This window comes from Shinella sp. 20P9.1.1 (assembly GCF_057798995.1).
Map to the genome: position 1 here is coordinate 170,318 of NZ_JBYOLC010000001.1, position 113,051 is coordinate 283,368.

Below are 113,051 nucleotides of genomic sequence, written 5' to 3' on the forward strand. Positions count from 1 at the left end.
CTTGCGCTCGCCGACCAGCAGACCGTCTATATGAACATGTTCCTCGGCCGCGAGCCGGTGAACCGCTTCGGCCTGCTCGACCGGCGCACTATGATTTCCGAGACGGAAAAGCTGGTGAAGGAACTCGACGTGCGCATCCCCTCGGCCCATGCGACGATCCGCGACCTCTCCGGCGGCCAGCGGCAGGGCGTGGCGATTGCGCGCGCGACGCGCTGGGCGAGCAAGCTCATCCTGCTCGACGAGCCGACGGCGGCGCTTGGCGTTGCCGAGACGGCCAAGGTGGAGGCGATCGTCCAGTCGCTGAAGTCGCGCAATATCGGCGTGCTGATCATCAGCCACAGCCTCGATCAGGTGTTCAAGCTGTCGGATCGCATCTGCGTCCTGCGCCGCGGCAAGCAGATCGGCATCCGCAACACAGCAGAGACGAACAAGAACGAGATCGTCTCGATGATCACAGGCCTGAACTGAGGCCCGTTTGCCGCCTGCTGCCACTTTCTGGCGGCAGGCCTCTTCTATAGACTGGCGTCATGTCCCGATCCGAGCGCCTTTTCGATCTCCTGCAAGCCCTGCGCCTCCATCGCCGGCCGGTCAGCGGCAAAGCGCTGGCGGAGGAGACGGGGGTGAGCCTGCGCACGCTCTACCGCGATATTGCCAGCCTTCAGGCGCAGGGCGCCGATATCGAGGGCGAACCGGGTGTGGGGTATGTGCTGAAGCCCGGCTTCCTCCTGCCGCCGCTGATGTTTTCCGCCGAGGAGATCGAGGCGTTGGTGCTCGGCACCCGCTGGGTTGCCGACCGGGCGGACAGCCATCTGAGCGGTGCCGCGCGCAATGCGCTGGCAAGGATCGCCGCCGTGCTGCCGGCCGACCTGCGCAACGAACTGGATACGTCGCCGCTTCTGGTCGGACCGGGCGCTAAACTGCCCGCCGACAGCATCGATGCCGCGCTGCTGCGCAAGGCGATCCGCATGGAGCGCAAACTTGCTATCACCTATCGCAGTGGTTCCGGCGAAGCCTCGGCCCGCACCATCTGGCCCTTCGCACTCTCCTTCTTCGATCATGCGCGCGTGGTCATCGGCTGGTGCGAATTGCGCGAGAGTTTCCGCCATTTCCGCACCGACCGGATCGAAACGGCCGACGTGCTGGATATCCGCTATCCGAGGCGGCGGCAGGCCATGCTGCGGGCATGGCGCGAAGCCGAGGGAATTCCGCTGCGTGGTGCATGATGCTGCCAGAAACTGACAGCATGCGGTGTTAGCTTTCTCCTATCCAACCAAGACAGGAGAACAGCATGTCCAACAGCATTCTTCTTTACGTAAAGGACGCGGCTGAGAGCGGCCGCTATTACGAACGCATCCTCGGCCAGAAGCCGGTCGAGGCGAGCCCGACCTTCGTCATCTTCGTCCTGAAGTCCGGTCTCGGCCTCGGCTTGTGGGGGCGCGATGGCGTCGAGCCGGCGCCGTCGGTGCCGGGCGGCGGATCGGAGATCGGCTTCAAGGTCGACAGCGCCGCTGAGGTCGATCGATGGCATGCCGAATGGCGCGCCAACGGCGCGACCATCCTGATGCCGCCGACCGAGCTGGATTTCGGCCGCAGCTTCGTCGCCACCGATCCCGACGGGCATCGCCTGCGCGTCTACACCGTCACGGATGGAGGCTGAGCCATTTCGCGCGCCTGGATTGCCGTCGCTTCGGCCGAACATGTGCGCATCGGGCGTGCGCAGGGCTTCATGCAGGTCTGTCACGGCAAAAGCGGTCCGCTGCGGCGGACCGCCGCCGGCGATACCGTCATCTATTATTCGCCCGCGGAAACCATGCGCGGCAAGGATCGATTGCAAGCCTTCACGGCGATCGGCACCATTGCCGACCACGTGCCCTATCAATCGGAAATGGCGCCCGGCTTCCTGCCCTGGCGGCGGGATGTCGACTGGTGGCCGGCGGCGGAGACGCCAATCCGCCCGCTTCTCGACCAGCTCGCCTTCACGCGGGCCGGCAATTGGGGCTACCAGCTGCGGTTCGGTCTGTTGGCTATCGAACCGGACGATGCAGCGCGGATCGCCGCTGCTATGCGGAGCGGCCTGTGATGGCGTGGTTTCGATAGTTGTTTTCTATCAAGCCATACGAACCATCCCCTTGATACGCCGCACCGGATGGCAAATACAGGCGGCATGAACACACCTTTTATCGGAAAGAAGTCCTCTGCGGCCGGCGGCTGGGGGGCGTTGAAGAGTTGTGGCAAGCAGCTTCTGCAAAGCGGCATGCCGATCTCCGGCGCGCGCACTTTGCTCAAGGCCAACCAGCCCGACGGCTTCGATTGCCCCGGCTGCGCCTGGGGCGATCCGGAACACGGCTCCTCCTTCGAATTCTGCGAGAACGGCGTGAAGGCCGTCGCCTGGGAGGCGACGGAAAAGCGTGCCTCGCCGGCCTTCTTCGCTGCACACACCGTGTCGGACCTGCGCAAGCTGACGGATTATGAGCTGGAGCTGCACGGCCGCCTCACCCATCCGATGCGCTACGATGCGGCGAGCGACAGATACCTGCCGGTCGCCTGGGCGGACGCCTTCGCCGAAATCGGCGGCATCCTCAAGGGCCTCGACACCCCTGATCGTGCCGAGTTCTACACCTCCGGCCGCGCCAGCAACGAGGCGGCCTATCTCTACCAGCTCTTTGTGCGGCTCTACGGCACCAACAATTTCCCGGATTGCTCGAACATGTGCCACGAGGCGAGCGGCGTCGGCCTGCGCCAGTCGGTCGGTACCGGCAAGGGCACCGTGCTGCTGGAGGATTTCGAGGTGGCGGACGCGATCTTCGTGATCGGCCAGAACCCCGGAACGAACCATCCGCGCATGCTGGGCGACCTGCGCCGGGCGGCCCTGCGCGGCGCGCGCATCGTCGTGTTCAATCCCATCCGCGAGCGCGGGCTGGAGCGCTTTTCCGACCCGCAGGACAAGCTCGAAATGCTGCGCGGCGGCGCGACGGATATTGCCAGCCATTATTTCCAGCCGCAGCTCGGCGGCGACATGGCGGCGGTGCGCGGCATGGCAAAGGCGGTGTTCGCCGCCGAGGAGGCCGCCGTCGCGATGGGCCTGCCGCCGGTGCTCGACCATGCCTTCCTCGCCGAACATTGCGTCGGTCTGGACGACTACCGCGCCGCCGTCGCGGCGACCGACTGGGCCGCCATCGAGGATCAGTCCGGCCTGACCCGCGCCGAGATCGAGCGGGCGGCTGATGTCTATAGGACCGCGGAGCGCGTCATCTGCACCTGGGCAATGGGCGTCACCCAGCATCTGCATTCCGTGGCGACGATCCGCGAAATCACCAATTTCATGCTGCTGCGCGGCAATATCGGCAGGCCGGGCGCCGGCCTCTGCCCGGTGCGCGGCCATTCCAACGTGCAGGGCGACCGCACCGTCGGCATCAACGAGAAGCCGCCGGCCGATTTTCTCGATGCGCTGGAAGCGCATTTCGGGACCGCCATGCCGCGCAAGGACGGGCACAATGTGCTTGCCGCAATTGGCGCGATGTTGGATGGCTCGGCTAACGCCTTCATCGGTCTCGGCGGCAATTTCGCCCGCGCGACGCCGGATAGCGTGCTGGTCGAACAGGCGCTGCGCCGGCTGAAGCTGACGGTGAACATTGCCACCAAGCCGAACCATTCGCATCTGATGCCGGGCGAGGTCTCCTTCATCCTGCCCTGCCTAGGGCGCACCGAGATGGACCTGAATTCGGCCGGCAACTCGCAGCTCATCAGCGTCGAGGATTCCATGAGCATGGTGCACGGCTCTGCCGGCATCAACCGCCCGGCCTCGCCGCATCTTCTCTCGGAAGTCGCCATCATCGCCGGCATCGCGGCGGCGACCGTTGGCAACGGCACGGTCGACTGGGCGGCGCTGGCCGACGACTACGATCGCATCCGCGACCATATTGAGGCGACCATTCCGGGCTTCGGGGATTTCAACAAGCGCCTGCGCAAGCCGCGCGGCTTCCATCTGCGCAACAGCGCGGCAAACCGGGAATGGGATACGCCGGAGGGCAAGGCCTCCTTCTTCTCCGGCCCGCTTCCGCAGGAAACGGTGCATCAGCGCGCCAAGCGCGGTGGCGGGCGCTTCGCGCTCCAGACGTTCCGCTCGCACGACCAGTACAACACCACCGTCTACGGCCTCGACGACCGCTATCGCGGCGTCTATGGCGAGCGGCAGGTCGTCTTCATCCATCCCGAGGATCTGAAGGCGCTGGGCGCGGCTGCGGGTGAGCGGATCGATATCGTCGGCGATCATGACGATGGCATCGAGCGTATCGCCCCCGATTTCCGCTTCGTGCCCTACGATATTCCGCGCGGCAGCATCGCCGGTTACTATCCCGAACTCAACGTGCTGGTGCCGCTCGGCAGCGCCGGCGAGGAGAGCGATACGCCGACCTCCAAGTCGATCATGGTGACGTTCCGCAAGCGCGAGGCCGCGTGAGCGGCGAGTTGCCTGAGGTCGAGCGCTTCATGGCGCTCGTCGCACGGCTTCAGGCGGACGATCTGCTTCTGACGCCGATCCAGGCGGGACTGGTCGTGGCCGCCGGTCTCGGCATTGCCGGCGACAGCCGCACCTTTGCCCGTCTGCTCGGCCTTGCCCATGCGCTGGTGTTGCGGGAACTCATTTGCCTTGTTACCCGCGATCTCCTGCGCGTGACGAAGCGCGACGGGCGCACGATGCGCAGCCATTTCGTGCCGGGCGACGCGGTCGCCCGGTATGCCTCTCTTTTCCAGTCTGACGACACGATCTGATCGTCGATCGTTTCCGGCCGCGCATTCGTCGCAAAAACTATTTGACTAACCATTCAGTTTGTTTTCTTCTGCCGCCAGCGCTTTCCTTGGGAGGGGAATGCGGAACCGTCGGTCGGGGAGAGGAGCCCGGACCGCGGACGCCATGACGTCGATGATCGTTTCGGCCGGTGCGGTGCTGCCGCGCCGATGAGGACGGCTGTCCTGACGGCAGGCCTCCCGAACCGTTCAACAGAGGGAGTCTTTCATGCGCCTGCTTTTGACTGCCACCGTGTCGATCCTCGCGCTTCTGCCGCTTGCGCAGGCCGAGGCCGCCGGGGTTCTGAATATCTACAACTGGGGCGAATACACCAATCCGGAGCTCGTCAAGAAGTTCGAGAAGACCTACGACGTCAAGGTGACGCTCACCGACTTCGATTCCAACGACACGGCGATCGCCAAAGCCCGGCAAGGCGGTAGTGAATTCGACATCGTCGTGCCGTCCTCGACCTTCGTGAAGATCTGGATCGACGAGGGGCTGCTTCTGGAATCGCGCCCCGACCAGATGGAGAATTTCAAGAATATCGACCCGCGCTGGGTGAACGTCGATTTCGATCCCGGCCGGCGCTACACCGTGCCGTGGCAATGGGGCACGACCGGCGTGATGGTCGACAAATCGGTCTATTCCGGTGACCCCAACACGTCTTCGATCTTCCTCGATCCGCCGCCGGAGCTAGTCGGCAAGATCAATGTCATCCCGGAAATGGGCGATATCCTGTCGCTTGCCATCTACCATGAAGGTGGCGGGGCCTGCACGGCGGATAAGGCGATCCTGCGCAAGGTGCGCGACCGGCTGGCGGCAGCGCGCGACAAATGGATCGCGTTCGATTATCCCAGCATCGAGAAATACACGTCCGGCGATTATGCTGCGGGTGTCAGCTGGGGCGGAGCGGCGATGCGCGTGCGGCTGAAGAGCGACCGGTTCGTCTACGGCTATCCGAAGGAAGGCTATCCTATCTGGATGGACAATGTCGCGGTGCTGAAGACGGCGCCGAATGTCGAGAATGCAAAACTGTTCCAGAACTTCATCATGGACCCGGAGAATGCCGCGCTGATCTCCGCCTATGCGCGCTATGCCAACGGCATCAAGGGCTCTGAAAAGTTCATGCCGGAGGACATGCGCAACGCACCGGAAATCGACGTGCCGGAAGAATTCCTGGCCAAGGGCGTTTTCTCGCCGGCCTGCCCCAAGGAGGTCAACGACCTCTACACGAAGATCTGGACCGAGGTGCTGAAGTGATGCGCCCGGCCGACAAAGCCCACTCCCCGGAGCCATCGATGAACGATCTCGACCTGTGTTACCTCAGTGCCCATGAGGCCATCAGCCTCTTCAAGAGCGGCGAGCTCTCCCCCGTGGAATTGATGGAGGCAACGATCCGCCGGGCCGAGGCGCTGAAGGGTTCGGTCAATGCGCTGACCTACACGCATTTCGACGAGGCGATGGATCTCGCCCGCAAGGCGGAGGCGAAATATGCCAAGGGCGCCCGCACCGGCGTTCTCGAAGGCCTGCCTGTTGGCATCAAGGATGAAAGCGAGATCAAGGGCAAGCCGACCTCGATCGGGTCGCTGATCCACAAGGATCATATCGCGGAGCGCACCTCGACGATGAATGCCCGCGTCATGGCGGCCGGCGGCATCGTGCATGCGCGCACCGCCACGCCGGAATATTGCTGTGCCGGCACCACCTGGTCGCGGCTGTGGGGCGTCACGCGCAATCCGTGGAACCCGGACTTCACCTGCGGAGGGTCGTCCGGCGGGGCCGGTGCATCGCTCGCCTCCGGCACCTCGACGCTGGCGACGGGCTCGGATATCGGCGGCTCGATCCGCATTCCGGCCTCCGCCTGCGGCGTCGTCGGCTACAAGCCGCCCTATGGCCGCAACCCCGACGACACGCCCTTCAATCTCGATTTCTTCTGCCATACCGGCCCGATGGCCCGCACGGTCAAGGATGCGATCCTGCTGCAGAACGTGATGTGTGGTCCGAGCCCCGACGATATCGTCTCGCTCCGCCCGAAGCTGCGCCTGCCCATGGACTACAAGCCGATCAAGGGCTGGAAGATCGCCTTTTCCATGGATCTCGGCGTCTTCGAAGTCGATCCGGAGGTACAGAAGAACACGCAGGCCGCCCTCGACGTCTTCCGCTCGCTCGGCGCGACGGTGGAGGAGGTCGATCTCGGCTGGCCGCCGCATATCCTCAAGGCAGGCATGGGCTATCTCGAACACATTTTCGGCGCCTATCTCTCGACGCTGCTCGACGAGCACGGCGACAAGATGACTACCTATGCCCGCCAGTTCGCCGAGTTCGGCCGCGCCTCGAAATCCACGGATTTCGTCGCAAGCCTGGAGGTCGTCGGCGAGATGTACAAGACGCTCGGCCCGATCCTCGAGCGCTACGACGTGCTCGTCTGCCCGACCAATGCGCTGCCCGCCGTGCCGGCCGATTTCGACCATTCCATGGATACCGTCGAGATCAATGGCAAGGTGGTCAATCCCTCGCTCGGCTGGGTCATGACGACGCCGTTCAACATGATGAGCCGCTGCCCGGTGCTTTCGGTGCCGACGGGTCATGCCGCCAATGGCGTGCCGACCGGCCTGCAGATTGTCGGCCGCACCTATCGCGATGCCGACGTCTTCCGCGCCGGCCTCGCCTTCGAGGAGGCGGTCGGCGGCTGGTACGGCAATGCGGCGAACCGTCCGCGCCTCTGAGGAGCCGTTGACCGGCACGGTCCACCGTCCGATAAGGGCGGTGGACCTGCCCGATAGTCTGGAATGATGCGTTGAAGACACCCAAGGCCGCCTCTGTAATCGCGCCCGATGAGGCCGGCGAGACATCGACGCCGATGACCAAGACCGGCCGCAAGGACGGCCGGCACCTGCGCGGGCAGGCGAGCGTGCAGCGCATCATCGACACGACCATCCGCCTGATCGCCGAGGAGGGGATCTCCGGGGTCACCATGCAGCGCATCGCCCGCGAGATCGGCTCGTCCAATGCGCTCGTCGTCTTCCACTTCGGCTCGAAGGAAAAGCTTTTTCGCGCCGTGCTGGAATATCTCAACGACCAGTTCGACAGTCTCTGGCAGAAGACCGTTTGGAAGCCCGGTCTTTCGGCGGCGGAGCGCGTGGTGGCCTCCATCGACTGCGCCCGGCATTTTCGCATCCAGCATCCAGACTGGGTCACCGTCTGGGTGCTGTTCGGCGGTGACCGTCAGACCACACAGCTCGATCGCATCATCAGCCTGCCGAGCGACCAGGCCTATCTCGCCCAGTCCCGCGCCTTCCTCACCGAAGTGGTGCGCGAGGGCGGTTACGAAGGCGTGGATATCGATACGCTGGCCGAAGGGCTGAATTATCTCGTGCACGGCGCCTGGTACTGGGACACGTTCAATCCCGATACGGTCCGTTCCGACGCTCTGCACACGACGGCGCTGGCACTGCTGCGCCAGGCGTTTCCGAAAAGTTTCTGAGCGGGCAAAAAAAGAGCCCCGCACGAAGCGGGGCAGCAAGCGCCACGGTTTGGCTCCCAATGACGCGGGGAAGCTCGCGGGTTGCGCGAGTGATCTCCACCTAGGCCCTTGCCTCTCGCCAGGGAAGGTCTGATTCGGCGATTCCGGTACGCCTGTGCAAATAAACTGCAAATGCAGCGGTTTTGACCGCCCGCATGCCTAGGAAGCGTCCACCTGCGGTTCCCTGCGCATGTCATCGGCCGAGTGGCGCACGACCTCGGCGATCTGGCGGAGCTGTTTGGCGAGCGGTGTCGAGTTGCGCCAGATCATGCCGATCGTGCGCGAGGGGCGAGGCGAGGGAAAGCGGGCGATGGAGACCTGCGCCGAGCGTGTTTCCACCGGCACGGCCATTTCCGGGATGAGGGTGACGCCGATGCCGGCGCCGACCATCTGCACCAGCGTCGAGAGCGAGCTGCCTTCCATGATCTCGCGCGGCTTGGCCGTTCCGATCCGGCAGAAGGACAGCGCCTGGTCGCGAAAACAATGGCCTTCCTCCAGCAGCAGCAGCCGCATTTCGCGCAGCGCGTCGCGCTCGGGCACCGGCTTGCCCTCGTCCTCGCGCCGGCGCACCAGCACGAAATCCTCGTCGAACAGCTTCATTTCGGTCAGCGACGGCTCGGAGACCGGCAGGGCGACGATAGCGATATCCAGCTCGCCCTGCGTCAGTTCCTGGATGAGCCTGGCCGTCTGCGTTTCGCGCACATCGATCTGAATCCCGTCGAAGGCGCGGTTGAGATCGTTTATGATGACCGGCAGCAGATAGGGTGCGACGGTCGGGATGATGCCGATGCGCAGGCGCGCGAGGAAGGGATTGCGCGCCGCGCGGGCAAGCTCGCCCAGTTCGTCGACGGCTTGCAGGATATCGCGCACCCGATGCGCAAAGGTTTCGCCGAAGGCGGTGAGCTTCACGTCGCGGGCGCTGCGTTCGAAGAGATTGTTGCCGAGCTCCTCTTCCAGTTCCTTTATCTGCATGGAGAGTGCGGGCTGGGAGATGGAGCAGGCATCGGCGGCGAGACGGAAGCGGCCATGCCGCGTCAGCGCCTCGAAATAACGCAGCTGTTTCAAGGTCAGGTTTGTCATAATAAAAACTTATCGAAGCAATCAGAAAATCCAACTTAAATTTATCATGCGCTTCCGCTATGGAGAAGGCAAGGAAGGAAAACGCGCACATTTGCGACCCCGCAAGGCGGTGATCGCCGCAATGTGCTTGCCTTCGAAGAGACAACGAACACAACAGGAGAAAACCATGGACCAGAAAACTGACACCGCGGGCAAGTGTCCCGTCGCCCATTCGGTCACCAAGGGTCGCTCGAACCGCGACTGGTGGCCGGACCAGCTGGACGTCCAGGTCCTGCATGGCCACTCCAGTCTCTCCGACCCGATGGGCAAGGATTTCGACTATGCCGAGGCCTTCAAGTCGCTCGATCTCGATGCGGTGAAGAAGGACCTTCACGCGCTGATGACCGACAGCCAGGAATGGTGGCCGGCCGACTTCGGTCACTACGGCGGCCTCTTCATCCGCATGGCCTGGCACTCGGCCGGTACCTATCGCATCACCGACGGCCGTGGCGGCGCCGGTCAGGGCCAGCAGCGTTTCGCGCCGCTCAATTCGTGGCCCGACAACGTCAACCTCGACAAGGCCCGCCGCCTGCTGTGGCCGATCAAGCAGAAATACGGCAACAAGATCTCCTGGGCCGACCTGCTCATCCTCACCGGCAACGTCGCGCTGGAATCCATGGGCTTCAAGACCTTCGGTTTCGCCGGCGGCCGCGCCGACGTCTGGGAGCCGGAAGAGCTCTACTGGGGACCGGAAGGCACCTGGCTCGGTGACGAGCGCTACAGCGGCGAGCGCCAGCTGGCCGAACCGCTCGGCGCGGTGCAGATGGGTCTCATCTATGTCAACCCGGAAGGCCCGAACGGCAATCCGGACCCGCTGGCGTCCGCCCGTGACATCCGCGAAACCTTCGCCCGCATGGCGATGAACGACGAAGAGACCGTCGCGCTGATCGCCGGCGGCCACACCTTCGGCAAGACGCATGGCGCGGGCGACGCGTCCTTCGTCGGTATCGACCCGGAAGGCGGCGAACTTGAAGCGCAGGGTCTCGGCTGGGCGAGCAAGTTCAATTCGGGCGTCGGCAAGGACGCGATCGGCAGCGGTCTCGAAGTCACCTGGACCTCGACGCCGACCAAGTGGAGCAACAATTTCTTCTGGAACCTGTTCGGCTACGAATGGGAACTGGAAAAGAGCCCGGCCGGCGCGCACCAGTGGGTCGCCAAGGGCGCAGGCGCGACCATTCCGGATGCCTTCGATTCCACGAAGAAGCACCTGCCGCGCATGCTCACCTCCGACCTCGCGCTGCGGTTCGACCCGGCCTACGAGGCGATCTCGCGCCGCTTCCTCGAAAACCCCGACCAGTTCGCCGACGCCTTCGCCCGCGCCTGGTTCAAGCTGACGCACCGCGACATGGGCCCGAAGGCCCGCTATCTCGGTTCGGAAGTCCCGGCCGAAGACCTGATCTGGCAGGACGTCATCCCGGCTGTCGATCACCCGCTGGTCGATGACAAGGATATCGCCGACCTCAAGGCCAAGGTTCTCGCCTCCGGTCTCACGGTGCAGGAACTCGTGTCCACCGCCTGGGCCTCGGCCTCGACCTTCCGCGGTTCCGACAAGCGCGGCGGCGCCAATGGCGCGCGCATCCGCCTTGCCCCGCAGAAGGACTGGGAAGCCAACCAGCCGGCGCAGCTTGCCAAGGTTCTCGGTGTGCTCGAAGGCATCCAGGCGGACTTCAACGCGGCCCAGACTGGGGCCAAGAAAATCTCGCTCGCCGACCTGATCGTGCTCGCCGGTGCCGCCGGCGTCGAAAAGGCGGCGAAGGCCGGTGGCCACGACGTCACCGTTGCCGTCACGCCGGGCCGTGCGGATGCCTCCGAAGCACAGACCGACGCTCAATCCTTCGCTGCGCTCGAGCCGCGCGCCGATGGCTTCCGCAACTATGTGAACGCCAATCGCCATCAGTTCCTGAAGGCAGAGGAAGCCCTCATCGACCGCGCCCAGCTCCTGACGCTCACCGCGCCGGAACTGACGGTTCTCGTCGGCGGCCTGCGCGTGCTGAACGCCGGTGCGCCCGAACACGGCGTTCTCACCAACCGTCCCGAGGCCCTGACGAACGACTTCTTCGTCAACCTGCTCGACATGGGCACGGTCTGGTCGCCGGTTGCCGACAAGAAGGGCGTCTATGAGGGCCGCGACCGCAAGACGGGCGAAGCCAAGTGGACCGGCACCCGCGTCGACCTGATCTTCGGCTCGCACGCCCAGCTGCGCGCGCTTGCCGAAGTCTATGGTGCGTCGGATGCCGGCCAGAAGTTCGTCAGGGATTTCGTTGCGGCCTGGAACAAGGTCATGAACGCCGACCGTTTCGATCTCGTCTGATCGATCCGCTCACCACGATGGAAATGGCCGGCCTTTGCCGGCCATTTTTGTTCAAGCCTTTGAAAACAAAAGCCCCAGGCCGTTTTTGCATGAGGTTTTGCCCAAATTGAATTGGCAAGCTCCGGCAAGTCGCACCAATGTTCCGCGCCAGTGACAACCAATGCGCAATGAGGAACGGATGGGCAGGATCGTTTATGTGCACGGTGATTTCGTGCCGGAGGAGGAGGCCCGCATCGGGCTTTTCGATCGCGGCTTCCTGTTCGGCGATGCCGTCTATGAGGTGACGGCCGTCATTGCCGGGCGCATGATCGACAACGACCTGCATCTCGCCCGCCTCGAACGCTCGCTTGGCGAACTCGGCATCGCCCTGCCGCTGCCCCGGCTGGACATCGAGGCCCTGCAATCGGAACTGATCAGCCGCAATCGGCTTACGGACGGCACTGTCTATCTGCACGTCTCGCGCGGCGAGGCGGACCGCGATTTCCTCTATCCGCAAGGCATGGCGCCGAAACTCGTCGGCTTCACCCAAACGAAGACGCTGACTGGCACCAAGGCGCAGCGTGAGGGCATCGCCGTCGACCTGACCGACGATCCGCGCTGGCATCGGCGCGATATCAAGACGGCGATGCTGCTCGGGCAGGTCATGGCCAAGCAGGCGGCGCGGGCGCGCGGCTTCGACGATGTCTGGTTGGTCGAGGCGGGGCTGGTGACGGAGGGGGCATCCTCGACGGCGCATGTCATCACCGCCGACGGGCGCATCCTCACCCGCGCCGCCTCGAAGGCGACGCTGCCGGGCTGTACGCAGCGGGCGCTGGCCCGGCTGTGCGAAGCCGAGGGGCTACGCATCGAGGAGCGCGCCTTTTCTCCCGAGGAGGCGCAGCATGCGGCGGAGGCGTTCCAGACTTCGGCCTCCAGCCTCGTCATGCCGGTCGTGAAGATCGGCGGGCGGATGATCGGCGATGGCCGGCCCGGCCCTATGACGCGTCGATTGCAGTCGCTCTATCTGGAAGCGGCCGGCGTTCCGGCTTAGAGCAATTCCAGCAAAAGTGCGAAGCGGTTTTGCGTCCGGAATTGCGTGAAGACAAAAGGATAGAGCGTCTTCGCGTTTCGAAGAAAAGCGGAAATGCTCTAGGGAAGATCGGGACATCGGGGAGCAGATATGAAGACGGCGCGGGAATGGGGTTTGATGCCGGAAAGCCGGCTGGCGGTGGGGCCTGACAATGCCATCACCGACGTCTCGGGCGTGGCCGTCGGGCATCGCTCGCTGCGCGGCGACGGTATTTTTACAGGCGTTACAGCCATCGTTCCGCATCCGGGCGATCTGTTCCGGGTAAAACCGCGCGCGGCGGTCGAGGTGATCAATGGCTTCGGCAAGTCGGCGGGCCTGATGCAGGTGGCCGAGCTCGGCACCATCGAGACGCCGATCCTGCTCACCAACACTTTCGGCGTCGCAGCCTGCACGGAGGCGCTGATCCGCCGGGCGATTGCCGCCAATCCCGCGATCGGGCGGAAAACCTCGACGGTCAATCCGTTGGCCTGCGAATGCAACGACGGCAGCATCAACGATATCCAGGCGCTGGCGGTGACACCGGACGATGCGATGGCCGCGCTCGATGCCGCCCGGCCGGGGCCGGTCGAACAGGGGGCGGTCGGTGCCGGCTCCGGCATGACGGCCTTCGGCTTCAAGGCGGGCATCGGCACGGCCTCGCGCGTCATGCGCATCGCCAAACGCGATTTTACGCTCGGCACGCTGGTGCTGGCGAATTTCGGCGCGGCCGGCGATCTCGTGTTGCCGGATGGCCGTCGTCCCGATCCGCGCGTGCCAGCTAGTCCCGAGCGCGGTTCGGTCATCGTCATCATGGCGACGGACCTGCCGCTCGGCGACCGGCAATTGCAGCGCGTCGCCCGGCGCGGCGGGGCGGGACTTGCCCGGCTCGGCGCCTTCTGGGGTCATGGCAGCGGCGATGTCGTGCTGTGCTTCACGACGGCGGATCCCGTCGAGCACGATCCATCCGAGCCGATCACCAGCCAGCAACGGCTTTCCGATGACCATATCGACCTTGCCTTCCGCGCCGCCACTGAGGCCACGCAGGAGGCGGTACTGAATGCGCTCTGCATGGCGTCCGCCACCCCGGCCCGCAATGGCCGCGTCTATCCCGCCCTGGCCGACTGGCTGAAGGAGAACCAGAACCCATGAAAGTCTTCATTTCCGCCGATATCGAGGGAACCGCCGGCATTGCCCAATGGGATGAGGCCGACCGCAGCCATCCGGACTGGAATGAGTTCCGCGCGCTGATGACTGCCGAAGTGGTCGCCGCCTGCGAGGGTGCGCGGGCCGCCGGTGCGACGGAGGTCGTGATCAAGGACGCGCACAGCAGCGGCCGCAACCTGATCCTCGACCGGCTTCCCGATTATGCGCGCATCGTGCGCGGCTGGTCCGGCCATCCGGACGAGATGATGTACGGCATCGACGCCGGCTTCGCCGCGGCGATCTATACCGGTTATCACTCCAAGGCCGGCACGGAGGTCAATCCGCTCGCCCACACCTCCAACATGCGCATTTCGCGCCTGTTGCTGAATGGCGAGGTCGCCTCCGAATTCACCTTCAACGCGCTTTGTGCTGCGGGCTATGGCGTGCCGTCGGTCTTCCTCGCCGGTGATGAAGGCATCTGTGCCGAGGCGCGGGCCATGGTGCCGGGCCTTGCGGCGGTGGAGACGCTGGACGGCCGGGGCCATGCGACGATATCGATCTCGCCCGCCTGGTCGCGGCGCCTCATTCGCGAGGGCGTGGCCGCTGCCCTTTCAGGTGATTTCGCGCAGGCGCTACCCGCCAAGGCCGAGCACTACGAAGTGATCATCGAGTTCAACACGCCGGGCGAGGCCTATCGCGCCAGCTGGTATCCCGGTGCCCGCACGCATGGCCTTCGCGCCATCGCGTTCGAGCACAAGGATTTTTCCGAAATCCTGCGCGCGCTGCTTTTCCTCAAGGTCTGATCAGGCCACCGCGCGCTCCAGCAGCAGCTTTGCCGTACGCCACAGGTCTTCGACCTTGCGGCTGCGGCTTGCTGCATGTCGGTAGAGCCGGATTTCAAGATCGAGGTTCCAGCCGGCATCGGCGGAGGCGGGCACGAGGCGTCCGCTTTCGATCTCGTCGCGCGCCAGGCTCTCCGGCAGCCAGCAGATGCCCGCTCCCGTCACCGCCATGTTCATCAGTCCGGCGCTGATCGTGTTTTCATGCGTCGTGCGGCGGCGGAAGGGCGGACGGCGCAGCATGAGGCGCGATAGCGCCACACCGAAGAACGAGTTGAAGCCGTAGCTGAGATAGGGGATGGCGAGCCGCGGCTGCGCGACGGCACGGTCGAGGATATGCAGCCCCGGCTGCGCGCCGCCGGGCATGGATATGCTAGCCGCCGCAAGCGGGATCAGCCGGTCATGCGCGACCGTCAGCGACGAGAATTGCCCGCGGTCGAGATGGAACGGCACTTCCGGATGGGCGTAGGTCAGGAAGAAATCCGCCTCGTCGCCGACAAGCGCGTCGAGATTGGCTTCGATGCCGCCGCGGTCTGCGATCAGCGAGGTGCTGAAGGCGCCACCGGCTTTTTCGAGCGCCTGCAGCCAGCGCGGAAAGAAGGTCACCGTCAACGTATGGAGGGCGGCGAAGCGCACCAGACCGGGTTCATGAGAGGGGCGCAACGCTTCGCGCGCCGCATAGAAGGTGCGGATCGCCTCCTGCGCGACCGGCAGGAAATTGCGGCCCGCCGGCGTCAGTTCCGCCGGCATGGTGGCGCGGCTGATCAGCGTTGCGCCAAGCCAGCTTTCCAATTGTTTGATGCGGCGGCTGAAGGCCGGCTGCGTGACATTGCGCATTTCAGCCGCGCGGGAAAAACTCGACGTGTCCGCGAGCGTCACGAAATCCTCCAGCCACTTGATCTCCACGCCCGTTCCCTCTCGATCGTGTCCGCCCATAGAGTGGATCATAAGTCATTCAATCGAAATGGGTATGCCGTTTCGGCATGGGCTGGTGCCAAAAGCGAATTGGCCAAGCCGGCCGCAACCTTTCACGTTGCGTCAGGAGGAGCGGAGCACCGGGTCGGTTGCTCCGACAAGGGAGTTGTGAATGTCCGTTGCAATCGAAGCCGATACCATCCTGCACAATGGCCGTATCTGGTGCGGCCGGGAGGAGGGCATCAGCGAGGCCGTCGCCGTCTGGCAGGGCAAGGTGCTGGCCACCGGCAGCAGTGCCGACATGCTGAGTCTGAAGGGCGCGCGCACCGAGGTCATCGACCTCGAAGGCCGCTTCGCCAGCCCCGGCCTCATCGACAATCACCTGCATCTCATCTCGACCGGCATCACCATGGGCTGGGTCGATGCAACACCCGCCGCAGCGCCGACACTTTCGGCGTTGATGACAGCCCTTGCCGACCGCGCTTCGACCACTGCCAAGGGCGGCTGGGTGCGTGCCCGCGGCTATGACCAGGTCAAGCTCGATACCGGCCGGCATCCGACACGCGAAGATCTCGACCGGGCGGTGCCGAATCATCCCGTGCTGCTGACCCGCGCCTGCGGCCACATCGCCATCGCCAATTCGCGAGCGCTGGAGCTGGCGGGCGTGAGCGAGGCGACGCCGGTGCCGGATGGCGGCGTGATCGGCGTCACCGACGGCCGTCTCAACGGTCTTTTGGCCGAAAACGCCATCAACCTCGTCAAGGCCGCCATGCCCGAGGTGACGACGGAGGAACTGATCGACGGCATCGAGCGGGGCGGGCGGTATCTGCTGTCGCTTGGCATCACCAGTTGCATGGATGCGGCGGTCGGGCAGCTCTCCGGCTTTGCTGAAATCCAGGCCTATGAAATGGCGAAGCTTTCCGGCCGCCTGCCGGTGCGCGTCTGGTTGACGCTGCTCGGCGATCCCGGCATCTCCATCGTCGAGGATTGCTGGCGGGCCGGCCTGATTTCCGGCGCCGGCGACGACATGCTGCGCGTCGGGGCGGTCAAAATTTTCCTCGACGGTTCGGCCGGCGGACGTACCGCCTGGATGACGAAACCCTATCAGGGCGAGCCCGACAATATCGGCGTGCAGATGCTGCCGACCCCGGAGGTCGAGGCGCTGGTCAAATCCTTCCACGACCGCGGCTACCAGATGGCCTGCCATGCCATCGGCGACGGCGCGATCGAGCAGCTGATCACCGCCTATGAAAAGGCGCTGGCCGCCACGCCCGATCCGGACCGCCGCCACCGTGTCGAGCATTGCGGCTTCTCGACGGCCGAACAGGACGCACGCATGAAGGAGGCGGGCATCCTGCCGGCGCCGCAGATGGCCTTCATCCACGATTTCGGCGACAGTTATATTTCCGTGCTGGGCGAAGAGCGCGGCAAGGGCTCCTACCAGATCGGCACCTGGATGCGCATGGGCCTGAAGCCCTCGACCGGTTCAGATGCGCCGGTCTGCTCGCCCGATCCCTTCCCCAACCTGCACGCCATGATCACGCGCAAGACCGGCAAGGGCACGATCATGGACGAGACCGAGACGCTGAGCCGCGTGGAGGCGCTGCAGGCCTATACGGAATTCGGTGCGTATTCGCAGAAGGCCGAAGGCGTGAAGGGCCGGCTGGTGCCCGGCCAGTGGGCCGATATCGCCGTCTTCGACAACGACCTGCTGGAGGTCCCGGCCGACACCATTCTCTCAGGCACGCGCTGCCTGCTGACCCTGCTTGCAGGCCGCGTCGTGCATGACGCTCGGTAGGGGCCTGTCAGACTGAATTATCGAAACGATGCCGAAAACGGCACGAGAGGGAGGACGAAATGCTGAAAAAACTGACACTCGCCGCCATGCTGAGCCTTTCCGCCGCAACCGGGGCGCTGGCCGCCGGCGAACGTTCCGGCGGAACGCTCGTCTTCACCGCGCCCTATGGCTCGAGCTTCGCCACGCTCGACGTCCAGGCAAGCCCGAACACGCAGGAAGAGTTCATCACGCAGGCCATCCACCGCGGTCTCTACAGCTGGAACTCCATCGAGAACAAGCCGGTGCTGGAACTGGCCGATTCCGAGGAGGTCTCCGAGGACGGCACGACCCATACCTATCACCTGCGCAAGAACGCGGTGTTCCACAACGGCAAGCCGCTGACGGCTGACGATATCATCTACAGCTACAAGCGTATCGCCAATCCGAAGAACGCCTTTCCGGGCGCCAGCTTCATCGCCGTCATCAAGGGCGCGGAAGAGTTCATCGCCGGCAAGGCGGACGAGATTTCCGGCCTGAAGAAGATCGACGACAACACGCTGGAGATCACCTATACCGGCCCGATCAATCCCGGTTTCCCGCTGATGCAGAACACGACGGTCATCTACCCGTCGAACGTCGAGGACGAGTCGAGCTTCGCCAAGAACCCGGTCGGCCTCGGTGCCTTCGTCTTCAAGGAGCATGTGCCGGGCTCGCAGGTCGTCGTCGAGAAGTTCGACAAGTATTACGAGGAGGGCAAGCCCTATCTCGACCGCATCAACATCGTGCTGATGGCCGAAGACGCCGCCCGCGACGTCGCCTTCCGCAACAAGGAAATCGACGTTTCGATCCTCGGCCCGACCCAGTACCAGGCCTATCAGGGCGAGGAGGGCCTGAAGGATCACCTGCTCGAAGTCGCTGAGGTCTATACCCGCAATATCGGCTTCAACCCGGCCTTCGAGCCCTTCAAGGACAAGCGCGTCCGCCAGGCGATCAACCATGCGATCAATGCGCCGCTGATCATCGAGCGCCTCGTCAAGAACAAGGCCTATCCGGCGTCAGGCTGGCTGCCGCTCTCCTCGCCGGCCTTCGACAAGGACAAGGCCGCCTATGCCTTCGATCCGGAAAAGGCGAAGGCCCTGCTGGCGGAAGCCGGTTATGCCGACGGCTTCGAATTCGAGGTGACGGCGAGCCCGAACGAGAGCTGGGGCGTGCCGATCGTCGAGGCCATCCTGCCGATGCTGAAGAAGGTCGGCATTACCGTCAAGCCGAAGCCGGTCGAAAGCTCGGCGCTCGGCGATGCCGTGACGTCGAACAACTTCCAGGCCTTCATCTGGTCGAACCTCTCCGGCCCCGACCCGCTGAACGCGCTGCGCTGCTACTATTCCAAGACGGCGCAGTCGGCCTGCAACTATACGAGCTATGCGAGCCCGGATTTCGACAAGCTCTATGAGGCCGCCCAGCAGGAGCGTGACCCGGCTAAGCAGAACGACCTGCTGCGTCAGGCCAACAACATCGTGCAGGACGACGCGCCGGTCTGGTTCTTCAACTACAACAAGGCGGTCATGGCCTACCAGCCGTGGATCCACGGCCTCGTACCGAACGCTACGGAACTGGCGGTCCAGCCCTATGACGAAATCTGGATCGACGAGACCGCGCCCGACGCGCGCAAATAAGCCTTGAGGGGTTCGGGGGCGGTCTCAGCCGCCCCCGCATCGATTTTCACGCCCGCAAGGGCGGCAAAACGGAACCGTCAATGCTTCGTTTCACCCTGCGCCGCATCCTGCAGGTCATCCCGACGGTTGTCGTGGTGGCGCTGCTGATCTTTGTCATCTTTTCGGTGGTGCCTGGCACCTTTGCCGCGAGCCTCTTCGCCGATGGCAAGCGCGCCGCCGACCCGCAGATGATCGCCCGCCTCAACGAGGAGTTCGGGCTCAACAAGCCGTTGATGGAGCGCTTCGTGACCTATGTCACGGATCTTGCCCAGTTCGATCTCGGCACCAGTTTCCGCACCCGCCAGCCGGTGATCGATCTCATCGGCGACCGCATGGGCGCCTCGCTGCAACTGGCGATCGCCGCCATGGTCTTCGCGCTGGTCGTCGGCGTTCCCCTTGGCTTTCTGGCCGCGCTCAGGCCGGGCTCCATCCTCGATACGGTGACGATGATCGGTGCGGTCTCGGGCCTCTCGATGCCGCAGTTCTGGCTGGGCCTCTTGATGATGTATCTGTTCGCGTTGCAGCTGAACTGGCTGCCGAGTTTCGGCTACGGGGACGGTTCGTTCCGCAATCTCATATTGCCTGCCGTCACACTTGGCGTCACACCGCTCGCGCTTCTGGCGCGCACAACGCGGGCGGGCGTGCTCGATGTGCTGAACGCCGATTTCATCCGAACCGCTCATTCCAAGGGCATGAGCGAGATGAAGGTCGTGCGCTGGCATGTGGCGCGCAATGCGCTGGTGCTGATCGTCACCACGGTCGGCCTGCAATTCGGCTCGCTGATCGGCCAGGCCGTCGTCATCGAAAAGCTCTTCGCCTGGCCTGGCATCGGCTCGCTCTTGGTCGACAGCGTGGCGATCCGCGACATTCCCGTGGTCCAAGGCACGATCCTCGTCATCGTGCTGTGGTTCCTCGTCATCAACACCGCCGTCGATCTGATCTATGCCGCGATCGATCCGCGCATCAAGCAGGAGTGACGGGGATGCGCTTCGGTTTCAATTTTTGGCTCGGTGCCGGGCTGACGGCGCTGGTGATCCTCGCCGGTATCCTGGCTCCGTGGATCGCGCCCTTCGACCCGGTGCTCGACGCGGACCTGATGAGCTCGGAGCTGCCGCCCGACGCCACCTTCTGGTTCGGCACGGATGCGCAGGGGCGCGACGTCTATACGCGCATCCTCTACGGCGCGCAGATTTCGCTGACGGTCGGCATCGTCTCGCAGGTGATCAATTCGATGATCGGCATCACGCTCGGCATGACCGCCGGCTATTGGGGCGGCTGGTGGGACGATCTCGTCAACGGCCTGACCAATGTCATGCTCGCCATCCCCTCGCTGATCTTCGCGCTCGCCGTCATGGCCGTGCTCGGCCCCGGCCTGCCGTCGCTGCTCATCGCGCTCGGCCTCACCAACTGGAGCTGGACCTGCCGCATCGCGCGCTCCTCGACGCTCTCGCTGAAATCGCAGGGTTACGTGCAGGCGGCGCAGACACTGGGCTATGGCGACCTGCGCATCATGTTCACGCAGATCCTGCCCAACATGATGGGGCCGATCCTCGTCATGGCGACGCTCGGCATGGGCTCCGCGGTGTTGTCGGAAGCAGCCCTTTCCTTCCTCGGCCTCGGCATCCAGCCGCCGTTCCCGAGCTGGGGTTCGATGCTGACGGATGCGCGCCAGCTCATTCAGTTGGCACCCTGGGTCGCGATCTTCCCTGGCCTTGCCATTTTCCTCTCGGTACTCGGCTTCAACCTTCTCGGCGATGGCCTGCGTGACAGCCTCGACCCGCACATGAGGACGCGCAAGCCATGACCGCGCCGCTGCTCGACATTAAAGACCTGCGCCTCGGCGTTGCTGTCAATCGCTCCACCGTCCATCCGCTCCTCAAGGGCGTCTCGTTCCAGATCATGCCGGGCGAAGCCTATGGTCTCGTCGGCGAATCCGGCTCGGGCAAGTCGGTGACGTCGCTCGCCATCATGGGGCTTCTGAAGAAGCCGCTCACGGTCTCCGGCGGCGAAATCCTGTTCAAGGGGCAGAACCTGCTCGCCCTGCCGAAGCGCGAGATGCGGCGGCTGCGCGGCAACCGTATCGCCATGATTTTCCAGGAGCCGATGACGGCGCTTAACCCACTGTCGACGGTCGGCCGGCAGATCGCCGAAATGTTCGTGCTGCATCAGGGCAAGAGCTGGGGCGAGGCGGAAAAGCTCGCTGTCGAGGCGCTCGGGAACGTGCGCGTGCCCAATCCCGACCGGCGTGCAAAAAACTACCCGCACCAGATGTCGGGCGGCCTGCGCCAGCGCGTGATGATCGCCATGGCGCTCGCCTGCGACCCGGACCTGCTGATCGCCGACGAGCCGACCACGGCGCTCGACGTCACCGTTCAAGCCGAGGTTTTGCGGCTGATCAAGGAGCTCTGCGCCGCAAGGGGCACCGCGGTGCTGTTCATCAGCCACGATCTCGGCGTCATCGCCAGCATCTGCCAGCGCGTTGGGGTGATGTATTCCGGCTTCCTCGTCGAGGAAAACGAGACGCGGGCGCTCTTCGACAAGCCGCGCCACGAATACACGCGCGGCCTGCTCGGCGCCCTGCCGCGCCTCGGCAGCCGCAGCGAACATGGCCGTCAGCGGCTCGTCGATATCGACAGCATTATCGCCGATCGCTCGAAACTCACCGAGACCCGCTTCATCGCCCCGCGCGGACCGGAAGGGAGCCAGCCATGACCGCCCCCCTGCTGCAGGTGAACGATCTCCACGTCCGTTTCCCGATTTCCGGCGGCGGCCTGCTCGGCACGGGCAAGCGCATGCTGCATGCCGTCAACGGCATCAGTTTCGAGCTTGCCAAGGGCGAGTGCTTGTCGATCGTCGGTGAATCCGGTTGCGGCAAGTCGACGACGGCGCTGTCCATCCTCGGCCTCCAGGAGCCGACCGAAGGCATGATCCGCTATCGCGGCCAGTCGCTCGTGGGTGCCGGCGCACCGGGGCGCATGCAGCGCGCGAAGGCGGTGCAGATGGTGTTCCAGGACCCCTATGCCTCGCTCAACCCGCGCCAGTCGGTGCGCACCTCGCTGGCCGCTCCGCTCCGCCTGCACGGCATCACCGCCGCCTCGGAGATCGAGGGCCGCATCGAGGCGATGCTGAAGAATGTCGGCCTGACGCCAGAACAGGCGGGCCGTTATCCGCATGAATTCTCCGGCGGCCAGCGCCAGCGCATCGGCATCGCCCGCGCGCTGATCCTCGAACCGGAAATCGTGCTGCTCGACGAGCCGGTCTCCGCGCTCGACGTTTCGATCCGCGCGCAGATCATCAATCTGCTGCTCGACCTCCAGGAGAAACTCGGCCTCTCCTACCTGATGATCAGCCACGATCTCAGCGTGGTCGAGCATATGAGCGACCGGGTGCTGGTGATGTATTTCGGCGAGGTCGTGGAGGAGGGCGGCTGGCGCGAGATTTTCGAAGCGCCCGCCCATCCCTATACACGTCGGTTGATCGCCGCCATTCCCGATCCGGCCGCCGCGCTCGATCCGGCGGCAAAGCAGGACCGTTTCGCCGATCTGCCGAAACTTACCGGCCGCCGTTTCGTGTCCGATGGCAGCACGTCGCCGGATGTTTTCACCGCGCCGCCTTCGTCCGAACTGGTCGAGATCGCGCCGCAGCATCGGGTGCGGCTGGCGGCCGCCTGAACGAAAACGCCGCGGAGGATATCCGCGGCGTCGATCTTCGATATTCGGGTTCAGCGCGCCGGCGGCGAATACATCAGGCCGCCGTCGTTCCACAGGCGGTTGAGGCCGCGGTCGATCTTGAGCGGGCTGTCCTTGCCGAGATGACGCTCGAAAATCTGGCCGTAATTGCCGACGGCCGAGATCGCCTGATAGGCCCATTTCGGATCGAGCCCCATCGCCTTGCCGGCTTCGTTTTCGATGCCGAGGAAACGTTTTTGCGCGACCGTGCCGCTGTCGACGAGCGAGGCCGCGTTTTCCTTGGTGATGCCCATCTCCTCGGCTTCGATCAGCGCAAACAGCGTCCAGCGCACGATCTTGAACCACTGGTCGTCGCCCTGGCGCACGGCCGGGCCGAGCGGTTCCTTGGAGATGACTTCCGGCAGAACCTCGAAACGTTCAGGGTTGTTCAGCGTCAGGCGCTGAGCGTAGAGCGCGGACGCATCCGTCGAATAGACGTCGCAGCGGCCGGTGTTGAAGGCCTGGATCGTCTGGTCCGGCTTTTCGAAGGCGATGACCTGGTATTCGATCTTGTTGGCGCTGAAATAGTCGGCCATGTTCTGCTCGGTCGTCGTGCCGGTTTCCGTGCAGACGGAGGCGCCGGAGATCTCCTTGACGCTCTTCACGCCAACCTCCTTGTTCACCATGAAGGCCTGGCCGTCATAGTAGTTGACGCCGACGAAGCTCATGCCGAGATCGGTGTCGCGCGACAGGGTCCAGGTCGTCTGGCGCGAGAGAAGATCGACTTCGCCCGATTGCAGCGCCGTGAAGCGGTCCTTGGTGGAAAGCGGCACATAGGCCACCTTGTCCGGATTGCCGAGGGTGGCGGCGGCGACCGCCCGGCAGAAATCGACGTCGAAACCGCCCCAGACGCCGTTCTTGTCCGGCACGGAAAAGCCGAGCACGCCCTGGCTGACGCCGCAGCGCACCTCGCCGCGCTCCTTGATGACATCTAACGTGCCCGCATGGGCCGTGCCGGCGGCAAAAGCTGCGGCCGCGAGGGCCAGGATTGTCGTCTTCATGGTGTTCTCCTCCTTGATTGATTTTTTGGCATGCGTCTTCCCGGCCGGGGGAAAGCGCCCCCGGCTGACAGGTTTGAAACTGTGGTGTTTCAGGACTTAGCCGAGCGTCTTTTCGACGTCGGCGAAGGTTTCCTCAAGCACGGCGATGAGATGATCGGCGTCGCGTTTCGAGAAGATCATCGGCGGGCGCATCTTCAGAACGTTGTCATGCGGGCCTTCGGTGCCCATCAAGACGCCGCGGCGGCGCGCGCCGTTGGAGACGGCGCGGGCGAATTCGGTGGCGGGCGCCTTGGTCTTGCGGTCCGTGACGAGTTCGATGCCGAGGAAGAGGCCAAGGCCGCGCACGTCGCCGATCGCCTGGTAACGCGTCTGCATGTCGCGGAAGGCGTCCATCAGGTAATTGCCGACAGTGAGCGCATTGCCGCGCAGGTCCTGGCCCTCGATGACGTCGAGCACGGCAAGGCCGACGGCGCAGGAGACCGGGTTGCCGCCGAAGGTGTTGAAATACTCCATGCCGTTGTTGAAGCTGTCGGTCACTTCGCGGGTGGTGACGACGGCGGCGAGCGGATGGCCGTCGCCGATCGGCTTGCCCATGGTGACGATGTCGGGCACGACGCCCTGCGTCTCGAAGGCCCACCAATGGCCGCCGACGCGGCCGAAGCCGACCTGCACCTCGTCGGCGATGCAGACGCCGCCCGCTTCACGCACCAGCCGATAGACCTCCTTGAGATAGCCCTCCGGCAGGAAAACTTGCCCGGCGACGCTCGGAATGGATTCGGCGATGAAGAAGCCCGGACCTTCGCCCTTGGCCTTCATGACGGCGATCTGCTCGGCGACGCTTTCGGCAAACCGCTTGCCATGCTCCTCGATCGGCCAGTCCGCCGGGGCATGGTAGCTGTCCGGCACGGCGGCGATATGGATATGCGGCTTCGGCCCCTTGCCGCCCTTGCGGCGGAACTTGTAGGGGCTGATGTCGATCAGCTCCTGCGTCGTGCCGTGATAGGACCAGTCGAGCGTGATGGCGTTTTCGCGGCCGGTATGGGCGCGCATCATGCGCAGCGCCAGACTGTTGGCCTCCGAGCCGCTGTTGACGAAGCCGGCGACGGTGAGTTCTTTCGGCAGCGTCGCCGTCAGGCGCTCGGCATAGGCGACGATGTTGTCGTGCAGGTAGCGTGTGTTGGTGTTGAGCGTCGCGGCCTGCCTGGCCATCGCTTCCACGACGGCCGGATGGGCATGGCCGATGTGGCAGACATTGTTGAAGCAGTCGAGATAGGCCCGGCCGCTATCGTCGATCAGCCAGACGCCTTCGCCGCGCACGAATTTGATCGGCTTTTCGTAAGAGATCGAGAGGTTCGGCAGGAGCAGCTCGCGCCGCATTTTCACGATTTCCTCGTGCGAGCGGCCCTGACGCTCGAAGAATTCCTTCGCGATGCCGGCGAAGGTGCGGGCATCGGGGAAGAGTTCGGCCCAGACATCGAGATAGCGCGGCTCGCCGACGCCGAGGATTTCGGTGGCCGAGAGCGTCGTGTCGGTGGAGATCTGCAGGTGGAGATGCGGCGCCCAGCCGCCGTTTTCCTTCGGCGCGCCCATTTCGCCGACCAGCGCGCCGGCTTCAAGCCGGTCGCCGGCCTTCAGGCGGTTGACGGCCTCATGGGCGAGATGGCCCCAGAGGGAGATGAAGGGCGGGCAGCCCTCGGGCGCGTGGTGAAGCGCGATCAGGCAGCCATAACCGAGCGGGTCCTTTTCGACCTCGACGCTGACGACGGTGGCGGCAAGCGGCGTGAAGACCTTGGTGCCGGCCGCCTGGAAAAGGTCGAAGCCGAGATGGTGCGTGCGGCGCGCGCCCTGGATGAAGCGCGAGACGAACATCTCGCCGGCATAGACAGTGCGTTCCTCGGCGAAGGGACCGATGCCGAGCTCGACTCCGGTGTCGCGGCAATAGGCGTCCCAGATCGCCTGCGCTTCGTCCGGCTGTTCTGCGGCGGAGGCGACGGTCATCGGATGGGTCGGATCGCCATAGGGCACGAGGGCGGCCGGGTAAGTGGCGGCCGGCTTTTCGAGCAGCGGGGCGAGCGATTTGCGGTTCTTTTCGATCCAGTCGATCACCCCGCGCGCACCGGGCACGGCCTCGAAGCCGCAGGCCTTGCGCAGGATGGCGGTGGCGAAGCGCGGGTTCATGCGGTCGAGCTTGCGCAGCAGCGTCCAGGCCGGGCGCTCGCTGATCGCGAGATACGGATTGTCCTCGGTGTGGACGCGGCGCGAGGCCGACATGGTGACGGAGGTGACGAGCCTTGCGGCGATCAGGTCAAAGAGCAGGTCGACTTCCTCTTCGAGCAGCGGATATTCCGCATGGAAGCCGCGCGCGATGGCGGCGGCCGCGCCGATCGGGTCGGCGTGGTCGAGCCCGGCATAGGCGGCGGCGATCGCCACTTCCGCGATCACAGGCGTGTGCAGCGCATCGCCGAAATCGATCAGGCCGGAAATCTGGTCATGGTTCGCGGCATCGACCAGCACGTTCCAGTCATTGGCGTCATTGTGGATGACGGCGGCGCGCAGCGTCGCAAGGCGCGGCGCAATGGTGGCGAAGCGCTTGAGGAAGCGTTCGACGAGGGCGCGGTCTTCGGCATCTGCGATATGCGAAAGGCGGCCCGCCGAACGGCCGGCGGCACGGATATCCCAGTCTAGATCGCGCAGCGCGCCGGGATGCATGAAGCCCTTCAGCGCGGCATCGAAGTGGCCGAGCATGCGGCCAAGGGATTCGAGTGCGGCTTCGCTGCGGCCCGTTTCGGCGAGCGGCTCGCCCTCGACCCAGCTGACGAGGCGGACGCGGTGCGCAGTACCGTGGGGGCGCGTCGTGGCGGCCAGGCTTTCTCCGGAAAGGGTGGGGCGGATATGCGGCACCGGCAGATCGCCGGCATGGACGCCAAGATGGGCGAGCAGCGCGGTCTGGAAATCGCTCTCCACGGCCGGCTCGGCGGCGTTGACGATCTTCAGGATGAAGGTCCCCTCAGGCGCTTCCACCTTGAAGTTCTGGTCGCGCTCGCTGGCGAGCGGCGAGAGCTTGCCGGCAAGCCCGTAATGCTCCTTGAGCAGGGCGGCGGCGGCGTCGATGGAAAAGTCCGGGGTCGTCTTCAGCATGTCGTTCATGGCAATCCTCTTTTCGATGCGAAGATTTGCATGGACGGCGTTTCGGTGCATCCGGCATTATGCCGGTTGTGCCGGCACTCTGTCTGTAATAACCGTCATCTTGTCGGCGCAGCGGAGAGAGGCATCATGCAGGGCACGGATACCATCGACCGGACGATCCTCAGCATCCTCACCAGGGAAGCGCGCATCCCGATGAAGTCGCTTGCCGGGCGCATCGGGCTTTCCCGAAGTGCAACGACGGAGCGCGTCACGCGGCTGGAAAAGGCCGGCATCATCAGGGGCTATCGCGCCGATATCGGCCAGCTCGACGACGGCCAGATCCAGGCCTTCCTGCTGGTGACGCTGAAGCGCACGCCGTCGATCGGCGTGCTCGACCGCCTTGCCGGCTTTTCGGCCGTGCGCAAGGTCTCCTCGGTCAGCGGCCAGCTCGACCTTGTGGTCGAGGTCGAGGTCGGCTCGATCAACGCGCTGAACGAATTGCGCGACGAGGTCGCGACGATGGACAATGTGGAGGACCTGACGACCTCCATCGTGCTTCGCCGCGACATCGAACGGGTGTGATTTCCAGAGCATTTCCGGTTCACCGGAAATGCTCTCGGTTTTTTGTTTTACCGCATTGTCCGACGCCGAAGCGAGGTCGCTCCGGCTGGAAATGCTCTATCGCCAGCCCAGCGCCGGCGCGACGTGCTTCAGGATCGCCTCGATGACATGGGCGTTGTATTCGACGCCGAGCTGGTTGGGCACGGTGAGCAGCAGCGTGTCGGCCTCCTGGATCGCCTCGTCGGCGGCCAGCTGCGCGATCAGCCGGTCCGGCTCGTCGGCGTATGACCGACCGAAGATCGCGCGTGTCTTGTCGTCGATGAAGCCGATCGAATCCTCTTCCTTGCCGCCCCGGCCGAAATAGGCACGGTCGCGATCGTCGACCAGGGCGAAGATGCTGCGGCTCACCGAGACGCGGGGCGTGCGGCTATGGCCGGCTTCCTTCCAGGCCTCGCGATAGGCGCGGATCTGTGCGGCCTGCTGGACATGGAAGGGCTCGCCCGTCTCGTCGTCCTTGAGGGTGGAGCTTTGCAGGTTCATGCCGCGCTGGGCCGCCCAGATGGCTGTCGCGTTCGAGCCGGCACCCCACCAGATACGCTCGCGCAGACCTTCGGAATGCGGCTCGAGACGCAGCAGGCCCGGCGGGTTCGGGAACATCGGCCGCGGGTTCGGCTGGGCGAAGCCTTCGCCCTTCAGGACGTCGAGAAAGACCTCCGCATGGCGGCGGCCCATATCGGCGTCGCTCATGCCCTCCTGCGGCTCGTAGCCGAAATAGCTCCAGCCATCGATGACCTGCTCGGGCGAGCCGCGGCTGATGCCGAGCTGGAGACGACCGCCGGCGATGAGGTCGGCCGAACCGGCATCCTCGGCCATATAGAGCGGGTTTTCATAGCGCATGTCGATGACGGCGGTGCCGATCTCGATCTTCTTGGTCCGTGCGCCGACGGCGGCGAGCAGCGGGAAGGGCGAGGCGAGCTGCCGGGCGAAGTGATGGACGCGGAAATAGGCGCCGTCGGCGCCCAGCTCTTCGGCCGCGACGGCAAGGTCGATCGACTGGAGGAGCGTATCGCCCGCCGAGCGCGTCTGGGATTGTGAAGAGGGTGTCCAGTGGCCGAAGGAGAGAAAGCCGATTTTCTTCATGATGTCCGCCTCGACGCTCAGCGTCCGTTGCACGATGTGTTGGGCGGAACATGGTGCATCGCGTGAGGCTTGAAAAGGCATGCGATGAGAACGCATTGTTCACAAAACGGCACTTGTGAACGGGGTGGTGGTCACACACCGCCCCGCTGCATTGACAATCAGACCGGCACGACATGCACGCTGCGCGGCAGCGCGGAGAGGATTTCCGGTCCGTCCGCGCGCAGGATCACGATATCCTCCAGGCGGATGCCGAAGCGGCCGGGCAGATAGATGCCGGGCTCGATGGAGAACACCATGCCCTCTTCCAGCACGGTTTCCGAGGTGGCGGTGATATAGGGCGGCTCGTGGCCGTCGATGCCCATGCCGTGGCCGGTGCGGTGCACGAAATAGTCGCCATAGCCGGCGTCGGTGATGACCTTGCGGGCAGCCGCATCGACTTCGCGGGCGAGAACGCCTGGTTTCGCCGCCTTCAGCGCCGCCTGAACGGCCTTTTCGACGATGGTGTGGATTTCGCCGTAACCCTCCGGTGCGATGCCGATGACGGCCATGCGGGTGATGTCGGAGGGGAAACCCTCCTTGCGGCCGCCGATATCGATGACGACGGCATCGCCTTCCTGCACGATCTTTTCACTCGCCGAATGATGCGGAAAGGCGCCGTTGCCGCCCGCGCCGACGATCCAGAATTGCGGCGAGGCGCCCTCGGAGGAGAAATGCGCACGGATGGCGGCGGCGACCTCTTTTTCCGTCATGCCGGGGCGGATGGCGGCGAAGGCGGTCTGCATGGCGCGGTCGGCAATGCCGGCATTCATCTTCAGCTTGGCATATTCCGCAGCGTCCTTGCGCATACGCAGGCCGCCGAGCGTGGCGGGCGTGAAGTCGCGGCGCGTCTCGGCCGGCAGCGCGTCGAGCAGGAGCAGCGCGAAATCGGCACGCATGGTTTCGTCCAGCGCGACGAGGCCCGGCACTTGCGCATCGATATCGGCGAGGGCTGCGGCAAGGGCCGCGACCGGGCCGACCTCATCCGCCCAAGTGTGGAAGGCGATATCGGTGAATTCGCGTGTACCCTCTGCATTCAGCACCGGCATCAGGAAGGCTTCCTTTTCCGGGCCGATCAAAAGCAGGCAGGGCCGCTCGTCGGGATGCGGATGGAAGCCCAGCACCCAATCCATATGGGAGCCGGGCGCGATGGCGACGAGGCCGGTGCCGGTTTCGGCCATGCGCTGGCGCAGCGCCTTCAGGCGCGTGGCGGTCTGTTCGGTCATGATCTGTCCTTGCAATTACGGAGTGTCGGAGAAGGGGGATTTGCGTTTGACGACGAAGCTTGCCGGTGTCCGGCCCGCCGCTTCGGCGGCACCGAAGACGTCCATGGTGCAGGTATGGAAGATCATCGTCGGCGTGCTCGTGTGGTTCCAGGTGGTGTGCGTCAGCGTCGAGAGGAAATGCGCGGAATCACCCGCTTCCAGAACGGTGTGCTCGCCGTCGATCTCGATGGTCAATGCGCCCTCGACGATGAAATAGATCTCCTCGCCTTCATGCGACATGGGCTCGCTGTGAAAGCCGGGCGGCGCATGGATGAGCGTCGAGCACAAGACGCTGCCGGGGAAGGAGGCGGAGAGGCGCTCATAGGTGATGGCGCTGTCCGGCGTGCCGCCGAGGCCATAGACGGCGCGTCCGTCACGCCGGGTGATCGGCGTTTCCACGCGCGGCGGCTGGAAGAACGAGCCGACATCGGTATTGAGCGCCCGGCAGACGGCGACGAGCGATGTCAGCGAGGGAACGGTGATACCGCGCTCGATCTGCGAGATGAAGCCGACCGAAAAGCCGGCAGTATCCGCCACTTCCTGCAAGGTCATCTTCAGGGCGCGCCGACAGGCGCGCAGACGCGCGCCCACGGCCTGCGTGTCGGCTGCCGGTTGCTTTGCAGTGCTCGCCATTGTGCTCGCCGAAGTTTTTAGTATTACTTCAATAATGCGATGGGCGGCGGCATTGTCAAACCGTTTTTTAGTCTGACTAAAAAACTATGGAGTTGCGTCAGGTTGCGAGCAGCGCCTTGGCGTGGATCGCCATCATGCGCTCCTCGTTGGCAGCAATGACCAGCGTGCGGAAGGGCTGGAGGAAGGCGAGCCGGGACAGGATGGCCTCGCGCACGGGGGCGGCGTTCTCGCCGATGCCGCCGGTGAAGACGAAGGCATCGATGCCGCCCATAGAGGTCGCCATCATGGCGGCATATTGCGCGACCTTCAGCGCGAAATAGTCGAGCGTGAAGGCGGCGCGCGGGTCGTTGCTTTCGAGCAGGGTTTTGACGTCATTGCTGATGCCGGAGAGGCCCTTGAGGCCGGAGCGTTCGTAGAGCATCCGCTCGACCTCCTCCACGGAGAGGTCGAAGCTGCGCATCATATAAGTGACCGCTCCGGCATCGATGGCGCCGCTGCGGCTGCCCATGGGCAGGCCGTCGAGCGCCGTCATGCCCATGGTCGTGTCGATGCTCTTGCCGCCGATCATGGCGCAGAGGCTCGCGCCATTGCCGAGATGGCCGGCGACGACCCGGCCTTTCGCCACGTCTGGATAGTCACGGGCAAGCACACGGGCAATCCAATCATAGGAGAGCCCGTGGAAGCCATAGCGGCGGATACCTTTTTCACGCAGCGCCTCCTCGACGGCAAAGGTCTTGAACACCGGCGCCTGGCCGGCATGGAAGGCGGTGTCGAAGCAGGCGATGTCGGGGGCATCGGCCAACCGGTCCGAGGCCGCGATGCCGGCGAGATTGTAGGGCTGGTGCAGCGGCGCGAGCGGCACGAGCGTTTCGAGTTCCGTGAGGACGTCTGGTGTAACGACCACCGGCGCGACGAAGTTTTCCCCGCCATGCACGATGCGATGGACGGTCGCGACCATGCGCCAGCCGTCGTCGTAGCGATCGATCAGCGTGATCACCGCGCGCATGGCCGTCTCGTGATCGTCAGCGGCAAGCGGCTCGCCGATGACGGCGCCGGTCTCCTCGATGGTTGCATCAAGCCGGGCTCTGCTGCCGATGCCGGTCACTTTGCCTTTGGCGAGCCTGTCGAGCTTGTCGTAAGCGAAAACCTCGAATTTCAGGCTGGACGAGCCGGTGTTGAGGACGAGCAGGACATCGATCACAGGATGCGGCCCTTTGTACGGGCATCGGCCAGCAGCACGGCAAGCGCGCAGGAAAGCAGACGCGTGCGTTCATTGTCGGCGCGGCTGGTGAGGATTACGGGGACGCGCGCGCCGAGCACGATGCCGGCCGCCTCCGCTCCACCGAGGAATGTCAGCTGCTTGGCCAGCATGTTGCCGGCCTCGATGTCGGGAACCAGCAGGATATCAGCATGGCCGGCGACCTCGGATACGATGCCCTTTTCCCGCGCCGCCTCGGCGCTGATCGCATTGTCGAAGGCAAGCGGTCCGTCGATCAAGCAATCGGTGATCTGACGGCGGTCCGCCATCTTGCAGAGCGCTCCGGCATCGAGCGTCGCCTGCATTTTCGGATTGACGGTCTCGACGGCAGCGAGCACGGCCACCTTGGGTTTATGATCGCCGAAGACGACCCGCCACAGGTCGACGGCGTTCTGCACGATATCGGCCTTGACCGGCAGCTCCGGCAGGATGTTGACGGCAGCATCCGTGATGATGAAGGGTTTCGGATAGGTCGCGATGTCCATGAGGTAGCAATGCGAAATGCGCCGCTCGGTGCGCAGGCCCGCATCGGCCTTCACAATGGCGCTCAGGAGCTCGTCCGTGTGCAGCGACCCTTTCATGATCGCATCGACATGATGGCCGGCGGCGAGTTCCGCTGCCTTGGCGGCCGCGGCATGGCTGTGCTCGGTATCGACGATCTCCCAGCCGCTGATATCGACGGCAGCCTCCTGCGCCGCCTGCGTGATCTTCGCTGCGGGGCCGACTAGCACGGGCACGATCAGCTTTTCCCGTACGGCCTCGGCCGCCGCTTCCACCACGTTTGCTTTGACCGGATGCACGATCGCGGTACGCGTCGGCGGCAGGGCATGGCAGAGGGCGAGGATGGCGTCTGTCTGTCGGCTCATGCGTCGGCATTCCTTCCTGAGGCTTTTGTGCACCATAAAGGAATAACGTCGCTGCGCCATGACATGCTCACGCCGCGTAAACCAAATCCTTACGCCGAGCCATTAGCGTTTCGCGGATGGTGCAATGGCCGCGCCGCATCCGAGTAGCGAGTAGCAAGCGCATGAGCATGCCTGACACCGCAGTCCAGATCTCCCCGTCACCGGATGAGACCCACTCCCGGAGGTCCCGCCAAGAGGTGGACTTCTGGATGAACTGCGTCGGTGCGCCGCTCGTTCTCATGGAAAAGCCGACGCTTTCGGTGCGCTATGCGAATGCCAATGCCGCGATCCTGTTCGGCCGCGGCCTCGAGGGTTTTGGCGGCTGTTCGGTTGAGGAGCTGGTCGGCCAGGAAGCCACCCTGATGCTCGGCCAGATCTGGAGCGTGGCGCCGGTCGGCGTTCCCGGCGAACCCTTTCTGATCCGCGCGCAGGTGCAGGGTCAGGAGCGCATCCTCATGGTGCAGGTCACCAAGGTTGCGGTGGAGGGCGAAATCCTGCGCCTCTTTACCTTCCTCGATGCGCCGCCGCAGGGCTCCGTGACGCTCGCCGGCTGGCAGGAGAACGTCATTTCGCTGCTCAACTGGCTGCCCTTTGGCTTCGAGATATCGGGCACCGACGACCAGATCCAGTTTGCCAATTCGACCTTCAAGGCCCTGTTTGGCTACACGCAGGATGAGATTTCCAACATCGAGGACTGGTGGCGGCTTGCCTATCCGGATCCGGACTATCGTGAATTCGCCCGCACGCAATGGTATGAGTCCATCGCGGCCGCCCGCGCGGAAAACCGCGAGATGACGCCCTTCGACCTTGATGTGGCGACGGCGAGCGGCGAAACGCGCACGATCCAGTTCCGCCACCGCACGATCGGCAATTTCAACGTCAACATGTATATCGACGTGACGCGCGAGCGCAGCTACGCGAGGGAGTTGAAGGTTCTCGCCGATACCGATCCGCTGACCGGCGCGATGAACCGCCGCCGCTTCTTCGAGGAGGCGGACCGCATCCATGCCGAGTGCCAGAAAAGCGGTGCGTCCGCCACCTTCCTGATGCTCGACATCGATCATTTCAAGACGATCAACGACCGCTATGGCCATGGTGTCGGCGATGCGGTGCTCGTCGAATTCACCCGGCGCTGCCGTGACGTGCTTCGCCCGGAAGACCGCTTCGGCCGCATGGGCGGAGAAGAATTCGCCGTCGTGCTCTGCCGCCCGGATGATGCGTCGGTCCATGCCATGGCCGAACGGCTGCGGCAGGTCGTGGGGTCTGAGCCTTTCATCATCGATACGGACACGCTGAAGGTGACGGTCAGCGTGGGCGGCGCGATCTGCGAGGGGACCGAAAGCGTCGGCTCGGCCATCTCGCGGGCCGACAATGGCCTCTATGACGCCAAGAAGTCGGGCCGGGACCGCGTCATCCTCCGCTGAGCCCCATCCTCGGTCGGCCGGCTTCCCTTGCGGATAAAACATGAGTAAAGACGTTATGTTTTGATCGTGATCCGGGACGCCTGTGATCCTGTGCTGGAAGGAGCGGCCGTGCCCCAATTCACCCTCTGCCTTGAGATTGCGAAAGTGTCCGTGCTGCCGGCGATCAGGCAGGGCTTTGCCACCGTAAAATGACGCCAGCCGTTTTTCAGCCATCACTCCGGACGAGCGTGATCGCGGGGCTCGGGCTCGCGGTCCTCTTCGTGCTGAGCCTTGCCATCGGCGTCAGCCCACTGCCGCTCGGCAAGGTCCTGAGCGACCCCGAGGCGATGCAGCTGCTTGTCGTCAGCCGCCTGCCACGCACGCTCGCCGCCGTGCTGTGCGGGGCAGGGCTGGCGATTGCCGGCCTCATCATGCAGACGCTCTCGCGCAACCGGTTTGTCGAGCCGGCGACGGCCGGCACGGCACAGAGCGCGGAGCTCGGCATCCTCCTGGTCACGCTGCTTTTTCCCGCCGCGGCCCTCTGGGCGAAGACGCTGGTCGCCGGCGGCGCGGCCCTTGTCGGTACGTCGATCTTTCTTGCCACCGCGCATCGCCTGCCGCCCCAGCAGCCCTTTCTCGTGCCGCTGTTCGGCATCGTCTATGGCGGCGTGATCGGCGCGGTCGCGACCTTCGCCGCCTGGCAGGCCGACCTCCTGCAATTCCTCTCCGTCTGGACCAATGGCGAATTCTCCGGCGTGCTGCGCGGGCGCTACGAATTGCTGTGGATCGCGGCAATTATGGTTGTCGTCGCCTGGCTAGTTGCCGACCGCCTGACGATCATGGCGCTCGGCCGCGAGGCGAGCATCGGGCTCGGCATCGACTATGCGCGCATGATGCAGATCGGCCTCGTCATCGTTTCCGTCATCACGGCGCTCGCCGTCGTCGTCGTCGGCATGATCCCCTTCGTCGGCCTCGCCGTGCCCAACATCGTCTCGCGGCTGATGGGCGACAATGTGCGCGGCACGCTCGGCTGGGTCGCGGCCGGCGGGGCGGGGCTGGTGCTCGCCTGCGATATTGCCGGCCGGCTCATCCGCTATCCCTATGAGATCCCCGTCGGCACGGTCATGGGCGTGGTCGGCGGCGCTGTCTTCCTCTCGCTGCTCTTCCGGCGGGGCTACCATGGCTGATCATCGTCTGTTCGGCCTCGGTCTCGCCGCCTTTGCGGTGGCAGCCGCCTTCCTCGCCATCGGCCTCAAGGGCAATATCGCCTTCGTGCTGGAGCTGCGTCTCCTGAAGCTCGCGGCGCTGGTGCAGGTCGGCGTCGCCATCGCCGTGTCGACGGTGATCTTCCAGACGGTCACCGGCAACCGCATCCTGACGCCCTCAATCATGGGCCTCGACGCGCTCTATCTTTTCGGCCAGATGCTGCTGGTCTTCCTGCTCGGCGGCGTCGGCTATGTGGCGCTCGATCCGCAGCTGAAATTCGGCCTGGAAGTGCTGGTCCTCATGGGGCTCGCCTGTGCCCTTCTGCTGCCGATGCTGCGCAGCCGGCTCGATATGGGGCTGATGCTTTTGGCCGGCGTCGTCTTCGGCGTGCTGTTCCGCAGCCTGCAATCGCTGCTCGCCCGCCTGATCGATCCGAACGAATTTTCCGTAGTGCAATCGGCAAGCTTTGCCAATTTCAACGCAGTGCGCACGGACCTCTTGGTCTTCGCCGCCATCGTGACGGTCCTCGCCGTCATCATCGCCTGGCGCGCACGGCATGTGCTCGATGTCATCTCGCTTGGCCCCGATGCCGCGACCGGGCTCGGCGTGAATTGGGCGGGTACTGTGACCGGCCTCCTGCTGCTCGTCTCAGCCCTCGTCGCCGTCTCCACCGCGCTCGTCGGCCCCGTCGCCTTCTTCGGCCTGCTCGTAGCGGCACTTGCCGAGCGCATCATCGACAGCCGCCGTCATGCCGTGCTGCTGCCGGCCGCCGCCCTCACCGGCATCGTCGTCCTCGTCGGCGGGCAGACGCTGTTCCAGCATGCCCTCGGCAGCGCGACGGCGCTCGGCGTCGTCATCGAATTCGTCGGCGGGCTGATCTTCCTCCTGCTGCTGGTCCTCGGGAGCCGCAAATGATCCGCATCGACAACGTTTCCTTCAAGCACCGGACGACGCCCATCCTGCACGATGTCAGCCTCGAAATCGCGAAGGGTGGCGTCGTGGCGCTGATCGGCCCGAACGGTGCGGGCAAATCCACGCTGCTCTCGCTCGTCGCACGGCTCCAGCCGTTGCAGGCCGGCAAAATCTCGGTCGACGGCCTGCCGGTCGATACGACGCCCGGGCGCGACCTTGCAAAGGTCCTCGCCATCCTGCGGCAGGACACGACGATCGCAAGCCGCCTGCGGGTGCGCGAACTCGTCGGCTTCGGGCGTTTTCCGCATGGCCGCGGCCGGCTGGCGGACGAGGATCACGCCATCGTCGATGCCGCCATCGCGCAGTTCGATCTCACCGATCTCAGCGACCGCTTCATCGAGACGCTGTCCGGCGGCCAGCGTCAGCGTGCGCTCGTCGCCATGGCCTTTGCCCAGGGCACGGATTATCTGCTGCTCGACGAGCCTCTGAACAATCTCGACATGTATTATGCCCGCGCTCTGATGCGCTCGCTGCGATCCGTCGCCGATGCGAAGGGCAAAACCGTCGTCATCGTGCTGCACGACCTCAACCAGGCGAGCGCCCATGCCGACCGGATCGTGGCGATGAAAGACGGGCGGATCGTTGCCGACGGCACACCCGCCGAAATCCTCACGCACGACAGGTTGGAGGCGGTCTTCGGTTTCCACATGCGTGTAGAGACGATCGAAGGCAAACCGTTCGCGCTGCATCAGCTTTGAAGCTTTGATAGGAAGCTAGGATGTACGACAACGTCCCGATGGCCCCCTCCAGGAGCGTTTTCCTGTGCAGGACGAATTCATAACGGATTTCTATGGGCTCATCTCATCGTTTCATGAGTTCGCCCGCTTGCCGCCCTTGACTCGAGAAGTGTTCCCCTGACACATTCAGTTGTCAGACATCTTACATAAATGGGGATCCGAACTGACGGATCACAAGGAGGACCACATGAAAAAGCTCTTCATGCGCCTGGCCGTAGGTGCTGCCTTCGTCGCTGCCGCCGTTTCGGCCCAGGCCGGCGAGACGCTCGACCGCGTCATGGAAAAGAAGGCGATGGTCGTCGCCACCAACAGCGGCTGGCCGCCCCAGAGCTATCTCGACGACAGCAACGAGATGGTCGGCTTCGACATCGACGTGTCGCGCGAGATCGCCAAGCGCCTTGGCGTCGAGGTGAGCTTCGAGACGCCGGACTGGGCCACACTGACCGGCGGCCGCTGGCAGGGCCGTTACGATCTCGGCGTCGGCTCGGTCACGCCCACCAAGGCCCGCGCCCAGGTGATCGACTTCGTCGGCATCTACTACTACAGCCCCTATGTCTACGTCGTGCACAAGGACAGCGACGCCAAGACCGTCACCGACCTCAACGGCAAGGTGATCGGCGTCGAAACGGCGACGACCTCTGAAGACTTCATCAACCGCAAGCTCGAAATCGATGCGCCGGGCCTGCCGCCGATCGAATACAAGCTGGAGCCGGGTGAAGTCCGCACCTTTGCCGACTCGATGCTGCCCTTCGACGACCTGCGCCTTGGCCCCGGCGTTCGCCTTGATGCGGTGATCGCGCCCGAGCAGACCGCGATGAACGCCATCAAGAACGGCTATCCGGTCAAGGTTCTCGAAGGCGAATATGCCTTCCGCGAGCCGCTCGTCGTCATCGCCGAGAAGATCGATCCGGAATGGACCGCCAAGGTCGGCGGCATCATCGAGGAGATGAAGAAGGACGGCACGCTGGGGACGCTCACCACCAAGTGGTACGGCAAGGACTACAGCGCCGACTGACGCAAGACCGGCGCGGGTGGCTTTTGCCCGCGCCATTTCATTTGAGGGAGAGCATGCGATGGCCTATCCGGACACCTATTACAAACGAACCATGGCGGACCAGACGACGCGCCCGGCGCTTTCGGGCGTGGTCGAATGCGACGCGGTCATCATTGGCGCCGGCCTTGCCGGCCTCACCACGGCGCTGCAGCTTACCCGTGCCGGCAAGCGCGTCACGGTGCTGGAAGCCGAAAGCGTCGGCTTTGGCGCGTCCGGCCGCAATGGCGGTTTCGTCGGCCCCGGCTATGCGACGGGAGGCGATGACATCGCCCGCGTGACAGGCAAGGATGCGGCCCGCAAGCTGCACCACCTCTCCATTGAAGGCATGGATTTCATCCGCGAGAACATCGCGTCGCTCGGTATCGAAGACGCCCAGCCTGAATTGGGCATCATGAGCGTGCTGCGCTACGACGACGGCGAAAGCCTCAAGGCCTATGCCGACGAAACCCAACGGGAATACGGCTACGAACTCGAATACATGGACCGCGATGCCGTGCGCGCGGTGCTGAAATCCGAGCGCTATTTTCAGGCCCTGCGCAATCCCAACGCCTTCCACATGCACCCGCTCAACTATCTGCGCGCCATCGCCGCCGAAATCGAACGGTTGGGCGGCCGTATCTGCGAACAGTCTCCTGCCGTCTCGGTAGATTTCTCCGGCGCCGAAAAGCGCGTCAAGACATCCGGCGGCGAGGTGAAGGCCAAGGATGTCGTCTTCACGACCGGTGGCTATACCGGATCGCTGAACGGCAAGCTGAAGCGCTCCTACCTGCCCATCGCCACCTATGTCATGGTCAGCGAGGACGCGCCCGAGCTGATCGCCTCGGCGATCGCCACGAAGAGCGCTATCGGCGACAACCGCCGGGCCGGTGATTACTATCGCCTCGTCGATGGCGGGCGCCGCATCCTCTGGGGTGGCCGCATCACCACCCACGCCGCCTCCACGGCCGGTCTCGTCAAGGAACTGCGCGCCGAAATGGTCGGCACCTATCCGCAGCTTGCCGGCCTCAAGACCGAGCTCGCCTGGTCGGGCCTGATGTCCTATGCCCGCCATCTGATGCCCCAGATCGGGCGCATGAGCCCCGGCGTCTGGTATTGCACCGCCTTCGGCGGCCATGGCCTCAACACGACGGCCATCGGCGGCAAGGTCATTGCGGAAGGCATTCTCGGCGAAACCGAGCGCTACAAGCTCTTCGAACCCTTCGGCCTCGTCTGGGCCGGTGGTCTTGCGGGGCTTGCCGTGGCGCAGCTCACCTATTGGAAACTCCAGGCGCAGGACTGGTGGCGCGAGCGCGCAGCGTAAGCGGCTTCAACGAGAACAAGGGGCGGAACATGATTGGCCGATTGATACTCACCTATCCCGAAGCATCGCGCAGGGCCGGCGGCCTGCTCATCCTCGCCATCGTCGCGTCGGTGCTCTATTCCATCGGCGTCAGCTCCGCCTGGATCGGCCATATCCTGCCGTCCTCGGTCGACTGGTTGAAGGAGAACCAGGTTGTCGGCCGCATTGTCTCGTCGGTGCTGATCGCGCTCATCGTTGCGGCGAACTGGAAGGCGCTGCGCCAATTGCCGCGCCGCTGGCAGGTAGTCGGCGTCTGGGTCGAGCTCTTCGTGCTCCTGATGCTGTTCTTCTATTCGTTCGATCTTTCCTTCGCGTTCATCGCGAAGAAGATCGGCTTCCTCATCACGCAGGGCGTGACGACGACGCTGTTCATTTCCGCGATCTCGATCCTGATTGCCACGATCATCGCGCTTGCCGGCGCCATCGCAAAACTCTCCAGCAATGGCGTCGTCTACGGCCTTGCGACCTTCTACACGTCGCTGTTCCGCGGCCTGCCGCTCCTGATGCAGATCTACATCATCTATCTCGGCCTGCCGCAGGTGGGCTATGTCATCGGTGCCATTCCGGCCGGTATTCTCGCTTTGTCGCTCTGCTACGGCGCCTATATGACGGAAATCTTCCGCGCCGGCATCCAGAGCATCAACCGCGGCCAGACGGAAGGTGCCACCGCGCTTGGCCTCAGCCCGGCCCAGACGATGACGCTCGTCATCCTGCCGCAAGCCATGCGCGTCATCATCCCGCCGACGGGCAACCAGTTCATCGCGATGCTGAAGGATAGTTCGCTCGTCTCCGTAGTCGGCGTGTGGGAAATCATGTACCTTGCGCGCACCCAGGGCCAGACCGAGTTCCGTCACATCGAAATGCTGATCACCGCCTCCATGATTTACTGGATTCTTTCGATCGGCCTGGAATATGCCCAGTCCCGCATTGAAGAAAGGTTCGGCCGCTTCAATGTCCGCTGACGCCTCCGTGGCAGAGAGCGACGGCACGCCGGTCGTGCCGTCGAACGGCAAGGGCGCGTTGATCGTGCTCGTCGCCTTCTTCGTGTTCTCCGCGACCGATGCCATCGTCAAGATCATGGCCGGCACGATCCCCGCGCCGCAGGTGACGTTCCTCATCACGGTCACGGCGCTGATCCTGCTTCTGATCCACGCGCTCGTCACGGGCCGCGTTCGCCGCCTGATCCCGCGCCAGCCGTCGCTCGCCTTTTGGCGGGCGCTGCTTCTGGCGCTCGATACGCTGCTGATCCACTACGCCTTCGCCACGCTGCCGATGGCCGAAGCCTATCTCATAGCCTTCCTGACGCCGATCCTTGTCGCCATGCTCAGCTTCGTCTTTCTGGGCGAGCGGCTGTCGCGCATCGGCTGGCTGGGCGTGCTGGTCGGCTTTGCCGGCGTCGCCGTGGCGCTGAAGCCCGGTGCCGCACCGCTCAATCTCGGCCATCTCGCCGCTTTCGCCTCGGCGGTGCTGTTCTCGCTGTCGCTGATCCTGCTGCGCCGGACCAAGATGGCGGAGACGGACGAGGCGCTGGTCGCAAGCCTTCTCGTGGTGATGACGCCCGTCGCTTTCGCCGTGGCGGCCGTCTCCGGTGAGTTGAAACCGCTCGACCTTCCCCTCTTCGGCTATGCGGTGGCGGGCGGCGTGCTGATGATCGTCGGCAATGCGCTGCTGGTGCGCGCCTTCCGGGTCGGCGAAGCCTCGGTCGTCGCACCGTTCCAGTACAGCCAGATCATCTGGGGCTGCCTCTACGGCACCTTCCTCTTCTCGACGCCCGTGGAAATGCACACGCTGGTGGGCGCCGCAATCATCGTCTTTTCCGGCTGGCTGATCCTGAAATAGCCGTCAGAGCGGCCGGGCATCCTGTGGGAACCCGCCGACATGGGTGCAGGTCACCGCCGCCTGGTCACGGCCGGCCGCGAGGCAATCGGGCAGGGGTTTTCCGGTGATGCGGGCGGCGAGGAAACCGGCGATGAAACTGTCGCCGGCGCCGGTGGTGTCAATGACCTCGACGGTGCGAATACCGGCCTCGAAACGCGCAGTGCCATCGCTCACGACGGAGCCCTTGCTACCGCGCGTCACGACGGCGAGCGGCACGCCGTCACCAAGCAGACGCTCCAGCTGTCGATCCGCCGCACCCTCTTCGCTGCCCGCCGAAGCGAAGGCGATGGCAAGGCCGCCGGTGCCGAGATCGGCGGGGTCGGCATTGACGGAAATGTCCTGCGAGACGCTGATACCGGCGGTGGCAAGTGTGCGGCGCAGGGCGCCGCCATCGTCCATCCAGCCGATATGGATGTGATCCATGGTTTTCAGCACGGCAATGTCGGCCGCATCCGGCCGGTAGCCGGCGCAGACGCCGAAATCCTCATGGACGAAGACGCGTTCGCCGGAGGGCAGGACATCGATGTCAGTATAGGCGGTGATGCCTTCGCGCTCCCTCAGATGCCCCACATCGACGCCGTTTCGCGCGAGCAGTTCGCGCGTCCAGCGGCCGGCTGCGTCCGGGCCGACGGCACCGAAATAGAACGAGACCTGGCCGAGCCGCGCGAGCTGAACGGCGACATTCACCGCATTGCCCCCGACAAGCGATTGCGCGACGGGCGGGCGGAAGCGGTCGATACAATTGTCGCCGACGGCGGCGAAGCGGAAGCTCTTCATGCTGTTCTCTTCAGGGACGGCAAAGCCGCGAATACGGACAGGCGCATTCGCGGCTCGCAGGCGTTCAAGTCAAGCCGTCGCTATCAGTAGGCGACGCGCTTGTAATAGCGGCGGGTCGTCAGCGGATGGTTGCGCATGACTTCGAGATGCGCACTGATGCGCTCGAGGACCGTGGCCAGCAGGACCGGCGAGATAAGACCGCGCACCTCGGGCGAAATGCCCGGCAGATCGAATTCGGCGGTGTCGAGCACCGTCAGCTTGTCCGTGTAGTTCGGCACGAAGTTCTCGACGCGCTCGGCGAGCGGCCGCAGGGCATCCTCGCCCTTGAACAGGATGACGCTCACGCCCTTTTCGACCAGCTCGAGCGTGCCGTGGAAGAAGTCGGATGCATGCACCGGACGGGTGCGGATCCACTGCATCTCCTCGAGGATGCACATGCCGTAATAGAAGGCTTCCGGCCAGACATTGCCCGCGCCCGTGACGATGTGGAAGTCGGATCCGGCCAGCACCTTGGCGAAGGCTTCCGCCTTCGGCTCATAGGCGCGCTTGACCTCCAGGAGCAGCGCCGGCAGGCGCGCCAGTTCCGCGACGATGGCGTCGTGGTTGTCGATTTCGCCACGGTCCTTGAGAACCGCCAGCGCCACGAAGAGCGACTGGAGATAGAAGGATTCGCAGGACGTGTCGTCCTCGGCGAAGTTGACGAAGACATGGTCGCCGCCCTTGCCGAGCGGGGTTTCCTCATGCCCGACGAGCGTCAGCACGGTGGCCCCGATTTCCTTGAGCCTGGCGAGCAGTGCCACGCTTTCCTTCGTCGTGCCGGACAGCGAAGGCATGACGACGATCGACTTGTCCGTCAGGTTCGCCGAGCCGGTCAGCACGAGCTCCGCCGGCATGTCGATGAAGGCAGGGAAGCGCGAGCGGCGCTGCAAAAGCTGGGCTGCCGGCTGCATGAGGATCGCCGCGCCGCCCGTGCCGAGGAAGAAGATGTTTTCCGCACCGGCCGCAAGGCAGGATGCGACCACCGTTTCCAGCCGCTTCTGCAGGCCGACGGCGCCGGACTGGATGCGCAGGAATCTCTGTTCGTCGAAGTTCAGCATGGATGTGCCCCCATAGCCATGAGTTTCAATGTTGTAAGACAACTGACATCGTGATGCGCGCCTGTCAAGGCGATTCATGAATTTTCCAGAGAGCCGAAAGCGTAACATATTGCACAAGGTCGCGGCTGTTCGGGCAGCGCCTTGACCACCGGGAATTTGTCAGACAAGAAAGGTGACGACAACGACGAACGAGGCATCCGGTGGAGGAACCCCTTCGCGATTCGCGCACCCTTGCCGTCCAGTTGCGGGACCGGGTTGCCGATCTGATCAAGGACGAAGGGCTGAAGCCGGGCGACAAGCTGCCGACCGAGGCACAGCTGACGCAACGCTTCAAGATTTCGCGGCCCGCCCTGCGCGAGGCGTTGAAGCTGCTCGAACAGGACGACGTGATCTATGTCGAGCATGGCCGCGGACGCTTCGTCTCGGCGCTCTCGGCCGTGCAGGTCGATCGGCCGATCACCGTCTTCGAGAGCGTCACCGACATGGCGCAGCACTACGGCTATCGCCCCGTCAACAAGGTGCTGTCGATTTCCGAGGAAGCGCCGGACAAGCGCGTCGCCGAGAGCCTCAGGCTCGCGACGGCCGACCGCGTCATCCGTATCGAGCGCATCCGTCTGCATGGTGACGAACCGATCCTCTACTGCATCGACTATGTGCCCCGCAGTGTCATCCCCGGCCGGCTCTACGATATCGAGTGGAGCGGGTCGCTGATGAAGATCCTCGAGGAACACGCCAACCGCCCCCGCATGTCGGCGGCGAGCGTTTCGGCCGTGATGCTGCCGGAAGACGTGGTCGAGCGGCATGGGCTCAGGGATTTCGGTCCGGCGCTGCTGATCACCGAAACCTGTTTCAACATCGCCGGCATCCCGGTGAACTATGCCGTGGATTATCATCGCGGCAGCCATTTTTCCTTCAGCCTGACCCGCAAGTGAAGCGGGCGGCCACCCATCCCGACAGAGGCAGACATGACCGATCAGGCGACCAAAAGAGTAGCGCTCATTGCCGGCGGGGCCGGCGGTATGGGAGCGGCGATCGCCGCGCGACTTTCGCGGGAAGGTTATGCCGTTGCCATTGCCGATCTCGATGGCGAGCGCCTGACGCAGACCGTTGATACCCTTGTCGCGGGTGGCGGCGATGCGCTCGGCGTGCCGCTCGACATGCGCCGGATCGCCTCCTGCGCCGCCGCCGTCGAGACTGTTCTCGCCTGGCGCGGGCGCCTCGATGTCGTCGTCAATTCGGCCGGCGTCTGGCGCGAGGGCGATTCCACCACCATGACGGAAGCGGACTGGGATGTCGTCTTCGACGTCAATCTCAAGGGCGCGTTCTTCCTGATCCAGGCGGCGATCCCGCATCTCGGCGCCGGCGCTTCCATCGTCAACATCGCCTCGGATGCCGGCCTCGTCGGCAACAACGGGGCGGCGATCTACTGCGCGTCGAAGGGTGGCCTCGTGTTGCTCACCAAGGCGCTGGCGCTGGAGCTCGCGCCGCGCCAGATTCGCGTCAACGCCGTCTGCCCCGGCGATGTCGCGACCCCGATGATCGAATTCCAGGCCGAGCGCTACGGCGGCGGCGATCCGGATGGGTACAAGGCAAAGCTCTTGTCCAACTATCCGCAGCAGGGGGCCGCACGCTTCATCAAGCCGGAGGAGATCGCCCGCATGGTGGCTTTCCTCTGCGAGCCGGATGGCGCACCGATCACCGGGGCGGCCCTCTCCATCGATTTCGGCGTCACCGCCGGTTACTGAGGAGACGCCCATGCAGCGCGAGACCGCGATCATCACCGGTGCCGGTGCCGCCGACGGCATCGGCTTCGCCTGTGCCAAAAGTCTGGCGGAGGAGGGCTTTCATGTCCATCTCGTCGCGACCAGCGAGCGCATCTTCGCGCGCGCCGGGGAGTTGCGCGCCGCGGGCTTTTCCGCGACCGGCCATATCTGCGACCTCACCGACAAGGCTGCCGTCGAAGCCCTGCGGCAGGCGACGGGACCGGCCTCGGTTCTCGTCAACAATGCCGGCATGGGCAGCGTCGCGCAGCCGGCGCTGCAACGGGAATTCGTCGATCTCGAGGAGGCGGACTGGGATCGCGGCATTGCCGTCAGCCTGAAGACCGCCTTTCTCGCGACGCGCATCTACCTGCCGGACATGTATGCCGATGGTTACGGCCGCATCGTCAACATCGCCTCGGTGACTGGGCCCTATGTCGCCAATCCTGGCGAAACCGCCTATTCCGCCGCCAAGGCCGGCATGGTGGGCATGACCCATGCGCTGGCGCTCGAAGCCGGTCCGCGCGGCGTGACCGTCAACGCCGTTGCGCCCGGCTGGGTGGATACCGGCGCTTCGACCGAAGAGGAACGCCGGGCGGCGCAGGCAACCCCCTGCGGCCGGGCCGGCACGCCGGACGAGATGGCGGCGGCCGTCGTTTTCTTCGCCTCGCCCAAGGCGAGCTACGTCAACGGGGCAGTGCTCGTCGTGGACGGTGGAAATATCCTGCAGGAGCGCAAGGCATAGACCCAAAGCCGTTTCTTCCCGCGCCGTTTCGTACCATAGTGCGGGAAGCATCCTTGGGTGCCCTTTGTGGGCGCCGCGCAACTCCGAAGGTCCCGCCATGTATTCTCCCTGGCCCGAAGCCGGCACGCCGCTCGATCAGGTCGCAACCCCCATGCCCGTCATCGACGAGGACCGGCTTGCCGCCAATATCCGCCGCACGCAGGCCTATTGTGAAGAGCACGGCAAGGCGTTCCGCCCGCATATCAAGACGCACAAGATCGTCTCGGTCGCAGAAGCCCAGCGCGATGCCGGTGCCGTCGGCCTGAACTGCCAGAAGATCAGCGAGGCCGAGGTCTTCGCCGATGCGGGCTTCGACGACATCCTCATCACCTACAACATTCTGGGTGCAGCCAAGCTCCGGCGTCTCCGCGCGCTGCATGAGCGCGTGGCGCATCTGAGCGTCGTCGCCGACAGTGCGGTCACCGTCGAGGGGCTGGCCGGCGCCTTCGACGCGGCGCGTCCCCTGACCGTGCTGGTTGAATGCGACACTGGCGGCAAGCGCTGCGGCGTGCAGACGCCTGAAGCGGCGGCCGCACTTGCCGAAAGGATCGCCGCATCGCCGGCGTTGCGTTTCGGCGGTCTCCTCACCTATCCCGCGCCGGGTGGCGCGGAAGCGATCGAAGCCTTCCTGTCCGGCACGATGGCGCTTCTGGCGGCAAAGGGCCTCGATTGCCCGGTGCGCTCCAGCGGCGGCTCGCCGGATCTGTTCAAGGCCCACCTTGTGCCATCGGCGACGGAGCACCGGGCGGGAACCTATGTCTATAACGACCGCAGCATGGTGCGCGCCGGCCATTGCACGCGCGCCGATCTTGCCATGCATATCCTGGCGACCGTCGTCTCGCGTCCCACAGAAAACCGCGCCGTGCTCGATGCCGGCTCCAAGGCGCTGACCTCCGACCTGCTCGGCTTTTCCGACTATGGCGAGATCGACGGTTTCGAGGAGGCGCGCATCCTGTCGCTCTCGGAGGAGCATGCGGTGGTGGATATCAGCGCCTATGGTGCTGCATTTCCGCCGATCGGCAGCGTGGTGAAGATCGTACCCAATCACACCTGCGTCGTCAGCAATCTTTTCGATCGCATGGTCTTCCACCGGGGCGGCATCGTCACCCGCGTGGAGGATGTCGCCGCGCGCGGCACGGTCTGGTGAAGCCCCCAAAAAGGAGAACAGCCGATGGCCGACAACAACGCCCCCTTCTTCATCGAGGACACGGACGAGAGCGAGATTTCCTCCGACACGACAGGTCTCGGCAATCTGCTCTTCACGACGCATATTCCGCTGCGCGCCGATGGCTCGATCGAGACCGGCGATATCAGGACCCAGAGCATCGCGACGCTGGAAAGCCTGAAGACCTCGCTGGAAAAGGCCGGCAGCAGTCTCGCCGACGTCATGCACCTGACGATCTATCTCACCGATATCGACGAGCGCCCGGCCTTCAACGAGGTCTATTGCAGCTACTTCAAGAAGCCCTATCCGGTCCGCTGCGCGGTCGGCGTCGCCGCCCTTGCCGATCCCGATATGAAGGTGGAAGTCACCGCCATCGCGGCACGCCGCAGGCCGGCCTGAATTTTCGACGAGGACTGCCATGACCGATCTTTTCGACGCCGCGCCGCGCACCGGCTCCATGCCGCTTGCCGCCGAATTGCGGCCGGCGACGCTGGATGACGTGATTGGCCAGGAAAAGGTTATCGGCGAGGGCACGATGCTGCGCCGGCGCATTGCCGCAGGCCGGCTCGGCAGCGTCATCTTCTATGGCCCGCCGGGCCTCGGCAAGACGTCGATCGCGCGGGCAATCGGCAACATGCTCGGCAAGAGTTTCCGGCCGCTGCACGCCGCGCACAACAATGTCGCCGACATCAGGAAGATCGCCGACGAGGCGCGCATGCGCCCGACCCTGCTTTTTGCCGACGAGGTGCATCGCTTCAGCGCCACGCAGCAGGATCATCTTCTGGCGCTCTGCGAGGAGGGCGTCGCCGACTTCATCGGCGCGACCACCGGCAATCCCTATCACACGCTGACGCCCGCGCTCGTTTCCCGCTCGACGATCCTCAAGCTGGAGCCGCTGGCAATCGAGGAGATGGAGGAGGTGGTGCGCCGTGGCGTCAGGCATCTGGCAAGCCTCGGCATCGAGGTGCGGCTGGAGCCGGCGCAGCTGCGCCGCATCGCCGGCCGTTCCGGCGGGGATGCACGCCGCGCGTTGACGGTGCTGGAAAGCCTCGCCGTCGGCCATGCGCCGGGCCAGCCGGTCGTGCTGACCGAGGCGATGGTGGAGGAGGCCTATGCGGCAGCTCCCGTCAACCACGACCGCTCGGGTGACGCGCATTACGATGTCGTCTCCGCCTTCGTGAAATCCATGCGCGGCTCGGATCCCGACGCGACGCTCTACTGGCTTGCCCGATTAATCCATGGCGGCGAGGACCCGCGCTACATCGCCCGCCGCATCATGATCCATGCCTCCGAAGACGTCGGCCTTGCCGACAACACCGCGCTCCAGACGGCGGTGGCGGCGCTCCATGCGGTCGAAAAGATCGGTTATCCCGAGGCGCAGATCATCCTTGCCCACGCCGCGCTTCATGTCGCGCGGGCGCCAAAATCCAACTCCGCCTGTCGCGGCATTTCGCTGGCGCTCGCCCATGTGGCGAACGAGGCGCCCTCGGCCGTGCCGATGCATTTGCGCGACGCACATTACAAGGGTGCCGCGGCGCTCGGCCATGTCGGTTACGCCTTCCCGCATGACGACGGGCGCGGCTGGAGCGAGCAGGTCTATGCGCCCGATGTGCCGCGCGGCGCCTTCTACCAGAGCGATGCGCGCGACGCTGCGACCTTCGAGCGACGCGCCGACGAGCACTGGGAGCAGGTGACCGGTCGGCCGACGCCGGGCCGGTTCAAGCGCTGAGGCCTATGCGGCGGCGAGCCCGGCGCGCACCCGGTTGACGACCGTCCAGGCGAGCAGCACGCAGGCCATGGGCTGGATGTGCCATGTCCAGGGCGGCAGCGTGCCGAAGATCGCGACAAGTGCGCCGAGCGCTCCGAACAGCAGCGCCCGGTCACTCTTGCCCATCGGCCCTTCATAATTGCGGCCATTGCCATGCGCGACGCCCAGCACGCCGGCAAATTCCGTGAGCGTGGCGAGAAAGATGATCGCCGTCAGCCAAGGCAGGGAAAAGGGCACGATGAGCGCGAAGGGCGCGTAGAGCGCCGCATCGGAAACGACATCCGTGATCTCGTTAAGATAGCCGCCGAGCGCGCTCTTCTGGCCGTGTTCGCGGGCCAGCATGCCATCAACCGCATTGAACGCCATGCGCAAAAACATCCAGACCGGCACGAGGGCGAAAAGCGTGGGTTCGGGCCGGGCAAGCAGCAGGCCGCCGATGCCGACGGAGACGATGGCGGCGACGAGCGTCACCTGATTTGCCGTGAGGCCCATGGCGGACAGCCGCCTGACCAAGGGCCTGAGAAGGGTCTGGAAGGACGATTTCAGTTTATAGATCGACATGAATGCTCGAATCCGCTCGATTGCTTCGGCTGAAATGAATGTGCAATCGACGGGAAATCAACTGCAAATATGGAGCTTCATCCGTATAGGTGAGAATGACATCCGCATGAGGGGGACAGCATGATCGAAAAGGCCTTTGCGAGCCATGATGGCGTAGAACTCTTCTATCGCTTCTGGCCGGCCCGTTCCGGCACGGCAAAAGGCGCGATCGTGCTGCTCCACCGGGGCCACGAGCACAGCGGACGCGTTGCCCATATTGCCGAAGAACTGGGGCTTGCCGATTTCGCCTTCTACGCGTGGGATGCACGAGGCCATGGCCGCTCGCCCGGCGAGCGCGGCCATTCGCCGTCTTTCGCCCATTCCGTGCGCGACCTCGACTGCTTCGTGCGCCATATCCGCGAGACGGATGGTTTCGCGATGGATCAGGTCGTCGTGCTGGCGCAGAGCGTCGGCGCGGTGCTGGCCGCGACCTGGGTGCATGACTATGCGCCCGATATCCGCGCGCTGGTGCTCGCCTCGCCCGCCTTCAGCGTCAAGCTCTACGTGCCCTTCGCACGGGAGGGCATCGCGTTCTGGCAGAAGCTGAAGGGCACGTTCTTCGTCAATTCCTATGTCAAGGCACGCTTCCTGACGCATGACCCCGAGCGTATCGCCTCCTTCGAGGCCGATCCGCTGATCACCCGGCCCATCGCATCCAACATCCTGCTGGAGCTCTACGAGGCGGCCGATCGTTTGGTGGCGGATGCGCGCGCCATCACCGTGCCGACGCAGCTTCTGATTTCCGGCAGCGATTTCGTCGTGCGCCATGGCCCGCAGCACCGCTTCTTCGAAAATCTCGGCAGCACGATCAAGGAACGCCATGTGCTGCCCGGCTTCTTCCACGATACGCTCGGCGAGCGGGATCGGGCCAAGGCGCTGGACAAGGTGCGCAGCTTCATCCTCGCGCGTTTTGCGGAGCCGCCGGTCGTGGCGGATGTCCGCCGCGCCCATCTTTTCGGCTATACCCGCGACGAGGCCGACCGGCTGGCAACGCCGCTGTCTCTACTCTCGCCGCGCGGCGCCTATTGGGCGCTGACACGTGCCTCCATCTGGATCGGCGGGCTATTTTCCAAGGGCATCGCGACGGGCGTGCGCACCGGCTTCGATTCCGGCTCGACGCTGGATTATGTCTATGAAAACCAGCCGCGCGGCCTCGGTCCCGGCGGGCGGCTGGTCGACCGGCAGTTCCTCGACGCCATCGGCTGGCGCGGTATCCGCCAGCGCAAGGTGCATCTGGAAGAGCTGATCGGCAAGGCGCTGTCGCGTCTCAAAGGCGAGGGCAAGGCGATCCGCGTGCTCGACATTGCCGCCGGCCACGGGCGCTATGTGCTGGATGCCGTGACGGCCTCCGAAGCGAAGCCGGACAGCATCCGCCTGCAGGATTATTCGCCCGTCAATGTGGAGAAGGGCACGGCGCTGATCGCCGAGCGCGGGCTTCAGGACATCGCCAGTTTCCACCGGGCCGATGCCTTCGATACCGAGGGCCTGGCATCCATGGAACCGCGGCCGACGCTTGCCATCGTCTCCGGCCTCTACGAACTCTTCCCCGACAATGCCCAGATCGAGGCGTCGCTTGCCGGTCTCTCACGGGCGCTGGAGCCGGGATCGCTCATCGTCTATACCGGCCAGCCCTGGCACCCGCAGCTGGAGATGATCGCCCGTGCGCTCACCTCGCATCGCGGCGGCGAGGCCTGGATCATGCGCCGGCGCACGCAGCAGGAGATGGACCAGCTGGTCGCCGCCGCCGGTTTCCGCAAGATCGAGCAGCGCATCGATACATGGGGCATCTTCACCGTCTCGCTGGCCGAGCGCATCTGAGGGCGGCATGGGGGAGGGGATCGTTTCCGTGCCGACCGTCGATCGCCGCGCCGTTTTCCGCGCGGCAACTCTCTGGCTCGCCGTTCTCGCGCCGTTCTTCTACCTAACCTACGGCGTGGCGAATTGGCTGGCCGCGCAGCGTGCCTCTGTGCCCAACCTCGCCTTCGGCTGGGAGCGGCACATTCCCTTCCTCGCCTGGACGATTGTGCCCTATTGGTCGATCAATGCCTTCTATGCGCTCTCGCTCTTCGTCAACGAGACGTCGGAGGCCGTCGGACGGTTGGCTCGACGCTATCTGACGGCGCAGATCGTCGCCGTCATCTGCTTCATCGCCTTCCCCCTGCAGGCGATCTTCGTGCGGCCGGAGACGCATGGCTTGCCGGGCTTCATGTTCGACGTGCTTGGCGGCTTCGACAAGCCGTTCAACCAGGCGCCCTCGCTGCATATCGCGCTGCTCGTCATCATCTGGGATCATTGGCGCGGCCGGCTGCGCGGCGCGATGCTTGGGCTCTGGCATGTCTGGTGCCTGCTGATCGGCCTGTCGGTGCTGACGACCTGGCAGCACCATCTCATCGATATCCCGACCGGCGCGCTGCTCGGCCTCTTCGCGCTCTGGCTTTTTCCCGCGCAAGGTCCTTCGCCACTTGCCGGTTTTCGCTGGACACAAGATGCGCAGGCATGGCGGTTCGCAAGCATCTATGCCGCCGGTGCCGCAGCCTTCCTGCTGCTGACCATTCCGGCAACTCGGAATTCCGGGGCGGGGCTTCTCCTCCTCTGGCCGGCGCTAGCGCTCGCCATCGTCGCCCTTGGCTATGCCGGTGCCGGCCCGCGTGTTTTCCAAAAAGGGGCGGATGGACGCATCAGCCTTGCGAGCCGCTGGCTGCTCTGGCCCTACCGTCTCGGTGCTCGGCTGAACGTGCTCTGGTGGACGCGGAACCTCGCCCCCGCGGTCGAGCTTGCCGACGGGGTGTTTCTCGGTCGTGCGCCGCGGCGCTGCGAGCTTTCGACCTATGTCGCCGTCATCGACATGACCGCGGAAATGCCGGCCATCGTCGCACCCGGCCTTGTTTGGCACGCCTTTCCCTCGACGGACCTCCTGCCGCTCGAGGCCCACCGCATTCGCGCGGCAGCCCTTGCCGTCGAAGATGCCAGCCGGCATGGGCCGGTCCTCATCTGCTGCGCCCTCGGCTTCCAGCGCAGTGCCGCGGTCGCCGCCTGCTGGCTGGTGCGGGCGGGATATGCGGCCAATGCCGCGATTGCCGGCGAGCGGATCAAGGCGGCGGGACGCCCCGTGCATCTGCGGCCCGAGATTTTTGCCGCCATCGACGAGGCGGCGCGATGAGCGACTGGAAGACGGTGATGAACGACACTGTCAAGCGCCTCCGCCGCAACGGTCTTGCCGGCGGTGGGATGGCATTGCTGATCCTCGCCATCGCCCCGCCGACCGCGGGCGCGGAAGGCTTCACCGGGCCGTTCGCCTGGTGGCTGCTGCTCGCCTTCTGCCTGCTGCCGCTTGCCGTCTCCGTTCACCTGCTCTTCGATGCCGCCCTGTTTCGCCTGGCCGCCTCCCATGACGATGAAACTGCGGGGCTCACCGCAATCGACGACGTGCTCGCCCGCATGGGCCTGCGTTCCGCGAGCCCCGTTCCGGCTCCCCTGGCGGATCGTCTTGCCGGGTGCGGCCGGCTGCTCCGGTTGCAGCGCATCGCGCTGGCGATTGGCGTCGTGCTCTACCTCGTCCTGCTGCTCGACATGATCGCGGGAGGGGGCGCAACATGATGGACGGCGCGTCCCTCTTGCAGACCGCAGCCGGCGCGGTGCTGGCGGGCCTTTCCCGTGCGGTGACCGGCGTGCGGCCGATCTGGGCCGGCACCGGGCCGAACGGCCGGCAGCGCATCTATTTCGCCAATCATGCGAGCCATGGCGATTTCATCCTCGTCTCGACCTGCCTGACGCCGCGCGAGCGTGCCCGCACCGCCGCTGTCGCCGGGGCGGACTACTGGAATGCCGGGAAAGTCAGGCGGTTCATTGCAAACAGGCTGCTGCGCACCGTTCTCGTCGAGCGCAACTGGGTGGAGCGCGCCGCAGACCCTATGCAGGTCATGCTGTCGGCGCTCGATGCCGGCCAGTCGCTGATCTTCTTTCCCGAGGGCACGCGCAATATGACGGAGGAGCCTTTGCTACGCTTCCGCTCCGGCCTCTACAACCTTGCCTGCGCCCGGCCGGATGTCGAGCTCGTGCCCTGCTGGATCGAGAACATGTCGCGCGTGCTGCCCAAGGGCGCCGTGCTGCCAATCCCCTTGCTGTGCCGCGTCGTGTTCGGCACGCCCGTTACGTTGCAGGACGGCGAGGATCGCAAGGTGTTTCTCGACCGTGCCCGCAATGCCCTTCTCACGCTCGCGCCCAACAGGGATGGAACCCGCCGATGAACGACGACACAACCTGCCTTTTCTGGGGCCTCGTCGCCATCCTCACCACGGCAAGCCTCGTTGCCGGCGGGCTTTCCTGGCGCAGCCCCAAGCCGCTGCCGGAAACGCTGGAAAATCTCAATGCGCGCATCAAGGCCTGGTGGATCATGGTGGCGGGCATCACCGTGGCCTTCCTGTTCGGCAAAGGCGGCGTGATCCTGCTCTTCGCCTTCGTCTCCTTTGCCGCCTTGCGCGAATATGTGACGCTCACCAACACGCGCCATGCCGACCGCTGGACGCTCATCGGCATGTTCCTGATCATCATCCCCACGCAATATTACCTGATCTGGATCGACTGGTACGGGCTCTATTCGATCTTCATTCCCGTCTATTGCTTCCTCGCCATGCCGGCGCTGACGGCCATCCGCGGCGACACCTCCCGCTTCCTCGAACGGGTCAGCGAGCAGCAATGGGGCATCATGCTCTCCGTCTACTGCATCAGTCATGTGCCGGCTCTGGTGACGCTGCCCATTCCCGGCAACGAGGGGCGCGGCCTGCTCTTGATCGCCTTCCTGATCGCCACGGTGCAAGGCAGCGACGTCCTGCAATATATTTTCGGCAAGCTCTTCGGCCGCCACAAGATCGCACCCAATGTCTCGCCGTCGAAAACCTGGGAGGGCCTGATCGGCGGGATCGTCAGCGCCTCGGCTCTCGGTGCCGGCCTCTACTGGCTGACGCCCTTTTCGCCCATCGAGGCGGGCGTACTTGCGGGCCTTGCCTGCATCATGGGCTTCTTCGGCGGCCTCGTTGCTTCCGCGATCAAGCGCGACCGCGGCGTCAAGGACTGGGGCCACCTGATCGAGGGTCATGGCGGTATGCTCGACCGCGCCGACAGCCTCGTCTTCGCCGCCCCCGTCTTCTTCCATATCGTGCGCTATGCCTGGACGTGAGACGGCCCGGCAGACGACCGTTAGCGCCGCTTCGGCATGGGGGCCAGTGGGCCGAGGCTGTCGAGATAGGTTGATGCCCCGCCGTTCTCATAGGTCGTGAAGGCAACGGTGCGGTCGCGGTAGGATTTCAGCACCTGGCCCAGCCCGTTGGCGCCCTCCGCGCGCACTTGGCGCACCAGCCCGAGATCGATGCTGACGGGGAAGATTTCCGTCACCTGGCCGCACTGGTGCACGATGTTGCCGGTCGGGTCCGCAACGAGCGAGCGGCCGACGCCGCCGGCATCCAGCCCGTTTACGTCGACGACATAGCAGGAGAACATCACCGCCGTCGCCTGCACGATGGCAAGTTCCGCCTTGCGGTCCGTCGTGCCCGTCAGCACGGGGTGGATCAGCACCTCGACGCCCGCCGACGTCAGTGTGCGCGTGGTCTCCGGGAACCAGATGTCGTAGCAGATCGACAGGCCGAAGCGGCCGATGTCGGGCACGTCGAAGATCAGGAATTCGTTGCCGCCGGTCACGCCCGCCTCGAAGGGCATGAAGGGGAACATCTTGTCGTAGCGCCCGACGATCTCGCCGTCGGGATTGATGACGACGGAATGATTGTAGGTCCGCCCCTCGCGGTGCACGAAATAGGTGCCGGGAATGATCCAGACCCGGTGTTTTACGGCCAGCGCCCGGAAGACGGCCTCATCGACCGTCGGGTCCGGCGCCATGCAGGCATGCAGCGGCCCATGCATGGCAAGCTCGGAAAAGACGATCATGTCCGTGCCCGGAAAGAGCGCCATGGTCTTCTCGACCTGGATGGTCATCGCCGTGATGTTGCTGCCGCCGATCGGCACGGACATCTGGATGCCTGCGATCATGAAGCGGGAATTGTCCCGCCGGCCGGTAGCCTGCGGCAGCGCGGTTGCTTCGGAAAAGGAGCCTGACATGATTTCCAAATCTCAGATGACTTATTTGGCCGTGCGGGAGGCGGGTTTCGAGGGTGCGGCACGCGGTGCGGTCGCTACCAGCTCGTCGAAGGCCACGCCCCGGTAGGGCTTGCTCGATTTGAGCACGATGTAGCTCGAGAGATTGCCGATCTTGGGTCCGAGCTTCAGAAGCTCGTCCGACAGCATCTGGTAGGAGGAAATGTCGGGGCAGACGAAGCGCACGAGATAGTCGATCGGTCCTGAGACTTTGGTGCATTCCACAACAAAGCGCATCTCCTCGACCATCTTTTCGAAGATCTGGAAATCCTCCAGCCCATGGCTGTTCAGCGTCACCGCGGCGATGACGTCGACATGGCGGCAGACTTTCGCAAGGTCGATGCTGGCATGATAGCTGTTGATGATGCCGGCCTTTTCGAGGCGCTTGACGCGCTGCAGGCAAGGGCTCGGCGAGAGCCCCACATCATCGGCCAGTTCCTGGTTCGTCACGCGCGCATTGGCCTGAAGACGTGCCAGAATGCGCAAATCGATCTGATCGAGCCGGATCGACCCGTCTTCATCTTTCATTCATTCGCCCCCTGCTGCATGGACCGTGCCATGAGCCCTCCCGATGAGGGTGGCCCTACGGCCCGAAGCCATAAGGATACTGTTGGCCGGACCCTGTCAAGCTGACCCTCCGGCCAGGATTTCCTCCTCAAGCGACCCCTTGGGCGCCTCCGACAAAAACTGTTGCTGAGGACAGGGCCCGCAGCAGCAAGTGCCGGAAAAAGACCGAAATACGGCAGCACCTTTGCCGCGCCCGGCGCTACAGTTTTGGAACGTGAGGAGACATCGGAGGGGGAACGATGGCGTCATCTATCATCGAGCAGATCATGCGCAAGAAGCCGGTCGACCGGCTCGTGGCCGACACGTCGGACGCGGGCGACGGGCACGGCCATCTCGGGCGCTCGATCACTTTGTTCCAGCTGATCATGTTCGGCGTCGGGGCGACGATCGGCACGGGTATCTTTTTCGTTCTGAGCGAGCAGGTGCCGGTCGCCGGACCGGCCGTCGTTATCTCCTTCATCATCGCAGCGGTGGCGGCCGGCCTTTCGGCCCTCTGCTATGCCGAGATGAGTTCGATGATCCCGGTCTCCGGCTCGTCCTACTCTTACGCTTACGCAACGCTCGGCGAAGGCATCGCCTTCTTCGTCGCTGCCTGCCTGGTGCTGGAATACGGTATTTCGGCTGCGGCCGTCGCGGTCGGCTGGGCCGAATATGTCGAAAAGCTGCTCTTCAACCTCACCGGCATCATCCTGCCGGGCTGGATGACCAAAGGGCCGATCAGCATGGTCGACGGCGGCAATCCGTTCGCCATGGCCTTCTTCCAGGAGGGCTCGGGCCTCATAAACCTGCCGGCCGTCGTCCTCGTTGCGCTCTGCTGCATCCTGCTTCTGCGCGGTGCGAAGGAATCGGCGCGCGCCAATGCCATCATGGTGATGATCAAGCTTGCCGTGCTCACGCTTTTCATCGCGATCGCCGGCAGCGCCTTCAACAGCACCAACTTCACGCCCTTCTTCAACGAGAGCGGCTTCAATGGCGTGCAGGCGGCTGCGGCCTCGATCTTCTTCACCTTCGTCGGTCTCGATGCCGTCTCGACGGCGGGCGAGGAGGTGATCAATCCGCGGCGCAACCTGCCGCTCGCCATCATCTCCGCACTGGTCATCGTCACCGGCTTCTACGTGCTGGTCGCGCTTGCGGCCCTCGGCGTGCAGCCGGCCAGCGCCTTCGACGGGCAGGAGGCAGGACTTGCCACCATCCTGCAGAACATCACCGGTTCCGCCTGGCCGGCCAACCTGCTTGCCGCCGGCGCCGTCATTTCGATCTTCTCGGTGACGCTGATCGTGCTCTACGGCCAGTCGCGCATCCTCTTCGCCGTGTCGCGCGACGGCCTTCTGCCCGCGATCTTCCACAAGGTCGATCCGCGCAGCATGACGCCGGTCGCCTGCACGATCATCGTCGCGGTCTTCGTCTCGCTGATCGCCGCCTTCGTGCCCTCGGGCCTGCTCTGGGACCTGACGAGCATGGGCACGCTGACGGCGTTCACGGTCGTCTCGGCCGGCGTGCTGATCCTGCGTTACACGCAGCCCGACATGCCGCGCGGCTACCGCGTGCCCTTCGGTCCGGTCCTGCCTGTGCTCTCGATCGTCGCCTGCGTTTACCTGATCTTCAAGCTGAGCTGGATGGTCTATGCCATCACCGGCGTCTGGGTCGCCATCGCCGCCGTCGTCTATTTCGGCTACTCGGCCCGCAACTCGCGGCTTGAAAAGCCCGCAGGCCTCGGCGAGGCGGCAGAATGAAGATTCTCGTCGGACTTTCCGCCGACCAGGGCGGGCAGGAGGCGCTCGCGCTCGGCGCGGTGTTGGCCCGGTCCTGCAACGCATCGCTCGTCGCCTGCACGGTGACGCCCGATACCTGGGGACATCCTTCGCCGGCGCGGGTCGACGGCGAATATGGCAGCTTCCTGGCCCGCCACACCGCCGGTGTGCAGGCCGAGGCGAAGGCCTCGCTGCCTGCCGACGTGACGGCGGAGTTCCTCGCGATCTCCGCCTCCTCCGCCCGCGAGGGCCTGATCAAGGCGGCGTCCGACCTTGGTGCCGATTGCCTCGTGCTCGGCTCGGCGCGCGAAGCACCACTCGGCCGCTTCGGCGAGGGCGGCGTGACGACGGAACTGCTGCGTTCGGCGCATCTGCCGGTCATGGTGGCGCCGCACGGCTATTCGGCCGGTCCCGAGACCCGTATCCGCCGGCTCAGCGCCGCCTACTCCGGCTCGTCGTCCGCGCCCGAGATCGTGGCCCGCGCCGCCGCGCTCGCCAGGGACTATTCGGTGCCGCTGCGGCTCGTCACCTTCGTGGTGCGCGACAAGCAGATGTATCCGACGGGGGCCGGCTACGACGCCGAACAGTTCGTCTCCAACGTGCTGCGCGAGCAGGCGCGCGATGCACAGGCGACGCTTCTGGCCGGTGAGGACGGGCTGTCCGCCGAGATCGCTGACGGGCCGACCTGGAAGGCGGCTTTCGAATCGCTCGACTGGCAGGATGGCGAAGTGCTCGTGCTCGGGTCCAGCAAGCTCGGGCCGCTGCTGCGCGTCTTCCTCGGCTCCAATGCCCGCAAGATCGTGCACAATTCGCCGGTGCCCTGCCTCATCCTGCCGCGCGGCGAAGAATAATCCCAAAGGGGGATTTCAGCCGCTCGGACAACTCTCGTAGAGTGCCATTCAGGATGGGGCAAAAGACGTGAAACAGCGCCCCGCCGGAGGAAGATAAATGACGACAAAGACGTTCAACCAGCCGCTCGGCGGCAATGAGATGCCCCGCTTCGGCGGCCCCGCCACCATGATGCGCCTGCCGACGCAGCCGACCGCCGAGGGGCTTGATGCCTGCTTCGTCGGCATTCCCATGGACATCGGCACGTCGAACCGGCCGGGTACGCGCTTCGGGCCGCGGCAGATCCGCACCGAAAGCTGTATGATCCGCCCTTACAACATGGCCTCGCGGGCCGCCCCCTTCGAGAGCCTGCAGGTTGCCGATATCGGCGACGTGGCCATCGACACGTTCAACCTGCCGAAATGCATCGACATCATCACCGATGCCTATCGCGACATCATCAAGGACGGCTGCATCCCGCTGACGCTCGGCGGCGACCACACGCTTTCCTATCCAATCCTGCGGGCCATGGCCGAGAAATACGGTCCTGTCGGCCTGATCCATGTCGATGCCCATTCGGATATCAACGAGCACATGTTCGGTGAGCCGATCGCCCATGGTACGCCGTTCCGCCGTGCCGTCGAGGCCGGCGTGCTCGATACCAAGCGCTGCATCCAGATCGGCGTGCGCGGCACCGGCTATGCCGCCGACGATTTCGACTGGTCGCGCGAGCAGGGTTTCCGCGTCGTGCAGGTGGAGGAGTGCTGGCACAAGTCGCTAACGCCGCTCATGGAAGAAGTCCGCGCGCAGATGGGCGACCGTCCGGTCTATCTGTCCTTCGACATCGACAGCCTCGATCCGTCGATTGCGCCCGGCACCGGCACGCCGGAGATCGCCGGCCTCAACACCATCCAGGCACTGGAAATCATCCGCGGCTGCTGGGGCCTGAACCTCGTCGGCTGCGACCTCGTCGAGGTTTCTCCGCCCTACGATCCCTCCGGCAACACGGCGATCACGGCAGCGAACCTTCTCTTTGAAATGCTTTGCGTCCTCCCGGGCGTTGAGAGGCGATAACGATATGACAGACACCCGGCTCACGACAGGCGAATATCTCGTCCGGCTCCTCGAATCCTACGGCGTGGAGCTGATCTTCGGCATCCCCGGTGTGCACACGGTCGAACTCTATCGCGGCCTGCCGGCCACGAAGATCCGCCACATCACGCCGCGCCACGAACAGGGTGCGGGCTTCATGGCCGACGGCTATGCGCGCGTGACCGGCAAGCCGGGTGTCTGCTTCATCGTCACCGGTCCGGGCATGACCAACATCGCCACCGCCATGGGCCAGGCCTATGCCGACTCGGTGCCGATGCTGGTCATCTCGGCGGTGAATTCCCGCGATCAGCTGGCCATGGGCCAGGGCCGGCTGCACGAACTGCCCTCGCAGCGCAATCTGGTGGCCGGCGTTTCTGCCTTCAGCCACACGCTGCTCGATCCTGCCCAGCTTCCCGAGGTGATGGCGCGCGCCTTCACCGTGTTCAACTCCGCGCGTCCGCGTCCCGTCCATATCGAAATTCCGCTCGACGTCATCGTCGCGGAGGCCGAACACCTGTCGGCCGAGGCCTGGCCGCTGCCCGGCCGCGCCGCAGCGGACCCGGCTGCCATCGACAAGGCCGCCGCGATCCTCAAGGGCGCCAAGCGCCCGATGATCGTCGCCGGTGGCGGGGCCGCGGATGCGGCGGCCGAAATCACGGCGATTGCCGAAAAGCTTGATGCTCCCGTCTTCATGACGATCAACGGCCGCGGTATCCTGAAACCCGGCCATGCGCTGACGCTGACGGGCAATCTCAGCATGGATCCGCTGCTTGCGGAACTCGAAGCCAGCGACGCCATCCTCGCCATCGGCACGGAGTTCGGCGAGACGGAGATGTATCCCGAGCCGAAGCCGCTGGCCTTCGGCGGTCCGTTGATCCGCATCGACATCGATCCGGCGCAGATCGTCACGGGGCTGCGCGCCGACGTGCCGATCGCCGCGGATGCGAGATTGGCTGCCAAGGCTCTCAATGCCGCCCTAGGCGAAGCGCGAAAGGCTGGAGACGGTGCCTCGCGCGCCAAAGCGGTCCGCGAGACGGTCGCTGCCGGTCTCTGGCCCGCCTGCCGCACGCATGGCCGTCTGATTGAAATCATCAGCAAGACCTTGCCGAACGCCACCGTGGCCGGTGACCAGACCGAACCGGTCTATGCGGTCAACCAGTTCTACCAAGCGCCACAGGTGCGCTCGTTCTTCAACTCGTCGACCGGCTACGGCACGCTGGGCTATGGCCTGCCCGCCGCCTTCGGGGCCAAGCTCGGCGCGCCGAACCGGCCCTCCGTCTGCCTGATCGGCGACGGCGGCCTTCAGTTTTCCGTGCAGGAGCTGGCCAGTGCGGTGGAGGCGGGCATCGCCACTGCCGTGATGATCTGGAACAACACGAGCTACGGCGAGATCAAGGCGTTCATGGCGGAGCGCGACATCCCGCAGATCGGCGTCGATATCTTCACGCCCGACTTCGTGGGGCTTGCCAAGGCGCTCGGCTGCGAGGCGTCACGGCCGGGCTCGATTGCCGAGCTCGAAAGCGAGCTTGCGGCATCGGCCACCCGCAAGGTGCCCACCGTCATCGAGATCAAAGCGGGCTCGGCGCTGGCTGATGCCTTGACGGCATAGGGGAGAACGACCATGCGGCATCAGCTCTTCATCGACGGCCGCTGGCAGGATCCGGTCGAGCCGGGCCGCATTCCCGTCTTCGATCCCTATCGGGGCGTCGCCTATCACGAGGTCTCCGCCGGCGGGCCGGCGGATGTGGAAAAGGCCGTTGCCGCCGCCAAGGCCGCTTTCCCTGGCTGGCGCGATGCCGGCGGGCGCGAGCGCGCCCGTTATCTCGGGGCGATCGCCGTAAGATTGCAGGCGCGTGCCGAGGAACTGGCGCGCATCTCCTCCCGCAACAACGGCAAGCCGATTTCGGAAGCGCGCATCGACATGGCCGATGCGGCTGCCTCCTTCGCCTATTATGCCGAGCAGGCCATCGCCTTGCAGGATCGGCAGGATGCCGATGTGGCGCTGCCCGACGACGGTTTTCACGCCCGGCTGCGTATGGAGCCCGCGGGTGTCGCAAGCCTCATCGTGCCCTGGAATTTCCCGCTGGTGACGACGTCCTGGAAAGTAGCGCCGGCGCTGGCCGCCGGCTGTACGGTGGTGCTGAAACCGTCCGAAATCACTCCCGTCGTCGAACTGGAGCTCGGCGCCATCGCGGAGGAGATCGGCCTGCCGCCCGGCGTGCTCAACATCGTCACCGGCACCGGCGAGCGCGTCGGTGCGCCGATGACGACGCATCCCGACGTGGCGAAGGTCTCCTTCACCGGCTCGAATGCGGTCGGCGCACGCGTCATGGCGGCGGGCGCTCCGGGTGTCAAATCGGTCAGCCTGGAACTCGGCGGCAAGTCGCCCATCGTCGTCTTCGCCAGTGCGGATTTCGACGAGGCTCTCGAATGCGTGCTCGGCGGCATCTTCTTCAATGCCGGCCAGATGTGTTCGGCCACGTCTCGCCTTCTGGTGGAAAAATCAATTGCGTCAAAGCTAATGGACGCCATAATCGCCGGAAGCCGGGCATTGACGCCCGGTGATCCCTTGGATGAGGGGACTGCGATCGGCCCGATCACCATGAAGGCACAGCATGACAAGGTGCTCGCCTATATCGAACGCGGCAAGGCCGAAGGCCTGAGCCTGATCACCGGCGGCGGCAAGCCGGCCGGTCTTGAGGGTTGGTTCATTGAACCGACCATCTTTACCGACGTGCCCACGAACAGCGCGCTCTGGCGCGAGGAGATTTTCGGGCCCGTCCTCTGCATCAGAACCTTCGAGACGGAAGAGGAGGCCGTGGCGCTCGCCAACGATTGCGATTTCGGCCTCGTCGCGACCGTCGTCAGCGGCGATGAAGCGCAGGCGAACCGCGTGGCCGACGCCATCGAGGCCGGCCATGTGTGGATCAACAGCCCGCAGGCGATTTTCGTCCAGACCTCGTGGGGCGGCTTCAAGGCGAGCGGCATCGGCCGCGAACTCGGGCCCTGGGGCATGTCCTCCTATCTGGAAGTCAAACACGTCACATCACGCCTGAAACGCTAACGACGGACCGGGGGGCATGTCGAAAAAGAAGAAAGAGCGGAAGAAAGACAAGAAAAAAGACAAGAAGCGCGAAAAGCGCCAGAAACATTCGACGTCATCTGAGGGGTATATCATGGAAACCATCCGAAACGTGGCCGACCTGCGCGTCGTCATGCATCGCAACGAGCGCCCGATCTATTTCATCTCCGCGACGAACTTCAATCTGATCGGCATCGACGAATGGGTGCGGAACTTCAAGTTCGTCAGCTATATCGACTGCTTCGACGGCCGCCATCCGAACGTCTTCGTCCCCTCCGAAATCCCCCATGCCGAATTCGAGAGCATCGAGGATATCAACAATTACCTGCTGCAGCATAAGGAAGTGATCGACTACATCACGAAGCGCGGCGGCCGCGCGGTCGCGACCTTCCTGATGTTCGACGAATCCACCGAGGAAATCTGCAAGGAACTCGGCATCGAGGTCTGGTTCCCCAAGGCGAAGCTGCGCCAGCGCTGCGACAACAAGATGGAGACCGTGCGCATCGGCAACAAGGCGGGCGTGCCCTCCGTGCCGAACACGCTGGCGCCCGCCCGCACCTATGAGGAACTGTTGTCCTCGGCCAAGAAAGCCGGCATCGGCAACGACCTCGTCGTGCAGACCGCCTTCGGCGACAGCGGCCACACGACCTTCTTCATCGCCAGCGAAGAGGACTACAACCGTCATGCCGCGGAGATTTCCGCGGAGGACGAAGTCAAGATCATGAAGCGCATCAAGTGCCGCGGCGCGACCATGGAGGCCTGCACGACCGGCTCCGGCACGCTGGTCGGCCCGCTGCTCACCGAAGTCGTCGGCCAGCCGGCGCTGACGCCCTACAAAGGTGGCTGGTGCGGCAACGAGATCTTTCCGGGCGCCTTCTCCGAAAAGATCCGCGCCAAGGCGCGCGACATGGCCTACCGCTTCGGCAACCAGCTGCGCGAAGAGGGGTATCGCGGTTACTTCGACCTCGATTTCCTGATCGATGTCGAGGACAACGAGGTCTATCTCGGCGAGCTCAATCCGCGCATCTGCGGCGCAAGCTCGATGACCAACCACGCCGCCTTCGCCTATGCCGACGCGCCGCTGTTCCTGTTCCACCTCATGGAATTCTCCGGCATCGACTACAAGATCGACGTCGAAGAACTCAACAATCGGTGGGCGCGAAAAGAGTTCATCGATTCCTGGTCGCAGGTGGTCATCAAGTCGACGGAAGACCTGGTCGATATCGTCACCCATGCGCCTTCGTCGGGCATCTACCGTATGGCGCCGGACGGCAGCGTCTCTTATGACCGCTTCGACTATCACCGCCAGGCGATCGAGAGCGAGCAGGAGGCCTTCTTCCTGCGCATCACCGGCCCCGGCGATTACCGCTACGAGGGGGCCGATCTCGGCATCCTGATCACGCGCGGGCGGGTGATGGACGATGAATTCGAACTGAACGAGCGCGCCAGCAACTGGATCAAGGGCATCAAGCGCCTATATGCCAGCAAGCCCCTCACCGAAATCCAGCGCGACGACGCGCCGGAAGCCGGTTCGTTCAAGATCCTGTAGGACGCCATGGACCTCCAGTTCGAAGCCATCGACGAAGACCGGCCCGGCCCCAAATGGCGCCGGGTGTTCGATCGTCACTGGCATGCCTATAGCCGCTGGTTCGTGCGCGACGGGGTCCGCTCGCGCCCGACCTATTTCATGAGCCTCAAGGCGCTGCGCGCGCATATGCCGGAACTGCTGCCGACCTACGAGGCCATTGTCGAGGCGGCCGGCGGTGGCGATCTGGAAGCCCGCTTCCTCTCCATGTGGTGCCCGCCCTTCTATGTCGGCGGGTGCTCGCAGGCGATCGTCACGGGTGCGGAGCCGGCGCTCATCCGCAACTATGATTACAGCCCGCGCCTCCTCGAAGGCACCTGGCTCGCCTCCCGCTACAACAAGCGCGTGGTCGCGGTGGTCGATTGCCTGTGGGGCGTGCTCGACGGCATCAATGAGGACGGGTTGTCGGTCTCGCTCTCCTTCGGCGGGCGCACCGCCGCAGGGCAGGGCTTCGGCATTCCCGTCGTGCTGCGCTATGTACTGGAGTTCGCCAGCACCACGGCAGAGGCCGTCGCCATGCTCCAGCGCATTCCGGTCCATATGGCCTATTCCATCGCGATCATCGACCGGGCGGGCAACCACGCGACGGTCTATGTCAATCCGGACCGTCCGGCCGAGGTGGTGGAGCGGCGCGTCAGCACCAACCACCAGCATAGCGTCGAATGGGCGCGCCATGCGGAGACGACCAAATCGGTGGAGCGCGAGGCGGCGCTGGAGAAATCGCTGGCCGGTTCGGCCGATGTCGAGAAGGTGCTGTCCAGCTTCCTGCGTCCGCCGGTCTATCAGACCTCCTACGGGCGCGGCTATGGCACGCTTTACACGGCACTCTACCGGCCGCTCGATGCCTCGGTGGAGCTGGTCTGGCCGGGGTCGACCTGGCGGCAATCCTGCGACACCTTCGAGGAGGAGGTGCGCTATATCCGCTTCAATGACGGCGATTCCGGCGGCTTCGCACCGACCTTCAAGCAGGGTGCGGTGAGCAGTTAAAAACAAAAGGCTGGCGTCATTCCGCAAGCGACGAAGCGGAACTGCGTCAGGGTGAGGGGGAGTGTCATGAAAGTAGTTGTTCTCGGCGCCGGCGTCGTCGGCACGGCGGCGGCGTGGTATCTGTCGAAGGACGGGCATGACGTGACCGTGCTGGAGCGCCACGACGGTGTGGCGCGCGGCACCAGCCAGAGCAATGCCGGCCTCGTCTCGCCGGGCGATTCCACCGCCTGGGCCTCGCCGGCGGCGCTCACCACCTTCATGAAGTCGCTGTTCCGCTCCGATCTCGGCATCAAGGTGCGTTTCAGCCTCGATCCGCAGTTTCTCTCCTGGTGCCTGCGCTTCCTCATGCAATGTACGCAATCGCGCGCCCATGCCAATACCGAAGTGAAGCTCCGCCTCGCCTTCTATGCGCGCCAGTGCATCAACGCGATCCAGGAGGAGACCGGCATTTCCTATGACGACCGTCGCCGGGGCATCCTCTATTTCTACCGCTCGCAGCAAAGCATGGATGCCGGCGTCAAGCACATGCAGTACATCGCCGACCGGGGGCTCGCCATCGAGGTGGTGGACCGCGAGCGGCTGGTGGCGCTGGAGCCGGGTCTGGCCGCGGTGAAGCACCAGCTGGCTGGTGGCGTCTATTCCTCGATGGACCAGACGGGCGATTCCTCGCTCTTCACCCGCAGCCTTGCCGAGCAGGCCCGCGTGCGCCACGGTGTCGCCTTCCGCTTCGGAACCGTCGTGACCGGTCTCGATGTTCAGGGCAACCGCGTCAAGGCCGTGCTGACCGACAAGGGGCCGGTCGCCTGCGATGCCGTCGTGCTGTCGCTCGGCCCGGAAAGTTCGCTGCTCGCCCGCAAGATCGGCATCGATGTGCCGGTCTATCCCGTAAAAGGCTATACGGCGACCTTGCCGATCGACGAGGACAAGGGGCCGACGATGGGCGGTGTCGACGAGGACCGGCTGATCGCCTATTCCCGCCTTGGCAACCGTCTGCGCCTTGCCTCCACCGCCGAATTCGCCGGATACGACCGCACGTTCAAGCCGGCCGATTTCAACAGCATGTTCAAGACGGCGCATGATCTCTTTCCCGACGCCATCGATGAAACGAAGGCGGTGCTCTGGTCGGGCCTGCGCCCGATGATGCCGGGCTCCGTGCCGGTGCATGGGCGCGCGCGCTACGAAAACCTCTTCCTCGATACGGGCCACGGCCATGTCGGCTGGACCATGGCCTGCGGCTCGGGGAAGCTCGTCGCCGACCTCGTTGCCGGCCGCAAGCCGGAGATCGATACGGCAGGCCTGCTCTACAGGAACTGAGGATTTTCAGGAAAGTGGGAACCGGTTTTCCGTCCGGAAATGCGAAAAACTAGGGATTGTCATGTCCGATCCGCAAATCTCCATCGATCTCGCCCGCATCGAGCACAATGCCCGCACCGTCGTGGATCTTTGCAAATCCTCCGGCATCACGCCCTTCGGCGTCACCAAGGGCACCTGCGGCATGCCGCAGGTGGCGCGCGCGATGCTGCGCGGCGGTGTCGCGGGCATTGCCGAATCCCGCTTCGAGAACATCCGCCGCCTGCGCGACGCCGGCATCGATTGCCCGATCATGCTCTTGCGCAGCCCGCCGTTAACGCGGGTCGAGGAGCTGGTGCGCAGCGTCGATATCAGCCTGCAATCCGAACTCCAGATCATGCGCGAGATCTCGCGCGTCGCTGAACGGCTCGGCCGGGTGCATGACGTCATCCTGATGATCGATCTGGGGGACCTGCGCGAGGGCATCTGGCCGAACGACCTCGTGCCCACCGTCGAGGCCGTGATGGAACTGCCGGGCGTGCGCATTGCCGGCGTCGGCACGAACCTCACCTGCTTCGGCGCCATCATCCCGACGCAGGAAAACCTCACCCAGCTCGTCTCCCACGCCTACAAGGTGGAGAGCATCACCGGCCGGCCGCTCGACTGGGTTTCGGGCGGGAATTCCTCCTCGCTGCCGCTGCTGCTGGCAGGCGGTATGCCTGCCGGCATCAACAATCTGCGCATCGGCGAGGCCATCCTGCAAGGCGGGCGCGAGACCTTCCTCACGGAGCCCTGGGAAGCTCTCGACCGCCAGGTCTTCGAGCTGACCGGCGAGCTTCTGGAGGTGAAGACGAAACCGTCGATGCCGATTGGCCTCTCCGGCCTCGATGCCTTCGGCAATGCGCCTGTCTTCATCGACGAGGGCGATCGGTTGCGTGGCATTGCCAATATCGGCCGCGAGGACGTCATCGCCGAGGGCCTGATCCCGACGCAGCGCGGCGTGCGCGTGCTCGGCGCCTCCAGCGACCATCTGGTGCTCGATCTCACCGATGCCGATCCGCCGCTGGCTGTCGGCGAGAATGTCAGCTTCCGGATGAATTACGGCGCGCTGCTGACGGTGATGACCTCGGAATATGTGGAGAAAGTGCCGATGCGGGATGTGCGCGAGAAGGGTGAGGCGAGGACCTATACAATTGAGACGGACGCCATCGGCGGCGCCCTCGTCGTCGTGCAGAACATCCCCGAGCGCATAGGGCATCTCGGTTTCGAGAAGGGAGAGGGGGACGATGCGCTGGCCCTCTCGATCTGCGCGCGTCGGCGTGATATCCTGCCCAAGGTACAGGCCGCCGGCCAAAGGCATGATGCGCTCGGCCTCGTCTGGATCGATTCCGACGCGGCGATGATGCCGGATGGCGACGCGGATGCAGCGCCGCCGGAAAACGCGGTGCTGCGCCGCCTGCTCGACCGCCTGCCGCCGTTTATCGCGCCTGAAAATATCGTGCTCATCGGCCTGCGCAATGCCGCACCGGAAGAGGTGGAGGCGCTGAAGGCATCGCGCATGCGCATCTTTACGATGTCGGAGATCGATGCGCTCGGCCTGCGTCAGGCGATGCGCGAGGCTATCGCCATCGCCTCCGCCGGCACGCGCGGTTTCCACCTCTGCTATTCGCCGACGGCGACCGACATGTCCGGCTGGAGCGGCGGCATCGGCGGCATCACGGTGCGCGAGACCCATTCGGCGATGGAAATGGCGGCGCTCAGCGGCAAGTTGCGCTCGCTCAGCATTTCCGGCATTGATGCCGCGCTGCCATCGCCGATCGGCGCGGAATGCGCCAATTTCATTTTGTCGGCCTTCGGCAAAACAATTCTCTGATCACAACCATGGGAGATTTCCGATGATCAAGCGTATCAAGCCCGGCAAGCGTTTCTGCGAAGCCGTCGTCGTCAATGGCGTCGTCACCACGGCCGGCGTGACCGGCGACGGTGCCGACACGGTCGCCCAGACCCGCGACATCCTCGCCCAGATCGACGGCCTGCTGGCCGAGGCCGGCACGTCCAAGGCCAAGCTGATCAGCGCCAATATCTGGCTGCGCGACATCGCGCATTTCAGCCAGATGAACGAGGTCTGGGACCAGTGGGTCGACAAGGACAATCTGCCGGTCCGCGCCACCGTCGAGGCACGCCTTGCCGCGCCGGAACTGCTGGTCGAAATCCAGGTCACCGCGCTCGTCTGAGCTTTTTAAAGCGGGTTTCGGGGGGCGAGGCTGCACGCGCGGCCTCGCCCTTTCCGTTTAGAGCGTCTTCAGCACATCGCCGAGCGCGTCGATCAGCATATCGGCATTCTCGCGCGAGAAGACGAGCGGCGGGCGGATCTTCAGCACGTTGGCGCGCGGACCGGACGCGCTGATGAGGATGCGGCGTTCGCGCAGGCCGTTGACGATGCGGGTCGTCAGAGCGGCGTCCGGGCTTTTTACGGCGGGATCGGCGACGATCTCGACACCGATGAAAAGGCCGGAGCCGCGTACGTCACCGATGGCGTGATAGCGCCCGGAAAGCGCCTTCAGCCCCTCCATCAGATAATTGCCGACCTCAAGCGCATTCTGTTGCAGGCCGTCGATGCGGATCGTGTCGAGCACCGCCTTGCCGGCTGCCGCCGCGACCGGATTGCCGCCGAACGTGTTGAAATAGCGGGCGCGCGGGCCAAATTCGGCGATGACCTCCGGGCGCAGCACGATGCCGGCCATCGGATAGCCGTTGGCCATCGGCTTGCCGATCGTCACCATGTCGGGGGCGACGCCATGGCGCTCGAAGCCCCACATGGTCTCGCCAGTACGGCCAAAGCCGGGCTGCACCTCGTCGGCGATGAACAGGCCGCCGGCCGCGTGAATGGCATCCACCGCCGGCTTCAAAAAGCCCTTCGGGCCGGCGAAGATGCCGTCGCTGGAGAAGATCGTATCGGTGATCAGCATGGCCGGCTTGATGCCGTGGCGCTGGAGATCGGCGATGGCGGCGCGCACGTCGCGGCCGAATTTCTCCATCATGTCTTCGGGTGCATGGCGGTAGCTATCCGGTGCCGGCACGGTGCGTACATGCGGGCCGAGCGTGACGGATTCACCAAGCGACGGCGAGAATTCGGCGACCGCGCTCGTCAGGCCGTGATAGGCGAGATCGGTGCAGATGATGCCGGTGCCGCCGGTGACGTAGCGGGCAATGCGCACGGCAAGGTCGTTCGCCTCGCTGCCCGTGCAGGTGAACATCGCCTGGCTGAGCGCCGCCGGGAAGGTCGCGGTCAGCGTCTCGGCATAGTCGACGATGCCCTCGTGCAGGTAGCGGGTGTGGGTGTTGAGCACGGCGGTTTGGCTGGTGATCGCCTCGACCACGCGCGGATGGCAATGGCCGAGCGAGGCGACGTTGTTGTAGGCGTCGAGGTATTTTTCGCCCGCGGTGTCATAGAGGAATACACCTTCTCCGCGCACCAGATGCAGCGGCTTTTCATAAAACAGGCGGTAGGCCGGTCCGAGCACCTTTTCCCGCCGCGCGATCAGCGCCTGTTCGGCGTCGCTCAGCCGTTCGAAATCCTCGCGCGAAAACGCATTCACCATCGACATGATTAGGCCTCGGTCAGGTTGGGCGCGAGCCGTTTCAGCCCGGCCGGAGTGAGATCGGCAATATTCTGCAGGCCGCGCCAGGCGGTGGCGTGGTTGCGCATGATATAGGCCCGGTTTTCCGGGAAACGCGCCGAGCGCCATTCCGCGATGATGATCGACATCGCGAGACGGCAGCGCATGAGGAGAGGGAGCAGTTCGACTTCCGGAGCCAGCAGCGGGCGCGCCGAAAGGAAGCCGTCGAGGAAGGCGCCGGTGCGGGCGGCCCAGTTGTCGGTCGCCATGTGATAGGAGATGCCGACGGCGAGGTCGTTGATGAGGGGCGCATGCACCATGTCGCCGAAATCGATGATGCCGACGACCTTGGTCGGCTCCGCCGGATCGAGCAGGATGTTGTGCGGGTTGAAGTCGTTGTGGATGATCTGGCGGCGGTCGAGTGCGGCGATGGCCGGCAGCGACCGCTCGATTTCGGCCAGTATGGCCTCCACCTGCGTGCGCCGCTCTTCCGCGACATCGCCGACGACAGCTTGCAGATCGAGTGTGTGGGAAATGTCCCACATCAGTTTTCCTTCAGGTGGGCGGCCGTCGTAATCCTTGAGGCCGAGGCCGAGTTCGGCGAGCGCCCGGCCGACATTGCGGCTCTGCACCTCCGAGGCCTCCGTGCGGTATTGCAGCTCGCCGTCGAGGAAGGTGAGCAGGCGCATGATGCGCGGGCCATCCGATGTGGCAAGCGTGCGGCTCGGCTCGCCCGATAGTGTCGGCACCAGTCGCGGTACGGGCACGGCGGGGGCGACGGTTTCGAGATGCAGGAGGGCGCCGTCCTGGAATTCCAGCGCTGCCGGATCTTCGGCCGGGTTGGCGATCTTCAGGATGAAATCGGTGCCGTCGGCGCGCTTGAAGAGAAAGGTCTCGTCCCGCTCGCTGGAAAGCCGCTTCACCGCGCCGGTCAACCCATAGACATCGGCGACGGCCGCCTCGGCGTCCTCGATCGCGGTCACGCTCCATGTCGCCGACATCGAGTCCGGTTTTTGGGCGGCGGGCGCTTGCTCCGTCATGCTGGCTCCGTTCTGGCGGTTTCCCGCGGGTTCGTCGAAGACGGTTTCCGGCGCTGTTGACAGCGCCCCGGCCGCCATTGCCACGGGCGTTTCTTCCCCCGAGAATGCCTGTGGCGGCGGCCCATACTTGAAACACGTCAAAAAAGATGCATCAAGTATCTTGTTACTCGATTTTGCGGACCAGTTCCATGCCCGAATTCGCGACACTGGAATACGAGAACCTCAACAGCGTGGTCTATGCCGCGCTGTGCGATGCGCTGATGCAAGGCCGTTTCCAGCCGGGCGACCGGTTGAAGATCCGCGATCTCGCCGAACAGTTCGGCACCAGCGTCACGCCGATCCGCGATGCCATCCTGCGTCTTGCCAATGATGAAGCCATCACCTTCCGCTCGCCGCGCGACATCCGCATCGCAGGCTTGAGCGAAGCGCGTTACCGCGAAATCCGCGCCATCCGCGTGCGCCTCGAAGGGCTCGCCGCCGAAACGGCCGCACAGGTGGCGACGAGCGCAGATGTGCAGGTGCTGGAGCAGATTTTGCGGGAAAACGAGCAAGCGATTGCCGATGGCGACCGGTTGAAGGGCACGCAGCTCAACCAGGCCTTTCACTTCATGCTGCCGCAGATCGCCGGCCTGCCGGTGCTCACCACCATCCTGCGGCGGCTCTGGTTGCAGATGGGACCACATATATCCGACGCCTATCTGGCCGGCGGCCGGGCGATGATCGATCATCACTATCCGGTCGTCGAGGCCTTGAAACGCCATGATTCGCCGGCGGCCTCCATGGCCATCGTGGATGACATCCTGCTTGGCGGAAAGCCTATCCTCGACCGCATCGCGCAGGGTGAAGAACGACAGGCGCGTCGCGCCTGAGACCGTCTTGAATGAGAGGCTTGCAATTCGCGGGCCGCCGATTACGATGTATCAAGCATCAAAGGAGAACGCTCCGCATGACCGAAGAACGCCGCTACATGTTGCTGACAGGAGCGAGCCGCGGCATCGGCCATGCGACGGTCAAGCTCTTCCAGTCGAAGGGCTGGCGCATCCTTACCGTCTCCCGTCAGGCCTTTTCCGAAGAATGCGCCTGGCCGTCCGCCCGCGAAAGCCACATCCAGGCCGATCTCGCCGATCTCTCGCAGATCGACCGTCTTGCCGCGACCGTGCGCGAGCGCCTGCCGAACGGCCGGCTGCATGCGCTCGTCAACAATGCCGGCATTTCGCCGAAGGGGCCGGGAAAGAGCCGCCTCGGCGTGATGGGCACGGACGCGGATGTCTGGACGCAGGTACTCAACGTCAATGTCGTCTCGACGGCGCTGATTGCCCGCGCCCTCATGCCGGAGCTCGAGGCGGCCAAAGGCTCGATCGTCAACGTCACCTCGATTGCCGGAACGCGTGTCCATCCCTTTGCCGGCGTCGCCTATGCGGCCTCCAAGGCGGCGCTCGGCTCGCTGACGCGCGAAATGGCGCATGAATTCGGCAAGCGCGGCGTGCGGGCCAATGCCATCGCGCCGGGCGAAATCGAAACTTCGATCCTCTCGCCGGGGACCGATGAGCTGGTGGCGGCGGAAGTGCCGATGGGACGGTTGGGCGATCCGCGCGAGGTCGCGGAGACCATCTATTTCCTGTGCACCGAGCCGTCCTCCTACATCAACGGCGCGGAAATCCACATCAACGGAGGGCAGCACGTCTGACAAGGGTCAAAAGGGGAAAAATCCCCGTTGACCAGGCATGACTGGAATGCATCAATCGGACGAACGCCCAGGGGAAAGGGCGCGACGGCCGGAGAGGCCGCCGCCGACGCCGGAAAGGCGGGGTGAGCGGTCCGCATGAGATCGTCATCGGAGCGAAGGCTCCATCACAATGAAGAAAAGGGGAGTGCCATGAAGACAATTCTGAAATCGGGTTTTCTGGCGGCCGCCGCCATCGTCCTGTCGGCCAGCATCGTCGCGCCGGTATTCGCACGCGACCTGACCGTCGTGTCCTGGGGCGGCAACTATCAGGACGCCCAGCGCAACATCTACTTCAAGCCGTTTTCCGAAAAGACCGGCAAGCCGGTGCTCGACGAGGCCTGGGATGGCGGCATTGGCGTGATCCAGTCGAAGGTCAAGGCCGGCGCACCGAACTGGGATGCCGTGCAGGTGGAGGCCGAAGAGCTGGCGCTTGGCTGTGCCGACGGCCTCTACGAGAAGATCGACTGGGACAAGATGGGCGGCAAGGACAAGTTCCTCGACAGCGCCGTCAATGACTGCGGCGTCGGCGCCATCGTCTGGTCCACCGCGATCGCCTATGACGGCGACAAGCTGAAGGAAGGCCCGACCTCCTGGGCGGACTTCTGGAACGTCGAAAAATTCCCGGGCAAGCGCTCGCTGCGCAAGGGCCCGAAATACACGCTGGAATTCGCGTTGCTCGCCGATGGCGTCTCTAAGGACGAAATCTATGACGTGCTCGGCACGGAAGAGGGTGTCGCCCGCGCCTTCAAGAAGCTCGACGAGCTGAAGCCGAACATCGTCTGGTGGGAATCCGGCGCGCAGCCGCTGCAGTTCTTGGCATCCGGCGAAGTTGCGATGACCTCGGCCTACAACGGCCGCATCACCGGCATCAACCGTTCGGAAGGCAAGCACTTCAAGGTCGTCTTCCCCGGCAGCATCTATGCCGTGGACAGCTGGGTCGTGCTGAAGGACGCCGAGAACAAGGATGCCGCGCAGGACTTCATCGCCTTCGCCAGCCTGCCGGAAAACCAGGCCAAGCTGCCGGAATTCGTCGCCTACGGCCTGCCGAACAAGGACGCCGCAGCGAAGGTGCCGGCGGAATTCGCCAAGGACCTGCCGACCGATCCCGCCAATATGACGGACTCGATCCCGCTCAATGTCGATTTCTGGATCGACAATGCGGAAACGCTGACGGCCCGCTTCAACGCCTGGCTCGCCCAGTAAGAACATCCGTGGTGAAGGGCGCTCCTTGGAGCGCCCTTCCTGCATGGCCGGATGCGTTAACGCGCGTTCTCCGCCTCTAGCGATGGAGTCTTCCGTGGCCGAATTCATTCGATTTGACCGCATCACCAAATTCTACGGCCCGCTCTGCGTGGTCGAAAATCTCGACCTCGGCATAGAGAAGGGCGAGTTCGTCAGCCTGCTCGGCCCGTCCGGCTCCGGCAAGACGACGCTTCTGATGATGCTTGCCGGTTTCGAGCAGCCGACCTCGGGCAGCATCCTGCTCGATGGCACGGCCATCAACGCGGTCCCCACCCACAAGCGGGACATGGGCGTGGTCTTCCAGAGTTATGCGCTCTTCCCGCACATGTCCGTCGGCGACAACATCGCCTTTCCCTTGCAGATGCGCGGCATCGGCAAGGCGGAGGTTGGCGAGCGGGTCAAGCGCGCGCTCGGCATGGTGCAGATGTCCACCCTTGTCGACCGGCGTCCTTCGCAGCTCTCCGGCGGCCAACAGCAGCGCGTGGCGCTCGCGCGTGCGCTCGTCTTCGAGCCGCGCGTCGTCTTGATGGACGAGCCGCTCGGCGCGCTCGACAAGAACCTGCGCGAGCAGATGCAGCTCGATATCCGCGATCTGCACCGCAGGCTTGGCCTGACCATCGTCTTCGTCACGCATGACCAGTCCGAAGCGCTCACCATGTCGGACCGGGTCGCCGTGTTCAACAAGGGCAGGATCGAGCAGATCGGTACGCCGCGGCAGGTCTATGACGAGCCGGCGACGCGCTTCGTCGCCGAATTCATCGGCGAGACCAATCTTGTCGAAGGCGTCGTGGAGGCCGTGCAGGGGCAGGAGGCCACCGTGCGCCTTCCCTCCGGGGCGCAGATCGTATCGGCGGTGTCCGGCACGGTGGCCCGCGGCCAGTCGGTCTTCCTCTCCATCCGCCCGGAACGGGTCGATCTCAGCGAGGCACGCGGCGAGGCGCGCAATGTGCTGGAAACGGAAGTCACCGACAGCGTCTACCAGGGCGATCACCTGCGCGTGCAGTTGCAGAATGCCAGCCATCCGCTGATCGCCAAGCTCGGCCGCCGGTCGCGCGAGTTTCCGTCGGGCACGAAGGTCTTCGCGGCTTTTTCGGCCGGCGATTGCCGGGTCATCGCGACATGAGTGCAGCTTCCTCGCGAACCGGGCGCTCGCTCATCCTGCTGGCGCCGCTGCTTCTCTTCCTCATCGGCTTCTTCGTCTGGCCGCTGTTCAGCATGATGTCGCAGGCCGTGTCGGATCCCGCCGTGCTCAAGCTTCTGCCGCGTAGCGCCGAGGTTCTGACGGAGTGGGACCGCAAGTCGCCGCCGTCGGCGGCCATGCAGACGGCGCTGATGGAGGACCTGAAAGCCGTCGATGACGACCAGGCGCTGGGCGACATGGTGCGCCGTCTCAACAGCGCCCGCTCCGGCTTCCGCACGCTGATGGGCAAGACGACGGGGGCGCTCGATGATACGGCCAACCCGCCCGCCGACCTCGTCTCCATCGACAAGCGCTGGGAAAAGCCGGAATTCTGGCTGGCGATTGCCGATGCGCTGTCGCCCTATACCGATCGCAACCTGCTCGCCGCCGTCGATTTCGGCCGCAATGCCGCCGGCGAGATCGAGCATCTGCCGGCCGATCAGTCCGTCAATGGCGTGATCCTCGCGCGCACCTTCTGGATCGCCGGGCTCGTCACTTTCTTCTGCGCTCTGATCGGCTTTCCCTATGCCATCATCGCCGCGTCGCTCGATGGCTGGAAGCGCGACCTGATGCTTGGTGCTGTGCTCCTGCCGCTCTGGACCTCGCTGTTGGTGCGCACCGCCGCCTGGTTCATCCTGTTGCAGGAAAAAGGCCTGATCAACGATCTGCTCCTGACGCTCGGCATCATCAATTCGCCGCTCGCGCTGATCTTCAACCGCACCGGCGTCATCATCGCCATGACCCATGTGCTCTTGCCCTTCATGGTGCTGCCGATCTATTCCGTGCTGATCACCATCCCGAAGAACCTGATGCCGGCCGCAGCCTCCCTCGGCGCGCCGCCGCTACGCGCTTTCCTGCGCGTGCTCCTGCCGCTCAGCTTGCGTGGCGTCGCCTCCGGCGGCCTGCTCGTCTTCATTTCGGCGATCGGCTACTACATCACGCCGGCGCTGATCGGCGGGCCGGGCGACCAGATGATCTCGTCCATCATCGCCTTCTACGCCACGGGATCGGCGAACTGGGGCATGGCCGGCGCGCTCGGCATGGTGCTGCTCGTCGCGACGCTCGTGCTCTACAGCGTCTATGCGCGGCTCTCCAGCGAAGAACCGGGGAGGCGCTGACCATGCCGATGAAAATCGCCAAGGCCACCTTCGCCACGCTGACGATCCTCTTCCTCGTGGCACCCCTCATCGCCATCCTGCCGCTCGCCTTCACCTCGAGCGTCATCCTCACCTATCCGATCCCGTCCTGGTCGCTGCGCTGGTTTGAGGAACTGTTCTTCGCCGATGCCTGGCGCCGCGCCATCGTCAACAGCCTGATCATCGGCACGGGCACGACGTTGCTCGCCACCGTTCTCGGCACGGCGGCGTCGCTCGGCCTGCGCAACCGGCTCATTTTCTTCCGCGGCACCATTCGCACGCTGTTTCTGTTGCCGATGGTGGTGCCGGCCGTCGTGCTCGGCGTCGGTATGCAGGTTCTGCTGGCGGGCTTCGGCCTGACGAACAGCTATCTCGGGGTGATCATCGCCCATACGGTCGTTGCCGTGCCCTTCGTGGTGGTCAGCGTCACCGGGGCGCTGGCCGGTATCGACGAGCGCGTGGAGCTTGCGGCGCAGAGCCTCGGTGCGGCGCCGATCACGGTTTTTCGCCGCATCACACTGCCGCTCGCCATGCCCGGCGTGCTCTCGGGCGCCGTGCTGGCCTTCGCCACCTCGCTCGACGAGGTGGTGCTGACCCTCTTCGTCGCTGGACCCAACCAGCGCACGCTGGCGCGGCAGATGTTCTCCTCGATCCGCGAGAATATCAGCCCGGCCATCGCCGCCGCCGCCTTCCTGTTCATCGTTGCGACCGTTGTCATCGGCCTCGTCGTCGTCCTGTCTCGCTCGATGATGGCGAAACGGCGTTAAACAACGCGCTTCAGCGTTCGGGCCAGCACCTCATAGATGCGCGGGTCGCCCATATGGGCGACGTTGAAGCGCATGAAATTGCCGGCCGTTTGCGAGACGCTGAAGACATTGCCGGGGGCGAGCACCACGCCCTCGGCGAGGGCGGCCTGCGCAACCTCGCCGGAGTCCAGCCCGTCCGGCAGCCGGCACCACAGATTGAAGCCGCCACGCGGCGAAAGCCACGGTGTTATTCCAAGCCGCGCCAGCCGGTCGGCCGTCTCGCGCCGCGCGCGCACCAACCGACGGCGTACGTCCTCCATATGTTTGCGGTAACCGCCGCCGGCCAGCATATGGGCGATGATCTCGCTGGAAACCGGGCTCGGGCCGCCGAAATTGGTGGCGATCTGCAGATCGACCAGCCCCACGACCCAGTCCGCCCGCGCCAGGATGTAACCGCAGCGCACGGAGGCCGAGAGCGTCTTTGAGAAGCTCCCGATGCGGATGACGTGATGCAGGCCGTCGAGCGCGGCAAGCCGCGTCGTCGGCTCCGGCTCGAAATCGGCGAAGATATCGTCTTCCACGATGATCGTGTCGTTCGCCGCGGCCGCGTTCAGCAGCCGGTGCGCGACCTGTGGCGAGAGGGTCGCGCCGGTCGGATTGTGCAGCGCTGAATTGGTGATGTAGAGCCGTGGCCGTTCCGTCGAAAGCAGGGCCTCGAACGCCGCGACATCGGGGCCGGCTGTTGTGTAGGGCACGCCGATCACCTTGACCTGATGAGCTTTCAGGAGCGCCTGGAAATTGAAGTAGCAGGGATCGTCGATCAGCACGGTGTCGCCGGGGCGGAGCAGGAAGCGGCAGATGAGGTCGAGCGCCTGCGTGCTCGTATTCGTCAGCATCAGGTGCTCCGGTCCGGCGGCGACGCCTTCTTCCGCGAGACGGCCGAGCAGCAATCTTCGCAGGGCATGGGAGCCGCGCGTATGGCCGTAATAGGCGAGCATGGCGTCATCGGCGCGCGCGAGGCTGCGGATTGCCCGGCGCAGCGCTTCGTTCGGCATCCATTCCGCCGGCAGCCAGCCGCAACCGGGTTTCAGCGTGCCGTCCTCGGCATCGAGCGATTGTCGGGACACCCAGAACGGATCGACCGCGCGCGCCTTCGGCGTTTCGGCTTCCGCCAACTTCAGCGGCGGCAGGGCGGCGTTGGAGACGTAGAAGCCGGAGCCCCGCTGCGGCCGGATCAAGCCCTCCGCCGCCAGCCGGTCATAGGCCTCGACGACCGTTGACGGCGAGACGCCCGTCGTGGCGGCGAGGCCGCGGATCGACGGCAGGCGATCACCCGGTGCGAGCGCCCGGCCGGCAATGCGGTTTCGGATGGTGGCCATCACCCGTTCGGTGCGGCTTCCCTTTGCGGTTTCGGTCATAGGCTTGCTCAAGTGTATGGCTTTTGAAACTAATACAGTTATTCAATATTGTATTGTTTTGTTTCTATTACGGCCAGCCCCGCAGGCGTAATTTCCCAGGCGAATGCGAGGTAAACATGAAAACATCCATGGACGGCTGGGGCAGCGGGCTTGCCGGCGTCATCATCTTCAGCGGGTCGCTGCCGGCGACCCGCATCGCGGTGGCGGATTTTTCGCCGCTGTTCCTGACCTCGGCGCGGGCCGTCATCGCCGCACTGCTGGGGGCGGCGCTGCTTGTCGCGCTGCGCCAGAGCAAACCGTCTCGCGACACTCTCTTCTCCCTCGCTATCGTCGCGCTCGGCGTCGTCGTCGGCTTTCCGCTGCTGACGGCCCTGGCGCTGCAATACATCACATCGGCCCATTCCATCGTTTTCGTCGGGCTCCTGCCGCTGGCCACCGCCGTCTTCGCGGTGCTGCGGGGCGGGAAGCGGCCCAAGCCGATGTTCTGGCTGTTTTCCGGCATCGGCAGCGCGACGGTGGTGGGCTTCGCGCTGAATTCGGGCGCCGAGATCTCCCTGACCGGCGACCTCCTGATGGTCGCGGCGATCATCGCCTGTGGCCTCGGCTACGCGGAGGGCGCAAAACTCTCCCGCACACTGGGCGGCTGGCAGGTCATTTCCTGGGCGCTGATCCTCGCCTTGCCGCTGATGGCCGTCATCGCGCTTGCGACCCTGCCGGACAGCTGGGGCGGCATTGCCGGCGGCGCCTGGGCAGGCCTGGCCTATGTCTCGGTCTTCAGCATGCTCGTCGGCTTCGTCTTCTGGTATCGCGGCCTTGCGATCGGCGGCATTGCTGCGGTCGGGCAATTGCAGCTGCTCCAGCCATTCTTCGGCCTGCTGCTCGCCGCCTTCCTGCTGCATGAGCGCGTCAGCCCGCTGATGCTCCTGACAACACTCGCCATCGTCGCCTGCGTTGCCGGCGCGCGGAAATTTGCGCGATAGGCCCCAATCCGCACACAAACGCCGTGCAGGGAATGGAGCGGTGAGGCGAAATCTGCTATGGATAGCGTCGGCAGTTCTGGCGGGCGACGATCCTGTCCCCGCAGGCGGCCCGGGAGATGCGGATGACGGTGGATGTGCGGACATCGCGGGAGACGGGCAACCACGCGGCGCCCAAGGCGCTGCGCGTCGGTTTCATCCTGTCGAAAAGTTTCACGCTCTCCGCCTTCGCGCTGTTCGTCGATACGCTGCGGCTTGCCAGCGACAGCGAGGACCGCTCCCGCCGCGTCAATTGCGACTGGGACGTCTTGAGCAGCACGCGCAATTTCATCTCCTCGTCGAGCGGCATCCAGGTCGCGCCGACCGCGCCCTTCGCCGATCCCGCCGCTTTCGACTATATCGCCGTGGTCGGCGGCCTGCTCAAGGTCGATGAACCGATCGACAGCTATGCGCGCGCCTATCTGGCCAAGGCCGCCAAGGCCGGTGTCGGGCTGATCGGCCTCTGTACCGGCAGCTTCGTCCTTGCCGAGGCGGGCCTGCTCAAGGGACATACGGCCTGTGTGAGCTGGCTGCACCACCGCGAATTCCGCGCTCGCTACCCGGATATCGAAGCGACGTCGGAGCAGATCTTCCGCTTTGACGGCAAGGTCGCCACCTGCGCCGGCGGCAGCAGCGTAGCGGATCTGGCCGCAACGCTCGTGCGCCACCATGTCGGCGAGGCGGCGGAGCGCAACGCGCTGGAAATCCTGCAGATCCGCCACCGGCGCGACGCCACCGACCTCCAGCCGCGCAACCCGCTTGGCCTTGAGGCGCGAGACCGGCGCGTGCATCTCGCCATCATGATGATGGAGCAGCATACGGAAGACCTGTTGTCCATCGACAGCATCGCCACGATGACGGGTGTCTCCCGACGCCAGCTGGAGCGCCTGTTCGAAAGCGACATGGGCGCCTCGCCGAGCACGATCTATATGAAGATCCGCATGGCCGCCGCCCTCAATATGGTGGTGCGCACCAACAAGCCGCTGATCGAGATCGCGCTCGAAACCGGCTTCGAAAGCCTGTCGCATTTCACCCGCCGTTTCCGCGCGGCCTTCGGCGATACACCCTCGCAGATCCGCCGCGACGGCCGCCGTCAGGCGAGCTGATTTCACTTCTTTGCGGGAACCAAGACGCCCGCCATCCGTTCGGTCTTCATTCTGACAAGGAGACCGTAATGGCAAGCACTGACGTTCAATCTCAGATTTCCGCCCTTCGCGCCGAAATCGCCACGCTCCAGAAGGATCTTGGCGATCGCGGTACCGAGGCCTACGAGACGATCCGCGACCGCGCCGGCAATGCCGTGGATGCGGCTCGTCCGGCCGTGCGCTCGGCAACGAAATATGTGCGCTCCGAGGGTGCTGCCGTCGCGCAGGCGGCGCGCGAGCATCCGGCCGGTCTTTCGACCGTCGTTCTGGCCGCCGGTCTTGCCGGTGTCGTCCTGGGCTATCTGCTCGGTTCCCTCGAAAGCGAGCCACCGCGCCGCCAGCGCTGGTTCTGAACACCGAAAAGCCCGGCATTGCCGGGCTTTTTTATGTCGTTCGATTAGGGTGTTCAGCGGTGGCGCAGGCCAAAGAGGTAGCCGATGAAGGCTGCCCCCGCCAGCGTGGCCAGCGGATTGCTCTGAATGGTCTGGCGCAAATCCTCGCGCAGCGATTCCGCCTTGGCGACGGCGAGCTGGCCGGTGCCTTCGGCAATCAGGCCTGCGGATTCCTTCAGCCGGCTGATCTCCGCTTTCAAGGCTTCGATCTGTTCGGTGACCGAGGCTTCCGCTTCGGCGACGCGGACGTCCTCAGAAATGCTGTCTCGCCCTTCGACGACGCCAAGCGTGCGCTTTCCGGTGCTCTTTTCGTCAGCCATGGACATGTCTCCTGGATTGAATGGAATGGCAAAGGGAAGAACTTCCGCCGCGCCACTTGGTTCCCGTCTTTGATTCAAACTGTGATCGCTGTGGCAGGCAAGGGCGATTGACTCTCCTTTTGTTTAAGAACAAAAAGAGAACGAAAATTCTCGTCAAGGAGCCGCCCGCCAATGTCCGCCTTCGCCGCCAGTGCCGTTGTCGCCGATCTGCGCGACCGCATCCGGCAGTTCGACGGCCGCGCTGCGCGCGACCGGGCGGTGCTGCCCTTCGGTGTGCCCGAGATCGACGAGCGCCTGCCGGGCGGCGGGCTGGCGCTGGCCAGCCTGCATGAGGTCTGCGGCGGCGGCAACGATGCCGTCGAGGGGGCGGCCGCCATGCTCTTTGCCGCCGGCATAGCGGCGCGCACCAAGGGGCAGGTGCTGTGGTGCCTGACGCGGTCGGACCTCTTCGCGCCGGCATTGGCGCAGGCGGGGCTGGCACCTGGCCGTGTCATCTATGTCGAAGCGGGCGACGAAAAGAGCCTGCTCCTCTGTTTCGAGGAGGGACTGCGCCATGGCGGGCTCGGCGCCGTCGTGGCGGAGGTCGCGCGCCTGTCGATGACGGCTTCGCGCCGCCTGCAACTGGCGGCGGAGGCCGGCGGCACGCTCGGCCTCGCACTTAGGCGTTTCCGACATTTGAAGGAAGCGGCAGCCTTTGATCAACCGACGGCCGCCGTTACGCGCTGGCGGGTGTCCGTCCGGCCATCCCTGGCCCTTCCCGTGCCGGGCATCGGCCGGGCGCGCTGGCTGCTGGAACTGACCCGTTGCCGGGCCGGTGCCGCGGCGGAATTTGACGTGGAGGCAACCGATGGCGAGGGTCGTATCGCTTTTTCTTCCCGGCTGGCCGATCGATCGGCTGCGGCGCTCCCTCGGAGCCGCGGCGCCACCGGCTGACCAGCGGCTCGTTCTCGTCGGCCGTGATGGCGCGCGCCGCGTTCTCACCGCGGTGAGCCGGGTGGCCGAGCAGGCGGGCCTGCGCGTCGGCATGCCGCTTGCCAAGGCCCATGCGCTGGTGCCGGATATTCTCACCTTGCCGGCCGATCCCGCCGCTGATGCTGCGGCCCTCAACCGTCTCTCCCTCTGGGCCTTGCAGCATTATGCCCCCATCGTCGCGCCCGATCCGCCGGATGGGCTCGTCATCGACACGACTGGCGCCGACCATTTGCATGGCGGCGAGGAGCGCATGCTGACCGGTCTCGTCAACCGTCTCGGTGCTTCCGGCATTTTCGCTCGTGCGGCGGTGGCCGATACATGGGGCGCGGCGCATGCCGCCGCCCGATTCCTGGCGGCACCCGTCTGCGTCATCCCGCCGGGCGCGGCCGGCAAGGCCGTGGCGCCCTTGCCGATCCCCGGTCTGCGGATTGCGCCGGAAACCGTGACCGGTCTGCATGTGCTGGGCTTTGCCACGATCGGCGAGGTGCTCGCCGTGCCGCGTGCGCCCCTCGTGCTGCGTTTCGGCGCAGGCCTCGGCCGCCGGCTCGACCAGGTGCAGGGCACGGTTTCCGAGCCCGTCGATCCCCTGCGCGACCCCGAACGCGTCAGCGTGCGCAAGGTTTTCGGCGAACCGATCGGCGCGGCCGAGACCATTGCGCGCTACACATCCGAGCTCGTCGGCGATCTCTGCCGGACGCTGGAAAAACGCGGTCTCGGCGCCCGCCGGCTCGATCTGATCTTTCACCGCGTCGACAACACGCTGCAGGCCATCCGCGTCGGCACGGCCCGCGCCGTGCGCGATGAAAAGCGCCTCGTCCGGCTGCTCTGCGACCGTATCGAGACGATCGATCCGGGCTTCGGCATCGAGATCATGGAGCTCACGGCGACGCTTGCCGAACCGCTTGTCCTGCAGCAGGCCGTCTCCTCGCTGATCGAGGAAGAGCAGGCCGATATTGCCGGCCTTGTCGATGTCATCGCGAACCGCATCGGCGCCCGCCGGCTCTATCGCCTCGCGCCGGTCGAAAGCGACGTGCCGGAACGTTCCATCCACCGCATACCGCCGCTTGCGCCCGATGATGGCGCGACATGGCCCGGTCGCTGGCCGCGCCCGGCGCGGCTTCTCGCCCGCCCGGAGCCGATCGAGGTCATGGCGCTGATGCCCGACCATCCGCCCGCCTTCTTCACATGGCGTGGCGTGCGCCGGCGTGTGCAGCGCGCCGACGGCCCCGAGCGCATCTTCGGTGAATGGTGGAAGCGCGATGCCGAGCTTGCCGCCGTGCGCGATTATTTCCAGGTGGAGGATGCGGAGGGCGAACGCTTCTGGCTGTTCCGTTCGGGCGAGGAGCAGCAGATCGTCAACGGCATCGGCCGCTGGTTCCTGCACGGGATTTTCGCATGACGCCACGCTACGCCGAACTCCAGGTCACCTCGCATTTCTCGTTCCTGCGCGGCGCTAGCAGCTGCGCGGAGCTGTTTACCCAGGCAAGTGCGCTCGGCATCGAGGCCCTAGCCGTCGTCGACCGCAACAGTCTGGCGGGCGTCGTGCAGGCCTATCGCGCGGCGAAGGAAACGGGTGTTCGCCTTGTCGTCGGCTGCCGGCTGGATCTTGTCGATGGCATGTCGCTCATCGTCTACCCGACGGACCGCGAAGCCTATGCCCGACTTTGCCGCCTGCTCACCATCGGCAAGAAAAAAGCCGGCAAGGGAAAATGCCATCTCGACTGGCCGGATGTCGTCGAATGGAGCGAAGGCCTGCTCGCCGTGCTGGTCCCCGACGAGGCCGACGACACCGCGGCCTTCCATCTTCGCCGCCTGTCGGAAGCGTTTGCGGGCCGCTGCTACCTTGCGCTTACGCTCCGCCGCCGGCCGAACGACCAGCTGCGCCTCTTCGACCTCTCCAACCTCGCCGCGCAATACCGGGTGCCCACGGTCGTCACCAACGACGTGCTCTACCACGAACCCGCCCGGCGCATGCTGCAGGACATCGTCACCTGCATCCGCCACAACGTCGTCATCGATAATGCCGGCTTCCTGCGCGAACGCCACGCCGACCGCTACCTCAAGCCGCCGCAGGAGATGCATCGCCTGTTCGCGCGTTACCCGGAAGCACTTCAGCGCACAATCGATATCGTGGCGCGCTGCAAATTCTCGCTGGACGAATTGCAGTATCAATATCCGGAAGAGCGGGAATACGCGCATCTCACACCGCAAGAGGCGCTGGAAAAATATACATGGGAAGGGGCAACAAAGCGGTATCCCGATGGGGTGCCCGATTCAGTCGTAAAGAAGTTGAATGATGAATTGCAGCTTATCGAAAAAATGCAATATGCGCCTTACTTCCTGACGGTGAATTCCATTGTCCGGTATGCACGCTCGGTCGGTATTCTCTGTCAGGGCAGGGGATCGGCGGCCAACAGTGCAGTATGCTACGTTCTTGGTATCACTGCCATCGACGCAAGGAACAACGGTCTGCTTTTTGAGCGGTTCGTATCGGAACAGCGCGGCGAGCCGCCCGATATCGACGTCGATTTCGAGCACGAGCGTCGGGAGGAGGTCATCCAGTGGGTCTATGACACCTATGGGCATGACCGTGCTGCGCTTTGTGCCACGGTCATCCGTTATCGCTCGCGCGGAGCCATGCGGGATATCGGCCGGGCGCTCGGCATGCCTGAGGACGTGCTCAAAGCAATATCTTCCCAGGTGTGGGGCTGGTCGAACGATATTCCGAAGGCTGAGATTAAGGACATCGGTTTGAATGTCGATGACCGGCGCATAAGGCTGCTGGTGGAGTTGTCAAAACAGTTGACTGGTGTGCCGCGACATCTCTCTCAGCACCCCGGTGGTTTCGTCCTAACACGCGACCGGCTGGATGATCTCGTGCCGATCGAACCCGCAGCCATGGATGCCCGGCAGGTCATCGAATGGGACAAAGACGATGTCGAGTTCCTGGAGTTCATGAAGGTGGACGTTCTCGCTCTTGGCATGCTTTCCTGCATGCGGCGGGCATTCGAATATTTGAAAAATCTCAAGGGGATCAGCAAGGAGCTCTGGAATATCGAATTGGATGACAAGCCGACCTACGAGATGATCTCCAAGGCGGATACGCTCGGCACGTTCCAGATCGAAAGCCGGGCGCAGATGTCCATGCTGCCGCGCCTCAAGCCCAAGGAGTTTTACGACATCGTCATCCAGGTGGCGATCGTTCGGCCTGGACCGATTCAGGGCGATATGGTGCATCCCTATTTGCGTCGCAGGCAGGGTCTGGAGGTGCCAGACTATCCAGATGATGAAAAACTCAAGGCTGTTTTGAGGAAGACTCTCGGAATTCCCTTGTTCCAAGAGCAGGCTATGCAGGTCGCCATCGTCGGGGCGGGGTTTACGGCAGGAAAGGCGGACCAGTTGCGCCGTGCTATGGCAACCTTCAAGCAGACCGGAGGCGTCGACAAATTTCGAGAGGAACTGATCGCCGGGATGACGAAAAAAGGCTATTCGAAAGAATTCGCCGAACGTATGTGCAAGCAGCTTGAAGGCTTCGGTTCTTACGGCTTCCCGGAAAGCCATGCCTATAGTTTTGCCATCATTGCCTATGCCTCGGCCTGGATGAAACGCCACCATCCGGAAATCTTCTGTGCAGCCTTGCTCAACTCCCAGCCGATGGGTTTTTATGCTCCTGCGCAGATTGTCCGTGATGCACAGGAGCACGGCGTTGAAATGCGCCCTGTCTGCGTCAACGAAAGCCGATGGGACTGCACACTGGAGCCTATGGGCGAGGCTGGGCGCTTTGCGGTGCGGCTTGGCCTTTGCATGGTCAAGGGATTGAACAGCAAAAACTTGGAACGATTCTTTGCCGAACGATCCGAGAGCCTTTTCGTTTCGGTGGACGATCTCTGGCGGCGTTCCGAACTGCCGGCTGCGACACTCGTTGAATTCGCGGAGGCCGATGCCTTTCTCCCTTCGCTCAGCCTTTCCCGTCGCGATGCGCTCTGGGCGATCCGCGCGTTGCGCGATGAGCCGCTGCCGCTTTTTACGGCGGCTGCAAGGCGGGAAGAGGCAGTGATCGCGGAACTGGACGAACCCGCCGTTGCATTGCGCCCCATGACGGCCGGCAACGAGGTGGTGGAGGATTATGGTCATGTCGGCCTGACGCTGCGCGCCCATCCCGTCAGTTTCCTGCGGCAGGATTTGCAGCGGCAAGGGATATTGTCATGTCAGGTCGCAACGAATCTTCAGGATCGCCAGCCTGTCGAATTGGCGGGTCTGGTGCTCGTGCGCCAGCGCCCGGGTTCGGCTAAGGGTGTCATCTTCGTGACGATCGAGGATGAGACGGGCATTGCCAATCTCGTTGTCTGGAAGAAGGTTTTCATGACCTATCGCGCGGTCGTGATGGGGGCATCCATGCTGGGCGTCAAGGGCTACATCCAGCGCGAAGGGGCCGTAGTGCATGTCGTGGTGCAACAACTAACGGATCTCTCCGGGCTGCTCGCCAGTGTCGGCCGTCGTGATACGCCTTTTCCTCTGCCGCATGGGCGGGGCGACGAGTTCCACCATGGCAGCCCACCACACGATCCGCGCGGTGCGCCAAAACTTGGAAAGGCACGCAATCTCGTCGATGGCTATGGCCATATCGACGAGATCCGCGTCAAATCCCGCGATTTCCACTGACCCTACATGAAATCGCGTGGGATCACCTTTTCGAAGGATTTCTCGAAGATCTGCCCTTCACCCTCGAAGGCGCGGACATTCGCGGAGATCAGCCAGTCGGTCGCGGTGCAGGCAATGGTCGCCGTCGAGACCGTACGGACGAACCAGCCGGGGCGCTGCATGTCGCAGGTCCAGACGGAGGTGCCGGTCATCGAGAGCGGATCGTTTTCGGCAATCGACCAAAGCTCGTCGCGTACCTGCCGGGTCGCAAGGCCCGTGCCGGGATGCTCGTAGAGGCCGGTATCTTCGTAGATCGTGTATTCGGTGAGACCGTTCGTCAGGTCGCGCTCCACACCCCGTGCCGTCTCGCCGGGGGCAAGCTCGGTGTATTTCGGCAAGGGATCGGGGTTCTGCGGCTCCGGGATGGCGATAACTTGGTGGGCGCCGAGCTTGGGCAAAGCAAGGCCGAGCGAGGCGAGATCGATCGTCACGCCGGCATCGACCGGCGGCGGCAACACCATTGGCCAATAGGCGGTCGAGAGCGACAGGCGGATGCGGTGGCCGGGGCTGAAACGATAGCCCATCGCGTCGAGCACGAGGCGGATGCGGACCTTCTCCCCCTTCGGCATGGCCTTCGGTTCGGCATTGCCGTCGCGATGGGCGAGGTTGACGACGCCGAAGGTGACGCGCGTCGCCGTGCCGTCGGGGTGGATATCGACGATGCGGGCGCAGAGATTGGCGATGTCGACCTCGGTCGATACATCGAGCTCCAGCACGGGCTGGCCGAGAAAGTCCTGCGCTTGCGCGAGCGGCGCGGTCTCGATCACCAGCGAGCCGGCATCGTCGAGGCGCTGGTCGAGCGCCATTTCGGCATCCGGCTTCAGCGTGAACCATTCGCCGGCCATGATGCCGGTGTCGAGCGGCGATTTCAGGTAACGATCATGACCTGAAGCGCCGGCAATCGGCATGCCGGGGGCGAGCGTGCCATATTGCTCGACGTAGAAGGTCGCCATGTCGGGTGCCTCCCAGCGGTCCTTCGCCGCCCAGAAGCCGGGATCGAACTCACGACGCAGCGCCGGGCGGGCGGCATCCTGGATATAGGCGCGCACCTGCGGCGTGTTCTCCGCGCCGTTCTCCTCGCCGCGCAGCCAATGGTTCCAGAAGGCGATGGCCTCGGCGTGGAAATCCGTGCGGGGCTTCGGCCAGGCGAAATGCGGATATTTGTGGATCCAGGGGCCGATCAATGCCTTCGCCTTGTCGCCAAGCCCTTCGACGGCCTTCAGCGGCGTGCTGCGATAACCATCCGCCCAGCCGGCGATGACGAGGGCAGGCACGGGAAAGCCGGAAAAATCCTCGCAGATCGAGCCGTGCTGCCAGAAGGCATTGCGGCGCTGATGCTGTAGCCAAGTCTCCAGGAAGAAGGGCTCTTTTTCCAGCCGCTCGAGCCACATGGCCTTCCAGCGGTCGCCGACGATATCGGGGTCCGGCGAGCGGGACTGGTAGGCGAGCATGGTCGCGGCCCAGGAGAGCTGGGCGGAGAGATGCGTGCCGTTCTTGTAATGGATGTCGTCGTTGTAGCGATCGACGGTGGAGGCGATGGAAATGACCGCCTTCAGCGCCGGCGGCTTGAGGCTTGCGACTTGCAGGCAGTTGAAGCCGCCCCAGGAGATGCCCATCATGCCGACCGCGCCGTTCGACCAGGGCTGTGCGGCGATCCAGGCGATGAGCTCGCAGGCATTGGCGAGTTCCAGCGGCGTGTATTCGCCGTCGATAACGCCGTCGGATTCGCCCGAGCCCCTGATATCGACACGCACGCCGGCAATGCCGGCCGCGGCGAAGACGGGATAGGTCGATTCATCGCGCGGGCTCGTTCCATCACGCTTGCGATAGGGCAGGAATTCGAAGACGGCGGGCACGGGATCGTTTTGTGCGCCCTCGGGCATCCAGATGCGGGCGGCGAGCCGTGTGCCGTCGGCGAGCGTGATCCATTCGTTTTCGATGGTGGTGAAGGCGCGAGATGTCATGAGCAATCCTCTTCTGCGCTCTTTATGGAGCGCGCCCCGGAGGCGGGCAATACGATGGTTTTGACCTTCCGTGTCGCTTTTCGGGTTCGGCTTGTCGGCGCTGCAAAACTCGCCTACGAAAATGGCAGCGAGGGAGGGCGCCATGCAGGAAGATCACACGGTTTCGGAGGGACGGTTGGACGACCCGCAGCGCGCCTATAAGATCCTGATCGCCGATCTCGTCGGCCTGCGCTTCGACGCGCAAGGCAATCCCGATCCCGGCGAGGTGCGCGCGCATATCGAGGCCAAGGGCGGCACTTTTCATGCGGGCGCCTATCAGCGCGAGACCCTGCCGCCGGGCCTGCATTTCTTCTACCAGCCGGATCTGAGCGCCGAGACCGAGATCATCGCCCAGACGGCGGATGGGCGTTACGACGCGCTGATTGCGGCGGCGACCTTCATTCCCAAACAGGCGATCTTTCCGCTCGGCGGCGTGCGCATCGGCGCGGGCACCGGCAATATGGGCTCAGCCTCCTGGGGCGGCGGCAATGGCGAGGGCGGCGCGGCACCCCTGATCAACACGCCCGGCATCAATAGCCGCGCCACGGCGCAGATGGTGATGAAGGCGATCCTCAAGGTGACGCCGGACCTGCCGGTCGCGCAGCTGCATGCACGCGTGGCGGCCGGTGATTTCGATACGGGCCGCGACCTCAAATCCTACCCGACCGCCAAGCTCGAGGGCCGCCGCATGGCGGTGCTCGGTTATGGCAATATCGGCCGCGAGGTGGCCCGTCTCGCCCAGGCCTTCGGCATGCTTGTGACGATCTATGCCCGGCCGAAGCATCGGCAATGGATCGAGGCCGAGGGTTTTGGCTACGCAGCCTCACCGGTGGAGGCGGCCGATGGGGCGGATGTGCTTTCCGTGCATGTCGGCCTCGGCCGGCTGGACGAGGCGACGCGGGTCTATGCCAATGCCGGCATTGTCAGCGAGGCGGTGATGGCGGCGATGAACCGTGGCGCGGTCATCGTGGACTACGATCGTGGCGAGGTGGTGGATACGGCCGCCCTCGACCGGGCGCTGGCCTCGGGCCAGGTACGCCATGCGGCCATCGATGCCGATCTGTTCAAGAACGCGACGAGCGGCGCGCTGAGCGGCCCGATGCTGCCCTACCTGAAGCTCGTTGAGCGCCATCCCGGAAAACTCGAACTGCTGCCCCATGCCGCCGCAGATACGGATCATCCCTCGCGTGTCGCCGGCGCCTGCCAGGCGGTCGATCAGATCGTCGATGTCATCCGTTTCCGGCGGGTGACGAATCTGAAGGGCGACCTGCCCGAGGGCTATGTCGATGCCGGGGCGAAGGTGCCGCATGGCATCGGCCGCGTTACTACGGCAACACTCGCGGCGGCGGCGGTCGATCCGCGTTTTGCCGAACTCAACGGCATTTCCCGCGAGATCGCCGATACGTTCGAGGCGATCGTCGAGGCGGTGGACGAGGGCATGACGCACCAGCCGGCGCATGGCGACGTCGCCTCGTTGACCCATCTCCTGCTGCGCCAGCGCCGGCTTCTCGAAGCGCTGGGGCTGGATGGGCCGGCGGAGGCCTGAGGAACTTTCGTCCTGCCCGCAAGTTCTTTCCCTGAGAAGCAATTCAGGGAGTGTCCGCCATGACCCACCAGCAAGACGAACGCGGCGATCCGATCACCCGCACGCACGATCCCGTCCGCAAGGACTATTCCGCCCGCGAGACCCGGCAGGGCGGCCCCGGCCGGCCGGTGCTGAAAGTGCTCGGCATCAGCCTTGCCCTGGCTGTCATCGCCTGGGGTGCGGTGGAAATTTTTGGCGAGCACATCGATCCCTCTGCGCCGGTCGATGCGACGCAGACGTCGTCCACCACCAGCGGTGAGCCGGCGCAGGATACGATCGATAACAGCGTGCCCGGCGGCGGCGAGACGGTGCCGACGGATCGCTCGCCCACACAGCAGTCCGGTACCGGTGGCGATAGCCAGCGGGTGACGCCTGACGGGACTGCGAACTAAGCGCCCCGGCCATACTGCTGCATGACGGCCATCAGCGCATCGTGGTCGATAGCATCGACGCGCAGGCGGTCATGCGGGGTTCCGCCGGCACTTTCCGCTGCCAGCATGGCGTTGACCACCGCTTCCTCCACGCTATCGACCGCTGCCGCATAGACGGGGTCGAGATATTCGTCATTGACCATTTCGATATTGAGCCTCGCCGGCGCTCGGTGCGCCATGGGCTGCGGATTGGCGGTGGAGAAGGCGAGGAAGATATCACCGGAATTGTTGCCGCCGGGCGTGCCGTTGCGGCCGATGCCGATCGAGGCGCGGCGGGCGAGGCGCTTCAGCTGGTGCGGCGCCATAGGCAGGTCGGTTGCGATGACGACGATGATCGAGCCGCGTTCCTTCAGCTGGCTTTGCGGTGTGTTGTCCATGAGGTGTTTGCCGACGGGCACGCCGCAGATAGCCAGCCAGTCACGCTGGCCGTGATTGGCCTGCACGAGGGTGCCGATAGTGTATTCCTTGTCGCCATAGGAGACGACGCGCGACGAGGTGCCGGTGCCGCCCTTGAAGCCATAGGTGATCATGCCCGTGCCGCCGCCGCAATTGCCTTCGGAAACGGGGCCGCGGGAGAGGTTTTCCAGCGCCGCGCGGGCGTCCGCCTCCGTCACCGGCATGCCGTTGATGTCGCTGAGTGCCCCGTCATAGGTCTCGGCGACGACGGGCATCAGCCAGAGGAAATCCCCGATATCGTAGGTCGAGGCGTAGCGCTCCAGCATCCAGCGGATCGTCGCGTGATGGGTGATGCCAACGCCGTGCGTGTTGGTGATCATGACCGGGCCGAGGAAGGTGCCGCCGTCCTCGATCCAGTGCGTGCCGGTCATCTCCCCATTGCCGTTGAAGCGGTGCAGGCCGGCATAGACGGGCACGGGCGTTTCGCTTTCGCTGTGCGGCAGAATGGCGGTGACGCCGGTGCGCACCGGCAGCTTGCGGCCGGGGCGCGGGGTTTCCTCGCGGATGGTCTGGAAGCCGACGGCGATGCCCTCGACATCGGTGATGGCGTTGAGCGGGCCGGTGCGGCCGGTGAAAGGCAGGCCAAGGGCGCGGGCGCGGGGTTTTTTATGGGTCATGATTATTTCTGCCGGGAGCGAAGATAGAGGCCGAGGGAGGCGATGACGAAGGAGAAGGTCAGCATCATCACGGCGATGGCGTTGATCTCCGGCTTGATGCCGCGCCGGAGCATGGCAAAGATGAACATCGGCAGCGTCGTCACATCGACGCCGGCGATGAAATAGGTGATGACGAGATCGTCCATCGAGATGATGAAGGCGAGCAGCGCGCCGCCGACGATGCCGGGCAAAAGCTGCGGAAACACCACCTTGCGGAAGGTCGTCCATTCGTTGGCGCCGAGATCGGCCGAGGCGTGCTCCAACGTGCGGTCCATGCCGGCAAGCCGGGCGGTGACGACGATGAAGACGTAGGAGATCAGGAAGGTGCACTGGCCGATGATGATCGTCTTCAGGCCGAGATTGATGCCGGAATTGACGAAGAAGATCAGGAGCGCGATGCCGAGCACGATATCGGGCATCAGCATCGGCATGAACATGACGGTGCGGTAGAAACGCCTTCCGAAGAAATCGAAACGGTAGAGCGCGATCGCCATAGCGGTGCCGAGCACGGTGGCGATCGCCGTGGTGGATGTCGCGATGATCAGGCTGTTCCAGAGGGCTTCGACGAGCTGGCTGGTCGATTCCAGATAGAGCGCGTTTTCAGAAATCGTCGTTTTGAAGCCGAGGACCTGGGCGTACCATTCGGTGGTGAAGCCGGTCCAGGTCATCATGTTGACCGGGTTCGCATTGAACGAATAGACGGCGATCAGCGCGAGCGGAATGTAGATGAAGGCGAAGAACAGCGCGGTATAGGCAATCAGGCTGCCGCGGGCGAGCGAAGCGAAAATCTTCATGGCCGCTCTCCTCAATGTCCGGTCGCGGGATCGAAACCGCGACGGCCGGAAATGACGACGTGGATGAAGAGCAGCACCAGCATGACGGTCATCACCATCATGGCGAGCGCCGAGCCGAAGGGCCAGTTGCGCGCGGCGAGGAACTGCTGCTCGATGAGATTGCCCAGCATCATGACCTTCGCGCCGCCGAGAATGGCCGGCACGACGAAATTGCCGAGCGCGGGGATGAAGACGATGACCGCGCCGCCGGCAATGCCGGGCGCCGTCAGCGGCAGGATGATGCGCAGGAAGGTGCGGATTGGCCCGGCGCCGAGATCAAGCGAGGCGCGCACCAGCGTCCAGTCGAGCTTTTCGACGCTGGCATAGACCGGCATGAACATGAAGGGGATGAAGACATAGACCATGCCGAGGATGATCGCGCCGTCCGTATAGATGAGGTCGAGCGGACGTGCGACGACGCCGGTGCCGAGCAGCACCTCGTTGACGAGGCCGGTCGGACGCAGGATCAGCACCCAGATGAACAGCCGCACGATCAGGCTGGTGAAGAAGGGCAGCGTGATCAGGAAGAGGCAGAAATTCTTCCACCGGTCCGAAAGCCGGCTGATGCAGAAGGCGGCCGGATAGCAGACGAGCAGTGTCGCCACGACCGTCATGGCCGCAATCTTCAGCGAGCGCAGGAAGATCGCGATGTAGATTGGATCGAAATCCTCGAACATCGGATCGGCGAAGCCAAGGATGCGGCCGTAATTGTGCGGATACCAGGTCCATTCCACCCCGCCGTAGAGGCCGGGCGCCAGAAAGCTCGTCACGATCATGATGGCGAGCGGGCCGAGGAAGAAGACCGCCAGGAACAGCGAGACCGGCCCGAGCAGGACGGCAAGCTGGACGCGGCGGCGAAAGGCAATCGACGTCATGTCAGGCCGCCTCCGCCGGAATGAGGTGCACCGCCGCGGGATCATAGGCAAGGCGCGCGCGGCGCGACTGCTCGATCTCGCCGACGAGGCTGCGTCGCACGGCGGGAATTTCCGCGATGACGCGCCGACCGGTCACTGTCCGGCCGAACAGTTCGAAGGTCGAGCCGACGAAGACGATCTGTTCGAGATCGACATCGAGGCTCGGCGCGCTGTCGCCGGGTTGGGCGATGAAGAACTGCTCGGGGCGGATGAGCGCGGTTGCCGTGCCGGTCGCGCCCGGCCGGCCATGGGAAATGGAAAGACCGTCTTTCGTGACGAGCTGTCCACTGCCGGCCTCGCCCTCGAAGAGGTTGCTGGCGCCGACGAAGGTGGCGACGAAACTGTTCTTCGGCTGGTCGTAAATCGCGCGCGGCGTGTCGAGCTGCTGGATGCGCCCGCCCGAGAGCACGGCGACACGGTCCGACATGGTCAGCGCCTCCTGCTGGTCGTGCGTCACGAAGATGAAGGAGATGCCGAGCTCATTCTGCAACGTCTTCAGCTCGATCTGCATGGACTGGCGCAGGTTCTTGTCGAGCGCTGACAGCGGCTCGTCGAGCAGGAGCAGCTTCGGCCGGGCGATGATGGCGCGGGCAAGCGCCACACGCTGCTGCTGTCCGCCCGAGAGCTGGCGCGGCTTGCGGCCCTCCATGCCTTCCAGCCCGACCATGCGCAACGCGTCGCCGACGCGCCGGGTGCGTTCCGCCTTAGCAACACCGGCGACTTCCAGCGCATAGCCGGTGTTTTCGCCGACCGTCATATGGGGGAAGAGCGCGTAGTTCTGGAACACCGTGTTGACCGGGCGGCGATAAGGCGGTCGGTCGGTCATGTCCTCGCCGTCGATCAGGATACGCCCGGCGTCGAGCTGGACGAAGCCGCTGATCGCCTGGAGCAGGGTGGTCTTGCCGCAGCCCGATGGTCCGAGCAGCGTCAGGAACTCGTTGCTGATGACATCGAGGTCGATCGCGTCCAGCGCCGTCACGGTCTGTCCCTCGGGCGTGGCAAAGGCCTTCGCCGCCTTTTCCAGGCGGACTATGGAATCTCGCATCGTCGTTCCCCATTAATGTTATAAAAATAACGCTTGTGCGATTTAGATATCTGGATACCATTTGTTCATCCAAGTCAACGGCCGAAAGAAGCCGGGACGGGAAAGACGGTGCAAAGGAAAGCGCCGGGGCCACGACGGGCCAAACCATCAGAGGAGACTATTCGATGCCGAAATCGCATGATGCCGGTCTGTCCGGCTTTCGCCGCGCCGCTTTTTCGCTCGCCGTGCTCATGGCCACGACGGGCATGGCCAGCGCCGCCGAGCTCAACGTCTATAACTGGGGCGAATATATCAATCCGGAGGTCTTGAAGAAGTTCGAGGAGGAAACCTCGATCAAGGTCAACCTCTCGACCTATTCCTCCAACGAGGAAATGCTGGCCAAGATCCAGGGCGGCGCCACGGGCTATGACATCGTCTTCCCGTCCGTGCATATGCAGGACATCATGGCCAAGCTCGATCTTCTGGAGAAGACCGACATCAACAAATATGAAGGCTTCAAGAATATCGATCCGGCCTTCCTGCGCGCCAAGAGCGACCCGAACGGTGAATATTGCCTGCCCTATGCCTGGGGTTCGGTCGGCATCATGTACAACCGCAAGGTGCTCGGCAAGGATATCACGGGCTGGAAGGACCTGATCGAGACCGTGAAGGCCAAGGGCCTGAAATTCACCCTGCTCGACGACATGCGCGAAGTGCTGGCGGTCGGCCTCATCCTGAACGGCCACAAGATCAACTCGACGGACCCGGCCGAATTGCAGCAGGCGGCGGACACGATCATCGCCATGAAGCCGGATGTGGCGGCCTTCACCTATGACGAGCGTCCGATGGTGCAAGCGGGCGACGTGGCGGCCGGGCACGCCTTCGTCGGTGCGATGGTGGATATCTTCGCCAATGAAAAGGACCTCGGCTACGTGATCCCCGAGGAGGGGGCGACCATGTACCAGGAGGATATCTGCGTGCTGAAAACCGCGCCGAACAAGGACAACGCGATCAAGTTCCTCCAGTTCTATACGCGCCCGGAAATCGTCGCTCTCAACGTCTCGCAGCAGACCAACGGCACCGCCAACGTGCCGGCGCGGGAATTGACCCCGGAAAAGATCAAGAATAGCAAGGAAATCAACCCGCCGGCCGAGACGATGGCACGTCTCCAGATATTCGAGGATCTGGGTCCGGCCCTGCGTCAGGTGGACCGTGTCTGGACGCGGGTCAAGACGGCGCAATGAGCCCGGTGTGAGTGCGGTTGATACCCGCCCGTCTTTGGACGGGCGGGATTTCGAAGAGAGGGGCGACGTGTCGAAACGCATTCTGAAGCTCGTTCAGTCCGACGACCTCAGGCGGTCCAAATCCGACAAGCTGATCGCCCATTACATCGAGCGCAACATCGCCGAGCTGCCCTTCGAGACGGCGCGGTCGATCGCCCAGCGCTTGGAACTCTCGCCCATGACCATCGGCCGCTATCTGCGCCGCATGGGTTTCGACGGGCTCGACGAGCTGAAGAGCGAGCTGCGCCGCGGCAGTTCCAACCCCGCCTGGCAGGTCAAGGGACAGGTCGGGCGATTGGAGCAGGACCGCAAGGACGGCAAGCTGCTCGCCGGGCTCATCCAGCAGCAGATCGACAATCTCGGCGAGATTTACGCCATCACGACCGCGCCGGAATGGCAGCAGACGATCGACGCGCTGATCGGCGCGACGGAGGTCTATGTCGCCGCCTATCAGAACGTGCGCGGCATCGCGCAGTATTTTGCAAGCCAGCTCTCCTACACCCGCCCGCGCGTGCAATTCGTCGACGGCGTCAACGGCACCTATGCCGAAGTGCTCGACGGCTCCGTCGAGGGGCGGCTGCTCTTCCTGCACGACGTACGCCGCTTTGCCGCCAAGGCCCGGCCGCTGGCGCTGGAAGCCCGGCGGGCCGGCGTGAAGGTCGTGCTGCTGACCGATGAATTCTGCCCCTGGGGGCCGGAAGTCTCCGACATCTGCCTCATCGTGCCCGGCTCGCACGGGCCGCTTTGGGATGGCGCCGCGACCATGACGGCGGTGATGGATCTCATGTTGAGCAACATCATCGTCGAGATGGGCGACGAGGTGAGCGAGCGTGTCGACCGGCTGACACGCCTGCAGGATGTCTTCGGGGATTTCGAAAGCTGATTTTCACCGTCACCTTGACGCCGCCGAACGGTGCGGACTAAGGATGGGACGACGGTTCCCCGAAGGATGACTCCCAGGGGATTAATAGGGAACACGGTGCGGATGACCCAACAGGGACCCATTCCGTGGCTGCCCCCGCAACTGTAGGCGGATTGCCGCCTGTCCTCGTGACGCGTCTCGCGTCATGCCACTGTGCGTTTGCACGGGAAGGCAGACAGGCAGCAGATATCCGTGAGCCAGGAGACCTGCCGTCAGAGCCGAGAGTGCTGCTTGCCATGCACTCCAGATCCAAGTCACGGGCGGGGAAGCCCGGAACAGGAGACGCCATGACGAGCCAGACTGCCGCCCGCGGCAGACCCCTAATCGTTTTCTCCCGACCGCATTCGGTGCGCCCTTCGTGGTCCATCGGCTGAGCCCGCACGCCTTCACTCTCCGGGAGAAATCCATGACCTTGTTTTCCGCGGCCCTGCGCGCCGCATCCCTCGCTTCCGCCCTTGCCGGCGCGGTAACCCTCATCGCCTCCGGCACGGCCCAGGCCGCCGAGACGCAGTATCCGCTGACGCTGCAGAATTGCGGCCGCCCGGTCACCTTCCAGAAGGCGCCGACGCAGACCGTTTCGATTGGCCAGAGCTCGACCGAAATCCTCTACATGCTCGGCCTGGCCGACAAGGTGGTGGGCACGGCGCTGTGGGTCGGCCCGGTCATCAAGGGCTATGAAGACGTCAACGCCAGGATCGACCGTCTGGCCGACAACGAGCCGAGCTTCGAAAGCGTGCTCGCCAAGAAGCCGGATATCGTCACGGTGCAGTTCCAGTGGCAGGTCGGGCCGGAAGGCGTCGTTGCCAAGCCCGAGCAGTTCGAGGAGCTCGGCATTCCCGTCTACACCTCGCCGTCCGATTGCGTCGGCAAGGAAAACAGCGCGGCCAGCGACGGCGTCCGCCATCAGGTCTTCACCATGGAGCTGGTCTATCAGGAGATCCGCGAGATGGCGCAGATCTACGATATCCAGGACAAGGGCGAAGAGGTCGTTGCCGCGCTGAAGGCACGCGAAGAGGCGGCCCGTGCCAAGGTTGCCGCCGCCAAGGACAGGCTCTCGGCCGTCTTCTGGTTCTCCAGCGCCGCCGATGCCGATCCCTATGTCGCCGGCAAGAACGGCGCGCCGGGCTACATCATGTCGGCGCTCGGCATCGAAAACATCATCAAGACCGAGGACGAATGGCCGACCGTCGGCTGGGAAACCATCGCCAAGGCCGCGCCGACGATGATCGTCGCGGGCTCGATGGAGCGCCGCCGCTATCCGCTCGACAGCCTTGAGGCGAAGCTCGACTTCCTGAAGACCGACCCGGTCGCAAGCCTCATGCCGGCGGTGAAGAGCAACTATGTCTTCGACATGGACGCTCAGGCGATGAACCCGACGATCCGTACCATCGAAGGCATCGAGCGTCTGGCCGATGCTATTGAAAAGGCTGGTTTGGCCAAGTGATCTCCGATCGTCCCATCCTGCTTCGGACGGGCGCCGCTTTCGCGGCGCTCCTTCTGTTGCTGTTTGCGCTCGGCGTCGGCGCCGCAGTCGGCGAGACGGCCATCCCTCTCGACGTGGTCGCCAAGACGGTGGCCAACCGCCTCTGGCATGCAGGCTACCCGCTGGAGCCGATCGACGAGGGCATCATCTGGAACTACCGGCTGAGCCGGGCGATGGTGGCTGCCTGCTGCGGCTCGGCCCTGGCGCTCTGCGGCGTCATCCTGCAATCGCTGCTGCGCAATGCGCTGGCCGATCCCTATATTCTCGGCATCTCCGCCGGCGCTTCGACCGGTGCCGTCAGCGTGGCGATTCTCGGTATCGGGGCCGGTGCCCTAACGCTGCCGGCCGGCGCCTTCCTCGGCGCGCTCGTCGCTTTCGGCCTCGTCAGCGCGCTCGCCTTGCGCGCCGGGCGCGGCACGAGCGCAATCATCCTGGCCGGCATCGCGGGCTCGCAACTCTTTAACGCGCTCACCTCCTTCATCGTCACCAAGGCGGCGAGCGCGGAGCAGGCACGCGGTATCATGTTCTGGCTGCTCGGCAATCTCTCGGGCGTGCGCTGGCCGGATGTCTGGCTGGCGCTGCCGGTAGCGATCCTCGGGCTTCTCGTGTGCCTGTGGCACGCCCGCGCGCTCGATGCCTTCACCTTCGGCACGGAATCGGCCGCCTCGCTCGGCATTCCCGTGCGCCGGGTCTATGTCGTGCTGATCGCCATTTCCGCGCTGATGACGGCGACCATGGTTTCCATCGTCGGCTCGATCGGCTTCGTCGGCCTCGTTATTCCCCATGCCGCGCGCATGGTGGTCGGCGTGCGGCATGGCCTGCTTCTGCCGGCCTCGGCGCTGATCGGCGCCATCTTCATGATCGCGGCGGACGTGCTGTCGCGTGTCATCATCCCCGGCCAGGTCCTGCCCATCGGCGTCATCACGGCACTGTTCGGCGCGCCCGCCTTCGCGCTCATCCTCAGCCAGAGGAGGTCTGCCCTGTGACACTGTCTGCCAAAAACCTGCACTGGTCGGCCGGTGGTGCGACCATCCTGTCGGATGTCTCGCTGGATGTGCGCCCCGGCGAATTCCTCGGCATCATCGGCCCGAACGGCTCCGGCAAGACGAGCCTGATGTCGCTGATGTCAGGCATCCGCAAGCCGCAGGCCGGCGCCGTCCTGCTCGACGGCACGCCGCTTTCGGATCACGGCCGTCAGGCCATCGCCCGGCGCATCGCCTTTGTCGAGCAGCAGGCGGAAACGACCGAGCGCATCACCGCGCGCCAGGCCGTCGAGCTCGGCCGTACGCCCTATCTCGGCGCGCTCACGCCCTGGTCGCGGACCGATGATGCCATCGTCGACCGGGCGCTGGAGGAGGTCGATATGGCGCATTTCGCCGGCCGGCTCTGGCACACACTGTCAGGCGGCGAACGGCAGCGGTTGCATATCGCTCGAGCGCTTGCCCAGCAATCGCCGATCCTGCTGCTCGACGAGCCGACCAATCATCTCGATATTGGCCACCAGATCAGCCTGCTCCAGCTGGTGCGCGAGCAGGAGCTGACGGTCGTTGCGGCCCTGCACGATCTCAACCACGCCGCCATGTTCTGCGACCGAATCGCCGTCATGCAGGGTGGGCGCATCGTGGCGCTGGGCACGCCGGCTAAGGTGCTGGAGCCGCAGCGTCTGCTGGAAGTCTTCGGCGTCACCGTGGATGTGGAGCGGGACAGTGCCGGCGGCTGCTTCATCCGCTATCGCCGCCCGGAGCCGCGGCCGCTGCGGCTGAAACTCGTTGCCAACGAGGGGACGTGATGCACGGCACGCTCTCCAACGACCATCTGAAGGAAGACATCCGGGACTATTGGTCCCGCCGCTCGCAAACCTTCGATCTCGCCTTCGGCCACCGTATTCCCGAAGGGCCGGAATTCGACGCCTGGGCGGCGGCGATCCGCGCGCATCTGGGGCCGGAGCCGTGCCGCGTGCTGGAGCTTGCCTGCGGTACGGGGGAGGTGACGCGCCTGCTGCTGTCGCTCGGTCATGAGGTGACGGCGCTCGATTTTTCCGAGGCGATGTTGTCGGTGGCGCGCAAGAAGCATGAGCGCGCCAAGGGCCTTCGCTTTCTGCTCGCCGACGCGGAAAACCCGATGGAGCCGGACGAAAGCTATGACGCCATCGTCTGTCGCCATCTCGTATGGACGCTGACGACGCCCGAGCAGGCCTTTGCGGAATGGCACCGCATGCTGAAGCCCGGCGGCATGCTGCTGTTCTTCGATGGCGACTGGGCCGCCCCAACGCGGCTCGGCCGGCTGGCAAGCCGCGCCATCGCGGTGCTCGATCGGTTCATCGGCACCGACCCGAATTATGACGGCGCGATGAGCGATCGGCATTCCAGCATCATGCAGCGCCTGCCTTTTGGCGACGGGCTGACGGTCGAGCGCGTGTTGACCTTGCTGGAGGCGGCCGGTTTCCGCGATATGACGATTGGTTCCCACGCCCCCATCGCCAGGGCACAACGCCGGACGGCGGACCTGCGCAATACGCTGCGCACGCTGCTTTATCGTCGCTTTATTCTCTGCTGCCGCAAGCCTGTTTAGGCTTCCGGCTCCACTGTCAACTTGACACGGTCGGCGGCGAAGCGGGTGCGGGAAAACTGGATCGGCGTTCCCGCAAGGTCGGTGTTGATGGCTGTCGCGACGAGGATGATCGCACCGGGCGAAAGCTTCAGGTGCCGGATATCGTCGCCCTCGGCGTGAATGGCCGAGATTTCCGTTGAGCGGCGCACATAGTCGGCGACGCCGAGCTTGCGGAACGAAGCGGTGACGGAGCGGGTCTGCTCGAAAATCCCGCCGATCTCGCCGAAACGGTCGGCCGGGAAATAATGAGTCGCGCGCGAGATGGGGCGTTTGTCGGCGCTATTGACGGTTTCCATGCGCACACAGAGCGTGCCGATGGGGAGCCCGAGGGCTTCGGCCACGATCGATGGTGCAACCTCGGTTGCCGCCTCCAGCATCTTGCTTTCTATGTCGCGCGTCTGATTGCCGAGGCCCTGCGAAAAGCGCGTGCGCTTCGAAATCGGAAAGCGCAGCCGGTCGCGCCGCTCGATGCGGGTGCCGATGCCCTGGATGGGGCGCACGATGCCTTCTTCCGCCAGTGCCGCCATGGCGCTGCGCACCGTGTGGCGGTTGACGCCGAAGCGGGCGGCCAGCGTCATTTCCGGCGGCATCATACCGGTTTCGTCGAAATCACCATTGTTGATTGCGAGCCGCATGCGGTCGGCGATCTGCCGCCAGAGCGCCACGCCCGATTGCCGTTCCACCATTTTCGCCCCGCGATTTCGCCCGCTGTCACACCCTTGTCATTCCGGCCGATTAAGACAAGACTTAGATGTTCGGTTGTCTAGATTAATAGACATTTGGAGATGAGGCAATGGCATCAGTTGAGAAAATGTCCGAAGCAGCCGCAAAGGGCGCGGCGGCGGAACGGCAGAGGGCGATGGGCCTGCTTGCGAAGGCGAGCCGGAAGGAATTGCAGGCGGCATTCGACGCGCTTGCGGACAAGCCGGTCGTGCAGCCGGTGCGCGGGCCGGAAACGGGTCTCATCATGGTGCGCGGCCGCATTGGTGGCGGCGGTGCGCCGTTCAATCTCGGCGAGGCGACGGTGAGCCGCGCCAGCATCCGTCTTGCGGATGGCACGGTCGGTCATGGCCAAGCGCTTGGTACCGATGGCGCGAAGGCCCGGCTTTCGGCGATCTTCGGTGCGCTCTTCCAGCAGCCGGCCCACCGGGCCGAAGTGGATGCGCTGCTTTCCGTTATCGCGGCGCGCATTGCCGATGAGGATGCCGAAAAAGCCCGCCAGACGGCCGCCACCCGCGTCGATTTCTTCACCATGGTTCGCGGAGAGGACTGATGACTTTGGATACACTCGCCTTTTCCGGCGGTTTTCAGGAGCCGGTCTTCCAGGCCCAAGCCGTCTTCCGCACGCTGATGGATTGCATGGCCCGTCCGGGCATGATCGGCGATATCGCCCCGACCGTCACGCCGCCCAAGCCGATGACACCGGCCGCCGGCGCCATCGCGCTGACGCTCTGCGATCATGACACCACCGTCTGGCTGACGCCGGCGCTCGCCGCCTCCGCCTTGCCCGGCTGGCTTGCCTTCAATGCCGGCGCGGTGCTGGCGGAGGAACGCCAGAACGCCCGCTTCGCCTTCATCGAGAAGGGCGCGATGCTGCCGAATTTCTGCCTCTTCGCGCAGGGCACGCAGGAATATCCGGACCGTTCCACGACGCTGGTCGTCGAAATCGAGGCCTTCGAAGGCGGCCGGCCGCTCGTCCTGAAAGGGCCGGGCATCCGCATGCAGGAGGAAATCGCGCCGGTCGGCCTGCCCGACATGTTCCCGCAGTTCTGGGCGGAGAACCGCCAGAAATTCCCGCGCGGCGTCGATCTGATCCTCGTTGCCGGCGACAGGATCGTCTGCCTGCCGCGCACCACCGTCATCAGTGTGAAAGAGGCGTAACCATGTACGTTGCCGTCAAGGGTGGCGAAGCCGCCATCTCCAACGCCCACCGTCTTCTCGCCGACCGCCGACGCGGCGACCGTTCGCTGCCGGCCATCGGCATCGAGCAGATCGTCGCCCAGCTCGGCCTTGCCGTCGACCGCGTGATGGCGGAAGCCTCGCTCTACGACCGTTCGCTTGCCGCACTTGCCGTCCGGCAGGCGCGCGGCGACATGATCGAGGCGATCTTCATCCTGCGCGCCTACCGCACCACGCTGCCACGCTTCGGCTATTCCAAACCCGTCGAGACGGGCGAGATGCTCGTCGAGCGCCGCGTCTCGGCGACCTACAAGGACCTGCCGGGCGGCCAGCTGCTCGGCCCGACCTTCGACTATACGCACCGCCTGCTCGATCCGTCGCTTCTGACGGACGAAGAGATTGATGCCCCGCTGGAACGCGACGAGGCCGGTGAGCCGGTCATGCGCGTCTCCGACATTCTGGCCGGTGAAGGCCTGGTCGAGGATGACGGCGACATGCCGGATGGCCATGTCGCCGGCGATATCACCCGCGAGCCCTTGGAATTCCCGATGGCCCGCGACCTGCGCCTGCAGGCGCTCGCCCGTGGCGACGAGGGCTTCCTGCTGGCGCTCGGCTATTCCACGCAGCGCGGTTATGCCCGCACCCATCCCTTCGTGGGCGAAGTGCGCATCGGCGAGGTCGAGGTGGAGCTGGACATGCCGGAGCTCGGCTTTGCCGTCTCGCTCGGCCGCATCCAGATCACCGAATGCCAGATGATCGCGCAGTTCAAGGGCTCGGCGAAGAACCCGCCGCAGTTCACCCGCGGCTACGGCCTCGTTTTCGGCCAGAGCGAGCGCAAGGCCATGGCCATGTCGCTGGTCGACCGGGCGCTGCGGGCGGAAGAGTTCGGCGAGGACATCGTAGCGCCGGCGCAGGACGAGGAATTCGTCATCTCCCATTCCGACAATGTGCAGGCGACCGGCTTCGTCGAGCACCTGAAGCTCCCGCACTACGTAGACTTCCAGGCTGAACTCGACCTCGTGCGCCGCATGCGCCGCGAATACGAGGCTGCGCAAAACACCGACACCGATCTTCCGGAGGCCGCAGAATGAGCACGGCAGAACTGGCGACCTATAATTTTGCCTATCTCGACGAACAGACGAAACGCATGATCCGCCGCGCGATCCTGAAAGCGATCGCGATCCCCGGCTATCAGGTGCCCTTTGCCTCGCGCGAAATGCCCATGCCCTATGGCTGGGGCACCGGCGGCGTGCAGGTGACGGCGGCGATCCTCGGACCGCAGGATGTGCTGAAGGTCATCGACCAGGGGGCGGACGATACGACCAATGCCGTCTCCATCCGCGCCTTTTTCCAGAAGGTCGCCAATGTGGCTGTCACGACCAAGACGCGCGAGGCGACGATCATCCAGACGCGTCACCGCATCCCCGAGGAGAAGCTGACGGCCGGCCAGACGCTCGTCTATCAGGTGCCGATCCCGGAGCCGCTGCGCTTCCTCGAACCGCGCGAGACCGAGACGCGCAAGATGCATGCGCTGGAAGAATATGGCCTCATGCATGTCAAGCTCTACGAGGATATCGCCCGCAACGGCCATATCGCCACGACCTATGCCTATCCGGTGAAGGTGGAGGGGCGCTATGTGATGGACCCGTCGCCGACACCGAAATTCGACAATCCGAAGATGCACATGTCCGAGGCGCTCCAGCTCTTCGGCGCCGGCCGCGAGAAGCGCATCTATGCGGTGCCGCCCTATACCGAGGTCGTCAGCCTCGATTTCGAGGACCATCCCTTCGAGATCCAGAGCTTCGACAAACCCTGCGCGTTGTGCGGCGCTGAGAATGTCTATCTCGACGAAGTGGTGCTCGACGACAAGGGCGGGCGAATGTTCGTCTGCTCGGATACCGACCATTGCGAAAACCGCTGCGCCCACGGCCACCGTGGTCATCTCGCCTATAACAAGGAGGCTGCCGAATGACCGACATTCCGCTTCTCAAAGTCCGCGATATCTCGAAATTCTACGGCGCGCGCATCGGCTGCCAGAACGTCTCCTTCGATCTCTGGCCGGGTGAAGTGCTGGCGATCGTCGGCGAATCCGGCTCGGGCAAGACGACGCTGCTCAACTGCCTTGCCACCCGCCTGATGCCGACCTCCGGTGCCGTCGAATACCGCATGCGCGACGGCGACATGCGCGAACTCTCCCGCATGAGCGAGGCGGAACGCCGCTTCCTGATGCGCACCGACTGGGGTTTCGTGCACCAGAACCCGGCCGATGGCCTGCGCATGGCTGTTTCGGCCGGCGCCAATGTCGGTGAACGCCTGATGGCCGTCGGCGACCGGCACTATGGCCAGATCCGCGAGACGGCCGGCGATTGGCTGCGGCGGGTGGAGATCAGCACCGACCGCATCGACGACCAGCCGCGCGCCTTCTCCGGCGGCATGCGCCAGCGCCTGCAGATCGCCCGCAACCTCGTGACCGCGCCGCGCCTGATCTTCATGGACGAGCCGACCGGCGGCCTCGACGTTTCGGTGCAGGCCCGCCTGCTCGATCTGCTGCGCGGCCTCGTCCAGGATCTCGGCCTCTCGGCGATCATCGTCACGCACGATCTTGCCGTCGCGCGCCTCCTGTCGCACCGCATGATGGTGATGAAGGACGGCCTCGTCATCGAGCAGGGCCTGACCGACCGCGTGCTCGACGATCCGCGCGAAGCCTATACCCAGCTCCTCGTTTCCTCGATCCTTCAGGTGTGAAGCATGGTCCCGAAAAGTGGGAACCGGTTTTCGGCCAAGACCATGCGTCAAAAGGAAAAATAATATGCCGACACCCCTCGTTGTTTCCGAAGTCGCGAAGAGTTTCACGATGCATCTTCGCGACGGCATCCGCCTGCCCGTCATGTCCAATGTGAGCTTCTCGGTAAAAGCAGGCGAATGCGTCGTGCTGGGCGGCCCGTCCGGCATCGGCAAGAGCTCGCTGCTCAAGATGGTCTATGGCAACTATGCCGTCGACAGCGGCCAGATCCTGATCGAGCATGGCGGTCGCCTGCTCGATCTCGCGATCGCCGATCCGCGCACCATCCTGTCGGTGCGCCGCGCGACGCTCGGTTATGTCAGCCAGTTTCTGCGCACCGTGCCGCGTGTCGCAGCCGTCGATGTGGTGGCCGAACCGCTCACGGCACGCGGTGTCGCTGCTGCCGAGGCGCAGGAGACGGCAGAAGCGATGCTGGCGCGCCTCAACCTGCCGCGCGAACTCTGGCAACTGCCGCCCGCCACCTTCTCCGGCGGCGAGCAGCAGCGCGTCAACATTGCCCGCGGCTTCATCACCGATCACCGCATCCTGCTGCTCGACGAACCGACAGCCTCGCTCGATGCGAAGAACCGTGCGGTCGTGGTCGGCATGATCGAGGAAAAGAAGGCGGCCGGCGTGGCGCTTCTCGGCATCTTCCACGACGAGGACGTGCGCGAAAAGGTCGCCGACCGCATCGTCGATGTCTCGGCCTTCTCACCGCGAAAGTCTGCCGCATGACCAAATTGTCCGAAACGCCGCTGATCCACCCGACGGCCGTGGTCTCCGACACGGTTCTCGGCCGCTATACGGAAATTGACGAGAACTGCCGCGTCAGCGAAGCCGAGATCGGCGACTATTCCTACATCATGAACGGCGGCTCCGTCTGGTGTGCGACGATCGGCAAGTTCACCAATATCGCGGCGTCCGTGCGTATCAACGCCACGAACCATCCGATGTGGCGTGCGACGCTGCATCACTTCACCTACCGCGCCAACGATTACTGGCCGGATGCGGAGCCTGAGGCCGAATTCTTCTCGTGGCGGCGCGAGCATCGCGTCACCATCGGCCACGATGTGTGGATCGGCCATGGATCGACCATCCTGCCGGGTGTCACGATCGGTAACGGCGCTGTCATAGGCTCCGGTGCCGTCGTCACAAAGGACGTGGAACCCTACACGATCGTTGGCGGCGTCGCGGCCAAGGTGATCCGCGAACGGTTCCCGAGAAACATCGCCGAGCGCATGGAAAAACTCGCCTGGTGGGACTGGGATCATGCCCGGCTGCGCGGCGCTTTGGACGACTTTCGCAAACTTGACGCAGAAGCCTTTCTCGCCCGTCACGATGGGTGAGAAAGGCCGCCCCGGTGCTGGAAAACCAGGCCTGTGGACTGTTATTTTTCCGACATCGAACTGACATCGCCCCTTCATCAACAGCGTTTAGAGCCAGTCCCGAAAACGACAGGACCCGACCCTGGGCCGCAAGTTAAGGAAGAGGGATCCGCCATGTTCCGACTGAAGAATGTCACCCGCCGTTTCGGCACGCGCGTCGCGGTCGACAATGTGACTTTCGACATTCCGCAGGGCCAGATGGTCGGCGTCATCGGCCGCTCGGGCGCCGGCAAGTCCACCATGCTGCGCATGATCAACCGCCTTGCCGATCCGAGCGAAGGCACGATCCATTTCAACGATGTCGAGGTCTCGTCGCTGCGCGGCTCCGCACTGCGCAATTGGCAGCGCGACTGCGCGATGATTTTTCAGCAGTTCAACCTCGTGCCGCGTCTCGACGTGCTGACCAATGTGCTGCTCGGCCGCCTGAACCACCGCTCGACGGTCATGAGCATCTTGAACCTCTTCACCCGCGAGGAGCGTATCATGGCGATCGCGGCGCTGGAACGGCTCGGCATCGAGCAGACGGCGCTGCAGCCGGCCGGCACGCTTTCGGGCGGCCAGCAGCAGCGCGTGGCGATTGCCCGTGCACTGATGCAGAACCCGAAGATGCTGCTCGCCGACGAGCCGATCGCATCGCTCGATCCGCTCAACGCCAAGATCGTGATGGATGCGCTGCGCGACATCAACGAGCGCGACGGCATCACTGTCGTCACCAACCTGCACACGCTCGATACGGCGCGCGCCTATTGCGAGCGCATCATCGGCATGTCCGGCGGCCGCGTCGTCTTCGATGGCCCGGCGCGGGACCTCGATGCCGAGGCCGTGCGCACGATCTACGGCACCGGCGCCGATGGCGCCGAGATCGATGAAAGCCTCACCTCCACGGCGATCCGCAACCCGGCGCGCCAGGACAACATCAAGCAATCCGCCAGCCCGACACCGCTGGCACTGGCTGGTCTCTGACCCGCCGGGATCGAACGGCCCGCGTGAAGGGCCATACACTTCAAGGCACGGCAAAGCCGGCCAAACAGGAGAGAGACCATGCTGAAGAAAGTTCTTCTGGGCGCCGTCGCGCTCATCGCCCTTGCCGGCCACGTACAGGCTGAAGACCTCAAGGAATTCCGCGTCGGCATCATCGGCGGCGAAAACGAAGCCGACCGCCTGCGCAACTACCAGTGCCTCGGCGATCACCTGAAGGCCGAGCTTGGCTTCGAGAAGGTCTCGTTCTTCCCGGCCGCCGACTATGACGGCGTCATCCAGGGCCTGCTTGGCGGTACGCTCGACTATGCCGAACTCGGCGCATCCGGCTTTGCCAAGATCTACCTCGCCAAGGCCGATGCCGTCGAGCCGATCCTGACGACCGTCCAGACCGACGGTTCGACCGGCTACCACTCGATCATGATCGCCCGCAAGGACTCAGGCATCACCAAGCTCGAAGACCTCAAGGGCAAGAAGCTCGGCTTTGCCGACCCCGACTCGACCTCCGGTTACCTCGTCCCGCTCGTCACGCTGCCGGAAGCCATCGGCGGCCCGGTCAAGGAATATTTCGCTGAAACCGGCTTCGGCGGCGGTCACGAAAACCTCGTTCTCGAAGTGCTGAAGGGCACCTTCGATGCCGGCACGACCTTCGGTTCGGGCGTCGGCGAGTGGAAGGACGGCTACACGTCCGGCAACCTGCACAAGATGGTCGAGAAGGGCATTCTCGACATGAACGACATCGTCGAGCTCTGGAAGTCGCCGCTGATCCCGAACGGCCCGATCGTCGTTCGCACGTCGCTCGCCGACGACACCAAGGCGAAGTTCAAGCAGTTCATGCTCGACCTGCCGAAAAAGGACGCGGCCTGCTTCGCTGCCGTCATGGGCGGTGACTTCACCTCGTTCACGGAAGTGAATGTCGACTTCTACAAGCCGATCATCGACGCCCGCAAGGCAACGATCGGCGGCTGATCGCCACGATGCTTCAGGCGCCGGCTGGAAAACCGGCCGGCGTCTTTTCTTGTCGATAACGTTGCCCCACCCACAACGTCATCCTCGGGCTTGACCCGAGGATCCATACATCCGCACCGCATTGCCTGTGGCGTGGATCCTCGGGTCAAGCCCGAGGATGACGGAGGAGGGGGCGGCATTTATCGGCAATCACAAGTACGGAAGATCCCGCGAGGCGGACAGACCATGGCCATGAACACGCTTCACGACGGTTTCAGCGAGAAGGGCGCGCTCATCGAGCAGCACTTTCAAGAGCTGACCGCGCGCCGCCGTCTCTATAGCTGGCTTGGTTTCGCCATCCTCGCGCTCGCGCTGTCTGGTTCGCTGTGGTTTGCCAACGAGACGAATGCGGGAAAATTCTTCGACCGCTTGCCCTATCTCTTCGATTTCGTCGGCGACATGGTGCCGCGCGACGGCTGGGAAGTGTTTCGCGCGCTGTTCGACCTGCCGTCGCCCTATGACGACGGCAGTTTCAAATACAATTATCCCGAGGGGCGGCTCTACATAACCGAGAGCCTCTACGTGCCGGAATATTTCCACAAGATGCTGGAGACGCTGAACATCGCGATCTTCTCCACCGTCATCGGCATGGTCTTCGGTTTCCTGCTCTGTTTCCTCGCCGCCAAGAACCTCGTCGCCAACCGCCTGCTGCGCGGCTTCGTGCGCCGCTTCATGGAAATTCTGCGCGCCTTCCCGGAAGTCGTGCTCGCCGGCTTCTTCCTCGCCATCCTGTCGCTCGGCCCATTGCCGGCCGTCATCGCCGTGTCGATCCACACGGTCGGCGCGCTCGGCAAGCTTTTCTTCGAAGTGGTCGAGAACGCCGACATGAAAGCGGAGGAGGGGCTTCGCGCCGTCGGCGCGAGCTGGGTCGAACGCGTCTGGTTCGGCATCGTGCCGCAGGTCCTGCCAAACTTCATGAGCTATTTCCTGCTGCGCCTCGAGATCAATGTGCGCGCCTCGACGATCATCGGTGCCGTCGGCGGTGGCGGTATCGGCGAGCTGCTGCGGCTTTCGATCGGCCAGAACCACCAGGCCAAGACGCTCGCGATCGTGCTCCTGCTGCTCATCACCATCATCGCCGTCGACCAGTTTTCCGCCTGGCTGCGCCGCAAGCTCGTCGGCGACCAGGCCTTCCGGCTGGCCCAATAGGAGTGCGCCATGACGACCCTCAACCCCGCTGAGATGGATGAGATCGCGGCACGCCACCCGGCCGTCTTCCATCGCTCGTTCTGGCAGCGCTTCCGCGTCGCCATCATTGCCGGCGGCTTCGTGCTCTATGCGCTCTATTGCTGGTGGTTCTTCGCCATCGGCCATGTGCTGGGAACCGCGAACTGGAACATTGCCGGCACCTATCTCGCCGACTGGGTGTCCTACGAGGTGCGCCCGGAAGTGACGATCGCGCCCGATGGCGCGATGAAGCTGACCTATCCGCGCTTTTCGCCGCTCGGGCCGAATGCCGAGCCAGGCTGGGTCGAGATCGAGCGCGGCACGATGAGCCGCACCACGCCGGCTGTGGGTATATCGGTCCCCACGGCCAAGAAATCCGCCTCCATGGGTTTCATGGGCGAGGGCGCCGTTCTCGGTGGTTCGGCTGCGGCCGCAGAAAGCATGGCGACGGCGACGACCCGCGAGGAGGAGGTCGTCAAGCGCGCGAAGATCACACTTAATGCCTCGACAAGCGTCGAGGTCGTGCCGGATCGCGTGACCGTTCAGCATGCCGGCGAAACGCTGGTCGTCGATCTCGACAAGGGCGCCATGAAGGTCGATGGCCCGCTGCCGGCCTGGGCGACGCAGAAGCGGCCGGGCGAAAAGATCACGCTCGCCTTCGGCTTCGCCGGCTGGGGTGAGATCGAGGCCGACGATATATCGATCCGTAAACGCTTCCTCGGCTGGGCGAATTTCCTGTTCGATACGAACTCGCCGTTCCATGGCAAATCGACGGCGGAGGTCTATTCGCTGATCGCCTCGGGCGACCGTATCGACCCGAAACAGTCAAACCTGTCGCTTGCCTGGGACAACATTCTCTACAATGCGGAATGGCAGCATCTCGACGTCTGGACCAAGCTGCTCCAGACCATCGTCATGGCCTTTGTCGGCACGCTCTTCGCGATGCTGCTGGCCTTCCCGCTCGCTTTCATGGCTGCCCGCAACATCACGCGCAACTGGCTTTCCAATCAGCTGACCAAGCGCCTCTTCGACTTCCTGCGCTCGGTCGACATGCTGATCTGGGCGCTGTTCTTCACGCGCGCCTTCGGTCCCGGTCCGCTCGCCGGCATGTCCGCGATCTTCTTCACGGATACCGGAACGCTCGGCAAACTCTATTCCGAGGCGCTGGAGAATATCGACGACAAGCAGCGCGAGGGCGTGAAGTCTGTCGGTGCAGCACCTGTCGCCGTGCAGCGCTATGGCGTGCTGCCGCAGGTCATGCCGCTCTTTGCCTCGCAGGCGCTTTATTTCTGGGAATCGAACACCCGTTCTGCAACGATCATCGGCGCGGTCGGGGCCGGCGGCATCGGCCTGAAGCTCTGGGAGGCGATGCGCACCAATTCGGACTGGGAAAACGTCGCCTATATGGTGTTGCTGATCCTTATCGTCGTCTTCATCTTCGACGGCATTTCCAACGCGTTGCGCTCGCGCCTGATGGGCAAGCCCTCGCACTGATATCGTCCTGGCGGCATGATGCTGCCACACGAATCCTTTCAAGCTCCGGCGTCGCCTCTCGAGGCGAGGTCAAATGACTTTCGGTAGGAATGAGCCCTTGCGTTACGCCCTGTATTTCACCCCGCCCGCCAGCGACCCGTTGACCCTTGCCGCCCAGCGCTGGCTCGGCCGCAATGCCTTTACCGGCGCCCGTCTGGAACAGCCGGCCGTGAACGGTTTTGACGCCGAGGCGCTCGTGGGCCTGACCGCCGATCCGCGCCGCTACGGCTTTCACGCCACGCTGAAGGCGCCGTTTTCGCTGGCCGAGGGTCGCAGCGAGGCCGAGTTGATCGCCGAGATCGGCCGCTTCGTGTCGGAGATCGAGCCCTTCGACATTCCCGAAGTCCTCGTCGGCCGTCTCGGCTCGTTCTTCGCCGTGGTGCCGGGCGATCACTGCGATCCTCTGCAGGCCTTTGCCGGCGAGGTCGTGCGCCGCTTCGAGCGTTTCCGCGCGCCGCTCAGCTCCGCCGATATCGCGCGCCGCAAGCCGGATGAGCTGACCGCGGACGAGCGCCGGAACCTCGTGCAATGGGGCTATCCCTATGTCTTCGACGAGTTCCGCTTCCACATGACGCTGACGGGGCGTGTTCCGGCCGAGCGCTGTGACGCCGTCGAAAGTCTGCTTCTCGATCAATTCGCCGAATTCCATGGTCGACCGCTGCCGATCCACGGCCTGGCGCTCTTCCGGGAACCCTCGCGCAGCGCCGATTTCACCGTCCAGTCGCTCTTCCCGCTGGGTGGGGCCGCCAACAG

Annotated in this window: 104 protein-coding genes, 1 pseudogene and 1 riboswitch (2 of these 106 running past the window's edge); of the genes and pseudogenes, 81 read left to right on the forward strand and 24 right to left on the reverse strand. The window is 64.5% G+C overall.

Going from position 1 to position 113,051, the window contains the following annotated elements:
* From AC27VQ_RS00770 to AC27VQ_RS00810, 9 genes are all read left to right on the forward strand, one after another.
* A protein-coding gene (locus tag AC27VQ_RS00770) for an ATP-binding cassette domain-containing protein (RefSeq protein ID WP_313527906.1) crosses the window boundary here: on the forward strand, window positions 1–468 show its 3' portion. The gene continues 276 nt to the left of window position 1, outside the view; the window shows 468 of its 744 coding nt (coding positions 277–744); the start codon falls outside the window, past its left edge; the stop codon is at window positions 466–468.
* Between the two features lie 59 nt (window positions 469–527).
* Entirely contained in the window at window positions 528–1,223 is a 696-nt protein-coding gene (locus AC27VQ_RS00775) for a helix-turn-helix transcriptional regulator (RefSeq protein WP_488714795.1), read from the forward strand.
* 65 nt (window positions 1,224–1,288) lie between these two features.
* Window positions 1,289–1,657 (forward strand): VOC family protein, encoded by a 369-nt coding sequence (locus AC27VQ_RS00780; protein ID WP_488714796.1) that lies wholly within the window; start codon window positions 1,289–1,291, stop codon window positions 1,655–1,657.
* Between the two features lie 3 nt (window positions 1,658–1,660).
* Window positions 1,661–2,080, forward strand: a complete 420-nt coding sequence (locus tag AC27VQ_RS00785; RefSeq protein WP_488715233.1) for an EVE domain-containing protein — start codon at window positions 1,661–1,663, stop codon at window positions 2,078–2,080.
* Window positions 2,081–2,164: 84 nt separating this feature from the next.
* Window positions 2,165–4,459, forward strand: coding sequence for an FdhF/YdeP family oxidoreductase (locus AC27VQ_RS00790; RefSeq protein WP_488714797.1), 2,295 nt, complete (start codon window positions 2,165–2,167; stop codon window positions 4,457–4,459).
* The gene (locus AC27VQ_RS00795) at window positions 4,456–4,770 is read left to right on the forward strand and encodes a hypothetical protein (protein ID WP_488714798.1); all 315 of its coding nucleotides are present in this window, start codon (window positions 4,456–4,458) and stop codon (window positions 4,768–4,770) included. Before AC27VQ_RS00790 ends, AC27VQ_RS00795 begins: the two co-directional genes overlap by 4 nt.
* Window positions 4,771–5,014: 244 nt before the next feature.
* Window positions 5,015–6,046, forward strand: a complete 1,032-nt coding sequence (locus tag AC27VQ_RS00800) for an extracellular solute-binding protein (RefSeq protein ID WP_488714799.1) — start codon at window positions 5,015–5,017, stop codon at window positions 6,044–6,046.
* 38 nt (window positions 6,047–6,084) lie between these two features.
* Window positions 6,085–7,512: an amidase gene (locus AC27VQ_RS00805; protein ID WP_488714800.1), complete on the forward strand. Its 1,428-nt coding sequence runs from the start codon at window positions 6,085–6,087 to the stop codon at window positions 7,510–7,512.
* A 71-nt stretch (window positions 7,513–7,583) separates the two neighbouring features.
* Window positions 7,584–8,270, forward strand: coding sequence for a TetR/AcrR family transcriptional regulator (locus AC27VQ_RS00810; RefSeq protein ID WP_488714801.1), 687 nt, complete (start codon window positions 7,584–7,586; stop codon window positions 8,268–8,270).
* Between the two features lie 198 nt (window positions 8,271–8,468).
* Here the strand turns inward: AC27VQ_RS00810 and AC27VQ_RS00815 are convergent, their stop codons facing one another.
* The gene (locus tag AC27VQ_RS00815; RefSeq protein WP_488714802.1) at window positions 8,469–9,389 is read right to left on the reverse strand and encodes a hydrogen peroxide-inducible genes activator; all 921 of its coding nucleotides are present in this window, start codon (window positions 9,387–9,389) and stop codon (window positions 8,469–8,471) included.
* A 166-nt stretch (window positions 9,390–9,555) separates the two neighbouring features.
* On the opposite strand from AC27VQ_RS00815, the gene katG reads away from it, so the two are divergent.
* From katG to AC27VQ_RS00835, 4 genes are all read left to right on the forward strand, one after another.
* The gene (katG, locus tag AC27VQ_RS00820) at window positions 9,556–11,739 is read left to right on the forward strand and encodes a catalase/peroxidase HPI (RefSeq protein WP_488714803.1); all 2,184 of its coding nucleotides are present in this window, start codon (window positions 9,556–9,558) and stop codon (window positions 11,737–11,739) included.
* Window positions 11,740–11,917: 178 nt separating this feature from the next.
* Entirely contained in the window at window positions 11,918–12,769 is an 852-nt protein-coding gene (locus AC27VQ_RS00825) for a D-amino-acid transaminase (protein WP_488714804.1), read from the forward strand.
* 129 nt (window positions 12,770–12,898) lie between these two features.
* The gene (locus AC27VQ_RS00830; protein ID WP_488714805.1) at window positions 12,899–13,936 is read left to right on the forward strand and encodes a DmpA family aminopeptidase; all 1,038 of its coding nucleotides are present in this window, start codon (window positions 12,899–12,901) and stop codon (window positions 13,934–13,936) included.
* Window positions 13,933–14,733 (forward strand): M55 family metallopeptidase, encoded by an 801-nt coding sequence (locus AC27VQ_RS00835; protein WP_488714806.1) that lies wholly within the window; start codon window positions 13,933–13,935, stop codon window positions 14,731–14,733. The genes AC27VQ_RS00830 and AC27VQ_RS00835 overlap by 4 nt, the downstream gene beginning before the upstream one ends.
* Here the strand turns inward: AC27VQ_RS00835 and AC27VQ_RS00840 are convergent, their stop codons facing one another.
* The gene (locus AC27VQ_RS00840; RefSeq protein WP_488714807.1) at window positions 14,734–15,675 is read right to left on the reverse strand and encodes a LysR family transcriptional regulator; all 942 of its coding nucleotides are present in this window, start codon (window positions 15,673–15,675) and stop codon (window positions 14,734–14,736) included.
* A 181-nt stretch (window positions 15,676–15,856) separates the two neighbouring features.
* Between AC27VQ_RS00840 and AC27VQ_RS00845 the strand changes: the two genes are divergently transcribed.
* From AC27VQ_RS00845 to AC27VQ_RS00870, 6 genes are all read left to right on the forward strand, one after another.
* Window positions 15,857–17,482: an amidohydrolase gene (locus AC27VQ_RS00845; RefSeq protein WP_488714808.1), complete on the forward strand. Its 1,626-nt coding sequence runs from the start codon at window positions 15,857–15,859 to the stop codon at window positions 17,480–17,482.
* Between the two features lie 59 nt (window positions 17,483–17,541).
* Window positions 17,542–19,134, forward strand: a complete 1,593-nt coding sequence (locus AC27VQ_RS00850) for an ABC transporter substrate-binding protein (protein WP_488714809.1) — start codon at window positions 17,542–17,544, stop codon at window positions 19,132–19,134.
* 80 nt (window positions 19,135–19,214) lie between these two features.
* Complete coding sequence (locus AC27VQ_RS00855) at window positions 19,215–20,150, forward strand: ABC transporter permease (protein ID WP_257946662.1); 936 nt, start codon at window positions 19,215–19,217, stop codon at window positions 20,148–20,150.
* 5 nt (window positions 20,151–20,155) lie between these two features.
* A complete protein-coding gene (locus tag AC27VQ_RS00860; RefSeq protein WP_117370951.1) occupies window positions 20,156–20,977 on the forward strand; it encodes an ABC transporter permease in 822 nt (273 codons plus the stop codon).
* Complete coding sequence (locus tag AC27VQ_RS00865) at window positions 20,974–21,885, forward strand: ABC transporter ATP-binding protein (RefSeq protein WP_488714810.1); 912 nt, start codon at window positions 20,974–20,976, stop codon at window positions 21,883–21,885. Before AC27VQ_RS00860 ends, AC27VQ_RS00865 begins: the two co-directional genes overlap by 4 nt.
* Window positions 21,882–22,844 (forward strand): ATP-binding cassette domain-containing protein, encoded by a 963-nt coding sequence (locus AC27VQ_RS00870; protein WP_488714811.1) that lies wholly within the window; start codon window positions 21,882–21,884, stop codon window positions 22,842–22,844. The genes AC27VQ_RS00865 and AC27VQ_RS00870 overlap by 4 nt, the downstream gene beginning before the upstream one ends.
* A gap of 50 nt (window positions 22,845–22,894) precedes the next feature.
* On the opposite strand, the gene AC27VQ_RS00875 is transcribed toward AC27VQ_RS00870, so the two are convergent.
* Together AC27VQ_RS00875 and AC27VQ_RS00880 are read right to left on the reverse strand one after the other, a co-directional pair.
* Window positions 22,895–23,902 (reverse strand): amino acid ABC transporter substrate-binding protein, encoded by a 1,008-nt coding sequence (locus AC27VQ_RS00875; RefSeq protein ID WP_488714812.1) that lies wholly within the window; start codon window positions 23,900–23,902, stop codon window positions 22,895–22,897.
* Window positions 23,903–23,998: 96 nt separating this feature from the next.
* A complete protein-coding gene (locus AC27VQ_RS00880; RefSeq protein WP_488714813.1) occupies window positions 23,999–27,049 on the reverse strand; it encodes an aminotransferase class III-fold pyridoxal phosphate-dependent enzyme in 3,051 nt (1,016 codons plus the stop codon).
* Between the two features lie 126 nt (window positions 27,050–27,175).
* Between AC27VQ_RS00880 and AC27VQ_RS00885 the strand changes: the two genes are divergently transcribed.
* Window positions 27,176–27,610, forward strand: coding sequence for an Lrp/AsnC family transcriptional regulator (locus tag AC27VQ_RS00885; protein WP_488714814.1), 435 nt, complete (start codon window positions 27,176–27,178; stop codon window positions 27,608–27,610).
* Between the two features lie 96 nt (window positions 27,611–27,706).
* Here the strand turns inward: AC27VQ_RS00885 and AC27VQ_RS00890 are convergent, their stop codons facing one another.
* The 5 genes from AC27VQ_RS00890 to AC27VQ_RS00910 form a co-directional block, all read right to left on the reverse strand.
* Entirely contained in the window at window positions 27,707–28,729 is a 1,023-nt protein-coding gene (locus tag AC27VQ_RS00890; RefSeq protein WP_488714815.1) for an LLM class flavin-dependent oxidoreductase, read from the reverse strand.
* Between the two features lie 158 nt (window positions 28,730–28,887).
* Entirely contained in the window at window positions 28,888–29,991 is a 1,104-nt protein-coding gene (locus AC27VQ_RS00895; protein WP_488714816.1) for a M24 family metallopeptidase, read from the reverse strand.
* Between the two features lie 15 nt (window positions 29,992–30,006).
* Entirely contained in the window at window positions 30,007–30,663 is a 657-nt protein-coding gene (locus AC27VQ_RS00900) for a helix-turn-helix domain-containing protein (RefSeq protein WP_488714817.1), read from the reverse strand.
* Window positions 30,664–30,760: 97 nt separating this feature from the next.
* The gene (locus AC27VQ_RS00905) at window positions 30,761–31,864 is read right to left on the reverse strand and encodes an acetate/propionate family kinase (protein ID WP_488714818.1); all 1,104 of its coding nucleotides are present in this window, start codon (window positions 31,862–31,864) and stop codon (window positions 30,761–30,763) included.
* Window positions 31,861–32,847: a bifunctional enoyl-CoA hydratase/phosphate acetyltransferase gene (locus AC27VQ_RS00910; protein WP_488714819.1), complete on the reverse strand. Its 987-nt coding sequence runs from the start codon at window positions 32,845–32,847 to the stop codon at window positions 31,861–31,863. Before AC27VQ_RS00910 ends, AC27VQ_RS00905 begins: the two co-directional genes overlap by 4 nt.
* A 188-nt stretch (window positions 32,848–33,035) precedes the next feature.
* On the opposite strand from AC27VQ_RS00910, the gene AC27VQ_RS00915 reads away from it, so the two are divergent.
* The 8 genes from AC27VQ_RS00915 (at window position 33,036) to AC27VQ_RS00950 (ending at window position 41,376) form a co-directional block, all read left to right on the forward strand.
* Window positions 33,036–34,250 (forward strand): GGDEF domain-containing protein, encoded by a 1,215-nt coding sequence (locus tag AC27VQ_RS00915; RefSeq protein ID WP_488714820.1) that lies wholly within the window; start codon window positions 33,036–33,038, stop codon window positions 34,248–34,250.
* 188 nt (window positions 34,251–34,438) lie between these two features.
* The gene (locus tag AC27VQ_RS00920) at window positions 34,439–35,416 is read left to right on the forward strand and encodes an ABC transporter permease (protein WP_488714821.1); all 978 of its coding nucleotides are present in this window, start codon (window positions 34,439–34,441) and stop codon (window positions 35,414–35,416) included.
* A complete protein-coding gene (locus tag AC27VQ_RS00925; protein ID WP_488714822.1) occupies window positions 35,409–36,350 on the forward strand; it encodes an iron chelate uptake ABC transporter family permease subunit in 942 nt (313 codons plus the stop codon). The genes AC27VQ_RS00920 and AC27VQ_RS00925 overlap by 8 nt, the downstream gene beginning before the upstream one ends.
* Window positions 36,347–37,105 (forward strand): iron ABC transporter ATP-binding protein, encoded by a 759-nt coding sequence (locus AC27VQ_RS00930; RefSeq protein WP_488714823.1) that lies wholly within the window; start codon window positions 36,347–36,349, stop codon window positions 37,103–37,105. Before AC27VQ_RS00925 ends, AC27VQ_RS00930 begins: the two co-directional genes overlap by 4 nt.
* Before the next feature lie 226 nt (window positions 37,106–37,331).
* Window positions 37,332–38,159, forward strand: a complete 828-nt coding sequence (locus AC27VQ_RS00935) for a transporter substrate-binding domain-containing protein (protein WP_313527843.1) — start codon at window positions 37,332–37,334, stop codon at window positions 38,157–38,159.
* A gap of 58 nt (window positions 38,160–38,217) precedes the next feature.
* Window positions 38,218–39,498 (forward strand): NAD(P)/FAD-dependent oxidoreductase, encoded by a 1,281-nt coding sequence (locus AC27VQ_RS00940; RefSeq protein WP_488714824.1) that lies wholly within the window; start codon window positions 38,218–38,220, stop codon window positions 39,496–39,498.
* Between the two features lie 29 nt (window positions 39,499–39,527).
* Complete coding sequence (locus AC27VQ_RS00945) at window positions 39,528–40,499, forward strand: amino acid ABC transporter permease (protein WP_421592360.1); 972 nt, start codon at window positions 39,528–39,530, stop codon at window positions 40,497–40,499.
* A 7-nt stretch (window positions 40,500–40,506) separates the two neighbouring features.
* Entirely contained in the window at window positions 40,507–41,376 is an 870-nt protein-coding gene (locus tag AC27VQ_RS00950) for a DMT family transporter (RefSeq protein ID WP_488714825.1), read from the forward strand.
* Between the two features lie 3 nt (window positions 41,377–41,379).
* On the opposite strand, the gene AC27VQ_RS00955 is transcribed toward AC27VQ_RS00950, so the two are convergent.
* Window positions 41,380–42,192 (reverse strand): PfkB family carbohydrate kinase, encoded by an 813-nt coding sequence (locus AC27VQ_RS00955; RefSeq protein ID WP_488714826.1) that lies wholly within the window; start codon window positions 42,190–42,192, stop codon window positions 41,380–41,382.
* A gap of 83 nt (window positions 42,193–42,275) precedes the next feature.
* The gene (locus AC27VQ_RS00960) at window positions 42,276–43,289 is read right to left on the reverse strand and encodes an SIS domain-containing protein (RefSeq protein WP_488714827.1); all 1,014 of its coding nucleotides are present in this window, start codon (window positions 43,287–43,289) and stop codon (window positions 42,276–42,278) included.
* Between the two features lie 200 nt (window positions 43,290–43,489).
* On the opposite strand from AC27VQ_RS00960, the gene AC27VQ_RS00965 reads away from it, so the two are divergent.
* The 6 genes from AC27VQ_RS00965 to AC27VQ_RS00990 all read left to right on the forward strand — a co-directional run bounded on the left by AC27VQ_RS00965 (window position 43,490) and on the right by AC27VQ_RS00990 (window position 48,727).
* Window positions 43,490–44,221, forward strand: a complete 732-nt coding sequence (locus AC27VQ_RS00965; protein ID WP_313527831.1) for a GntR family transcriptional regulator — start codon at window positions 43,490–43,492, stop codon at window positions 44,219–44,221.
* A 33-nt stretch (window positions 44,222–44,254) separates the two neighbouring features.
* Window positions 44,255–45,034 (forward strand): SDR family NAD(P)-dependent oxidoreductase, encoded by a 780-nt coding sequence (locus AC27VQ_RS00970; RefSeq protein ID WP_313527829.1) that lies wholly within the window; start codon window positions 44,255–44,257, stop codon window positions 45,032–45,034.
* Window positions 45,035–45,044: 10 nt separating this feature from the next.
* Window positions 45,045–45,794, forward strand: a complete 750-nt coding sequence (locus tag AC27VQ_RS00975) for an SDR family NAD(P)-dependent oxidoreductase (protein ID WP_313527827.1) — start codon at window positions 45,045–45,047, stop codon at window positions 45,792–45,794.
* A 97-nt stretch (window positions 45,795–45,891) separates the two neighbouring features.
* Complete coding sequence (locus AC27VQ_RS00980; protein ID WP_488714828.1) at window positions 45,892–46,980, forward strand: D-TA family PLP-dependent enzyme; 1,089 nt, start codon at window positions 45,892–45,894, stop codon at window positions 46,978–46,980.
* A gap of 24 nt (window positions 46,981–47,004) precedes the next feature.
* Entirely contained in the window at window positions 47,005–47,397 is a 393-nt protein-coding gene (locus tag AC27VQ_RS00985; RefSeq protein ID WP_488714829.1) for a RidA family protein, read from the forward strand.
* Window positions 47,398–47,416: 19 nt separating this feature from the next.
* Window positions 47,417–48,727 carry a replication-associated recombination protein A gene (locus AC27VQ_RS00990; protein WP_488714830.1) on the forward strand — a complete coding sequence of 437 codons (1,311 nt, stop codon included), beginning with the start codon at window positions 47,417–47,419 and terminating at the stop codon, window positions 48,725–48,727.
* Between the two features lie 3 nt (window positions 48,728–48,730).
* On the opposite strand, the gene AC27VQ_RS00995 is transcribed toward AC27VQ_RS00990, so the two are convergent.
* Window positions 48,731–49,327, reverse strand: a complete 597-nt coding sequence (locus AC27VQ_RS00995) for a CDP-alcohol phosphatidyltransferase family protein (protein WP_488714831.1) — start codon at window positions 49,325–49,327, stop codon at window positions 48,731–48,733.
* Between the two features lie 120 nt (window positions 49,328–49,447).
* On the opposite strand from AC27VQ_RS00995, the gene AC27VQ_RS01000 reads away from it, so the two are divergent.
* The 5 genes from AC27VQ_RS01000 to AC27VQ_RS01020 are packed head-to-tail and all read left to right on the forward strand — an operon-like array spanning window position 49,448 to window position 54,542.
* On the forward strand, window positions 49,448–51,184 hold the full coding sequence (locus AC27VQ_RS01000; RefSeq protein WP_488714832.1) for a bifunctional alpha/beta hydrolase/class I SAM-dependent methyltransferase: 1,737 nt from the start codon (window positions 49,448–49,450) through the stop codon (window positions 51,182–51,184).
* A gap of 7 nt (window positions 51,185–51,191) precedes the next feature.
* A complete protein-coding gene (locus AC27VQ_RS01005) occupies window positions 51,192–52,526 on the forward strand; it encodes a phosphatase PAP2/dual specificity phosphatase family protein (RefSeq protein ID WP_488714833.1) in 1,335 nt (444 codons plus the stop codon).
* Window positions 52,523–52,963: a hypothetical protein gene (locus tag AC27VQ_RS01010; protein ID WP_488714834.1), complete on the forward strand. Its 441-nt coding sequence runs from the start codon at window positions 52,523–52,525 to the stop codon at window positions 52,961–52,963. The genes AC27VQ_RS01005 and AC27VQ_RS01010 overlap by 4 nt, the downstream gene beginning before the upstream one ends.
* Complete coding sequence (locus AC27VQ_RS01015; RefSeq protein WP_488714835.1) at window positions 52,960–53,613, forward strand: lysophospholipid acyltransferase family protein; 654 nt, start codon at window positions 52,960–52,962, stop codon at window positions 53,611–53,613. Before AC27VQ_RS01010 ends, AC27VQ_RS01015 begins: the two co-directional genes overlap by 4 nt.
* A complete protein-coding gene (locus AC27VQ_RS01020) occupies window positions 53,610–54,542 on the forward strand; it encodes a phosphatidate cytidylyltransferase (RefSeq protein ID WP_421592345.1) in 933 nt (310 codons plus the stop codon). The genes AC27VQ_RS01015 and AC27VQ_RS01020 overlap by 4 nt, the downstream gene beginning before the upstream one ends.
* A 20-nt stretch (window positions 54,543–54,562) precedes the next feature.
* Here the strand turns inward: AC27VQ_RS01020 and AC27VQ_RS01025 are convergent, their stop codons facing one another.
* Both AC27VQ_RS01025 and AC27VQ_RS01030 read right to left on the reverse strand, forming a co-directional pair.
* A complete protein-coding gene (locus AC27VQ_RS01025) occupies window positions 54,563–55,474 on the reverse strand; it encodes a carbon-nitrogen hydrolase family protein (RefSeq protein ID WP_488714836.1) in 912 nt (303 codons plus the stop codon).
* A 21-nt stretch (window positions 55,475–55,495) separates the two neighbouring features.
* Window positions 55,496–56,038: an Lrp/AsnC family transcriptional regulator gene (locus tag AC27VQ_RS01030; RefSeq protein ID WP_313532438.1), complete on the reverse strand. Its 543-nt coding sequence runs from the start codon at window positions 56,036–56,038 to the stop codon at window positions 55,496–55,498.
* 278 nt (window positions 56,039–56,316) lie between these two features.
* On the opposite strand from AC27VQ_RS01030, the gene AC27VQ_RS01035 reads away from it, so the two are divergent.
* From AC27VQ_RS01035 to AC27VQ_RS01080, 10 genes are all read left to right on the forward strand, one after another.
* Entirely contained in the window at window positions 56,317–57,810 is a 1,494-nt protein-coding gene (locus AC27VQ_RS01035) for an APC family permease (RefSeq protein WP_488714837.1), read from the forward strand.
* On the forward strand, window positions 57,807–58,679 hold the full coding sequence (locus AC27VQ_RS01040) for a universal stress protein (protein ID WP_488714838.1): 873 nt from the start codon (window positions 57,807–57,809) through the stop codon (window positions 58,677–58,679). The genes AC27VQ_RS01035 and AC27VQ_RS01040 overlap by 4 nt, the downstream gene beginning before the upstream one ends.
* 97 nt (window positions 58,680–58,776) lie before the next feature.
* Window positions 58,777–59,730, forward strand: a complete 954-nt coding sequence (gene speB / locus AC27VQ_RS01045; protein WP_421592340.1) for an agmatinase — start codon at window positions 58,777–58,779, stop codon at window positions 59,728–59,730.
* A gap of 4 nt (window positions 59,731–59,734) precedes the next feature.
* Window positions 59,735–61,357 (forward strand): 5-guanidino-2-oxopentanoate decarboxylase, encoded by a 1,623-nt coding sequence (locus tag AC27VQ_RS01050; protein ID WP_488714839.1) that lies wholly within the window; start codon window positions 59,735–59,737, stop codon window positions 61,355–61,357.
* 12 nt (window positions 61,358–61,369) lie between these two features.
* Window positions 61,370–62,812: an aldehyde dehydrogenase family protein gene (locus AC27VQ_RS01055; protein ID WP_488714840.1), complete on the forward strand. Its 1,443-nt coding sequence runs from the start codon at window positions 61,370–61,372 to the stop codon at window positions 62,810–62,812.
* A gap of 16 nt (window positions 62,813–62,828) precedes the next feature.
* Window positions 62,829–64,379 (forward strand): biotin carboxylase, encoded by a 1,551-nt coding sequence (locus tag AC27VQ_RS01060; RefSeq protein ID WP_488714841.1) that lies wholly within the window; start codon window positions 62,829–62,831, stop codon window positions 64,377–64,379.
* A gap of 6 nt (window positions 64,380–64,385) precedes the next feature.
* On the forward strand, window positions 64,386–65,402 hold the full coding sequence (locus AC27VQ_RS01065; protein WP_488714842.1) for a C45 family autoproteolytic acyltransferase/hydrolase: 1,017 nt from the start codon (window positions 64,386–64,388) through the stop codon (window positions 65,400–65,402).
* 66 nt (window positions 65,403–65,468) lie between these two features.
* Entirely contained in the window at window positions 65,469–66,716 is a 1,248-nt protein-coding gene (locus AC27VQ_RS01070; protein ID WP_488714843.1) for a D-amino acid dehydrogenase, read from the forward strand.
* 61 nt (window positions 66,717–66,777) lie between these two features.
* Window positions 66,778–68,565, forward strand: coding sequence for an alanine racemase (locus AC27VQ_RS01075; RefSeq protein ID WP_488714844.1), 1,788 nt, complete (start codon window positions 66,778–66,780; stop codon window positions 68,563–68,565).
* 22 nt (window positions 68,566–68,587) lie between these two features.
* Window positions 68,588–68,926, forward strand: a complete 339-nt coding sequence (locus tag AC27VQ_RS01080) for a RidA family protein (RefSeq protein WP_421592333.1) — start codon at window positions 68,588–68,590, stop codon at window positions 68,924–68,926.
* 57 nt (window positions 68,927–68,983) lie between these two features.
* Here the strand turns inward: AC27VQ_RS01080 and AC27VQ_RS01085 are convergent, their stop codons facing one another.
* Together AC27VQ_RS01085 and AC27VQ_RS01090 are read right to left on the reverse strand one after the other, a co-directional pair.
* Entirely contained in the window at window positions 68,984–70,300 is a 1,317-nt protein-coding gene (locus tag AC27VQ_RS01085) for an aspartate aminotransferase family protein (RefSeq protein ID WP_488714845.1), read from the reverse strand.
* Between the two features lie 2 nt (window positions 70,301–70,302).
* Entirely contained in the window at window positions 70,303–71,352 is a 1,050-nt protein-coding gene (locus tag AC27VQ_RS01090; protein WP_488714846.1) for a phosphotransferase, read from the reverse strand.
* Window positions 71,353–71,540: 188 nt separating this feature from the next.
* Between AC27VQ_RS01090 and AC27VQ_RS01095 the strand changes: the two genes are divergently transcribed.
* From AC27VQ_RS01095 to AC27VQ_RS01120, 6 genes are all read left to right on the forward strand, one after another.
* Window positions 71,541–72,221 carry a GntR family transcriptional regulator gene (locus tag AC27VQ_RS01095; RefSeq protein WP_117370356.1) on the forward strand — a complete coding sequence of 227 codons (681 nt, stop codon included), beginning with the start codon at window positions 71,541–71,543 and terminating at the stop codon, window positions 72,219–72,221.
* Window positions 72,222–72,298: 77 nt separating this feature from the next.
* Window positions 72,299–73,039 carry an SDR family NAD(P)-dependent oxidoreductase gene (locus AC27VQ_RS01100; protein WP_117370355.1) on the forward strand — a complete coding sequence of 247 codons (741 nt, stop codon included), beginning with the start codon at window positions 72,299–72,301 and terminating at the stop codon, window positions 73,037–73,039.
* Between the two features lie 189 nt (window positions 73,040–73,228).
* Complete coding sequence (locus AC27VQ_RS01105; RefSeq protein WP_488714847.1) at window positions 73,229–74,281, forward strand: ABC transporter substrate-binding protein; 1,053 nt, start codon at window positions 73,229–73,231, stop codon at window positions 74,279–74,281.
* Window positions 74,282–74,363: 82 nt separating this feature from the next.
* Window positions 74,364–75,443 (forward strand): ABC transporter ATP-binding protein, encoded by a 1,080-nt coding sequence (locus AC27VQ_RS01110; RefSeq protein WP_488714848.1) that lies wholly within the window; start codon window positions 74,364–74,366, stop codon window positions 75,441–75,443.
* Complete coding sequence (locus AC27VQ_RS01115) at window positions 75,440–76,618, forward strand: ABC transporter permease (RefSeq protein WP_313531308.1); 1,179 nt, start codon at window positions 75,440–75,442, stop codon at window positions 76,616–76,618. The genes AC27VQ_RS01110 and AC27VQ_RS01115 overlap by 4 nt, the downstream gene beginning before the upstream one ends.
* A gap of 2 nt (window positions 76,619–76,620) precedes the next feature.
* Entirely contained in the window at window positions 76,621–77,403 is a 783-nt protein-coding gene (locus AC27VQ_RS01120) for an ABC transporter permease (RefSeq protein ID WP_488714849.1), read from the forward strand.
* Here AC27VQ_RS01120 and AC27VQ_RS01125 read toward each other — a convergent pair.
* Window positions 77,400–78,800, reverse strand: a complete 1,401-nt coding sequence (locus AC27VQ_RS01125; protein WP_488714850.1) for an aminotransferase-like domain-containing protein — start codon at window positions 78,798–78,800, stop codon at window positions 77,400–77,402. The two genes, AC27VQ_RS01120 and AC27VQ_RS01125, sit on opposite strands and share 4 nt — an antisense overlap.
* Before the next feature lie 116 nt (window positions 78,801–78,916).
* Here AC27VQ_RS01125 and AC27VQ_RS01130 point away from each other — a divergent pair, with 116 nt between their 5' ends.
* From AC27VQ_RS01130 to AC27VQ_RS01140, 3 genes are all read left to right on the forward strand, one after another.
* A complete protein-coding gene (locus tag AC27VQ_RS01130; RefSeq protein ID WP_488714851.1) occupies window positions 78,917–79,780 on the forward strand; it encodes a DMT family transporter in 864 nt (287 codons plus the stop codon).
* 122 nt (window positions 79,781–79,902) lie between these two features.
* Entirely contained in the window at window positions 79,903–80,922 is a 1,020-nt protein-coding gene (locus AC27VQ_RS01135) for a GlxA family transcriptional regulator (protein ID WP_488714852.1), read from the forward strand.
* A 68-nt stretch (window positions 80,923–80,990) separates the two neighbouring features.
* Window positions 80,991–81,314, forward strand: a complete 324-nt coding sequence (locus tag AC27VQ_RS01140; protein WP_313532817.1) for a hypothetical protein — start codon at window positions 80,991–80,993, stop codon at window positions 81,312–81,314.
* A gap of 53 nt (window positions 81,315–81,367) precedes the next feature.
* Here AC27VQ_RS01140 and AC27VQ_RS01145 read toward each other — a convergent pair whose 3' ends face one another.
* Window positions 81,368–81,673 (reverse strand): hypothetical protein, encoded by a 306-nt coding sequence (locus AC27VQ_RS01145; RefSeq protein ID WP_488714853.1) that lies wholly within the window; start codon window positions 81,671–81,673, stop codon window positions 81,368–81,370.
* A gap of 171 nt (window positions 81,674–81,844) precedes the next feature.
* Between AC27VQ_RS01145 and AC27VQ_RS01150 the strand changes: the two genes are divergently transcribed.
* The 3 genes from AC27VQ_RS01150 to AC27VQ_RS01160 are packed head-to-tail and all read left to right on the forward strand — an operon-like array spanning window position 81,845 to window position 87,307.
* A complete protein-coding gene (locus AC27VQ_RS01150) occupies window positions 81,845–82,606 on the forward strand; it encodes an ImuA family protein (RefSeq protein WP_488714854.1) in 762 nt (253 codons plus the stop codon).
* Window positions 82,521–84,044 (forward strand): DUF6504 family protein, encoded by a 1,524-nt coding sequence (locus AC27VQ_RS01155; protein WP_488714855.1) that lies wholly within the window; start codon window positions 82,521–82,523, stop codon window positions 84,042–84,044. Before AC27VQ_RS01150 ends, AC27VQ_RS01155 begins: the two co-directional genes overlap by 86 nt.
* Window positions 84,041–87,307, forward strand: a complete 3,267-nt coding sequence (locus AC27VQ_RS01160) for an error-prone DNA polymerase (RefSeq protein WP_488714856.1) — start codon at window positions 84,041–84,043, stop codon at window positions 87,305–87,307. The genes AC27VQ_RS01155 and AC27VQ_RS01160 overlap by 4 nt, the downstream gene beginning before the upstream one ends.
* 2 nt (window positions 87,308–87,309) lie before the next feature.
* Here the strand turns inward: AC27VQ_RS01160 and AC27VQ_RS01165 are convergent, their stop codons facing one another.
* A complete protein-coding gene (locus AC27VQ_RS01165; RefSeq protein WP_488714857.1) occupies window positions 87,310–89,310 on the reverse strand; it encodes a CocE/NonD family hydrolase in 2,001 nt (666 codons plus the stop codon).
* Window positions 89,311–89,482: 172 nt separating this feature from the next.
* On the opposite strand from AC27VQ_RS01165, the pseudogene AC27VQ_RS01170 reads away from it, so the two are divergent.
* Both AC27VQ_RS01170 and AC27VQ_RS01175 read left to right on the forward strand, forming a co-directional pair.
* Window positions 89,483–90,895 (forward strand): annotated as a pseudogene (locus tag AC27VQ_RS01170) (NAD(P)-dependent oxidoreductase); the annotation flags it as partial.
* Between the two features lie 59 nt (window positions 90,896–90,954).
* The gene (locus AC27VQ_RS01175) at window positions 90,955–91,326 is read left to right on the forward strand and encodes a hypothetical protein (protein ID WP_117370340.1); all 372 of its coding nucleotides are present in this window, start codon (window positions 90,955–90,957) and stop codon (window positions 91,324–91,326) included.
* Here AC27VQ_RS01175 and AC27VQ_RS01180 read toward each other — a convergent pair.
* The 4 genes from AC27VQ_RS01180 to AC27VQ_RS01195 are packed head-to-tail and all read right to left on the reverse strand — an operon-like array spanning window position 91,323 to window position 95,269.
* Window positions 91,323–92,438, reverse strand: a complete 1,116-nt coding sequence (locus tag AC27VQ_RS01180) for a DmpA family aminopeptidase (RefSeq protein ID WP_488714858.1) — start codon at window positions 92,436–92,438, stop codon at window positions 91,323–91,325. The two genes, AC27VQ_RS01175 and AC27VQ_RS01180, sit on opposite strands and share 4 nt — an antisense overlap.
* Before the next feature lie 2 nt (window positions 92,439–92,440).
* The gene (locus AC27VQ_RS01185; protein WP_488714859.1) at window positions 92,441–93,271 is read right to left on the reverse strand and encodes an ABC transporter permease; all 831 of its coding nucleotides are present in this window, start codon (window positions 93,269–93,271) and stop codon (window positions 92,441–92,443) included.
* A gap of 11 nt (window positions 93,272–93,282) precedes the next feature.
* A complete protein-coding gene (locus AC27VQ_RS01190; RefSeq protein ID WP_488714860.1) occupies window positions 93,283–94,185 on the reverse strand; it encodes an ABC transporter permease in 903 nt (300 codons plus the stop codon).
* A 1-nt stretch (window position 94,186) separates the two neighbouring features.
* Complete coding sequence (locus tag AC27VQ_RS01195) at window positions 94,187–95,269, reverse strand: ABC transporter ATP-binding protein (protein WP_488714861.1); 1,083 nt, start codon at window positions 95,267–95,269, stop codon at window positions 94,187–94,189.
* 230 nt (window positions 95,270–95,499) lie between these two features.
* Between AC27VQ_RS01195 and AC27VQ_RS01200 the strand changes: the two genes are divergently transcribed.
* The 6 genes from AC27VQ_RS01200 (at window position 95,500) to AC27VQ_RS01225 (ending at window position 101,507) form a co-directional block, all read left to right on the forward strand.
* Complete coding sequence (locus tag AC27VQ_RS01200) at window positions 95,500–96,492, forward strand: polyamine ABC transporter substrate-binding protein (protein ID WP_488715234.1); 993 nt, start codon at window positions 95,500–95,502, stop codon at window positions 96,490–96,492.
* Between the two features lie 67 nt (window positions 96,493–96,559).
* On the forward strand, window positions 96,560–97,414 hold the full coding sequence (locus tag AC27VQ_RS01205; protein WP_488714862.1) for a MurR/RpiR family transcriptional regulator: 855 nt from the start codon (window positions 96,560–96,562) through the stop codon (window positions 97,412–97,414).
* Between the two features lie 35 nt (window positions 97,415–97,449).
* Window positions 97,450–97,681: riboswitch (cobalamin riboswitch) on the forward strand.
* A gap of 178 nt (window positions 97,682–97,859) precedes the next feature.
* Complete coding sequence (locus AC27VQ_RS01210) at window positions 97,860–98,897, forward strand: ABC transporter substrate-binding protein (RefSeq protein WP_488714863.1); 1,038 nt, start codon at window positions 97,860–97,862, stop codon at window positions 98,895–98,897.
* The gene (locus AC27VQ_RS01215; protein ID WP_488714864.1) at window positions 98,894–99,922 is read left to right on the forward strand and encodes a FecCD family ABC transporter permease; all 1,029 of its coding nucleotides are present in this window, start codon (window positions 98,894–98,896) and stop codon (window positions 99,920–99,922) included. Before AC27VQ_RS01210 ends, AC27VQ_RS01215 begins: the two co-directional genes overlap by 4 nt.
* Window positions 99,919–100,725, forward strand: a complete 807-nt coding sequence (locus tag AC27VQ_RS01220; RefSeq protein WP_488714865.1) for an ABC transporter ATP-binding protein — start codon at window positions 99,919–99,921, stop codon at window positions 100,723–100,725. The genes AC27VQ_RS01215 and AC27VQ_RS01220 overlap by 4 nt, the downstream gene beginning before the upstream one ends.
* Window positions 100,725–101,507 (forward strand): class I SAM-dependent methyltransferase, encoded by a 783-nt coding sequence (locus AC27VQ_RS01225; protein WP_488714866.1) that lies wholly within the window; start codon window positions 100,725–100,727, stop codon window positions 101,505–101,507. The genes AC27VQ_RS01220 and AC27VQ_RS01225 overlap by 1 nt, the downstream gene beginning before the upstream one ends.
* Here AC27VQ_RS01225 and phnF read toward each other — a convergent pair.
* Complete coding sequence (gene phnF, locus AC27VQ_RS01230; RefSeq protein WP_488714867.1) at window positions 101,504–102,232, reverse strand: phosphonate metabolism transcriptional regulator PhnF; 729 nt, start codon at window positions 102,230–102,232, stop codon at window positions 101,504–101,506. The genes AC27VQ_RS01225 and phnF overlap by 4 nt on opposite strands.
* 107 nt (window positions 102,233–102,339) lie before the next feature.
* On the opposite strand from phnF, the gene phnG reads away from it, so the two are divergent.
* The 12 genes from phnG to AC27VQ_RS01290 all read left to right on the forward strand — a co-directional run.
* Window positions 102,340–102,819, forward strand: coding sequence for a phosphonate C-P lyase system protein PhnG (phnG, locus tag AC27VQ_RS01235; RefSeq protein ID WP_488714868.1), 480 nt, complete (start codon window positions 102,340–102,342; stop codon window positions 102,817–102,819).
* On the forward strand, window positions 102,819–103,427 hold the full coding sequence (phnH, locus tag AC27VQ_RS01240) for a phosphonate C-P lyase system protein PhnH (protein WP_488714869.1): 609 nt from the start codon (window positions 102,819–102,821) through the stop codon (window positions 103,425–103,427). Before phnG ends, phnH begins: the two co-directional genes overlap by 1 nt.
* A 2-nt stretch (window positions 103,428–103,429) precedes the next feature.
* Window positions 103,430–104,536 carry a carbon-phosphorus lyase complex subunit gene (locus AC27VQ_RS01245; RefSeq protein WP_488714870.1) on the forward strand — a complete coding sequence of 369 codons (1,107 nt, stop codon included), beginning with the start codon at window positions 103,430–103,432 and terminating at the stop codon, window positions 104,534–104,536.
* On the forward strand, window positions 104,533–105,417 hold the full coding sequence (locus AC27VQ_RS01250) for an alpha-D-ribose 1-methylphosphonate 5-phosphate C-P-lyase PhnJ (RefSeq protein ID WP_488714871.1): 885 nt from the start codon (window positions 104,533–104,535) through the stop codon (window positions 105,415–105,417). Before AC27VQ_RS01245 ends, AC27VQ_RS01250 begins: the two co-directional genes overlap by 4 nt.
* Entirely contained in the window at window positions 105,414–106,190 is a 777-nt protein-coding gene (phnK, locus tag AC27VQ_RS01255; protein WP_488714872.1) for a phosphonate C-P lyase system protein PhnK, read from the forward strand. Before AC27VQ_RS01250 ends, phnK begins: the two co-directional genes overlap by 4 nt.
* A gap of 64 nt (window positions 106,191–106,254) precedes the next feature.
* Window positions 106,255–106,962, forward strand: a complete 708-nt coding sequence (gene phnL, locus AC27VQ_RS01260) for a phosphonate C-P lyase system protein PhnL (protein ID WP_488714873.1) — start codon at window positions 106,255–106,257, stop codon at window positions 106,960–106,962.
* Window positions 106,959–107,573, forward strand: a complete 615-nt coding sequence (locus tag AC27VQ_RS01265; RefSeq protein ID WP_488714874.1) for a DapH/DapD/GlmU-related protein — start codon at window positions 106,959–106,961, stop codon at window positions 107,571–107,573. Before phnL ends, AC27VQ_RS01265 begins: the two co-directional genes overlap by 4 nt.
* A 153-nt stretch (window positions 107,574–107,726) precedes the next feature.
* Window positions 107,727–108,575 (forward strand): phosphonate ABC transporter ATP-binding protein, encoded by an 849-nt coding sequence (gene phnC, locus AC27VQ_RS01270; protein ID WP_488714875.1) that lies wholly within the window; start codon window positions 107,727–107,729, stop codon window positions 108,573–108,575.
* Between the two features lie 78 nt (window positions 108,576–108,653).
* Window positions 108,654–109,559, forward strand: a complete 906-nt coding sequence (phnD, locus tag AC27VQ_RS01275) for a phosphonate ABC transporter substrate-binding protein (protein WP_488714876.1) — start codon at window positions 108,654–108,656, stop codon at window positions 109,557–109,559.
* 231 nt (window positions 109,560–109,790) lie between these two features.
* On the forward strand, window positions 109,791–110,747 hold the full coding sequence (gene phnE, locus AC27VQ_RS01280) for a phosphonate ABC transporter, permease protein PhnE (RefSeq protein WP_421592304.1): 957 nt from the start codon (window positions 109,791–109,793) through the stop codon (window positions 110,745–110,747).
* Between the two features lie 9 nt (window positions 110,748–110,756).
* A complete protein-coding gene (phnE, locus tag AC27VQ_RS01285) occupies window positions 110,757–112,259 on the forward strand; it encodes a phosphonate ABC transporter, permease protein PhnE (protein ID WP_488714877.1) in 1,503 nt (500 codons plus the stop codon).
* 97 nt (window positions 112,260–112,356) lie between these two features.
* On the forward strand, window positions 112,357–113,051 hold the 5' portion of the coding sequence (locus AC27VQ_RS01290) for a DUF1045 domain-containing protein (RefSeq protein ID WP_488714878.1). It continues 13 nt past the right edge of the window; only the first 695 of its 708 coding nucleotides appear in the window; it begins with the start codon at window positions 112,357–112,359; its stop codon lies beyond the right edge, outside the window.

Bases quoted from the DNA above. Each gene is read 5' to 3' on its own strand.
- AC27VQ_RS00850 (WP_488714809.1), top strand. From the start codon at position 17,542: ATGCTGAAAAAACTGACACTCGCCGCCATGCTGAGCCTTTCCGCCGCA.
- AC27VQ_RS00930 (WP_488714823.1), top strand. From the start codon at position 36,347: ATGATCCGCATCGACAACGTTTCCTTCAAGCACCGGACGACGCCCATC.
- AC27VQ_RS00935 (WP_313527843.1), top strand. From the start codon at position 37,332: ATGAAAAAGCTCTTCATGCGCCTGGCCGTAGGTGCTGCCTTCGTCGCT.
- AC27VQ_RS01040 (WP_488714838.1), top strand. From the start codon at position 57,807: ATGAAGATTCTCGTCGGACTTTCCGCCGACCAGGGCGGGCAGGAGGCG.
- AC27VQ_RS01070 (WP_488714843.1), top strand. From the start codon at position 65,469: ATGAAAGTAGTTGTTCTCGGCGCCGGCGTCGTCGGCACGGCGGCGGCG.
- katG (WP_488714803.1), top strand. From the start codon at position 9,556: ATGGACCAGAAAACTGACACCGCGGGCAAGTGTCCCGTCGCCCATTCG.
- AC27VQ_RS01195 (WP_488714861.1), bottom strand. From the start codon at position 95,269: ATGCGAGATTCCATAGTCCGCCTGGAAAAGGCGGCGAAGGCCTTTGCC.
- AC27VQ_RS00955 (WP_488714826.1), bottom strand. From the start codon at position 42,192: ATGAAGAGCTTCCGCTTCGCCGCCGTCGGCGACAATTGTATCGACCGC.
- AC27VQ_RS00895 (WP_488714816.1), bottom strand. From the start codon at position 29,991: ATGACCGAACAGACCGCCACGCGCCTGAAGGCGCTGCGCCAGCGCATG.
- phnE (WP_488714877.1), top strand. From the start codon at position 110,757: ATGACGACCCTCAACCCCGCTGAGATGGATGAGATCGCGGCACGCCAC.
- AC27VQ_RS00790 (WP_488714797.1), top strand. From the start codon at position 2,165: ATGAACACACCTTTTATCGGAAAGAAGTCCTCTGCGGCCGGCGGCTGG.
- AC27VQ_RS01110 (WP_488714848.1), top strand. From the start codon at position 74,364: ATGGAGTCTTCCGTGGCCGAATTCATTCGATTTGACCGCATCACCAAA.
- AC27VQ_RS01160 (WP_488714856.1), top strand. From the start codon at position 84,041: ATGACGCCACGCTACGCCGAACTCCAGGTCACCTCGCATTTCTCGTTC.
- AC27VQ_RS01115 (WP_313531308.1), top strand. From the start codon at position 75,440: ATGAGTGCAGCTTCCTCGCGAACCGGGCGCTCGCTCATCCTGCTGGCG.
- AC27VQ_RS00985 (WP_488714829.1), top strand. From the start codon at position 47,005: ATGGCCGACAACAACGCCCCCTTCTTCATCGAGGACACGGACGAGAGC.
- AC27VQ_RS01175 (WP_117370340.1), top strand. From the start codon at position 90,955: ATGACCCACCAGCAAGACGAACGCGGCGATCCGATCACCCGCACGCAC.
- AC27VQ_RS01140 (WP_313532817.1), top strand. From the start codon at position 80,991: ATGGCAAGCACTGACGTTCAATCTCAGATTTCCGCCCTTCGCGCCGAA.
- AC27VQ_RS00855 (WP_257946662.1), top strand. From the start codon at position 19,215: ATGCTTCGTTTCACCCTGCGCCGCATCCTGCAGGTCATCCCGACGGTT.
- AC27VQ_RS01125 (WP_488714850.1), bottom strand. From the start codon at position 78,800: ATGACCGAAACCGCAAAGGGAAGCCGCACCGAACGGGTGATGGCCACC.
- phnL (WP_488714873.1), top strand. From the start codon at position 106,255: ATGCCGACACCCCTCGTTGTTTCCGAAGTCGCGAAGAGTTTCACGATG.
- AC27VQ_RS00825 (WP_488714804.1), top strand. From the start codon at position 11,918: ATGGGCAGGATCGTTTATGTGCACGGTGATTTCGTGCCGGAGGAGGAG.
- AC27VQ_RS01075 (WP_488714844.1), top strand. From the start codon at position 66,778: ATGTCCGATCCGCAAATCTCCATCGATCTCGCCCGCATCGAGCACAAT.
- AC27VQ_RS00940 (WP_488714824.1), top strand. From the start codon at position 38,218: ATGGCCTATCCGGACACCTATTACAAACGAACCATGGCGGACCAGACG.
- AC27VQ_RS01155 (WP_488714855.1), top strand. From the start codon at position 82,521: ATGGCGAGGGTCGTATCGCTTTTTCTTCCCGGCTGGCCGATCGATCGG.
- phnD (WP_488714876.1), top strand. From the start codon at position 108,654: ATGCTGAAGAAAGTTCTTCTGGGCGCCGTCGCGCTCATCGCCCTTGCC.
- AC27VQ_RS01000 (WP_488714832.1), top strand. From the start codon at position 49,448: ATGATCGAAAAGGCCTTTGCGAGCCATGATGGCGTAGAACTCTTCTAT.
- AC27VQ_RS00880 (WP_488714813.1), bottom strand. From the start codon at position 27,049: ATGAACGACATGCTGAAGACGACCCCGGACTTTTCCATCGACGCCGCC.
- AC27VQ_RS00970 (WP_313527829.1), top strand. From the start codon at position 44,255: ATGACCGATCAGGCGACCAAAAGAGTAGCGCTCATTGCCGGCGGGGCC.
- AC27VQ_RS00990 (WP_488714830.1), top strand. From the start codon at position 47,417: ATGACCGATCTTTTCGACGCCGCGCCGCGCACCGGCTCCATGCCGCTT.
- AC27VQ_RS00815 (WP_488714802.1), bottom strand. From the start codon at position 9,389: ATGACAAACCTGACCTTGAAACAGCTGCGTTATTTCGAGGCGCTGACG.
- AC27VQ_RS00800 (WP_488714799.1), top strand. From the start codon at position 5,015: ATGCGCCTGCTTTTGACTGCCACCGTGTCGATCCTCGCGCTTCTGCCG.
- AC27VQ_RS00870 (WP_488714811.1), top strand. From the start codon at position 21,882: ATGACCGCCCCCCTGCTGCAGGTGAACGATCTCCACGTCCGTTTCCCG.
- AC27VQ_RS01245 (WP_488714870.1), top strand. From the start codon at position 103,430: ATGTACGTTGCCGTCAAGGGTGGCGAAGCCGCCATCTCCAACGCCCAC.
- AC27VQ_RS00900 (WP_488714817.1), bottom strand. From the start codon at position 30,663: ATGGCGAGCACTGCAAAGCAACCGGCAGCCGACACGCAGGCCGTGGGC.
- phnC (WP_488714875.1), top strand. From the start codon at position 107,727: ATGTTCCGACTGAAGAATGTCACCCGCCGTTTCGGCACGCGCGTCGCG.
- phnG (WP_488714868.1), top strand. From the start codon at position 102,340: ATGGCATCAGTTGAGAAAATGTCCGAAGCAGCCGCAAAGGGCGCGGCG.
- AC27VQ_RS01085 (WP_488714845.1), bottom strand. From the start codon at position 70,300: ATGTCGATGGTGAATGCGTTTTCGCGCGAGGATTTCGAACGGCTGAGC.
- AC27VQ_RS01120 (WP_488714849.1), top strand. From the start codon at position 76,621: ATGCCGATGAAAATCGCCAAGGCCACCTTCGCCACGCTGACGATCCTC.
- AC27VQ_RS00860 (WP_117370951.1), top strand. From the start codon at position 20,156: ATGCGCTTCGGTTTCAATTTTTGGCTCGGTGCCGGGCTGACGGCGCTG.
- AC27VQ_RS00910 (WP_488714819.1), bottom strand. From the start codon at position 32,847: ATGGCGCAGCGACGTTATTCCTTTATGGTGCACAAAAGCCTCAGGAAG.
- AC27VQ_RS01025 (WP_488714836.1), bottom strand. From the start codon at position 55,474: ATGTCAGGCTCCTTTTCCGAAGCAACCGCGCTGCCGCAGGCTACCGGC.
- AC27VQ_RS01200 (WP_488715234.1), top strand. From the start codon at position 95,500: ATGGCCACGACGGGCATGGCCAGCGCCGCCGAGCTCAACGTCTATAAC.
- AC27VQ_RS00845 (WP_488714808.1), top strand. From the start codon at position 15,857: ATGTCCGTTGCAATCGAAGCCGATACCATCCTGCACAATGGCCGTATC.
- AC27VQ_RS00890 (WP_488714815.1), bottom strand. From the start codon at position 28,729: ATGAAGAAAATCGGCTTTCTCTCCTTCGGCCACTGGACACCCTCTTCA.
- AC27VQ_RS00925 (WP_488714822.1), top strand. From the start codon at position 35,409: ATGGCTGATCATCGTCTGTTCGGCCTCGGTCTCGCCGCCTTTGCGGTG.
- AC27VQ_RS01180 (WP_488714858.1), bottom strand. From the start codon at position 92,438: ATGACCCATAAAAAACCCCGCGCCCGCGCCCTTGGCCTGCCTTTCACC.
- AC27VQ_RS01135 (WP_488714852.1), top strand. From the start codon at position 79,903: ATGACGGTGGATGTGCGGACATCGCGGGAGACGGGCAACCACGCGGCG.
- AC27VQ_RS01095 (WP_117370356.1), top strand. From the start codon at position 71,541: ATGCCCGAATTCGCGACACTGGAATACGAGAACCTCAACAGCGTGGTC.
- AC27VQ_RS00885 (WP_488714814.1), top strand. From the start codon at position 27,176: ATGCAGGGCACGGATACCATCGACCGGACGATCCTCAGCATCCTCACC.
- AC27VQ_RS01165 (WP_488714857.1), bottom strand. From the start codon at position 89,310: ATGACATCTCGCGCCTTCACCACCATCGAAAACGAATGGATCACGCTC.
- AC27VQ_RS01185 (WP_488714859.1), bottom strand. From the start codon at position 93,271: ATGAAGATTTTCGCTTCGCTCGCCCGCGGCAGCCTGATTGCCTATACC.
- AC27VQ_RS01145 (WP_488714853.1), bottom strand. From the start codon at position 81,673: ATGGCTGACGAAAAGAGCACCGGAAAGCGCACGCTTGGCGTCGTCGAA.
- AC27VQ_RS00780 (WP_488714796.1), top strand. From the start codon at position 1,289: ATGTCCAACAGCATTCTTCTTTACGTAAAGGACGCGGCTGAGAGCGGC.
- AC27VQ_RS01190 (WP_488714860.1), bottom strand. From the start codon at position 94,185: ATGACGTCGATTGCCTTTCGCCGCCGCGTCCAGCTTGCCGTCCTGCTC.
- AC27VQ_RS01225 (WP_488714866.1), top strand. From the start codon at position 100,725: ATGCACGGCACGCTCTCCAACGACCATCTGAAGGAAGACATCCGGGAC.
- phnF (WP_488714867.1), bottom strand. From the start codon at position 102,232: ATGGTGGAACGGCAATCGGGCGTGGCGCTCTGGCGGCAGATCGCCGAC.
- AC27VQ_RS00875 (WP_488714812.1), bottom strand. From the start codon at position 23,902: ATGAAGACGACAATCCTGGCCCTCGCGGCCGCAGCTTTTGCCGCCGGC.
- AC27VQ_RS00805 (WP_488714800.1), top strand. From the start codon at position 6,085: ATGAACGATCTCGACCTGTGTTACCTCAGTGCCCATGAGGCCATCAGC.
- AC27VQ_RS00920 (WP_488714821.1), top strand. From the start codon at position 34,439: ATGACGCCAGCCGTTTTTCAGCCATCACTCCGGACGAGCGTGATCGCG.
- AC27VQ_RS01065 (WP_488714842.1), top strand. From the start codon at position 64,386: ATGGACCTCCAGTTCGAAGCCATCGACGAAGACCGGCCCGGCCCCAAA.
- AC27VQ_RS01150 (WP_488714854.1), top strand. From the start codon at position 81,845: ATGTCCGCCTTCGCCGCCAGTGCCGTTGTCGCCGATCTGCGCGACCGC.
- AC27VQ_RS00915 (WP_488714820.1), top strand. From the start codon at position 33,036: ATGAACTGCGTCGGTGCGCCGCTCGTTCTCATGGAAAAGCCGACGCTT.
- speB (WP_421592340.1), top strand. From the start codon at position 58,777: ATGACGACAAAGACGTTCAACCAGCCGCTCGGCGGCAATGAGATGCCC.
- AC27VQ_RS00835 (WP_488714806.1), top strand. From the start codon at position 13,933: ATGAAAGTCTTCATTTCCGCCGATATCGAGGGAACCGCCGGCATTGCC.
- AC27VQ_RS01005 (WP_488714833.1), top strand. From the start codon at position 51,192: ATGGGGGAGGGGATCGTTTCCGTGCCGACCGTCGATCGCCGCGCCGTT.
- AC27VQ_RS01130 (WP_488714851.1), top strand. From the start codon at position 78,917: ATGAAAACATCCATGGACGGCTGGGGCAGCGGGCTTGCCGGCGTCATC.
- AC27VQ_RS00830 (WP_488714805.1), top strand. From the start codon at position 12,899: ATGAAGACGGCGCGGGAATGGGGTTTGATGCCGGAAAGCCGGCTGGCG.
- AC27VQ_RS01030 (WP_313532438.1), bottom strand. From the start codon at position 56,038: ATGAAAGATGAAGACGGGTCGATCCGGCTCGATCAGATCGATTTGCGC.
- AC27VQ_RS00995 (WP_488714831.1), bottom strand. From the start codon at position 49,327: ATGTCGATCTATAAACTGAAATCGTCCTTCCAGACCCTTCTCAGGCCC.
- AC27VQ_RS01080 (WP_421592333.1), top strand. From the start codon at position 68,588: ATGATCAAGCGTATCAAGCCCGGCAAGCGTTTCTGCGAAGCCGTCGTC.
- AC27VQ_RS01020 (WP_421592345.1), top strand. From the start codon at position 53,610: ATGAACGACGACACAACCTGCCTTTTCTGGGGCCTCGTCGCCATCCTC.
- AC27VQ_RS00960 (WP_488714827.1), bottom strand. From the start codon at position 43,289: ATGCTGAACTTCGACGAACAGAGATTCCTGCGCATCCAGTCCGGCGCC.
- AC27VQ_RS01105 (WP_488714847.1), top strand. From the start codon at position 73,229: ATGAAGACAATTCTGAAATCGGGTTTTCTGGCGGCCGCCGCCATCGTC.
- AC27VQ_RS01090 (WP_488714846.1), bottom strand. From the start codon at position 71,352: ATGACGGAGCAAGCGCCCGCCGCCCAAAAACCGGACTCGATGTCGGCG.
- AC27VQ_RS01015 (WP_488714835.1), top strand. From the start codon at position 52,960: ATGATGGACGGCGCGTCCCTCTTGCAGACCGCAGCCGGCGCGGTGCTG.
- AC27VQ_RS00945 (WP_421592360.1), top strand. From the start codon at position 39,528: ATGATTGGCCGATTGATACTCACCTATCCCGAAGCATCGCGCAGGGCC.
- phnK (WP_488714872.1), top strand. From the start codon at position 105,414: ATGACCGACATTCCGCTTCTCAAAGTCCGCGATATCTCGAAATTCTAC.
- AC27VQ_RS01010 (WP_488714834.1), top strand. From the start codon at position 52,523: ATGAGCGACTGGAAGACGGTGATGAACGACACTGTCAAGCGCCTCCGC.
- AC27VQ_RS01060 (WP_488714841.1), top strand. From the start codon at position 62,829: ATGTCGAAAAAGAAGAAAGAGCGGAAGAAAGACAAGAAAAAAGACAAG.
- AC27VQ_RS00865 (WP_488714810.1), top strand. From the start codon at position 20,974: ATGACCGCGCCGCTGCTCGACATTAAAGACCTGCGCCTCGGCGTTGCT.
- AC27VQ_RS01050 (WP_488714839.1), top strand. From the start codon at position 59,735: ATGACAGACACCCGGCTCACGACAGGCGAATATCTCGTCCGGCTCCTC.
- AC27VQ_RS01265 (WP_488714874.1), top strand. From the start codon at position 106,959: ATGACCAAATTGTCCGAAACGCCGCTGATCCACCCGACGGCCGTGGTC.
- AC27VQ_RS01035 (WP_488714837.1), top strand. From the start codon at position 56,317: ATGGCGTCATCTATCATCGAGCAGATCATGCGCAAGAAGCCGGTCGAC.
- AC27VQ_RS01250 (WP_488714871.1), top strand. From the start codon at position 104,533: ATGAGCACGGCAGAACTGGCGACCTATAATTTTGCCTATCTCGACGAA.
- phnH (WP_488714869.1), top strand. From the start codon at position 102,819: ATGACTTTGGATACACTCGCCTTTTCCGGCGGTTTTCAGGAGCCGGTC.
- AC27VQ_RS00975 (WP_313527827.1), top strand. From the start codon at position 45,045: ATGCAGCGCGAGACCGCGATCATCACCGGTGCCGGTGCCGCCGACGGC.
- AC27VQ_RS00980 (WP_488714828.1), top strand. From the start codon at position 45,892: ATGTATTCTCCCTGGCCCGAAGCCGGCACGCCGCTCGATCAGGTCGCA.
- AC27VQ_RS01210 (WP_488714863.1), top strand. From the start codon at position 97,860: ATGACCTTGTTTTCCGCGGCCCTGCGCGCCGCATCCCTCGCTTCCGCC.
- AC27VQ_RS01100 (WP_117370355.1), top strand. From the start codon at position 72,299: ATGACCGAAGAACGCCGCTACATGTTGCTGACAGGAGCGAGCCGCGGC.
- AC27VQ_RS00775 (WP_488714795.1), top strand. From the start codon at position 528: ATGTCCCGATCCGAGCGCCTTTTCGATCTCCTGCAAGCCCTGCGCCTC.
- AC27VQ_RS01055 (WP_488714840.1), top strand. From the start codon at position 61,370: ATGCGGCATCAGCTCTTCATCGACGGCCGCTGGCAGGATCCGGTCGAG.
- phnE (WP_421592304.1), top strand. From the start codon at position 109,791: ATGAACACGCTTCACGACGGTTTCAGCGAGAAGGGCGCGCTCATCGAG.